Below are 111,772 nucleotides of genomic sequence, written 5' to 3'. Positions count from 1 at the left end.
CCGGGCGGATCCAGATGCGCTGGCCGATCGAGGCGGCCTGCTGCACGATCCGGTTGACGGAGGCGGCGTCCACGACGGTGCGGTCGACGGGCGTGCCGTCGATGTCGTCGAGTCGCAGGATTTCGAAGCGCATGGGCTTCTCCCTTCGTCTGGAGTTGATCCTCCTGATGGAGAACTGTTGTGCCTGTTACGTACTGCTCAACGAGATGCATCCTGCAAACATTCCCTACGCTAAGGAAATTTTTCGGATGGCTAACTACTAACGTGGGGGATGGTGGCGGGGGCCGCACGGCGGGCGGAGAATGAGGCCGGTATGAACGACGCCGAGACACCTCACACGCCGCCCCGCGACCCTCTTCGCGACCCGGTCCACGACCTGGGCGACCGCCTGGAGCGCACCAATGAGCTCCTGCGGCGGATGCTCGCCGAAGTGGCCAAGACCCCTTCGACCCATGCCATCTTCGTCGACGCGGGTTACGTCTATGCTGCGGCCGGGTTGCTGGTCGCGGGCACCGAGGACCGCCGCTCCTTCGACCTCGACGCCGAAGGGCTCATCGAGGCCTTCATCGACAAGGCCCGCACGATCTTCGCCGACAGCCGCCTGCTGCGCGTCTACTGGTACGACGGCGCCCGCCGCCGCATCCACACCCCCGAGCAGCAGTCCATCGCCGAACTCCCCGACGTCAAGGTCCGGCTCGGCAACCTCAACGCCAACAACCAGCAGAAGGGCGTCGACTCCCTCATCCGCTCCGACCTGGAGTCCCTCGCCCGCCACCGCGCCATCAGCGACGCCGCGCTCGTCGGCGGCGACGAGGACCTCGTCTCGGCCGTCGAGGCCGCGCAGGGCTACGGGGCCCGCGTCCACCTCTGGGGCATCGAGGCCGCCGACGGGCGCAACCAGGCCGAGCCGCTGCTCTGGGAGGTCGACAGCCGCCGCACCTTCGACCTCGACTTCTGGCGCCCCTACGTCACCCGACGGCCCGTCACGACGTACGAGAACGAGGGCGAGCCCCCGCCCTCACGCGAGGAGGTCCGCTTCGTCGGCGCCCAGATCGCCGCGATGTGGATCGCCGAACGCGGCAGCGACGCCATGGCCGAGCTGCTACCGGGACATCCGTACCTGCCGGGGCCGGTCGACCAGGACCTCCTGATCGAGGCCGAGAAGCTCCTCAGCCGGTCCCTGCGCGGCCACGCGGCGCTGCGCAGGGCGCTGCGCGACGGGTTCTGGCAGCACCTTCAGGCGAAGTTCTAGCCGCTACGCGTGGGCGTTCGGGCCGTCCCAGAACGCCACGAGCCGGGCCGCCAACTCCTCAGGGTGCGAGACGTTGGGGGAGTGGCCCGCGCCCGCGACCACCGTGTGGTGCGCGCCCGTGTGCGCCGCCGCCTCCGCCAGGCCGTGCACGGGCCAGACCATCTCCTCCGCGCCGTACGCGATGTGCACCGGCATCGGGAGCGCGGCAAGCCGTGCCGTACCGTCCGGATCGCGCAGCAACAGCCGCCCTGCGCCCGCCAGTTGGGAGATCCGGGTGCGCATCCAGCGGCGCCGAAGGAACCGTACGATCTCCGGCGGGTCGGCGGCCCCCGGCTCCTCGCCGCGACTGTCCAGCCAGCGCGTCGCCAGCCAGACCCGCTCCTTGGGCAGCAGCGCGAGCGCGCCGCGCAGCGCCAGGACCCTGACCCGCTGCGGGCGGGCGACCCGGCCCGGCCCCGAGGAGAGCAGGGTCAGCGAGCGGAACGCGCCGGGCGCGAGCTCGGCGGCCGCGCGGGCCACCAGACCGCCGAAGGAGTGGCCGAGCAGGTGCACCGGACCGTCGCCGAGGACCGCCGCCTGCGCCACCACGTCCAGGGCGAGCGCCCGGCGGCTGTAGGCGTGGCGCCCCCGCGGCCCCGGGGTCTCGTGCTGGCCGCGCCCGTCGACGGCCACGGCGCGGTAGCCGAGCTCACCGAGCGGACCGAGCAGGGCGAGGAAGTCCTCCTTGCTGCCGGTGTAGCCGGGCAGCAGCAGTACCGTTCCGCGCCTCTCGCCCTCGGGCGCGGCGTCCAGGACGGCGAAGTCGCCGCGTGTGGTGCTGAGCCGGTAGGCACGGGTGCGCGGTGGCAGCGCCAGGGACCGGGGCTTGCTCATACAGGGACTGTAACCGCTGTTCAGCGGCGGCCGGACGGCACGGTGGCCCGGCCCCTGGGAAGGGACCGGGCCACCGGGAAGGTGCGACGGCGCGTCAGTTCTCGGGCTGCGCGGCAGCGGCCTTCTTGGTCGTGCGACGGCGCGGAGCCTTGGGGGCCTCCTCGGCGACGGCGGCCTCCGCCGGAGCGGCGGCGGCCTTCTTCACCGTGCGGCGACGGGGCGCCGTCTTCGGCTCCGACGCGTCCGGCGCCTCGGCGGCGACGGGGGCGGCGGCGGCCTTCTTGGTCGTGCGGCGGCGGGGAGCCTTGGCGGCCTCCTCGACGACGGGCTCGACCGCGGTCTCGACGGCCGGAGCCTCGGTGGCCTCGGCCGCGACGGCCTTCTTGGTCGTACGGCGACGGGGAGCCTTCTTCGGCTCCTCGACGACCTCGGTCGCCACGGGGGCGGCCTCTACGGCCTCGACGGCCTCGGCCGCGACGGCCTTCTTCACCGTGCGGCGGCGGGGGGCCTTCTTGGGCTCCTCGACGACCGGCTCGGCGACGGGCGCGACGGCTGCGACGGACGCGACCGGCTCGGCGACCGGGGTGACCGGCGCCGCGGCCGCGAGTGCGGCGGCCGCGGTCTCGACGGTCTGGAAACCGACCGTCTCGACCTCGGGCCTCAGGACGCGCGGCCGGCGGCGGCGCGGAGCCTGCGGGGCCTCGGGGGCGACCTGCGGGGCCTTCGGGGCCCGCGGGGCCCGCTCCACCGGCTTGGCCTGCTTGACCACGGGGGCGGCGGCGACGGCGACCGGAGCGGCGGCGGGGGCCTCCGCGACCGGAGCGGCGACGGCCGTCTCGGCGATCGGGGCGACCGGCGCGTTCGACGCCCCGGTCGTGCGGGTACGGCGACGGCGACGCGGGGTGCGCGGCTCCGCCGGCGCGTCCTCCGTCACCGGAGCGGCGACCGCTGCCGGAGCGGCGGCCGTGGCCGTCTCCTCCGACGCGGAGCCACCGCGCGTACGGCGACGCTGGCGCGGGGTACGCGTGCGCTCCGGACGCTCCTCGGCCACCGGGGCGGCCTGCTTGCGGCCGCCACGGCCACCGCGGCCGCCGGGCTCGCCCAGGTCCTCGAGCTCCTCCGCGCCCAGACCCGCACGGGTCCGCTCGGCGCGCGGCAGGACACCCTTGGTGCCCGCCGGGATGTCCAGCTCCTCGTACAGGTGCGGGGAGCTGGAGTAGGTCTCGACCGGCTCGTGGAAGTCCAGGCCGAGGGCCTTGTTGATGAGCTGCCAGCGCGGGATGTCGTCCCAGTCGACCAGCGTCACCGCCGTGCCCTTGTTGCCCGCGCGGCCGGTGCGGCCCACGCGGTGGAGGAACGTCTTCTCGTCCTCGGGCGACTGGTAGTTGATGACGTGCGTGACGCCCTCGACGTCGATGCCGCGGGCGGCGACGTCGGTGCAGACGAGCACGTCGACCTTGCCGTTGCGGAACGCGCGCAGAGCCTGCTCGCGGGCGCCCTGGCCCAGGTCGCCGTGGACCGCGCCGGACGCGAAGCCGCGCCGCTGCAGCTGCTCGGCGATGTCGGCCGCCGTGCGCTTCGTACGGCAGAAGATCATCGCGAGCCCGCGGCCGTTGGCCTGCAGGATGCGGGAGACCATCTCCGGCTTGTCCATCGAGTGCGCGCGGAAGACGTGCTGCTTGATGTTGGCGACGGTCACGCCCTCGCCGTCGGGCGAGGTGGCGCGGATGTGCGTCGGCTGCGACATGTAGCGGCGGGCGAGACCGATGACCGCGCCCGGCATGGTGGCCGAGAACAGCATGGTCTGACGCTTCGCCGGAAGCATGTTCATGATCTTCTCGACGTCGGGCAGGAAGCCCAGGTCGAGCATCTCGTCGGCCTCGTCGAGGACGAGGGCCTTGACGTGGGAGAGGTCCAGCTTGCGCTGGCCGGCCAGGTCGAGCAGGCGGCCCGGGGTGCCGACGATGACGTCGACGCCCTTCTTGAGCGCCTCGACCTGGGGCTCGTACGCCCGGCCGCCGTAGATGGCGAGCACGCGGACGTTACGGACCTTGCCGGCGGTCAGCAGGTCGTTGGTGACCTGGGTGCACAGCTCGCGCGTGGGGACGACGACCAGGGCCTGCGGGGCGTCGGTCAGCTGCTCGGGCTTGGCCCGGCCGGCCTCGACGTCCGCGGGGACGGTGACGCGCTCCAGGAGCGGCAGACCGAAACCGAGGGTCTTGCCCGTGCCGGTCTTGGCCTGGCCGATGACGTCGGTGCCGGAGAGGGCGACCGGAAGGGTCATCTCCTGGATGGGAAAGGGGGAGACGATGCCGACGGCTTCGAGCGCCTCGGCGGTCTCGGGAAGGATTCCGAGCTCTCGGAAAGTCGTAGTCAGGGTGCTGCCTCTTCTGTGAGACGCGGCGTGAGGCGAACGCTGGGGGTCGTACCGTGCCGATTCGCTTCCGACCGGATCAAGGAAAGGATCACAGTCGGGTGGCGCGGGACCACTGCCGTCGCTCGAGCGTCGTGCCGCTTGAGGGACCCTCCTGCGGGTGCGCGGGGAGGGCTGTCGGGTCGGAGCCAGTCGGGCCACCGACCGGGCATCCTCATTCATGAGTCGGCCCACCGAGTACGTCCGAACGTGCGAAAACTTGTCCGCATACTCAGCAGGCGCTTTACCACTGTACCCCGGATTCGCGCATGTGTGTTGGGAGAATTCACGATGAGGGCGCGGTCACAGTGACTGACCAGGGCCTTGAGCGTGCCGGGGAGCGGGCTATTGTGCGCTTCATGGAGACGCCTGACAACGCCACGCCCGCCGAAGAGCCCGCCACCGGGATCGCCGCCCAGGACTGGGCCACCGCTTCCGCCGAGCCGCAGTACCGCGCCGCGGTCGTCGACCTGCTCGGCGCGCTGGCCTACGGCGAGCTCGCGGCCTTCGAGCGGCTCGCCGAGGACGCCAAGCTGGCGCCGACCCTCGCGGACAAGGCGGAGCTGGCGAAGATGGCCTCCGCCGAGTTCCACCACTTCGAGCAGTTGCGGGACCGGCTCGCCGCCGTGGAGGCCGAGCCGACGGCAGCGATGGAGCCCTTCGCCAAGGCGCTGGACGACTTCCACCGCCAGACCGCGCCGTCGGACTGGCTGGAGGGCCTGGTCAAGGCCTACGTCGGCGACTCGATCGCCAGCGACTTCTACCGGGAGGTCGCGGCCCGGCTCGACTCGGACACGCGCCGGCTCGTGCTTTCGGTCCTCGACGACACCGGCCACGGCAACTTCGCCGTCGAGAAGGTCCGCGCCGCGATCGAGGCCGACCCGCGCGTCGGCGGCCGGCTCGCGCTGTGGGCGCGTCGGCTGATGGGCGAGGCGCTCTCGCAGGCCCAGCGGGTCGTCGCCGAGCGCGACGCGCTCTCCACGATGCTCGTCGGCGGCGTCGCGGACGGCTTCGACCTGGCCGAGGTCGGCCGGATGTTCTCCCGGATCACCGAGGCCCACACCAAGCGCATGGCCGCGCTGGGCCTCGCCGCGTAACGACTCCAGCGCGGCTACCCGCGCTCCAAGGGCCCGGCCCGGCACACGCTCGCGTGGTCCGGCCGGGCCCTTCGCGTGGTCCGGGGGTTCGAAATACCGGTCGTCGTGGGGGAGGCGCTGCTCACGCCGCCGCTGATCGGCGCAGGCGTCGCGAGGCCGGGCGGATCAGCAGCGAGAGCAGGACCGCGGCGATCGCCACGGCCCCGACGAGCGTCGGCAGGGCGTTGCCAGGGCCGAGCGCGCCATGGGTCACCAGGGCGCCGAAGACGGCCCCGAGCGTGCCGGTCGTGAGGACGACCGCGCGTGCGGGGAGGCGGTCGGGCAGCCGGTGCACGGCGGCCCAGGCCAGGGCGAATCCGAGCAGTGCGGAGCCGAGAGCTTCCAGGAACACGGGATCACCTCGCGTGCGGTGCGGGGCGGGCATTGCGGTCGTAGCGGTCCTACCCGGGCCGACTCGCACGCAATCCTCCCCGCCCGCCCCACCTGCACCTTCACCCCGCCCTCACGCGCCGGGGCCGGTGCGCGGCCCACCCGGACGGACGAAAGGGCCCGGCGGACGGACGGACGAAACGGCCCGGCGGACGGACGGACGAAAGGGCCCGGCGGAACGAATCCGCCGGGCCCTTCCCACGTCACGCGACTCAGAGAGCGCCGAAGCCCACTCGGCGCACCGCCGGCTCGCCGATCTCCACGTACGCGATCTTCTCGGCCGGGATCAGGACCTTGCGGCCCTTCTCGTCCGTGAGGCTGAGCAGCTGCGCCTTGCCGGCCAGCGCGTCGGCCACGGCGCTCTCGACCTCCTCGGCGGACTGCCCGCTCTCCAGAACGATCTCCCGGGGTGCGTGCTGCACGCCGATCTTGACCTCCACGGCTATGTCCCTCCGAACGGTCAGCGTTGCGCGTCTCCCGCGCCGTACGCTGCACACATTAGCCCGGAGAGGGGACCCGCACGGCGTACCTGCGAAACGCCAGGAGCGAACAGCCGGGAGCGGTGCCCCAGGGCCTGTCCGGCCCTGGACACCTAGAGGCCGTCGGTGACCGGCTGGCCGTCCGTCGGGTGCAGCGGGAAGCCCGCGATGCCGCGCCACGCCAGCGACGTCAGCAGCGCCACGGCCTTGTCGCGGGGGATGGCGGACTCGCTGGAGAGCCAGTAGCGCGCCACGACCTGGGAGACACCGCCCAGGCCCACCGCGAGCAGCATGGACTCGTCCTTCGAGAGGCCGGTGTCCTCGGCGATGACGTCGGAGATCGCCTCGGCGCACTGCAGGCTCACCCGGTCCACCCGCTCGCGCACGGCCGGCTCGTTGGTGAGGTCGGACTCGAAGACGAGCCGGAACGCGCCGCCCTCGTCCTCCACGTACGCGAAGTACGCGTCCATCGTGGCCTCGACCCGGAGCTTGTTGTCGCTCGTCGACGCCAGGGCCGTGCGCACGGCCTGGAGCAGCGCCTCGCAGTGCTGGTCGAGCAGGGCCAGGTACAGCTCGAGCTTGCCCGGGAAGTGCTGGTAGAGGACCGGCTTGCTGACGCCCGCGCGTTCGGCGATGTCGTCCATCGCGGCGGAGTGGTACCCCTGCGCGACGAACACCTCCTGGGCCGCCCCGAGGAGCTGGTTCCGTCGGGCTCGGCGCGGCAGGCGCGTGCCCCGAGGGCGTGCTGCCTCTGTCTGCTCGATGGCTGTCACGCCGCCTCCCAAAAATCGATCCATGCGCGCTGTGGCGCCGCGCCCGCCATCGTACTTTTGGGTAACCCGGCTGTGCGCGGTGCGGACGCAGAATTTCACGGACCGGACGCCCAGGGCGATAGGCGATTCAACGTTAAACAGAACAAATCAGCGGTAGTCGTCTTCGTCGAGTGCGACCACGCGCGCCTGTTCGGAGGAGTCCGCCTCGTTCGCCGAGTCCCGTTCCACATGAGTGTGGGGCTCGTCCTCGCGCTGCTGCAGTTCGGCGCGCTGCTCGGCCGCGTCGGCCTCAGGGATTTCCTCGTCGAGCACGACGTCCTCTTCCTCGGCGAATGTGTCCGGCTCGGTCGGATCGACTGTCATGAGGTTCCTTCCGGCACGCGAGCGCTCTCCGATGGCCCTCACTACGAGCGTAGGAGCACACTCCGCGCGGCGCACCCGAGCCTGTGACGCCACACACACGCGCCGCCGCGTGATCGTCTCGTAATATTGCGGCCATGTCGTCGACCGAGCTTCCGGAGACCCGGACCGCCGCCGCCCCGATCACGCCGCGGATCCGCGCCGTACGGGTCGCCGACGGCGAGAAGCTGCGCTCCGTCACGCTGCCCGGGCTCACGCTCACCGTGCGCGCCAGGCCCGGCAACCGGCCGGGCCTCGCCCCCGCGCTGTACGTCCACGGCCTCGGCGGCTCCTCGCAGAACTGGTCGGCGCTCATGCCGCTGCTCGCGGACCTCGTCGACGGCGAGGCGGTCGACCTGCCGGGCTTCGGCGACTCCCCGCCGCCCGACGACAGCAACTACTCCGTCACCGGACACGCCCGGGCGGTCATCCGGTTCCTCGACGCACGGGGCCGCGGCCCGGTCCACCTGATCGGGAACTCGCTCGGCGGCGCCGTCTCCACCCGGGTCGCCGCCGTCCGCCCCGACCTGGTCCGCACGCTCACCCTCGTCTCCCCGGCCCTGCCCGAGCTGCGCGTCCAGCGCAGCGCCTGGCCGACCGCGCTGTTCGCCCTGCCGGGCATGGCGCCCCTGTTCGCGAGACTGAGCAAGGACTGGACCCCGGAACAGCGGGTCAGGGGCGTGCTCGCGCTCTGTTACGGAGACCCCGGCCGGGTCACCGACGAGGGGCTGCGACACGCCGTGGAGGAGATGGAGCGGCGCCTTGAGCTCCCGTACTTCTGGGACGCCATGGCCCGCTCCTCGCGCGGCATCGTCGATGCCTATACGCTCGGCGGCCAGCACGGCCTGTGGCGACAGGCGGAACGGGTGCTCGCGCCCACGCTGCTCGTCTACGGCGGGCTCGATCAGCTCGTCTCGTACCGGATGGCACGCAGGGCCGCGGCCGCGTTCCGCGGCTCGCGACTGCTGACCCTCCCGGACGCCGGGCACGTGGCCATGATGGAGTACCCCGAGACGGTCGCCCAGGCCGTCAGGGAACTGATCGAAGGCGCCGAGGCACCTGAACGAGCGCCAGAGCGAGCACCTGAACAGACGCACGAAGAACCACGTAAAGAAGTACGTGAAGAAGCGCGTAAAGACGACAGCGGCGGGAGCTGATCCGGGGCGTGGGACGACATAGTCGTAAGGGCCCCGCGCCCACACCCCCCGCCGAGGCGGCACAGGGGCGGGGACAGGCGCAGGGCCAGGGGCGGGACCAAGGGCCGGGAGCCGCCGGATCCGGAACCGCCGGATCGGGAACGGGTCGCCGCAGGCGCGCACCCGGCGCCGAGGAGACCTCATACCGGCAGGACCCGTACGCCCAGGCCGCCCCCCACGCCGGGGGCGACACGTACCCCCAGGGCGACACCTATGGCACGTACGTTCCCGGGGCGACCCAAGGGCGCCGGACCGGATACGCGCAGGGCACGGGCGCCGGCGTGTACGGGCAGGCGCCGAGCGGGTACGGACAGCAGCCCGCGCCCGGCGGTCGGCCCGTCTGGGACACGCCGATGCACGGCACCCCCGTCTACACCGCCCCCGCCGACACGGCCGTACGGGGCGGGCATCCCGAACACACCGAGACCCGGCCCGGGCCCGAGCGCTACGGCGACTGGCAGGGCCGCCGCCGGAACGCGCCGGCCGAGACCGCCGATGCGCCCCCGCCCCTCATCCCCGGCCAGCGCCGGGAGAGCGACCCGGACGACGAACCCGACGAGCAGCTCCCCGAGGAGGCCCCGGCCCGGACGGGCGGCAAGGGCCGTACGCTCACCGGCATCGCGGCCGCCGCCGTCACCACCGTCCTCGCCGTCGTCGTCGCCGGTCAGGTGGCCGACCGGGACTCCGGCGCGGCCGTCGCCCGGTCCGCCGAAGGGCCCACCGACCGGGCCGTCGACCAGGGCGGCACCTCCCGCTCCGACGACCGGCTGACGCCCTCCCACCCCGCGCCGCCCGCGGCCGCCGAACCCGCCGCGCCGCCCACGTACGAGCAGTTGATGGCCCGCCAGTACCCGATCGACCCGAAGCTCAAGGGCTCCGGCGAGTTCGAGGCCGTGGGCGGCTTCGACAAGGCGCCGGGCAAGGGGCGCAAGGTCCAGTACCGCGTCGACGTCGAGAAGGGGCTCGGCCTCGACCCGAAGCTCTTCGCCGACGCCGTGCAGAAGACCCTGAACGACGAGCGCAGCTGGGCCGGCAAGGGCGCCATGACCTTCGAGCGGATCTCCAGCGGGGACCCCGAGTTCGTGATCACGCTCGCCAGCCCCGGCACCACCGGCGTCTGGTGCGCCAAGTCCGACCTGGACACCACCGTCGACAACGTGTCCTGCGACTCCGCCTCCACCTCCCGCGTCATGATCAACGCCTTCCGCTGGGCGCAGGGTTCCGACACCTTCGGCGCGAAGGCGATGTTCGCCTACCGCCAGATGCTCATCAACCACGAGGTCGGCCACCGGCTCGGGCACAGCCACGTCACCTGCCGCACACCCGGCGCGCTCGCCCCCGTGATGCAGCAGCAGACCAAGTCGCTGGACATCGACGGCATCAAGTGCCGCCCCAACCCCTGGGTGCATCCCGGGAATTGACCCCGGCGGGGGAGTGCGCCGGGAATTCTTCCGGGGTCGTGGGCGTGGTCGTGGTCGTAGTTCTGGCCGTGTCGGCCGACGGGCGTTTTTCCTCGCGCGGTTCTTCATCGGATTCGGCATGGCCCACCGGTGTGGTCGTTCGGCTCTTTCCGCGTCCGGGTCATCGCCTCCCCCCGATTCCGCCCCTCAATCCGGCGGATTTCCTCGTGGCCGGAGCCTGACTCTGCGTACGCGAAACATCCCGTAGCGCGACGGAACGCGACCGGGGTGGGAAAGTTACGTGCATTCACCCCTTCCGGTGGCGCGACGGACAACCGTCCATCGCGCCACCGGTACATCCGCTTACGTTCATCCCGCTGCGAGTCGCCGGACCGAGGTGGCCGCGAGGCAAGCGAGATCGGGGGTGTACTCATGCGGATCGGACTGCTTACGGAGGGTGGCTACCCGTACGCCACGGGTGAGTCCAGGCTCTGGTGCGACCGGCTCGTGCGCGGGCTCGCGCCGCACGAGTTCGACGTGTACGCCCTCAGCCGCAACGCCCGCCAGGAAGAGGCTGGCTGGGTCGACCTGCCCCCGCAGGTCCGTTGCGTCCGCACGGCCCCGCTCTGGGCCCCCGAGGACGACGGCCACACCTACGGGCGGCGTGAACGGCGGCGCTTCGACGAGCACTTCGGCGCGCTGGTGACCGGGGTCTGCGCCGAGGACGACACGACCGGCGCCCCCTCCTTCGCCGAGGGGCTCTACGGCCTCGCCGACCTCGCCCGCGAGCACGGCGGCCTCTACGCCGCCCTGCGCTCCGAACGCGCCGTCCGCACCCTGGAGGCCGCCTGCCGCGCGCCCGGCGCGCGCCGGGGCGTGGCCGCCGCGACCGTCCCCGACTACCTCGACGTCGTCGACCAGCTGGAGCGCGCGCTGCGCCCGCTGTCGCTCGACTGGTACGGCGAGGACGGACTCGGCGCCGTCGACCTCTGCCACGCCGCCTCCGGCGGATCGGCGGCGCTGCCCGGCCTGTTGGCCAAACGCTTCTTCGGCACGCCCCTGCTGGTCACCGAGTACGGAGTCCAGCTGCGCGCGCACTACCTCGCCACCGGCGAAGCCCCCCGGTCCGCCCCCGTGCGCGCGCTGCTCGCCGCCTTCCAGGGACGGCTCGCGGGCGAGGTCTACCGCCAGGCCGCGCTCCTCACCCCCGGCAACACCCACGCCCGTCGCTGGCAGGAGAAGTGCGGCGCCGACCGCGCCAAGCTGCGCACGGTCTACCCCGGCATGGAGTCCGAGCGGTTCACCGAGGTCGGCGAGGACGAGGAGAGCGGTGACCCGGCGACGCTCGTCTGGGTCGGCCGGGTGGAGCCCGCCAAGGACCTCATCGCACTGCTCCACGCCTTCGCCGAGGTCCGCAGGGCGCAGCCCGACGTACGGCTCAGGATCATCGCCGCGCCGGTGCGCGAGCCGGGCGCGGACGCGTACGTCGCCCACTGCAGGGCGCTCGCGGCCCAGCTCTTCCCCGACGAGGCACCGGGGGCGCACGCCGTCGGCGAGAACCCGGTCTCCTTCGAGGAGATCGGCGGTCCGGAGGCGCCGACGCTCGCCGAGGCGTACGCGGCGGGCGCGGTGGTCGTCCTCTCCAGCGTCGTGGAGGGCTTCCCGATCAGCCTCGTCGAGGCGATGTTCTGCGCGCGGGCGACGGTCTCGACGGACGTCGGCGCGGTCGTGGAGGTCATCGGCGGCACCGGGCTCGTCGTGCCCCCGCGCAATCCGCGGGCGCTCGCCGACGCGTGCCTGGCGCTGTTGCGCGACCCCGAGCGCCGGTACCGCCTTGGCGCGGCGGCGCGGGCCCGCGCGCTCGAACTCTTCACCATCGAGCAGAACCTCGCGGCGTTCCGCGGGATCTACCTCGAACTTCTCTCCCACTCCCCGGTCCGCCGCCGCGCCGCGGAGGGCGTCCCCTTCGCCCACCCGGCGGAGGCGTACGTCCCCGGCATCTGGGCGGACAAGGCCGTGAGCGCCGCCACCGGAGCGGGAGACCCCGATGCCTGAAGGAGGCACCCCCATGCGCGGCCCCGCCGCCCCGACGAGCCCCGGCCCTTGGGACTCCCACTCGGAGACTCTCCTCGAGACGACGGCCCTGACGGTGGCCGTGACGGTCTCCGTGACGACGGACGGCCAGCCGACCGCGCCCGCGGTGTCCTCGCTGCCGTCCCCGTCGGTGCCGGTGGCGCCCGCGCCGGTGGCGCCCGTGCCTGCGCCGTCCGCGCCGGTGGCGCCCGCGGCGCCCGTGCCCGCCCAGTCCGCGCCGGTGGCGCCCGCGCCGGCCCCGCCGTCGGACCTCGATCTGCGGTCGCCCGTGGACGCCGTCGCCGACACCGTCCCGCTGCCCACGCCGACGCCCGCCCCGGCGGGCAAGGCCGCCCCGGCCCCCGCGCCCGCCCCCGACGCGGGACCCATAGTGGGCGGGGGGCGGCGGGGGCCCGCCGACCCCGTCAAGGCGCTCATGCACCGGCACCGGGAGCTGTGCGAACGGGCCGTCGATCCCCTGGAGATCGCGGCCGGGCTCGAAGCGCACGGGGTCACCGACCGGACCGCCGCGCGGTTCCGGCACCGGGACGTCTTCTCGCTCGCCGAAGAGCTCTACGCGCGCGTGCCGCGGGGAAACGGGGCGCCCGAGCGCCCCGCGCACGAGGCGGAGGCGAGCGCCGGGTGGGCCGGTTGGACCCTGGCCGCCCTGGCGCCCGGCGCCGTCGCCGCCCTCGCCCTCACCGGACTCGCCCTCACCCAAGGGCCCGTGCGCCTCGCCGTCGGCGTGGCCGGGGCCCTCGGTCTGGCCGCCGCGCTCGCCGTCGCCGTACGGCGCGGCCCCCTGCGCGCCGCCGGCCGCACCGTCCCCGCCGCCCGCGTCTGGACCCTCTGGCTCCTCGCGTACGCGCTCGGCGGGGACGGCCTCCTCCACGCCACGCTCACCGGAGGCCCCGACGGCACCTGGCCCGTCACCCCAGGACCGCTCCTCGGCCTCGCGCTCGCCGTCGCCCCCGCCGCCTGGTGCGCCCGGCTCTTCGCCGGCCGGGCCCGCCGCAGGCTCGCCACCAGCCGGGGCCTGGAGGACTTCGCGGTGGGCACCCGCCCCCTGCTCCTCGTCGCCGTCGCGCTCCATCTCGCCGCCCTCGCCGGCCTGCTGAGCCTGACCGGCTTCGCGTCCGGCGCCCTCGCCCTCGGCGCCCTGCTCCTGCTCGCCCGGCTCCTCACCGTCCACGGCTTCCCCGAGACCGCCGCCGGTGGCCTCGCCGCGGCCTGCGCCGGGGAGGCCCTCGCCCTCGCGAGCGTCCTCGCGGCCCGGGTCCCCGGCTGCGACGCCCTCGCCGCCCCCGTCCGCGCCCTGGTCGACACCTGGGGCCCCGGAGCCGTACCCACCCTCGTCTGCGGCGTCGCGGCGCTGGGCCTCCTCGCCCACGCCACCGCCAGCCTCTCGCGGGCCTCGGCCCACGCCCATCCCCGGGGCCGACGGCACACCGCCTCGCCGCGCACCCGTTGAACGCCCCCGAACACCCCATGAACCCCGGCGCACCCGCGGAGCCGACGCCGCGGGCGCACCCACCACGCAGGACCCATCCCAAGGAGACGAAAGAGACATGACCTCCCTACCCCCAGCACCGGCCGGTCGGCACGAAGGGGCCGCACGATGAGGGTGCTGCTGCTCGGAGCCAACGGGTTCCTCGGACGTTTCGTCGCCGACCGGCTGCTCGCCGACCCGGCGGTGCACCTCACCGCCCTCGGGCGCGGCGACGACGCCGACGTACGGTTCGACCTCGCCGGGGGCAGCCCCGGCGCGCTGACCCGCTTCCTGGACGCCGTCCACCCCGGAGTCGTCGTCAACTGCGCGGGTGCCACCCGCGGCGGGGCCCGCGAACTGACCCGGCACAACACCGTCGCCGTCGCCACCGTCTGCGAGGCTCTTCGCCGCAGCGGCTGCGGGGCCCGGCTCGTCCAGGTCGGCTGCGCCTCCGAGTACGGCCCCTCCCAGCCCGGCTCCTCCACCGCGGAGGACGCCGTGCCCCGCCCCGGCGGCCCGTACGGGGTCTCCAAGCTCGCCGCGACCGAACTCGTCCTCGGCTCCGGCCTCGACGCCGTCGTCCTGCGGGTCTTCTCACCCGTAGGCCCCGGCACACCCGCCGGCTCCCCGCTCGGCCGGCTCGCCGAGGCCATGCGCCGCGCGATGCAGGCGGGCGACGGCGAGCTCAAGCTCAGCGGCCTCGGCGTCCAGCGCGACTTCGTCGACGTAAGGGACGTCGCCCGCGCCGTCCACGCCGCCTCGCTCTCCGCCGCGCAGGGCGTCGTCAACATCGGCACCGGACGCGCCGTCAAGCTCCGTGACGCCGCCGCCGTCCTGGCCAGGGTCGCGGGCTACGCCGGGACCCTGCACGAGCTCGACGGCCCGCCCCAGCGGCCGATGATCGGCGCTCCGCGCACCGAGACCATCGCCGAACAGCTGGCCGCCGCGCCCTACCCGTACCCCGACGGCTGCGGCAGCTGGCAGCAGGCCGACGTGCGCACCGCCCGCGACCGGCTCGGCTGGCGGCCCCGGATCAACCTCGAGGAATCCCTCGCCGACATCTGGATGGAGGCGGCGTGCCGCATCTGACCACGCCCACGACGCTCACCGGGGCCGTCCAGGAGCGGGAGACGGGCTTCGGCGTCCCCGGCTACGCCCACCCGCTGCTCGCCCCCGTCGAATGGGCCGAACTGACCCGCCCAGGCACCCCCCTGCACTGGGCCGTGCTCAACGTCGCCGAGGGGCCGGGGGACCGGCCCGACCCGCACTGCCTGGAGGCGGCGGGCCGCCTCAAGAACGCGGGCGTGCGGGTGCTCGGGCACCTCGACCTCGCCCACGGTTCGCGCGACTTCGGCGAGATCGTCTCGGACGCCCATCGCTTCCTCGACTGGTACAAGGTCGGCGGCTTCTACCTGGACCGCTGTCCCACCGACCGGGCCGACCTGCCCGAGGTGCGGCGCGTCGCGGCCACCCTGGAGGCGGTGCTCGACGGCGAGGCCCACCTCGTCCTCGGCCACGGCACCCATCCGTACCCCGGCTACGCCGAGACGGCCGACCAGCTGGTCACGTTCCGCGGGCCGTGGACCGACTACCGCTGGTCGCAGGTGGCCGAGTGGACGGCGGAGTACCCGCCGGAGAAGTTCGTCCACCTCGTCCACGGGGTGCCGCGCAGCCACCTCGACGAGGCGATGCGGATCGCCCGCTGGCAGGGCGCGGGGACCATCTTCTTCACCGACCAGACCGGTCGAACGGACCACGACGGGCGAATCAGCGCATTCCAGACTCTGCCCGGCTACTGGGACGAAATCGTCTCGCGCCTTGGACCAGGTGTCTCGGAATGAGAAGGGCCGTGGCAGTGTTACGGGGAGAACAACCGTACTGACATACCGACCAACGGAGCCCCCGTGTCGCTGCCACCCCTGGTCGAGCCGGCTGCCGAGCTCACCGTAGACGAGGTCCGCAGGTACTCCCGCCACCTGATCATCCCTGATGTCGGGATGGACGGGCAGAAGCGGCTGAAGAACGCCAAGGTGCTCTGTGTGGGCGCCGGTGGCCTCGGTTCGCCGGCCCTGATGTACCTGGCCGCGGCCGGTGTGGGCACGCTCGGCATCGTGGAGTTCGACGAGGTCGACGAGTCGAACCTGCAGCGCCAGATCATCCACAGCCAGGCGGACATCGGCCGCTCCAAGGCGGAGTCCGCGAAGGACTCGGTCCTCGGCATCAACCCGTACGTGAACGTGATCCTCCACGAAGAGCGGCTCGAGGCCGAGAACGTGATGGAGATCTTCAGTCAGTACGACCTGATCGTCGACGGCACGGACAACTTCGCCACGCGCTACCTCGTCAACGACGCGTGCGTGCTCCTGAACAAGCCGTACGTCTGGGGCTCGATCTACCGCTTCGACGGCCAGGCCTCCGTCTTCTGGTCCGAGTACGGTCCCTGCTACCGCTGCCTCTACCCGGAGCCCCCGCCGCCGGGCATGGTCCCCTCCTGCGCCGAGGGCGGCGTCCTCGGCGTGCTCTGCGCGTCGATCGGCTCCATCCAGGTCACCGAGGCGATCAAGGTCCTCGCCGGTGTCGGCGACCCGCTGGTCGGCCGGCTGATGATCTACGACGCCCTGGAGATGCAGTACCGCCAGGTGAAGGTCCGCAAGGACCCGAACTGCGCGGTCTGCGGCGAGAACCCGACCGTCACCGAGCTCATCGACTACGAGGCCTTCTGCGGCGTCGTGTCCGAGGAGGCCCAGGAGGCGGCGGCCGGCTCGACGATCACTCCCAAGCAGCTCAAGGAGTGGATCGACGACGGCGAGAACATCGACATCATCGACGTTCGAGAGATCAACGAGTACGAGATCGTGTCGATCCCCGGCGCGCGACTGATCCCGAAGGGCGAGTTCCTGATGGGCACCGCCCTGCAGGACCTGCCGCAGGACAAGCGGATCGTCCTGCACTGCAAGACGGGTGTCCGCAGTGCGGAAGTCCTCGCCGTGCTCAAGTCCGCGGGCTTCGCGGACGCGGTGCACGTCGGCGGCGGCGTGATCGGCTGGGTCCACCAGATCGAGCCCGACAAGCCGGTCTACTAGGGTCTTTCGTTTGGGTCAGGCCGGATCAGGGAGCGGGGTCTGGTGCCGTGCATCGCAAGGCGGAGGAGGGCGTCATGGCGGAGCCATGGCAACCGACGACAACGCGGCGAGGCGCGGTGCCAGGGCCCGCGAGCCCGGCATGATCCAAACGAGAGGCCCTAGATCCGCGTACGGACGAGAGAAGGGCCCCGGACCTGGCGATCAGGTCCGGGGCCCTTCCCCATGTCTCCGGGGATGTCTCAGGACGTGGTCACGAGCAGCGCGTGCCGTACGCCGGGACCTTGCCGTCCAGGAGGTACGCGTCGATCGTCCGCGTCACGCACGCCGACGTGCCGTACGCGCCGTGGCCCTCGCCCTCGTTGCTGACCAGGACGCCCACGCCCGCGCCCAGCTCCTTCGCCATCCGCTCGGCCCCTTCGTACGGGGTCGCAGGGTCGCCGGTCGTCCCGACGACCAGGATCGGTCCCGCGCCGGGCGCGCTCGCCTCCGGGTCGGCCCGCTCGCCCTTCACCGGCCACTCGGCGCACCAACCGGCCGTGTCCCAGGCCAGGAACGGGCCGAAGACGGGCGACAGCTTCCGGAACTCCGGCAGCACGGCCTTCACCTGCGCGACCGTCGGACGCCCGCTGGAGTCGGCGCAGGAGATCGCCCGCTGGGAGTGGGACTGGGTGCCGTAGTGGCCCGTCTCGTCGCGGTCGTTGTAGGCGTCCGCGAGGCGCAACAGGCCGGAGCCGTCGCCGCTCTCGGCCTTCGTGAGGGCCGAGGTCAGCAGGGGCCAGCTGCTCTCGGAGTAGAGCGTGATCGCGATGCCGGTGAGCGCGAGGCCGTCGGTCAGCTTCCGGTCGCCGACGGTCAGCGGCTCCCGGTCCAGCTTCTCCAGGAGGCGGACGATCCGGGCGTTGCCCTGGGCGGCGGTCCCGCCCGTGCTCTTGAAGTAGTTGTCCAGGGCCCGCTGGAAGCCGATCGCCTGGTTGCGGGCGTGGCCCGTGGAGTCGGCCGCCGGGTCGACCACCGCGTCGAGGACGGTCCTGCCGACCCGGGACGGGAAGAGGTGGGCGTAGGCGGCGCCGAGCTCGGTCCCGTAGGAGATGCCGAAGTAGTTCAGCTTCTCGTCGCCGAGGACGTGCCGGATCAGGTCCAGGTCGCGTGCGGTGTTGGAGGTGGTGGTGTGCGGGATGAGCGTGCCGGAGCGGCGGGCGCACCCGTCGCCGAAGGCGGCGCCGTCGGCGACGTACGCGGCCTCCTCGGCCGCCGTGTCCGGCGTGACGTCCGTACCGGCCTCGGCGGCGGCCAGCTCCTTGTCGTCGCGGCAGACCACACCGGAGCTGCGGGCGACGCCGCGCGGGTCGAAGGAGACCAGGTCGTAGCGGCGGTTCAGGCCGGCGTAGTCCTGGGCCGCGCGGGGGAGGTAGTCGACGCCCGAGGCGCCCGGGCCGCCGAAGTTGAAGAGCAGGGAGCCGGTCCGCGCGTCCTTGTCGCGGGCCTCCTTGCGGATCAGCGCGATGGTGAGGGTCTCGCCGTCGGGCTTGGTGTGGTCGAGCGGGACGCGGACCCCGGCGCAGCGCCAGTCGGCGCCGGGCCGCTCGCCGCCCTCGGGGGCGGCGCAGCGCTTCCACTCGGGGCGCTGACCGGTGAGCGAGGCGGGGAGCGCGGGCGCGTTCGGCGCCTTGGGGTCCGTGGAGGGCGGGGACGTACGGCTGGTGGTGTCGGCGGGCGTCCGGGCGCTCGTACACCCGGCGACCAGCAGCCCGGTGACGGCCAGGGCCGCCACCCGTATCCATCTGGACAAAGCAACCCCCGTGATCCGGACCGGAAGCCGCCATCCTAGGGGCCCGGCCGGGTCACGGGTGGGGTGGCTCCTCCTCGCGGACCGTCACGTGCAGATCGTCACTCGCCCACTGTCACTTGCCGACCGTCACTCGCCGACTGTCACTCGCCGACCGTCTACTTGCAGACCGTGCCTGAGGCCGGCACCTTCCCGTCCAGGAAGTAGTTGTCGACGAGGGCCTGCACGCAGGCGTTGCCCGCGTTGTACGCGCCGTGGCCCTCGCCCTCGTACGTCAGCTCCACGCCGACGCCGTCGCCGAGCGCCTCCACCATCGCCCGCGTGCCCTCGTACGGTGTCGCCGGGTCGCCCGTCGTGCCGAGCACGAGGATGGGGGCGGAGCCGGGCGCGGAGACGTCGGGGTGCTCCCAGGTGCCGGGGACCGGCCACTGCGAGCAGCCCGAAAGCGCCCAGCCCATGTAGTTCCCGAAGACCGCCGAGGTCTTACGGAACTCCGGCAGCCGCTCCTTGGCCTGGCCGAGGGTGTACCGCTCCTTGAAGTCCACGCAGTTGATGGCCGCGTTGGCCGCCTGGATGTTGCTGTAACTGCCGTTCGGGTCACGGCCGTTCATGGAGTCCGAGAAGGTGAGGAGCAGCCCGCCCTCGCCGCCGTCGGCATCGTCGAGGCCCTGCTCCAGGTACTGCCAGAACTCCTTGGAGTACAGGGTCTGCGCGATGCCGTTGGTGGCCTGTGTCTCGGTGAGCTTCCGGTCGCCGATGCCGGCGATCGGCTTCTTGTCGAGCTCGGCGAGCAGGTCGACGATGAACCCCTCGATCTCGGCGACCGTCGAGCCGGGCAGCGTGCACTCGTCGCCGCGCGCCACGCAGTCCTTCGCGAAGTTGTCCAGGGCGAGCTGGAAGCCCTTGGCCTGGCCGAGGGCGCCCGCCTCGGTGCCCGCGTTCGGGTCGACGACCGCGTCGAAGAGGGCGCGGCCGACGTTCTTCGGAAACATGTGGGCGTACACGCCGCCGAGTTCCGTGCCGTACGAGATGCCGAAGTAGTGGAGCTTGTCGTCGCCGAGGACCTGGCGCATCAGGTCCATGTCGCGGGCGGCGTTCTCGGTGCCGACGCGCGGGAGCATGGCGCCGGACTCCTTCTCGCAGCCGGCGGCGTACCTCTTCTGCGCGTCGGAGAGGGTCCGTTCCTCTGCGGCGTCGTCGGGGGTGAAGTCCAGGGCGTAGTAGGCGTCCAGCTCCTCGTCGCTCAGACAGTTGACGTCCTCGCTGCGGCCGACGCCCCTGGGGTCGAAGGAGACCAGGTCGTAGCGGGTGCGGAGCTTCTCGTAGTCCGGGGCGAAGGACGGCAGCGCGGTGACGCCGGAGCCGCCGGGGCCGCCGAAGTTGTAGATCATGGAGCCGATGCGCTTGTCCTGGTCGCGGGCCCGGGCGCGGATCAGGGCCAGCTCGATGGTCTCGCCGTCGGGCTTGGCGTAGTCGAGCGGCGCGTCCATGAAGGAGCACTCCCACGGGGTGCCGCCGGGGAGCGGCGAGGGCGCCTGCCCGCCGCCCTCGGCCGGGGAGGGCGGCGGGCAGGGCGCCCACTCCAACTGCTGCGCCGCGAGTCCGGCGAGATCGGTGGGCCGGTCCGACGCCTCGTCGTTGTCTCCGCCGTCCGAACATCCGGCGACGAGCAGCACGGTGGTCGCGGTGAACAGGACGGCGCGCTGCGCGGCGGAGATCGGCATAGAGCCATGGTCCGCCGGACCCCGTTCCCCCGCGCGGGCGAGTGGGCCAGCCGGGGGAGGGGTCGCCGCTGGGGGCTGTCCGGCGGATCATGGCCGGACAGGCCCTATGCGGCGTGGACGAGCTGGATCAGGTTTCCGCAGGTGTCGTCGAAGACCGCCGTCGTGACGTTGCCCATGGCCAGCGGGTCCTGGGTGAACCGCACGCCGCGCGCGGTCAGCCGGTCGAACTCCGCCTGTACGTCGTCGACGGCGAAGGAGGCGAGCGGAATGCCGTCGTTGAACAGCGCCTCGCGGTACGGCTTCACGGCGGGGTGCCCCTGCGAGGGCTCCAGGAGCAGTTCGGTCCCGTCCGGGTGCTCGGGGGAGACCACGGTCAGCCACAGGGCCGGGCCCAGGGGGATCTCGTGCTTCAGCTGGAAGCCGAGGACGTCGGTGTAGAAGGCCTGCGCCTTCTTCTGGTCGTCGACGTAGATCGGGGTCAGATGGATCCTCATGGGGTGCTCTCCGGTGTGTCGGGGGGTGTGTCCGGCCTGAGCCACCGGGTCACGATGCGCTCGAGCGGTCCGGTCTGGAGGTCGTGGAACTTGTAGCGGCCTTCGCGCCGCGTCAGCAGCAGACCCGCCGATTCCAGTACGGCCAGGTGCTGGCTGATCGCCTGACGGGACAGCCCCACGCCGTGCTTGGTCACCAGTCGTGTGCATATCTCGAAAAGGGTCTGGCCGTCCCGGTCCACCAGCTCGTCGAGGATGAGCCGGCGGGTGGGGTCGGCCAGCGCCTTGAAGACATCATCAGCCATGCCCCCACGATAGGCAAGTGATGACTTGCCTATCAACTAGAGGCCCCGCCGGCCCTTGAGCTCCCGCCCTGCAACCCCTACAACCCCTACAACCCCTACAACCCCTACAGGGCTCCCCGCTTCGTCAGCCAGTTGAAGCAGATCCAGCCCGGCAGCACCGGCAGCCACAGCGTCAGGAGCCGGTACAGCAGCACCGCCGGGGTCGCGACCTCCAGCGGGAGGCCGACCGCCACCAGGCCGAAGGTCAGCGCGCCCTCGACCGCGCCCACACCGCCCGGGGTCGGGGCCGCGGAGCCGAGGGCGTTGCCCGCGAGGAAGACGACGGCCACGCTGGCGTAACTCAGCCCCTGGGCGTCGTGGCCGAACGCGCGGATCGACGCGTCCAGGCAGAGCACGAACACACCGGTCAGGAGCAGCATGCCGCCGATGCCCGTGAGCAGCTTCAGCGGCCGCTGGAGCACGTCCAGCATGCGCGGCACGACACCCGCGAAGAGCGAGCGCAGCCGCGTCGAGACGAACTTCCGCATGAACGGGATCGCCGTCACCACGAGGACGAGCACCGCCACCGTCAACAGACCGGCGATGACCGTCCGGGACGGGGTGAACGACTGCGACTTCTCCGTACCCGTCAGATAGCCGAAGGCGAGCAGGAGCAGGATGTGCGCGCCGAGCCCGAACAGCTGCGACGCGCCGACGCTCGCCACCGCGAGCCCCGGCCGCACCCCCGAGCGCTGGAGGAACCGGGTGTTCAGCGCGACACCGCCGACCGCCGCCGGGGCGACGATCTTCACGAACGACCCGGCCACCTGCGCGACCACCGTCCGCCAGAACCCGACCCGCTCCGGTACGAAGCCGAGCAGGCTCATCGCGGCGGCGACATAGCTCAGCGCCGAGAACAGCACGGCCGCCGCGACCCACCGCCAGTCCGCCGAGCTGATCGTCGACAGCGGCGTCCGGGCGATCTGCGAGAGCAGGAAGTACGCGGCGACGGCGCCGGCGATGAGGCTGATGAGCGTGCGCGGCTTGATCCGCTCCAGACGGACGGGTTCGACCGGCGCCTGCGGCCGGATCAGCAGCACCTGTTGGCGGATCTGCGCCAGCAGGTCCTCCTCGCGGGCGTCGTCGAGCGCCTCGTCGATGGCCCGCTTCTCGGCCTGCTTCTCCGCCTTCTCCAGCTTCCGGTCGGACTTGCGGTCGATCTTGGAGTCGACCGCGCCGGTCCCCGGTTCGGCCGCCGCGGCCTCCACCCGGGCCCGCTTCGCCGCCTGCGAGGCTTCGATGACGGCCTCGCGTTCGCGCTTCGACCGCTCGCGGGCCAGTTTCCTGAGCGTCGCGCGCGTGGAGCGGCTGAGCGCGATCGGCTGGAGGAGGGGGAGACAGTCGGCGATGGCGTCAGGGCCGAGCACGTCGACGGCCCCGGCCACGGCACGCTCGGCGCCGACGCGCAGGCCGAGGGTGGTGAGGAGCTGGGCGATGTCCATCCGCAGGACCAGGTCGCCCGCGGCGATCTCACCGCCCCGCAGGTCCGTCAGGATGACCTTGCCGGAACGATCCACCAGAATCGCGTCACCTGTGAGCCTCCGGTGCGCGATCCGGCGGGACTGCAGCGCCCGCACCTGACGCCAGGAGCTCTGCACCAGCTCGTCGGTGATCTCGGCGTCGTCCAGCGAGTCCAGGGTTCGGCCGCCCAGGTGCTCGTAGACGAGCATCACGGCGTCCGGTCCGAGCTCCGAGGTGGCGATCAGCTTGGGCGCGTTGGCCCCGGCGGCGATCGCCGCGTACGCGAGCAGCGCCTCCTGCTCCAGGGCCTGGCGCAGCGAGACGATCGAGCGGCGGGTGGTGATCGCCCGCAGGGTCAGTCGGCGCCACGCGCGGTAGAAGAAGCCGTGCGCCTGCTGCTCGCGGTCGACGACCGTGACGTCGAGCGGAGCGCCCTCCTCCAGCGTGACGATGTACCGGCGGCCCCGGTCCGCGCTGTCGGCGGAGTCCGGCACGCCCGCACCCTCGGCGCGCAGCGCCGTGACCGGCTTGAAGCCGACCCGCCGCAGACCGGCGAGGAGGGTCTGCCCGGTGGGGCGGACGTTGGGGGAGCCGACGGCGTACAGCGTTCCGTACGCGACGGTCCAGCCGATCAGCACCGTCAGGATGACCGAGAACGCGGTGGTGTACCCGGCGACCAGCATCGTGAACGCGTCGAGCAGCAGCACCGCCCACAGGCTCACGCGCCAGCGCGGCCGGCGGGCCATGCCGACGGCCGTCATGTACGCGATGACGGGCGCGAGGTAGTTGTGCACCGGGTCGGTGAGACCGCCCCCGGTCGCGGCCTGGGTCAGCGCGTCCTGGATGGTGGCGGGCGCGGCCTTGGCGACCCAGAGGTCGGTGGCGAGGGTGACCCCGTGGGCGAGGACGGCGGCGAGGACGCCGTCGGCGATCCGCAGTCCGTCGCGTTTGATCAGCCGCTCGATGGCGAAGGCGACGGGGACGAGCAGGACGGCGATGCTGGAGACGAGCCCGGCGATCTTGACGAAGACGTCGGGGGCACCGCCCGCGCCCTTGTTGATGTCCTCCTCCAGACCGGAGGTGGTGCCGTGGGCGAAGGCGGCGATGGCGATGACGACGGCGATGGCGAGGACGCCGATGAGCAGCCGCATCAGGTCGGAGGGCCGGTGCACACGGGCGGCGAGCAGCGGCTCGTCCTGCGACACGCGCTCGCTCGGCTCGCCCTCGGGGACGGAGTCCGGGACGAGCTCGGGGGAGGGGCCGTGACCGAGTCCGTGAGCCCGGGCGCCGTGGGGGGCGGACGGGCTGGGCGTGGCGGGCGCGGCGGGCGCGGGCGTTCCGGGGGCGGGCGTGCCGTGGGCGGGCGTGCCGGGGCGCGCCTCCTCCTCAGGAGGCTGAGCGTCGTGCCCCATCACCATGTCCGTCTCTGCCTGTGTCGTACGTACCGCGTGTTCCGAGTGTTCCGGGCGTTTGTCGCCTTGTTCGAATTGTTGTTCTTCTTGTTCGTCTTGTCGCTCTTGATCTCGTATCACCAGTCACCGCCCGGATGATGGTGGCATGAAGCGGGGCCCCACGGAGGCAACAGGGCGTTGTCGGTGGGGTGAGGCAGGATGGGGCGGATGAGCGTGGAGGAGCTTCCGGAGTACGCGGAACGGGTCCTGGAGGTCGCGGAGCTGATCCCGCCGGGCCGCGTGATGACGTACGGAGACGTGGCCGAGTGGCTCGGCGAGGGCGGCCCGCGTCAGGTCGGCCGTGTGATGGCCCTCTACGGCGGGGCGGTGCCGTGGTGGCGCGTGGTGCGCGCGGACGGCGCGCTCCTGCCGGGCCACGAGCTGCGGGCCCTCGGCCATTACCGCGACGAGGGCACCCCGCTGCGGGAGGCCGGCCGGTCCGCCGAGGGGCATGTGCCGAAGCTCGACATGCGACGGGCACGGTGGGACGGGCAGGACGGCGGGGCGGGCGGCGCCGGCGGTGTGGGCGGGGCCGAACGCGGCGGTGGCGGCGCGGACGGGGAGCTGCGTGCGGGAACTCACACGTGACAGCTTTGCCCATGGCCGGACGGGTCGGACGGGCCGATGACCGTACGGAGGCCCGTACGGAGTACGGCACGGGTGCCCTCCGTATCCCGTAACGTCGTCGTTCGCCCCGTACACCTCTCCACCTCTCCACCATGTCGCTCACTTCGCTCAGGACCGGTCGATCCACGTGAGTTCCTCCTCCACCACCCGGCGTACGCCGTACCAGGGGCGGACCACGGGCGCGTACCGACTGGTGCGTACCGTCCCGGAGCGGGTGGATCCCCCTGTCCTTGACGCAACGCAGCGCGAAGTGGTTGACCACGCCGGCGGACCGCTGCTCGTCCTCGCCGGACCGGGCACGGGAAAGACGACGACGCTGGTGGAGGCGGTCGCGGCCCGGATCGAGAAGGGCGCGGACCCGGAGCGGCTCCTCGTCCTCACCTTCAGCCGCAAGGCGGCGGTCGAACTGCGCGACCGGATGGCCGTGCGGCTCGGAGGGGTACGGCCGCCGCAGGCGACCACCTTCCACTCGTACTGCTACGCCCTGATCCGCGCGCACCAGGACGCGGAGCTGTTCGCGGAGCCGCTGCGGCTGCTGTCGGGACCGGAGCAGGACCTCGCCGTACGGGAGCTTCTCGCCGGCCAGATCGACCTGGCGAAGGCGGGGCTCGCGCGGGTGCGGTGGCCCGACGAACTGCGGGCCTGCCTGACGACCCGGGGCTTCGCCGACGAGGTACGGGCGGTCCTCGCGCGCTCCCGTGAGCTGGGGCTGGGGCCGCGGGCGCTCGCGGAGTTCGCCCAGCGCGTGGGGCGGCCCGACTGGAAGGCGGCGGCCGGCTTCCTTGCGGAGTACCTGGACGTCCTGGACCTCCAAGGGGTCCTCGACTACACGGAGCTGGTGCACCGGGCGGTGCTGCTCGCGGAGCGGGTGACGCTGCCGGACTACGACGCTGTCTTCGTCGACGAGTACCAGGACACGGACCCGGCGCAGGTGCGGCTGCTGCGGGCGCTGGCGGGGGGCGGGCGCACGGTGGTCGCCTTCGGCGACCCGGACCAGTCGATCTACGCCTTCCGGGGCGCGGACGTGAACGGCATCCTCGACTTCCCCGACACCTTCGCGGGCCCGGACGGGCGTCCGGCGGAGGTCCGGGTCCTGACGCGCTCCCGGCGCTCGGGCGCGGAGCTGCTCGCCGCGACCCGGGAGCTCACCCGGCGCATGCCGATGCCCCGGCTGCCCGCCGACAAGGTCCGCGCGCACCGCGACCTGGCGGCGGTGCGCGACGGCGGCCGGGTGGAGGTCTTCACGTACCCGACGGCCTCCACGGAGTCCGACAACATCGCCGACCTCCTGCGCCGCGCCCACCTGGAGGACGGCGTCCCCTGGCAGGACATGGCGGTCCTGGTCCGCGCGACCTCCACCGTCCCGGCCCTCCGCCGCGCCCTCACCTCCGCCGGCGTCCCCCTGGAAACGGACACCGCCGACACCCCCCTCCGCCACGAACCAGCGGTGGCCCCGCTCCTGCTGGCCTTGCGCGCGGCGGCGACGACCTCGACCACCGGTCGGGGTGACCAGGGCGTACGGTTCGACGCCGACGCCGACGCCGACGCCCACGCTGACGGCGATGCCGACGCGGCGACCGACGGCATGGTCGCTGGTGACGCTCTTGGCGGTGACGCGCCCACCAGCGAGGCGCCCACCGGCGACGCCCCCCACCCCGAGTCCCCCGTCTGGCTCGACACCGAGACCGCGCTCTCCCTCCTCGCCTCGCCGCTCGCCGGGATGGACCCCGCCGACCTGCGGCGGCTCGGGCGGGCGCTGCGGGACGAGGAGCGGGCCGGGGGGAACAAGGTGCCGCCGCCCTCCGACGTGCTGCTCGCCCGTGCGCTCGCCGAGCCCGAGCGGCTCGTCGCGCACGACCAGTCGTACGCCCGGGGCGCCAAGCGCCTCGGCGAGCTGCTCCAGCAGGCCCGTAACCGCCTCGCCGCAGGCGGCACCGCCGAAGAGGCCCTCTGGCTGCTCTGGAACGGCACGCCCTGGCCCGGTCGCCTGGAGCGCGCCGCGCTCCGGGGCGGCCCGGCCGGCCGCAACGCCGACCGTGACCTCGACGCCGTCTGCGCGCTCTTCGAGACCGCCGCCCGCGCCGAGGACCGCGTCGGCGGCCGCGGCGCCCTGAACTTCCTCGAAGAGCTCGACGCCCAGGACATCGCCGCCGACACCCTCTCCAAGCGCCAGACCCGCCCCGACGCCGTCCGCCTCATGACCGCCCACCGCGCCAAGGGCCTCGAATGGAGCCTCGTCGTCGTCGCCGGCGTCCAGGAGGGCCTCTGGCCCGACCTGCGCCGCCGCGGCTCCCTCCTGGAGGCCGACCGCATCGGCCGCGACGGCCTCGCCGAACCCCTCACCCCCGGCGCCCTCCTCGCCGAGGAACGCCGCCTCTTCTACGTCGCCGCCACCCGCGCCCGCGACCGGCTCGTCGTCACCGCCGTCAAGACCCCCGCCGACGACGGCGACCAGCCCTCCCGCTTCCTCACCGAACTCGGCCCCGAACCCAAGGACGTCACCGGCCGCCCCCGCCGCCCCCTCGCCGTCGCCGCGCTCGTCGCCGAGCTGCGCGCCACGACCGTCGACCCGGCCGCGTCCGACGCCCTCCGCGACGCCGCGGCGCAGCGCCTCGCCCAGCTCGCCGCGCTCACCGACGACGAGGGCCAGCCGCTCGTCCCGGCCGCCCACCCCGACCGCTGGTGGGGCCTCTTCGAGCCCACCCGCAGCCAGGTGCCGCTCCGTGACCGCGACCACCCCGTCGCCCTCTCCGGCTCGGCCCTCGACCAGCTCGCCAACACCTGCGCCCTGCAGTGGTTCCTCGGCCGCGAGGTCAAGGCCGCCGCCCCCGCCACCGCCGCCCAGGGCTTCGGCAACGTCGTCCACGTCCTCGCCGACGAGGTCGCCTCCGGCCGTACCCCCGCCGACCTCGACGTCCTCATGGCCCGCCTCGACTCGGTCTGGGACGCACTCGCCTTCGACGCCCCCTGGAAGTCCGACCAGGAGAAGCAGCACGCGCGCGTGGCGCTGGAACGCTTCCTGCGCTGGCACGTCATGGACCGCGGCGGCCGCGCCCCCGCCGCCACCGAGCACGACTTCGACGTGACCCTCGAAGCCGGCGCGTACGAGGTCCGCATCCGCGGCTCCATGGACCGCGTCGAGACCGACGAGCACGGCCGCGCGTACGTCGTCGACTTCAAGACCGGCAAGTCCGCGCCCACCAAGGACGAGGTCGCGCACCACCCCCAGCTCGCCGTCTACCAGCTCGCGGTACGCGAAGGAGCCCTGGACGAGGTCTTCGACGGCCGGCGCCCGGAGCCCGGCGGCGCCGAACTCGTCCAGCTGCGCCAGCCCGCCCCCAAGAAGGAGGGCGGGGAGTCCCTCCCGAAGGTCCAGGCACAGGAACCCCTCGCGGGGGAGTGGGTCGGCGACCTGCTGGCCACCGCCGCCGGCCGGGTCCTCGACGAGCGCTTCACCCCCAGCACCGGCCAGCACTGCACCCACTGCACCTTCCGCTCCGCGTGCAGCGCCCAGCCGGAGGGCCGCCACATCGTGGAGTGACGGTCCCGATACGGGCTCGCCCGAAGTCGCGGCCGCCCGCCGCCGGGGTCACCCTGGTGGGTGAACGGGGGAATCCGCGAGGAGGCTCGCCATGGCGCCGTCCACCCCCCACGGCAGGACCACCCCCCAACCCAGGACCACCAGCATCACCCCCCGCCACAGGGCCCGTACCGCGGCGGCGGCCGTCTGCGCGGCGGCGACGGTCGCGGCAGCCGGGCTCGTCGCCCCCGCCGCCTGGGCGCAGCCGGGACCGGCAGCGGCCACCGCGGCCACCGCCGCCCTCGCCCCCACGCCCGACCCCTTCGAGAACCTGACCGCCGACCAGATCGCCGACCGGGGCGTCGACGCCACCCAGTCCGCGACCTCCCTGCGGATGACCGGCCGGGTCGTGTCCGAGGACCAGCCCCTGGACATCGACATCGCGCTCGACGACAAGAACAACTGCACCGGGGCGATGAAGGTCGGCGGCGGCAAGGCCGAGCTGCGCCAGGCCGACCGGATCACGTACCTGAAGGGCGACGAGAAGTTCTGGCGCACCTCCATGACCTCCCAGGGCGTACCCCCGCCCCAGATCGACGCCACGATCGAACTCGTCAAGGGACGGTGGCTGAAGATCACGCCGGGGCAGGCGGGCAGCAGCGACCTGAGCGGGGTCTGTGACCTCGACGCGCTCCTCGCCGACCTCGGCGACGACAAGGGCGAACGCCAGGGCCTGACCAGGGGACCGGACGCCGAGGTCCGGGGGACGCCCGTCGCGACCGTCGTGAAGAAGAAGCCCGGTGGCGAGACGACCACGGTGTCCGTCGCGCAGGAGGGCAAGCCCTACATCCTCAAGATGGTCAAGACGGGCGGCGACGAACCGGGCTCCGTCGAGCTCTCCGACTACGACAAGCCGGTCAAGGTCGTCGTACCCCCGGCGGACGAGACGGTGGACCTGACGAAGTTGGACCCGGGCACGCCCGCGTGACCCCGTGCTTCAGCGCGCGGGTCGGCGCTGTCAGTGGTCCCGGTTAGCCTCTCTGAGGTGACCGCACGCATCACCGACCCCGAGCAGCTCAAGGAGCTCCTCGGCATCCCGTTCACCCCGGAGCAGACGGCCTGCATCATCGCGCCGCCCGCCCCGCAGGTCATCGTGGCCGGAGCCGGTTCCGGCAAGACGACGGTGATGGCCGCCCGGGTGGTCTGGCTGGTCGGCACGGGCCAGGTAGCGCCTGAACAGGTCCTCGGCCTGACCTTCACCAACAAGGCCGCAGGCGAGCTCGCCGAACGCGTCCGCACCGCCCTCGTCCGGGCCGGCGTGACCGACCCCGACGTCATCGACCCGGCCCACCCGTCACCCGACCACCACCCCTCAACGACGGCGGTTCCCGCCGACCCCTACTACATGCCGGGCGAGCCCCGCATCTCCACGTACCACGCCTTCGCCGGCCAGCTGCTGACCGACCACGGCCTGCGCATCGGCCTGGAGCCCACCTCCCGCCTCCTCGCCGACGCCACCCGCTACCAGCTCGCCGCGCGCGTGCTGCGCGAGGCGCCCGGACCGTACCCGGCGCTCACCAAGTCCTTCCCGACGCTCGTCAGCGACCTCCTCGCCCTCGACGCGGAGCTCGCCGAACACCTCGTACGGCCCGAGGAGCTGAGGGCGTACGACTCCGAGCTGCTCGACACGCTCTCCCGCGCCAAGCTCACCAACGCCGACCTGCGCAAGGTCCCCGAAGCGGCCGCGGCCCGCCGCGAACTGCTCGACCTCGTCGTCCGCTACCGCGCCGCCAAGCGCTCCCGTGATCTGCTCGACTTCGGCGACCAGATCGCCCTCTCCGCCGAGCTCGCCACCACGCGCGCGGAGGTCGGCGCGATCCTGCGCGACGAGTTCCGGGTGGTGCTCCTGGACGAGTACCAGGACACGTCCGTCGCCCAGCGACTGCTGCTCTCCGGCCTGTTCGGCGGCGGTACGGGACACGCCGTCACCGCGGTCGGCGACCCCTGCCAGGCGATCTACGGCTGGCGCGGCGCCTCCGTCGCCAACCTGGACGACTTCCCCGCCCACTTCCCGTACGAGGACGGCACCCCCGCCACCCGGTACGCCCTCTCCGAGAACCGGCGCAGTGGCGGCCGTCTCCTCGACCTCGCCAACGGGCTCGCCACGCCCCTGCGGGCCATGCACGCGGGCGTGGAGGCGCTGCGCCCGGCCCCGGGCGCGGAGGCCGACGGCTCGGTACGGATCGCCCTGCTCCCCACCCACGCCGAGGAGATCGACTGGCTCGCCGACTCCCTCGCCCACCTGGTCCGTACGGGCAAGGAGCCCGGCGAGATCGCGGTGCTGTGCCGGACCGCGACCGACTTCCCCGCCATCCAGGCCGCGCTGGTCGCCCGTGACGTGCCCGTCGAGGTCGTCGGCCTCTCCGGGCTGCTCCACCTCCCCGAGATCGCCGACCTGGTCGCCGTCTGCGAGGTCCTCCAGGACCCCGGCGCCAACGCCTCCCTGGTCCGCCTCCTGACCGGCCCCCGCTGGCGCATCGGCCCCCGCGACCTCGCGCTCCTGGGCCGCCGCGCCCGGCTGCTCGTCCACCGCGAGCGCGCCGGGGACGAGGAGGCCGACGCCGACGAGCGGCTCGCGGCGGCGGTCGAGGGCGTCGACCCGGCCGAGGTCGTCTCGCTCGCCGACGCGCTCGACACCTTCCTGGACTCCGGCGGGGAGGACGACGGCCTGCCGTTCTCGGCCGAGGCCCGGGTCCGCTTCGCCCGGCTCGCCGCCGAGCTGCGCTCCCTGCGCTCCTCGCTCGCCGACCCCCTGATGGACGTCCTGCACCGGGTCCTCGCCACCACGGGCCTGGAGGTCGAACTCTCCGCCTCCCCGCACGCGCTCGCCGCCCGCCGCCGCGAGACCCTCTCGAACTTCCTCGACATAGCGGCCGGTTTCGCCTCCCTGGACGGCGAGGCGACCCTCCTGGCCTTCCTCGGCTTCCTGCGCACGGCCGCGCAGTACGAGAAGGGCCTCGACAACGCCCTCCCGGGCGGCGAGAACACGGTCAAGGTCCTCACCGCGCACAAGTCCAAGGGCCTGGAGTGGGACGTCGTGGCGGTCCCCGGTCTGGTCACCTCCCAGTTCCCGAGCACCAGGTCCCGCGAGTCATGGACCTCCCAGCCACAGGTCCTCCCGCACGCCCTGCGCGGCGACGCGCCGACGCTGCCGGAGATCACCACCTGGGACGCGGCCTCCCTGAAGACCTTCAAGGAGGCGATGCGCGACCACCAGAACACCGAGGAACTCCGCCTCGGCTACGTGACCTTCACCCGCCCCCGCTCCTTCCTCCTCGCCTCGGCCCACTGGTGGGGCCCGTCCCAGAAGAAGCCCCGCGGCCCCTCGGCGTTCCTCCACACCCTGTACGACCACTGCGCGGCGGGCTTCGGCGAGATCGAGGCCTGGTCGGACGAACCGGAAAAGGACGCGGAGAACCCGACCCTCAAGGAACACACCCAGGACCAGGCCTGGCCGCTCCCGCTGGACGAGACGTCTCTCCACCGCCGAAGGAAGGCAGCGGAACACGTCCGTGCCGCGTTGTGGGCAATCGTTCCGCAGGCCGGAACCGGTGGGCACAACGCCACGGACGTGCTGCCCGCGCAAGGGCCCGCCCCCCAGGACCCCGAGGACCTCTGGCCCGACGAGGAGCCTCTCTGGGAGGACGAACCTCCCTGGGACGACGAGCCCCCGGCCGACGAGGTCCCGGCTGACGAGATCCCCGCCCCCCGAGCCCCCGAGCGGGTGCTCACCCTGGAGGACCAGAAAGCGATCGCCTCCTGGGACCGCGACCTCACCGCCCTCACCACAGAACTCCGGCGCACCCGCGCCACCACCCGCGACGTCCACCTCCCCGCCTACCTCTCCGCCTCCCAGGTCCTCCGGCTCGCCGCCGACCCCCACGGCTTCGCCCAGGATCTGGCCCGGCCCATGCCCCGGCCCCCGCAGCCCGCCGCCCGGCGCGGGACGCGGTTCCACGCGTGGGTGGAGTCGCGGTTCGAGGAGCTGCCGCTCCCCATGCTCGGCCCGGACGAGCTCCCCGGCGGCGAGGAGTTCGCCGGCGAACCGGAGATCGTGGACGAGCGGGACCTCGACGCCCTCAAGGACGCCTTCGCCCTCACCCCGTACGCCCACCGCACCCCGTACCGCGTCGAGGTCCCCGTGCACCTCACGCTCGCGGGCCGGGTCGTCCGGGGCAGGATCGACGCCGTCTACCGCGACCGGGACACCGGCGCGTACGAGATCGTCGACTGGAAGACCAGCCACCTCCGCACCGCCGACCCCCTCCAGCTGGCGATCTACCGCCTCGCCTGGGCCGAGCAGCACGGTCTCGATCCCGACGAGGTCGCCGCCGCCTTCGTGTACGTCCGCACGGGTGAGGTCGTACGCCCCAGGGCGCTCCCCGGCCGCCCCGAGCTGGAGGGGATCCTGCTGGGCCGGCGCACCTCTGGCGCCGGATAGGCTCAGGAGCATGAGCGAGACCCCGGACAGCGCCGTCCAGACCGTGCGTACCCATGCCGTGCGTACGTACATCGAGCAGCACCGTGCCGCCTTCCTCGACGACCTCGTCGACTGGCTGCGCATCCCCTCGGTGTCGGCGCAGCCCGCCCACGCCGAGGACGTACGGCGCAGTGCGCGGTGGCTCGCGGACAAGCTGTCCGCGACGGGGTTCACGACGGTCGAGATCTGGGAGACGGCCGGCGCGCCCGCCGTCTTCGCCGAGTGGCCCTCCGGCGACCCGGACGCCCCGACCGTCCTCGTCTACGGGCACCACGACGTCCAGCCCGCCGCCCGCGAGGACGGCTGGCACACCGACCCGTTCGAGCCGCACGTCACGGACGGCCGGATGTACGCGCGCGGTGCCGCCGACGACAAGGGTCAGGTCTTCTTCCACACCCTCGGCGTCCGCGCCCACCTCGCCGCGACCGGACGCACCGCGCCCGCCGTCAACCTCAAGCTGGTCGTCGAGGGTGAGGAGGAGTCCGGTTCGCCGCACTTCCGCGCCCTCGTCGAGGCCCACGCGGACCGGCTCGCCGCCGACGCGGTGATCGTCTCGGACACCGGCATGTGGTCCGAGGACACCCCGACGGTCTGCACGGGCATGCGCGGCGTCGCGGACTGCGAGATCGAGCTGTACGGCCCCGACCAGGACATCCACTCCGGTTCCTTCGGCGGCGCAGTGCCCAACCCGGCCACCGTCGCCGGTCGCCTGGTCGCCGCCCTGCACGACGAGGACGAGCGGGTCGCCATCCCCGGCTTCTACGAGGGCGTCACCGAGCTCTCCGACGCCGAGCGGGCCCTCGTCGCCGAGCTGCCCTTCGACGAGTCGGCCTGGCTGACCACCGCCAAGTCCCACGGCACCCTCGGCGAGGCCGGCTTCTCCACCCTGGAGCGCGTCTGGGCCCGCCCCACCGCCGAGGTCAACGGCATCGGCGGCGGCTACCAGGGCCCCGGCGGCAAGACGATCGTCCCGGCCTCCGCCCAGCTGAAGCTCTCCTTCCGGCTGGTCGCGGGACAGGACCCGGACAAGATCGAACTGGCCGTACGCGACTGGCTCGCCGCCCGCGTCCCCGCCGGCATCCGGTACGAGATCGTCTTCGGCGCCCCGACCCGGCCCTGCCTCACCCCGCTCGACCACCCGGCCCTCAAGGCGGTCGCGGGCGCGATGAGCCGCGCCTTCGACGGCGCCAAGGTCCGCTACACCCGCGAGGGCGGCTCGGGCCCCGCCGCCGACCTCCAGGACGTCCTGGGCGCCCCGGTGCTGTTCCTCGGCATCTCGGTGCCGTCCGACGGCTGGCACGCCCCCAACGAGAAGATCGAGCTCGATCTCCTCCTCAAGGGCGTCGAGACCGCCGCCCATCTGTGGGGCGACCTGCCCGCCGCCCTGCGAAGCTCAGCCGCGCGATGAACCCACACAACGATCCGGGGGAGTTGGAAGTACCTGTGTCCACCTTGAACAGCCAGTTCGCGGACCGGCCGATCTCGCTCACCGCCCCGAGCGGCATCGACCGCGCCGCCCACCACCGTCTCGACGAGGCCTGGCTCGCGGCGGCCTGGAGCCACCCCACGACCCGGGTCTTCGTCGTGTCCGGCGGCCAGGTGCTGATCGACGACACCCCCGAGGGGCGCACCGAACTCGTCATGACCCCGGCCTTCGAGGCCCCGGTCACCGAGACGCACCGCTACTTCCTGGGCACCGACGAAGACGGCGTCTCCTACTTCGCCCTCCAGAAGGACTCCCTGCCCGGCCGCATGGACCAGTCCGCCCGGCCTGCGGGGCTGCGCGAGGCGGGCCTGCTGCTGTCGCCGCGCGACGCGGGCCTCATGGTGCACGCCGTCGCCCTGGAGAACTGGCAGCGCCTGCACCGCTTCTGCTCCCGCTGCGGCGAGCGCACGGTCATCGCGGCCGCAGGGCACATCCGCCGCTGCCAGGCCTGTGGCGCCGAGCACTACCCGCGGACCGACCCGGCCGTGATCATGCTGGTCACGGACGACCAGGACCGCGCACTCCTCGGCCGCCAGGTGCACTGGCCGGAGGGACGCTTCTCGACTCTCGCGGGCTTCGTCGAGCCCGGCGAGTCGATCGAGCAGTCGGTGGTGCGCGAGGTCTTCGAGGAGGCCGGTGTCACCATCGGCGAGGTCGAGTACATCGCCAGCCAGCCCTGGCCGTTCCCGTCCAGCCTGATGCTGGGCTTCTTCGCGCACGCCACCTCCTCGGAGATAAACGTGGACGGCGAGGAGATCCACGAGGCCCGCTGGTTCTCCCGCGAGGAGCTGGCCGCCGGCTTCGAGTCGGGCGAGGTGCTGCCCCCGTACGGCATCTCGATCGCCTCCCGGCTGATCGAGCTCTGGTACGGCAAGCCGCTCCCGAAGCCGGGCGACGTGGTCTGAGAGAACGGAACAGCCCCCGCCGGCGGTGCCGGACGGGGGCTGTTTTCAGCCAGGAGGGCCAGGAGCCCAGGGGCTCGGGCGCTCAGACGCCGACCTTCTGCTTGACCTGCGCGAGCGACGGGTTCGTCAGCGTCGTGCCGTCGGCGAAGAGGACGGTCGGCACGGTCTGGTTGCCGCCGTTGGCCTTCTCCACGAACGCGGCCGACTCGGGGTCCTGCTCGATGTTGATCTCCGTGTACGCGATGCCCTCGCGGTCCATCTGGCTCTTCAGCCGACGGCAGTAGCCGCACCACGTGGTGCTGTACATCGTCACAGTGCCCTGCATGGCCTGGCGCTCCTCTGTTCGCGGGGTGGGTGCCGAGGAGAAGAACGTACGCGCTGCCGTCACCATTCCCGAATTCGTATGACCGGAGCGCCGGGCCTGTGGACAACGCGCCGCACCGACCCCCGCGGACCTGGCAGCATGGCGGAGTGACAGCAGCAACGCACTCCACTCTCTTCCCGCAGGTCCCCGAGTCGGCCGACGCGGTGCTCGACGGGCTCGACCCCGAGCAGCGCGAGGTCGCCCTCGCCCTGCACGGCCCGGTGTGCGTGCTGGCGGGAGCCGGCACGGGCAAGACGCGGGCGATCACGCACCGCATCGCCTACGGCGTGCGGGCGGGGATACTCCAGCCCGGCGGTGTGCTGGCCGTCACGTTCACCAACCGGGCCGCCGGAGAGATGCGCGGGCGGCTCCGGCAGCTCGGCGCGGGCGGCGTCCAGGCCCGCACCTTCCACTCCGCCGCCCTCCGCCAGCTCCAGTACTTCTGGCCGAAAGCAGTCGGTGGAGATCTTCCCCGGCTCCTGGAGCGCAAGGTCCAGCTCGTCGCCGAGGCCGCCGCGCGATGCCGCGTCCGGCTCGACCGGAACGAGCTGCGGGACGTCACCGGCGAGATCGAGTGGGCCAAGGTCACCCAGACCGTCCCCGCCGACTATCCGGCCGCCGTCGCCAAGTCCGTCCGCGAGGCGCCGCGCGATCCGGCCGAGATCGGCCAGATCTACGGGATGTACGAGCAGCTCAAGCGCGACCGCTCGGTGATCGACTTCGAGGACGTGCTGCTGCTCACGGTCGGCATCCTCCAGGACCGGCACGACATCGCCGACCAGATCCGCAGCCAGTACCACCACTTCGTGGTCGACGAGTACCAGGACGTCTCCCCGCTCCAGCAGCGCCTCCTCGACCTGTGGCTCGGCGACCGCGACAGCCTCTGCGTCGTCGGCGACGCCAGCCAGACGATCTACTCCTTCACCGGCGCCACCCCCGACCACCTGCTGAACTTCCGCACCCGGCACCCCGAGGCCACGGTGGTCAAGCTGGTCCGCGACTACCGCTCCACCCCCCAGGTGGTGCACCTCGCCAACGGACTCCTCAGCCAGGCCCGCGGCCGGGCCGCCGAGCACCGCCTCGAGCTGATCTCGCAGCGCGACCCGGGCCCCGAGCCCTCCTACACGGAGTACGGAGACGAGCCCGCCGAGGCCGAGGGCACCGCCCGCCGCATCCGCGACCTGATCGCCGCGGGCGTCCCGGCCGGCGAGATCGCCGTGCTCTACCGGATCAACGCCCAGTCCGAGGTCTACGAACAGGCCCTCGCCGACGCCGGCGTGCCCTACCAGCTGCGCGGCGCCGAGCGCTTCTTCGAGCGCCAGGAGGTACGGGAGGCCGGCATCGCCCTGCGCGGCGCCGCCCGCGCCGGGGGGAACGACTCCCTGCTCGACGACGTCGAGGACCTGCCCGCCCAGGTCCGCGCCGTGCTCTCCACCAAGGGGTGGACCAGCGAGCCGCCCGCCGGTTCCGGTGCCGTCCGCGACCGCTGGGAGTCGCTGGCCGCGCTGGTCCGGCTCGCCGAGGACTTCGCCCGCGCCAAGTCCGGCGCCACCCTCTCCGACCTGGTCGCCGAGCTCGACGAGCGGGCCGCCGCCCAGCACGCCCCGACGGTCCAGGGCGTCACCCTCGCCTCCCTGCACGCGGCGAAGGGCCTGGAGTGGGACGCCGTCTTCCTGGTCGGCCTCACCGAGGGCATGATGCCGATCACGTACGCCAAGACCGACGAGCAGGTCGAGGAGGAGCGCCGCCTGCTGTACGTCGGCGTCACCCGCGCCCGGCTCCACCTCTCGCTCTCCTGGGCGCTCTCCCGTTCCCCGGGCGGCCGTGCCTCCCGCCGCCCCTCCCACTTCCTCAAGGGGCTGCGCCCCGGCTCGGGCGGCCTCGGCGCGAGCGGCGGTGTCGTGGGCAGCGGCGGCGGCTCGGTCGAGCGCGGCGGGGGCGGCGGCCGGCGCAAGCACCGGGGGCCGGTGCGCTGCCGCGTCTGCGGTGCCTCGCTCACCGACGCCGGTGAGATGAAGCTGATGCGCTGCGAGGACTGCCCCTCCGACATGGACGAGGCGCTCTACGAGCGGCTCCGCGACTGGCGCGCCGAGCAGGCCAAGCAGCTCGGGCAGCCGGCGTACTGCGTGTTCACCGACAAGACGCTGATGGCGATCGCCGAGCGGGTGCCCACCACCGACGGCGAACTCGTCGGAATCTCCGGTGTCGGCGCGCGCAAGCTGGACCGGTTCGGCGCCGAGGTTCTCGCCCTCTGCGGGGGAGAAGTGCCAGGTGAGACGGGTGGAGGAGTCGACGAGGAGAGCTGAGGAAAACTCGTCGGAAAAATAGTTTGCGCCCGCCCCGCCAAGCCCCATAGGTTCTTAACCACGGAAACAGCGGCTTCTTCGAAGCCCTGTCTTCGTGCTGTACTTGTCCAAGTAAACATGAGGGTCCGGCTCACACCGAGCCCTCCGAGACGCCGAGAGGAGGCGATTCCAGTGATCAGCAACATCATCAGCACCACCGTCAGCTTCGTCAGCACCGACAAAATGACCGATCGCTCCGTCGTCTCCGCCTGCTCGCTCGGCTTCTCCAGCTCGGCGTTCCTTGGCAATGGTCTTCCTGGCACCGGTCTGTCCGGCGCCGGTCTGGCCGCCGCTTCCCTGCGGCCGGCCGCCGACCTGGCGGGTCTCCCCGTCATGGAGCGCGACGAGCGACCGACCAAGGCACTGGAAGCAGGAGTAGCAGCGGGCAAGGCCTCGGCCTATGTCTTCGCGGCGACCGGTGCCGGAACCCAGACGAAGCAGACGCAGCAGCACCACCACACGATGTGGGCCTTCCGTGGGCTCGAACCCTGGAGTGATCCAGCCTGATCTGATCAGGCCGGCGCCTTCAGGGCCGCGGAACCCCACCCGGGATCCGCGGCCCTTCTGTTTGCCCCGAACGGGGAGGACGGAGCGAAGGGGCCTCGGGACCAGCACCACCCGGTACCAGCCGAACCCCGGCCAACAGGCCGGAACGACCAGACGAGGAATTGACCACCGTGCAACTCGAAGCGCACGCCCCGTCCGTACCGCCTTCCGAAACGATCCCGCCGCCCGGCCTCACGGAGGACTCCACCTTGACCCCCCTCACCGCGCTCACCGCGCTCGACGACGCCATCGAGAACCTCGGCGTACCCGTCCCCTGCCGTTCGTTCGACCCGGAGGTCTTCTTCGCCGAGTCCCCGGCCGACGTCGAGTACGCCAAGTCCCTCTGCCGTACCTGTCCGCTGATGGAGGCCTGCCTCGCCGGTGCGCAGGAGCGGCGTGAGCCGTGGGGCGTCTGGGGCGGCGAGCTGTTCGTCCAGGGCGTGGTCGTCGCCCGCAAGCGGCCGCGTGGTCGCCCGCGCAAGAACCCGGTCGCGGCATGAACGTCAGCGGCACCATCGACCGACCCCTCACGCACGATCCCCAGAAGCTGGCCCCGATGACCTCTTCCACCAGCGAGCCCTCCGGCTCCGCGACCCCAGACGTCACCATCACCGGCGCGAACGCCTCGCGTCAGAACAGGACCCGAGAAATGCAACTCATTCCAGAAGCCCTGGCTCGTGCGCATATGCACGACCGCCGGCGGGAAGCCGAAGCGGAACGCCAGGCCCTGCGCCTGGTCGCCGCTCGGCGGATGCAGCGGCGCGCCGAGCGCGCGTCCCTGCGCGCCCGCCGCGCGCTGGCCATGGCCGTCATGCACTGACCTGACACAACACCGCGGGGGCCGGTCCGAACGGACCGGCCCCCGCGGTGCGTTGCGGCGCGACCAGCCCCTGGCCGGACTATCGTCGGAGTGTGAACGACGCCCGGCATCCCGAGGAGCCCATCGTCTGCGCCCGCTGCGGCACGACCGCGGAGACGCTTCCGGTGACCTGGACCTGCTCGGTGGAGAACGGCAGCCGCCAGTACATCTGTGACCGGTGCGCCCGCGAGAACATCCGCTCCATCGAGGGCCGGCTCGACTCCACCTGGTGGTGACGCCCGGCCGGCCCGCCCCTCACTCCGCTCCGAGCACCGCCTCGGGATCAGTCTCGGGCTCCGCTTCCGGCTCCGCTTCCGGCTCCGCTTCGAGCTCCGTCTCGACGAAGCCCGGCAGCCACTCCTCCAGTTCGTCGCGCAGCCGCACCGTCGCGTTCAGCTGACAGAGCACCCCGATCGTGCTCAGGGTCACGCGGTGTATCAGCAGATACGAAGGCGGTAGGTTCAGCTGCCTGCCCAGCTGGTGCGCGGGGGAGCGGGGGTCGGCGATCCGGGCCGCCTGGGTCCGCATCCAGCCCCGCGTGAAACCGAACGCCGCGACCTCGGCCGGCTCGATGATCGGCAGCAGATACTCCAGTACCGCGTCCGGGTCGAGGTCGATCGACTCCTTGACGAAGCCCTCCTCGCGCAGCAGCTCGTACACCGTCTCGGCGTCGCCCTCCAGGGTCAGCCGCAGACACGTGCCGATCGTCTCCGGCAATCCGCCCGGCAGTCGGTCCACCGTGCCGAAGTCCAGGACCCCGAGCCGCCAGCTCTCCGGACCGTCCTCCTCGTCGGCGCCGCCCGGCAGCAGCCGGAAGTTGCCCGGGTGCGGATCGGCGTGCAGCAGCCCGGTGCGGGCCGGGCCGGAGAAGAGGAAGCGGGCCAGGAGCTGACCGGCCCGGTCCCGCTGCTCCTCCGTCCCGTCCGCGATCACCTCCGACAGCGGGATCCCGTCGATCCACTCCGTCACGAGCACCTGCTCGCTCTGGTGCACCACGCGCGGCACCACGACATCGGGATCGCCCGCGAACACCTCCGCGTGCTCCTGCTGGGCGTGCGCCTCCAGGGCGTAGTCCAACTCCTCGGAGACCCGGTCACGCATCTCCGTGATCAGCGGCTTGATGTCCATGCCGGGGATCAGCGGGCCGAGCAGCCGGGCGAACCGGCTGAGCTGCGTCAGGTCCGAGAGGAGCGCCTCGCCCGCGCCCGGGTACTGGACCTTCACCGCGACCTCGCGGCCGTCGTGCCACACAGCCCGGTGCACCTGGCCGATGGAGGCGGCCGCCGCCGGCTTCTCCTCGAACTCCAGGAACAGCTCGCGCCACTCCTCGCCGAGCCGTTCCTCCAGGACGGCGTGGACCGTGCGGGTCGGCATCGGGGGAGCCGCGTCCTGAAGCTTGGTCAGCGCCGCCCGGTAGGGCCCGGCGACCTCCTCGGGGAGGGCCGACTCGAAGACGGACAGTGCCTGCCCGAACTTCATCGCCCCGCCCTTGAGCTCCCCGAGCACCTTGAACAGCTGGTCGGCCGTGCGCTGTTGCAGCTCTCGGGCGACCAGCTCGGCGGACTTGCCGCCGATCCGCTTGCCCAGGCCCCAGGTGGCGCGTCCGGCGAACCCGAGGGGCAACGCGGCCAACCGAGCGGTCCGGGTGACCGCCTTCCGGGGAAGATCAGACATACGCCCCTCCAAATCCCAGACTGCCGTGCCACACAGGACCGTTACCCCGCCATTGTGTCCTGCGGCGCTCCGAGCCCCGAGGCATGCTCCCCCTCTCCGCGGCGTCCCGCGCCGCACGGACACGCCGGGTGCGGTCTCATCCGCTCCACGCGCCACTCCAGCAGCGGTAGCGAAACCTCCCACCGGGCTCCCGTACTGGACGGCAGCTCGCCGTCCAGGAAGGCAAGCGCATGGGCCGCCGCAAGACCGGCGACCGTCGCCGCGAGACCCAGATCACACGCCGGCACCTCTGCGGGCGGGCCCGAGCGCCACTGCGCCAGCATGCGGGGCCACGCGGGCTCCCGGTCCGTCCGCTCCTCCTGCGCGCATCGCGCGCAGGCCGTACCGCCGGGCAGCACCAGCGGTCCGACCACACCGGTGGCCTCCAGCACGCCCGCGTACAGATGCGGAGTGCCCGTCGTGATCCAGCCCTCGGCGGGGATCGGGTCGGGGAGATAGGCGGCGAGGCCGTCCCGAGGAGTCACCACGACGAGTGAGAGCCCCGGCTCCCGACCGAGCTCACCCGTCACCCGCCGGGGTGTCCGAGGCGGGCGGCCGCCGGGCGCCGACCGCGCCACGAGCCGATGCGCCGCCGCGGCCCGGCGCTCACCCACCGCCTCGGCCGGCAGCCCGCCCGGCGCCACCTCCCAGGGCCGCACCGATCCGGAGTCAAGGACGTCCACCCGGCCCACGCCCGAGGCCGAGAGCAGCGCGGCGACCGTGGCACCGACCCGCCCCGCGCCCCGGACCTGGACCCGCGCCGCCCGCCGCGCGGCCACGCGCCGTAACGCCCCGTCCGGCTCGGGGTGGGCCACGGAGAGTGAGGCGAGGTCGGCGCGCAGCGGATCGAGCGCGTCGTCCGGGGGCGCCGCGGCAGCCGCCTTTCCCGGCCTGCCCGCCGAGGCGTCCGCGAGCAGCCCCGCCCCCGCGAGCCGGCCGAGCAGCTCCTCCAGGAGGCCGTCCCGCAGCCCGAGGGCTCCGGCCTCGGCCCGCAGCAGCTCGACGCCGCGGGTGCCGTCGAGCAGCCCGAGGAGACTGCCGGTGGTCGTGTCCAGCGGCCCCACCACGACCGCGTGCGCGGCCGTGGCCCCGAACTGCACGCTCCGCAGATCGCGCCAGGCCCTGCGCAGTGCGGGTTTCAGCATCGGATGCATTTCCGCCCCCGTGATCTTGATCGTCGTCCTGCTCGTCGTCTCATTCCCTCGATCGCAAGATTGCCCGGGAGTCGAAGGGGGCGCGGAAAGTTGTCCACAGGGGTGGGGTATTAATCATTCAAATGGTGCACGGTGTGACCGGATCCCCGCCGAACCGTCCCGGAGGCAGGACTTCCCCCGCTGACAGCGGGTAACGTCGGGGCCGTGCCCGCCGACCCACAGCGCAGCGTGACAAGCAACCCGCCCCGCGGTTCGGGGACGAGTGCGGTCGAGGTCCGCAGAAGCTCCCGGCGGAGCAGAACCGTCTCCGCCTACCGCGAGGGCGACCGGACCATCGTGCTCATCCCAGCCCGGATGTCCGAGGCCGAGGAGCAACGCTGGGTGACGGTCATGCTGGACAAGCTGGCCGCCCAGGAGAGCAAGCGGGTCCTCGGGGACAGCGAGCTCACCGAGCGCGCGGAACGGCTGTCGGACCAGTATTTCGGCGGCCGGGCACGGCCGACGTCCGTCCGCTGGGTGACCAACCAGAACACCCGCTGGGGTTCCTGTACCCCCTCCGAGGGAAGCATCCGCCTCTCCCACCGGCTCCAGGGGATGCCCGAGTACGTCGTCGACTACGTCCTCGTCCACGAGCTGGCCCACCTCCTGGTCCCCGGCCACGGCCCCCGGTTCTGGCGGCTCCTGGAGGCCTACCCGCGCACCGAGCGCGCCCGCGGCTATCTCGAAGGGGTCGTGGCCGCCGAGCGCCTGCCCCACCTCCCGGCCGCGCGCGGAGAGTAGCGACGTCCGCCCCGATCCTGTACCGAATTCGTACCGGCTTGGCTCAATGTCACCCACAGCCGTTAGCCTGACGCGACGGATTCACATTTCGGGATGGGGGACGGTCGTTACGCATGGCCAGGGAATTCCAACGCGGCCACAAGGCCAAGATCAGTGATCTGACACCGGGGACCGATCTGTACGTAGGTGTGCAGGTCAACGCGCCCGGATTGACCTTCGACATCAGCTGCTTCGGCCTCGACGCGAACGAGCAGCTCTCCGACGACCGGTACTTCATCTTCTTCAACCAGCCGAAGTCGCCGGAGGAGTCCATCCAGCTGCTCGGCGCCCAGTCGGGCGACACCGAGTCCTTCCGGGTCACGCTCGACCGCATCCCGGCGAACATCCACAAGCTGTCGTTCACCGCGACCATCGACGGCGCCGGCCAGATGTCGCAGATCGGCCCCGGTTACATCCGGATCGTGGCGGGCGGCGAAGAGGTCGTCCGCTACCCGTTCACGGGCGCGGAGTTCTCCACCGAGCGCGCCGTCATGCTCGGCGACTTCTACCTCAAGGACGTCTGGCGGTTCGCCGCCATCGGCCAGGGCTTCGACGGCGGCCTGGACGCGCTGCTGAAGAACTTCGGCGGCGAGGTCGCCGAGGAGCAGCCCGCCGCGCAGGCCCCGCAGGCCGCCCCCGGCTTCGCCCCGCCGCCGCAGGCCGCGGCGCCGCCCGGGTTCGGCGCGCCCGCCGCGCCCCAGGCGCCCCAGCCCGCGCCGCAGTTCGGCGCCCCGCCGGCCGCCCCCGCCCCGGCGCCCGCCCCGCAGGCCCCGGTCCAGCCGATGCACGCGGCGCCCACCATGGCCGCGCCGATGGCCCCGCCTGCCCCGGCACCGGCGCCCGCGCCGTACGGACAGCCGCCCCAGGCCCCGCAGTTCGGCCAGGTCCCGGGCCAGGCTCCCGGCCAGGCGCCGTACGGCCAGCCGCAGCAACCCCAGTTCGGGCAGGTCCCGGGCCAGCCCCCGGGCCAGTTCCCCGGCCAGATGGGCGGAGTCCCCCAGGGGATGCCCCAGGGAGTCCCCCAGGGCGTACCCGCCACCGGAGCCGGTCTGGCCGCCGCGCTCCAGCCGTACAAGGAGACCCCGACCGGCTCCCGTTGGACCCCGCAGAACCAGCAGCTCATGCGGGTCGACCTGCAGATGGGCGGCAACCCCGTCCTCGCCCGCCAGGGCAGCATGGTCATGTACCAGGGCAAGGTCGACTTCAGCCACAAGGGCGCCGGGTTCACCGGCCGGATCGTCGGCAACGCCACCGGCCAGGAGATGCAGCTGATGCGCTGCTCCGGCCGAGGCCAGGTCTTCCTCGCCGAGGAAGGCGCCCACCTGCACCCGATCGAGCTCCAGGGCGACGGCATCTGCGTCTCCGCGGAGAACGTGCTCGCCTTCGACGAGTCCCTCCAGTACGAAGTACGGAGGATCGAGGGCCACGGCATCCCCGGCGGCGCCCTGTTCACCATGCAGTTCCAGGGCACCGGCACCGTCGTCGTCAAGACGCACGGCGTCCCCGTCGTCCTGCCCGTCACGCCGACCACCTTCGCCGACTGCAACGCGGTCGTCGCCTGGTCGTCCGCGTCCCAGGTGATCCTCTCCAGCCAGGTCCGGCTGCGCCGCAACGCGTACCCGGGACACAGCGGAGAGACCGTCAACCTCCAGTTCCGGGGTGCCCCCGGCAACTTCATCGTCGTCCAGCCGTACGAGGTCTGAGGGAGCCCGAAGAATGAACCAGCAACTCGCGGGCTTCGCCCCGACCCCGATGGCGGCCCGGATGGAGAACCACGGCCGCGCGATGCTCAAGGTCGCCATGGCCTCCGGCCAGGACCTCTACGCACGCACCGGCTCGATGGTCTCCTATGAGGGCTTCATCACCTACGAGCCCAACCCGCCCGCCGCCCGCCAGGTCGCACAGCAGTGGGCCACCGGTGAGGGCGCGCCCATCATGAAGTGCTCAGGCGACGGACTGCTCTACCTCGCCGACTACGGCGCCGACGTCGTCGTGATCAACCTCCAGAACGACTCGCTCTCCGTCAACGGCACCAACCTCCTCGCCTTCGACGCCCACCTCCAGTGGGGCGTCGAGCGGGTCAAGGGCCTCGCCAAGTTCGCCGGACAGGGCCTGTTCAACGTGGAGATCGCCGGTACCGGCTGGGTCGCCCTGACCTCGCGCGGCACGCCGATCGTCGTCGACTGCGGCCGCGGCGAGGACGAGACGTACGTCGACCCCGACGCGCTCGTCGCCTGGTCGCCGGCGCTCAAGGTCAAGGGCAAGCGCAGCTTCAAGGCCTCCTCCCTGATCGGGCGGGGCAGCGGCGAGGCGTACCAGATGGCCTTCTCCGGCCAGGGCATCGTCGTCGTACAGCCGAGCGAGGACAGCACCGACCGCCTGCGGATCCGGGGCTGAGGGGGAGCGAGAACACACCATGCAGAGCCCGCTTTTCAACTACGCCGAGCAGCAGAGCCAGGATCGGTACGTCATCCAGAACCCGCAGCTGCTGCGGGTCTCCCTCACGGGGTCGGACGACGTCCTCGCCCGCAAGGGCGCCATGGTCGCGTACCAGGGACTCGTCGACTTCGACGGCGAGTACCGGACGCCCAACCAGCGCCGCGCACAGGCCCGCACCGGTGAGGGCCTCGACCTCATGCGCTGCTCCGGCCAGGGCACGGTCTACTTCGCCAACCTCGCCCAGTACATCCACGTCGTGGAGGTCGAGCAGGAGGGCATGACCGTCGACAGCGCCTACGTCCTGGCGCTCGACTCGACCCTGCACACCGAGGTCATCGCCGTGGACAGCCAGTACGGCGTCTCCGGCTCCGGCAAGTACCAGCTCAACATCTCCGGCCGCGGCAAGGTCGCCCTGATGACCTCCGGTCAGCCGCTGATGATGCACGTCACGCCGGACAAGTACGTCAATGTCGACGCGGACGCGATCGTCGCCTGGTCCACCGGGCTGCGGGTGCAGATGCAGGCGCAGACGACGAACTCCAGCGTCCGCCGCCGACGCGGCAACACGGGCGAGGGCTGGGAGCTCAGCTTCCTCGGGCAGGGCTTCGCCCTCGTCCAGCCCAGCGAGGTCATGCCGCCGCAGAACGCCGCCATCGGACAGGGCATCGCCGCCCAGTTCGGCGCCGGCCAGCACGGCTCGCACGCCCAGAACCAGAACAACGCCTGGAACTGAGCGGACGCCCAACGGCGTAGGTAAGGGGCGGTCGCCTGGGCGACCGCCCCTTACCTACGCCCACCTACAGCCGCGCGCGCGTGGCCTCCACCAGCCGCACCACGGACGCGTCGGCCACCGCCGCCACCTCGTCGTACGTGTACCAGCGCAGGTCCAGCGACTCGTCGCTGATCGCCTCCACCGCACCGGACGGTGCCAGCGCCGCGTACTGCACGTCCAGGTGCCAGTGGCACGGCGCCGGGATCGGATGCCGGTCGAGCCGCACCGGGCCGCCCGGGAGCAGCATCAGTCCGGGGATCCCGGACTCCTCCGTCGCCTCCCGCAGCGCCGCCCCGGCGACCGTCGTGTCACCCGGCTCGCAGTGCCCGCCCATCTGCAGCCACATGCCCAGCTTCTTGTGCAGCGTCAGGAGCACCCGCCCGCGCTCCGGGTCCACCACCAGCGCGCTGGCCGTCAGATGCCCGGCCCCGCACGCCTTCCACATCCCGTCCTCGTGCGCCGCGAGGTGGTCCAGATAGATCCCGCGCAGCTCGTCCTGGTCCTCGTACGTCTTCAGTACGAGGACCGCGTCTTCGTGCAGGCTCACTTCTCGCCGTCACCCTCGTCGTCGTCCCGCCGGGCCGCCTCGCCCAGCATCTTGTCGATCTCCGAGAAGTCCAGCTGCTCGCGGTGGACGAAGCCGTCCGGGTCGTCCAGGTCGGACGCCGTCGGCAGCATGTCCGGGTGCTCCCACAGGTGGTCGCGGCCGTCGACACCGCGCGCGTCCGTGAGCGAGGCCCACAGCCGCGAGGCGTCCCGCAGCCGGCGCGGACGCAGTTCGAGCCCGATCAGCGTGGCGAAGGTCTGCTCGGCGGGACCGCCGCTCGCCCGGCGCCGGCGCAGCGTCTCGCGCAGCGCGTCCGCCGAGGTCAGCCGGGACTTCGCGGCCTCGTGGACCACCGCGTCCACCCAGCCCTCGACCAGCGCGAGCGCCGTCTCCAGACGGGCGAGCGCGGCCTTCTGCTCCGGCGTGTCCTCGGGCTGGAACATGCCCTGCTGGAGCGCCTCCTGCAGCTGCTCCGGGTGCGTCGGGTCCAGCTGACCGACCGCCTCCTCCAGCTTCGAGGTGTCGACCTTGATCCCGCGCGCGTACCCCTCGACCGCGCCGAACAGATGCGAGCGCAGCCACGGCACATGGGCGAAGAGCCGCTGATGGGCGGCCTCGCGCAGGGCCAGGTAGAGCCGCACCTCGTCCTTGGGGACGCCGAGGTCCTTGCCGAAGGTCTCGATGTTCAGCGGCAGCAGCGCCGCCTTGCCGGCCGGGCCCAGCGGCAGACCGACGTCCGTCGACCCAACGACCTCACCCGCCAGCGCGCCGACGGCCTGACCGATCTGCTGGCCGAACATGGCGCCGCCCATCGACCGCATCATGCCGATCAGCGGGCCCGCCATGGCCTGCATCTCCTCGGGCAGCACATCGCCCATCGCCGTGCCGACCCGCTCGGCGACCGGGTCGACCAGCTGCTGCCAGGCCGGCAGCGTCGCCTCGACCCACTCCGCGCGGCTCCACGCCACGGCCGTGCTCGCGCCCGACGGCAGCGACGTCACGCCGTCCAGCCACAGGTCGGCCAGGCGCACGGCCTCCTCGACCGCGGCCTTCTCCGCGGGACCCACACTGGCGTCCTTGGTGCCGTCGGGCGTGCCCTGCGCGACCACCTGGCGGGCGATCTGCTTGGCCATGTCCCAGTTCACCGGACCGCCCTCGTACGAGAGCATCTGGCCGAGCTGCTGGAAGGCGGCGCCCAGGTCGTTGGGGTTCAGCGAGCCGAACATCGCGGCGAAGGGATTGTCCGCGCCACCGGGTCCGCCCATGCCCGGCAGACCGCCGAAGCCGAACGGATTGGCACCGAACGGGTTCCCGCCGCCCTCGCCACCGGACCCCTGGCCACCTCCGGCGGGGTCCTTCTTCTTGCCCTCGTCGCCGTTCTCCGGCTCCTCAGGCGGAAGGCCGAATCCGAATGGGGTGTCACTCACAGGTTTCCTCGGCTCGTAGGGCCGCCGGCTTCCTGCCGACGGCGGCTCTTTCCTGGCGCGGCTCGATGCCCGACTCCACACCACCAGCGTAGACATCCGGGCCGGATATGGGCTCGGTGCTCCGCCGGGCCGTGGCCTGCGGCAGGATGGACGCCACCTGGTCCGTACGCGTCATTCGGGTACGTACTGAAGACAACCGCTGGAGACGCCCGGTGAGTTCCCCAGATCCTCAGGTTCGCGCAGCGCGAAACACGTCAACCCGGTCCGCCGGGCGCGGCCCCGTGGTCGCGGTCACGGGCGCCGCCTCCGGGGTCGGCGACCTGCTGACCAGGCGCCTCGCCGCGTCCGAGGAGATCAAACAGGTCATCGCCATCGACGAGCGCCGGGGCGAGGTCTCCGAGGCGCAGTGGCACATCCTCGACGTCCGCGACCCGGCCATCGCCGAGAAGCTCCGCGGCGCCGACGTGGTCGTGCACCTCGCCGTCGATCTCGACCTGGAATCGGACGCCGCCGCCCGAACGGCCTACAACGTGCGCGGCGCGCAGACCGTCCTGACCGCCGCCGCGGCCGCGGGCGTGCACCGGGTGGTGCTCTGCACCTCCGCGATGGTCTACGGCGCGCTGCCCGACAACGACATCCCGCTCTCCGAGGACGCCGAGCTGCGGGCGACCGCCGAGGCCACCGGTGTCGGCGACATGCTGGAGATCGAGCGGCTCGGCCGCCGCGCGCCCCGCGCCCACCCCGGTCTGCACGTCACCGTCGTCCGCCCCGCGGTCCTGGTGGGCGGTACGGACACGGCCCTGACCCGGTACTTCGAGTCGCCCCGGCTGCTCGTCGTGGCCGGCTCCCGCCCCACCTGGCAGTTCTGCCACGTCGAGGACCTGGTCAGCGCGCTGGAGTACGCGGCCCTGGAGAAGGTCGAGGGGGAGTTCGCGGTCGGCTGCGACGGCTGGCTGGAGCAGGAGGAGGTCGAGGAGCTCTCCGGGATCCGCCGCATGGAGCTGCCCTCCGCCGTCGCCCTGGGCGCCGCGGCCCGGCTCCATCGGATCGGGCTCACGCCGTCCCCGGCCGGGGACCTCGCTTACACGATGCACCCCTGGGTGGTCAGCGTCGGACGGCTGCACGACGCGGGCTGGCGACCGAAGTGGACCAACGAGGAGGTGCTCGCCGCGCTCCTGGAGGAGGTCGAGGGCCGGCACACCGTCGCGGGCCGCAGGCTCGGCCGCAAGGACGCGACGGCGGCGGGAGCGGCCGGTGCGACGGTGGCACTGCTCGGCACGGCGGCCCTTGTCCGCCAGATGCGGAAGCGGCGCGGCATGTAGCGGCGTGAGCCGGCGTGAGCTGTAGGACCCTCCTACGGAGGGTCGGGTCCACCGGTCGAAAACGCTATTCCACGATGTCAGTCCCGTACGGCACCATGGGGCTCATGGCACGCACCCATGACCACCCCGGCGAGCAGACGGCGGCCGACCCGATCAAGCTGCTGGCGATCCGTGACACCCCGCTCTCGCTCGACGAGGTCTTCCAGGCCGTCGGCGACGACGCGGCAGGCGGCACGGCGCTCTTCGTGGGCACGGTGCGCAACCACGACGGTGGAGCGGACGTCGACGAGCTGGGGTACTCCTGCCACCCCTCGGCCCTGGACGAGCTGCGCAAGGTCGCCGAGAAGGTCGTCGCCGACCATCCCGTCCGCGCCCTGGCCGCCGTCCACCGCGTGGGCGACCTCCAGGTCGGCGACCTCGCGGTCGTCGTCGCGGTCTCCTGCCCCCACCGCGGCGAGGCCTTCGAGGCCTGCCGCAAGCTGATCGACGACCTCAAGCACGAGGTCCCGATCTGGAAGCACCAGAAGTTCTCCGACGGCACCGAGGAATGGGTCGGCGCCTGCTAGGGCCTGTCCGGCGGCGCTGTCCGGCGGCGCTGTCCGGCGGACCAGGCCCCAGCCGTCCCAGCCCCCCCGGGCTCCCCTAGGTGCCGAACAGGCACCTGGCAAGGCGCCGCGCCGACGTGTTGTAGTCGAACGCCCCGATTTGCGTAACCAGGACCCTGGCAGCAGCGTTGATGCTGCAGATCGTTAGTCTGCTGATCGGCCGGTTCCGGTCGGTTGCGGTCGCTCATTGGGGATGGGAGGTCGGGATGGCAGCGCTCGCGTGGTTGCTTATTCCGCTTTTCGCAGTCGTCGGCGCGGCGATATGGGGAAGCTGGGCCCAGAGGGACAAGACCACCGGAGACGTGGCCGAGCTCGCCGGCTACGCGCGGTTCAGGGACGCCATGGAGCGCTCCCACGCCGGCATCGACGGTGCCGTCCGCGAGATGACCCCGCAGATGACCCCTGAGCTCGCTCCGGCCGCACCCACGTCCGCCGTACGCAGTAGCCACGTCTCCGGCTGAGGTTCCCCCCGCCGGCCGCCTCGTACGGACCCGCCCCACGGGTGCACTCACAGACCGGTCCCGTACTGTCGTTCCATGCCACGCCGCACCGCGACGATGCTCGCCTCCACCCTGGTTCTGATCACCCTGCTCTGTGTGGGCGTTCTGGTCCCGGTCCCGTACGCGGAGATGAGCCCCGGTCCGACGGTCAACACCCTCGGGGAGGCGCGCGGTGAGCCCGTGCTCCAGATCTCCGGTCACAAGACGTACCCCACCGACGGGCACCTCAACATGACGACCGTCCGCGTCACCAGCGCGGACTACCGGATGAACGTGGTCGAGGCGGTCTACGGCTGGCTCGCCCACGACAACGTGGTGGTTCCCAAGGAGACCCTCTACCCGGACGGCAAGACGGAGGAGGAGTCGAGCCAGGAGAACGCCGAGGAGTTCAGCCAGTCCCAGGAGAGCGCCAAGGTCGCCGCCCTCGGTGAGCTGGGCATCCCGGTGACCACCCGGGTCGTCGTCGCCTCCGTCGTCAAGGACAGCCCCGCCCAGGGCGTGCTGCACGCCGGTGACGTGATCAAGGCCGTGGACGGCGTGCCGGTCAAGGAACCGGGCGACGTCGCCAAGCAGGTCACCACGCACAAGCCGGGTGAGAAGGTCGAGTTCACGATCGTCCCCACCAAGGAGGCGGCCGCGGCCGAGAAGGCCGGCAGGGAGCCCACCGCCACCCAGAAGGTCACCGTCACGACGGTGAAGTCCCCGGAGGGCGACCGGGCGATCGTCGGCATCCAGGCCGGCACCGACCACGTCTTCCCGTTCACGATCGACATCAAGCTCGCCGACGTCGGCGGCCCCAGCGCCGGGCTGATGTTCGCGCTCGGCATCGTCGACAAGCTGACCCCGGAGAGCCTCACCGACGGCAAGTTCATCGCCGGCACCGGCACCATCGACGAGAAGGGCAAGGTCGGCCCGATCGGCGGAATCGAGATGAAGCTCGTCGGTGCCCGCAACGCCGGCGCGCAGTACTTCCTCACCCCGGCCGACAACTGCGACACCGCCGCCTCCGACATCCCCGACGGCCTCACCCTCATCAAGGTGAACACCATCGACGACGCGACGAAGTCGCTGGAGAAGCTCCGCAAGGGCGACACGAAGAACCTGCCCAGCTGCTCGAAGAGCTAGGGCCTTTCGCCCGCGCTCGAACGCAAGGGGGCGCCCCGGTCACCGACCGGGGCGCCCCCTTCGTCGTGCGTACGAGAGCGTCCTCAGCTCTCGAAGGTCGCCGCCAGGGCGTCCGCGAGGCCCGGCACCAGGTCCGCCCCGGTGAGCACCTCGTTCGGCGAGTCCTTCTCGCGCAGCCGGATCGCCGCCTCCCGCGCGCCGTTACGGAGCACGGCGACGGTCATCCGGACCTCCTGGCGGTCGGGGTGCCGGGCCACCCACTTCGCCAGGGCGGCGTCGTTCAGGCCCTCGGGCACGGAGGCCTCGGCCGACGGCGGGAGCATCAGCCGCTCCACCGTCAGCGCGCAGCCAGCCACCGCGTCGGGCCAGGCGATGGTGCCGAGGAACTCGTCGAGGGGCTTCCCCTTCGGCAGTTCCTCCTGCTCGATGGGGGTGTAGGCGGCCGCCTCTTCGCCTTCGAGGCCGAGCTGGGAGGCGAGTCCCGGCTCCTGGGCACGCAGTCGGGCGGTGTCGACCAGGGCGAAGAACCGGGCCGGCCGGTCCCAGCCGAGACCGGAGGCGTACTCGTCGATCTCGAGCACCGCGCGGGTGAGGGGGCTCGCGGCCATGGGGGTGCCGGAGGGGGAAACGTTGGACATGGACAACATCCTGCCTCCTCCGGCCCCGAAGACGGGAACTAGGTAAAGCCTCAGTAAGTTGCATCAGTGGGCTCTACGATCGCGGGGCCTGCTTATCGACGCATCAACCTCGAGGGGCGCACGTTGGCTTTCCAGATGCCGGACCGCGGAGGCGGCGGAGGCCCGTCCGGGCCAAGGATCAGAGTCGGCCGGCCGTCCCGGCGGGCCCGCACGCTGCTCATGACCCTGGGCGTGCTGGCCGTCCTGGCCATGGCGTTCGTCATGTTCGCCGGGTTCTGGACCGACTGGCTCTGGTACCGCTCGGTCAAGTACTCGTCCGTGTTCACCACCACGCTCTGGACCAAGATCGGCCTCTTCGCCGTCTTCGGTCTGCTGATGGCGCTCGCCGTCGGGCTGAACATCTGGCTCGCGCACCGGCTGCGGCCGCCGCTGAGCGCGATGTCGCTCGAGCAGCAGAGCCTCGACCGGTACCGGATGGGCCTGGCGCCGTACAAGAAGTGGGTGCTCCTCGGGATCACCGCCCTGGTGGGCCTGATCGCGGGCGCCTCGGCCTCCGGGCAGTGGCGGACCTGGCTCATGTGGGTCAACGGCGTGTCGTTCGGCCAGAAGGACCCCCAGTTCCAGCTGGACGTGTCGTTCTACGCCTTCGACCTGCCCTGGTACCGCTTCCTGCTCGCCTTCGGCTTCGCCGCCACGGTCCTGTCCCTCGTGGCCGCCGCCCTGACGCACTACCTGTACGGCGGACTGCGCGTCACCAGCCCCGGTGCCCGCGCCACCGCCGCCGCGACCGGCCACCTCTCGGTGCTCCTCGGCGTCTTCGTCTCCCTGAAGGCCGTGGCGTACTGGCTCGACCGGTACGGCCTCGCCGTGAAGTCCAGCGACTTCAAGGCGGCCGGGAACTGGACGGGCCTGCGGTACGTCGACGCCAACGCCTATCTGCCGGCGAAGACGATCCTGTTCTGCATCGCCGCGATCTGCGCCGTGCTGTTCTTCGCGACGCTCTGGCGCCGCACCTGGCAGCTGCCGGTGATCGGCTTCGGCCTCATGGTCCTGTCGGCGATCCTGATCGGCGGCCTGTACCCGGCCATCGTGCAGAAGTTCCAGGTCCAGCCGAACGAGCAGGCCAAGGAAGCGCCGTACATCCAGAAGAACATCGACGCGACCCGCAAGGCGTACGCCATCGACTCGACCAAGCCGGAGAACTACTCCGGCAAGTCGACGACGAAGAACAAGGACACGCTGCGCACCGACTCGGACACGGCGGCCAGCTACCGCCTGCTCGACCCGAACATCGTGTCGCCGACGTTCCAGCAGCTGGAGCAGAAGCGGAAGTACTACCAGTTCCCGACGACCCTCGACGTCGACCGCTACAAGGGCCAGGACACCGTCGTCGGTCTGCGTGAGCTCAACATCAAGGGCATCCCGAAGCGGAACTGGATCAACGACCACTTCACGTACACCCACGGCTACGGCGCGATCATGGCCACGGGCACGCAGACGGACGCCAACGGTTCGCCGATCTTCACCGAGGCCGGCCTGCCGACCACGGGCCAGCTCGGCCCGTACCAGCAGCGGATCTACTACGGCGAGAAGACCGATCAGTACTCGATCGTCGGCGGGCCGCAGAAGGAACTGGACTACGAGGACAACGGCGAGAAGACCACCAGCTACGAGGGCAAGAGCGGGGTCAACCTCTCCAACACCTTCAACCGCGCCGCCTACGCGGTCGCGTTCAGCGAGCCGCAGATCCTCTACTCGGGGGCCATCGGCGAGGGCTCGCGGATCCTCTACAACCGCACGCCCAAGGAGCGCGTCGAGGCGGTCGCGCCCTGGCTGACCATCGACGGAGACGCCTACCCGGCGGTCGTCGACGGCCGGATCCAGTGGATCGTGGACGCGTACACGACCACCAACGGGTACCCGTACGCCTCGCGTACGACGCTGGGGGAGACCACGGCCGACGCGCTGACGGTCGGCAACCAGCAGCGCGCGGTGGTCGCCCAGCAGAACCAGGTCAACTACATCCGCAACTCGGTGAAGGCCACCGTCGACGCCTACGACGGCACGGTGAAGCTCTACCAGTGGGACACCAAGGACCCGGTCCTCAAGACCTGGATGAAGGCGTTCCCGGACACCGTGGAGCCGCGCGAGGCGATCAAGGACAGCCTCATGCAGCACCTGCGGTACCCGCAGGACATGTTCAAGGTCCAGCGTGAGCTGCTGACCCGGTACCACGTCACCAACCCGGCGCAGTTCTACAGCGGTTCGGACGCCTGGCAGGTGCCGGACGACCCGACCAACAAGGACGGCAACGCGGTTCCGCCGTACTACCTGAGCCTGAAGATGCCCGGGGACACGCAGCAGCGGTTCTCCCTGACGACGACGTTCACGCCGAACGGGCGGCCCAACCTGGGCGGCTTCATGGCGGTCGACGCCGACGCCAAGAGCAAGGACTACGGGCGGATAGAGCTGCTGCGCGTGACCTCCGACGTACCGGGTCCCGCGCAGGTGCAGAGCAAGCTCAACGGCCTCCCGGACGTGGCCCAGTTCGTCCGGGACATGAAGGGCGCGGACTCCGACATCCAGTACGGAAACCTGCTCACGGTCCCGCTCGACGGCGGATTCCTCTACGTCGAGCCGGTCTACGCCCAGGGTCGCAACGCGCTCTACCCGCTCCTGAAGAAGGTCGCCGTGTCCTATGTGGACGCGGACCAGCCGGAAGGTGACACGACCAAGGACACCACCGTGTTCAAGGACAACCTCACCGACGCGCTGAACGCCGTCTTCGGGGTGGAGGGCACCACGCCTCCGCAGCCGGAGCAGCCGGGCACCAAGCCGCCGACGACGCCGACGACGAACGACGCGGCGCTGAAGCAGGCCATCGCGGACGCGCAGAAGGCGTACGACGACGGTGAGGTGGCGCTGCAGAAGGGTGACTGGACCGCCTACGGCAAGGCCCAGGAAGCCCTGCAGGACGCCCTCCAGCGGGCGGCGGACGCGGGCGCGAAGCTGACGCCGCCGGCCGACCAGAAGCCGGGCGACGACACGGCGAAGCCGGGGGCGAAGCCTTCGACCTCGGCGACGCCACCCGCGACCGGGACACCGTCCACGAGCCCGCCGAGCGGCGGCTGACCGACCTGGTCGGGACCCACCCCGCGCCGTGATACCTTTACGGAACAACGACGCGGGGTGGAGCAGCTCGGTAGCTCGCTGGGCTCATAACCCAGAGGTCGCAGGTTCAAATCCTGTCCCCGCTACTGAAGAAAAGGGCCCGGATCCTTCAGGATCCGGGCCCTTTTCGTTGTGCCGCGAAGCCCGCGCGACGCCCCGAAGAGCGGTGGTGAGGGGGCGAGTTGGGGTGAGACGTGTTTGACTTATCTCTCTGTGGGCATGTCGACAAAACGCTGAAGTGACCTCACTGGCTGCGGTATACCAGGTGTACGCGCGTTGCGGGTGGTGCGACGATGGTTTTTATGGGGGACAGGGCAACTCTGTTGGAGACAGGGCGGTTTGTGCAGCGGCGCGCCCGACGCGCCGCGGACGACATCATCGAGGCCGCGGAGGTCGTCGATGCGGCCGTCGACACCACCACCGCCGAGAGCGAGACGGACACCGAGACCGAGGCACGCCACCGGCGCGCCGCCGAGAACGGGGACGCCGCGTCGATGAGCGTGCTCGGCGCGCTGCTGCTGCGCCGGGGCGACCTCGACGGCGCCGAGCCGTACCTGCGCGGCGCCACCGCGGAGGGCGACCGCGCCGCAGCCAACAACCTGGGCGTCCTGCTGCACCAGCGGGGGTACGCGGACGAGGCCGCCGGCTGGTGGCGGGTCGCCGCCGTCGCGGGCTCCGCGCCCGCCGCGCACGCGCTCGGCCGCCACCACCGCGAGCGCGGCGACGAGCCCGCCGCCGAGTACTGGCTGCGCCAGTCCGCCGAGCAGGGCCACGCCCTGGGCGCGTACGCCCTCGCCGACCTCCTGGAGCACCGCAGCGACGTCGGCGCGGAGCGCTGGCTCCGTGCCGCCGCCGAGCAGGGCCACCGTGAGGCCGCGTACCGCCTCGCCCTGGCCCTGGAGCGGCGCGCGACCGAGACGACCCGAGCCCCGGGCCGGGGTACGGAGCTTGCCGCCGAGGCCGCCCGTACGGCAGGCCCCGGCGCGGCCCGTGAAGGCGCCCTGGGCGCGAGCGCGGGTGCGGGGGCGGGGTCGTCCTCCGCGCCGCCCGACGGGGAGCTCGCAGAGGCCGAGCAGTGGTTCCGGCAGGCCGCCGCGCGCGGACACCGGCGGGCCGCGCTGCACCTCGGCGCGATCCTGGAGAAGCGCGGCGACCTCAAGGAGGCCGGCCGCTGGTACCTGAGCTCGGCCAAGGAGGGCGAGGCCAAGGCCGCCTGCGCGCTCGGCTTCCTGCTGCGCGACGCCGGGGACGAGGAGAGCGCCGCCGTGTGGTGGCTGCGCGCCGCCCAGGACGGCGACGGCAACGCCGCCAACGCGCTCGGTGCCCTGCACGCCGCCCGCGGCGAGCAGCAGACCGCCGAGCGCTGGTACCGCGCCGCCATGGACGCGGGCGACGTCAACGGCGCCTACAACCTCGGGCTGCTCTGCGCCGCCCAGGACCGCAACCAGCAGGCCGAGCAGTGGTACCGCCGCGCGGCCTACGCCGGGCACCGCGAGGCCGCCAACGCGCTCGCCGTCCTGCTCCTCCAGGCCGGCGACGCGAACGGCGCCGAGCCCTGGTTCTCCAAGGCCGCCGAGGCCGGCAGCGTCGACGCCGCCTTCAACCTCGGCATCCTCTACGCGGGTCGCGACGACGACCGCTCCGCGCTGACCTGGTACGAGCGCGCGGCGGCGGCCGGGCACACCGAGGCCGCCCTCCAGGTCGGCATCGCCGGCCTGCGGGACGGCGACGAGCAGAGCGCCGAGCGCCACCTGCGGTGCGCGGCCGGTGGCGGCAGCGCCGAGGCGGCGTTCCGGCTCGCGACCCTCCTCGACGCGCGTCGACCCGAGCCCGGTCCGCCGGCGCTCGGCGCCCCGCGCGAGGAGAAGAGCGAGTGCGAGGAGTGGTACGAGCGCGCCGCCCAGCAGGGGCACAGGCGCGCCCAGGTACGGGTGGGCATGCTGGCCGCCGCGCGCGGTGACGTGGCGGAGGCCGCCCACTGGTACCGGGAGGCCGCGGAGGCCGGCAGCCGTAACGGCGCGTTCAACCTCGGCCTGCTCCTGGCCCGTGAGGGCAGCGAGCGCGAGGCCGCCCTCTGGTGGACCCGCGCGGCCCGCGCCGGGCACGGCCGCGCCGCGCTGAGGCTCGCGCTGCTCGCGGCGCGGCGCGGCGAGCTGACCGAGGGGCGGCGCTGGTGCGCGCGGGCCGTGGAGCTCGGCCCGGCCGAGGTGGCCGAGCGGGCGGCGCGGCTCAGCGAGGCGCTGCACCAGGAGCTGACGGCGTAGCCCAGAGGGGCGGCGGGGAACGGATTTGCGCTGGTCGAGGGGGTCCCGTAAGGTTGGGTTCACCGACGCGGGGTGGAGCAGCTCGGTAGCTCGCTGGGCTCATAACCCAGAGGTCGCAGGTTCAAATCCTGTCCCCGCTACTCAGTAGCAACGAAGGCCCGGATCCAGTCACTGGATCCGGGCCTTCGTCGTAGGCGCGCGTGCCTCGGACGCGAAAAGCCCCCACCGAGGTGGGGGCTTTCGTTGTACGTCGTCGTAGGCCGTCGTCCGTCGGGTCAGGCAGTGGCCGCACAGTTCGGGCAGATGCCCCGGTACGTGACCTCGACGCCGGAGATCGTGAAGCCGAAGCGCTCCGAGTCCGGGAGGTCCGACAGCGGGTTTCCAGCCGGGTGGACGTCGCGGATCGCCCCGCAGCCGCCGCAGACCAGGTGCTGGTGCGGGCGGTGGGCGTTCGGGTCGTACCGCTTGGCGCGGCCGTCCGTCGCGACCTCCATCACCTCACCGAGCGTGACCATCTCGCCCAGCGTGTTGTACACCGTCGCCCGGGAGATCTCGGGCAGTCGCTCCACCGCGCGCGCGTGGACCTCGTCCGCGGTCAGGTGGACATGGTCTCCGTCGAGCACCTCGGCCACGACGCGCCGCTGCGCGGTCATTCGCCAGCCGCGGCCGCGCAGTCGTTCCAACAGGTCACTCATAAGGATCAGCCTAACAGCGAAGGGACCAAGGTCCCGAACGCGTGTGACTTTGGATAGGGCCTTGACTTAGACAATGTCTATTGTAGGGTCGAGAGTGCAGTACAGGCCATGGACAGGGCTTGTGGAAGAGCAGCACAGGAGGCGCACGTGACGACGCAGGGACCGCTCACCACGGAGGCCGGCGCGCCGGTCGCCGACAACCAGAACAGCGAGACGGCCGGAGTCGGCGGGCCGGTGCTCGTCCAGGACCAGCTGCTCCTGGAGAAGCTCGCCCACTTCAACCGCGAGCGCATCCCGGAGCGCGTGGTCCACGCGCGCGGTGCCGGTGCGTACGGCACCTTCACGGTGACTGCGGACGTCACGAGGTACACCCGCGCGAACTTCCTCTCCGAGGTCGGCAAGCAGACCGAGACGTTCCTGCGTTTCTCCACCGTCGCGGGCAATCTCGGTTCGGCCGACGCGGTGCGCGACCCGCGCGGCTGGGCGCTGAAGTTCTACACCGAGGAGGGCAACTACGACCTCGTCGGCAACAACACCCCGGTGTTCTTCATCAAGGACGCCATCAAGTTCCCCGACTTCATCCACACGCAGAAGCGCGACCCGTACACGGGCTCGCAGGAGGCGGACAACGTGTGGGACTTCTGGGGGCTCAGCCCCGAGTCGACCCACCAGGTGACCTGGCTCTTCGGCGACCGCGGCATCCCCGCCTCGTACCGCCACATGAACGGCTACGGCTCGCACACGTACCAGTGGAACAACGAGGCCGGCGAGGTCTTCTGGGTCAAGTACCACTTCAAGACCGACCAGGGGATCAAGAACCTCACCCAGGCCGAGGCCAACGAGCTCGCCGGCGAGGACCCCGACAGCCACCAGCGCGATCTGCGCGAGTCCATCGAGCGCGGCGACTTCCCGACGTGGACCGTGCAGGTCCAGATCATGCCGGCGGCCGACGCGGCGACCTACCGCTTCAACCCCTTCGACCTCACCAAGGTGTGGCCGCACGAGGACTACCCGCCGATCGAGATCGGCAAGCTGGAGCTCAACCGCAACCCGGAGAACGTCTTCGCCGAGGTCGAGCAGTCGATCTTCAGCCCGGCTCACTTCGTGCCCGGCATCGGCCCGTCCCCGGACAAGATGCTCCAGGGCCGCCTCTTCGCGTACGGCGACGCCCACCGCTACCGCGTCGGCATCAACGCCGACCACCTGCCGGTGAACCGCCCGCACGCCACCGAGGCGCGCACGAACTCCCGTGACGGCTCCCTCTACGACGGCCGGCACAAGGGCGCGAAGAACTACGAGCCGAACAGCTTCGGCGGCCCGTTCCAGACCGATCGCCCGCTGTGGCGGTCGAGCGCCGTCGCCGGCGGTACGGGCAACCACGCCGCCCCGGTGCACACCGAGGACAACGACTTCGTCCAGGCGGGCAACCTCTACCGACTGATGGCGGAGGACGAGAAGGGCCGTCTGGTCGAGAACCTGGCGGGCTTCATCGCCAAGGTCTCGCGCGACGACATCGCCGAGCGGGCGATCGACAACTTCCGCAAGGCGGACGGTGACTTCGGCAAGCGGCTCGATGCCGCGGTCCAGGCCCTGCGCGGCTGAGGGCGCTTGCCGTAGAGAAGGAGCGGGCCTGTCCTCCGTACATCCGTACGGAGGGCGGGCCCGCTCCGGTGTCAGCTCGCCATGGTCGTCGCGTGTCGGTGGGCCGGGGTCCAGCAGCGAATGATGTCCCGTACGGAGACGATGCCCACGGGCCCGTGCCCGTCGAGCACCACGAGATGGCGGAAGCCGCCGTGGGTCATGGCCGCGGCCGCCTCCTCCAGGGTCCAGGTGGGGGCGGCGAAGACGACGTCGGTCGTGGTGTGGGAGCTCGCGGTCTCGTGGTCGGGGTTCTGGTCGGCGCCGATCGAGTTGAGGATGTCGCGCTCGGTGAGGATTCCGAAGCCGCCGGCGTCGGTGTCGTGGACGACGGCCGCGCCGACGCGGCGCGCCGACATCAGCCGGGCGGCCTGGCGGAGGGTGTGGGCGGGACCGATGGTGAGGACCACGGTGCTCATGGCGTCACGGACGAGCATGAAAGGAGCCACCTCCTTCGTGAACCGTTCCCGCCTTCAACGAGAACGAATTCACAAGTTCACAAGTGGGGGGGCTCTCAGAGTGACATCGCGGGGTGGGGTCGACAAGGGGGCGCGCGAGGCGCCCCCGGGGGGCGGGGCTCAGCCCTCCTGGTTCAGGTAGCTCAGCAGTTCGCCGTGGAGCAGGCCGTTCGAGGCCGCCGCGTTGCCGCTGTGCGGGCCGTGCCGCCCGTCCAGGCCGGTGAACGTGCCGCCCGCCTCCTGGACCACGATCGCCGTCGCCGCCATGTCCCAGAGCGACAGCTCCGGCTCGGCGCAGAAGTCCACCGAACCCTCGGCGACCATCATGTACGGCCAGAAGTCGCCGTACGCCCGGGTCCGCCAGCACGCGCGCGTGAGGTCGAGGAAGCCGTCGAGGCGCCCCCGCTCCTCCCAGCCGCTCAGCGAGGAGTACGCGAACGAGGCGTCACCGAGCTCCGCGACCTTCGAGACCTGGATCCGGCCGGCCGAGCTGAGGCTGCGGCCCGTGTACGCGCCCGCGCCCTTCGCCGCCCACCAGCGGCGACCCAGCGCCGGCGCCGAGACCACGCCCACCACCGGCTGGAAACCGGTGTCGCCGGCCTCCATCAGCGCGATCAGGGTCGCCCAGACGGGCACCCCGCGCACATAGTTCTTCGTGCCGTCGATCGGGTCGATCACCCAGCGGCGGGGGCCCGTGCCCTCCACGCCGTACTCCTCGCCGAGGATCGCGTCGCGCGGCCGCGCCCGCTGGAGCTGAGTGCGGATCAGCTCCTCGGCGGCCTTGTCGGCCTCGCTCACGGGCGTCATGTCCGGCTTGGTCTCGACCTTCAGGTCGAGCGCCTTGAACCGGTCCATCGTGGCCGCGTCGGCGGCATCCGCGAGGACATGGGCGAGACGCAGATCATCGTGGTAATCGGCCATGGTCGAAACTCTATCCCTCGAAGGGACGTGGCCCCACGGGAGGCCTTGACAGTGCGTGGCGGCCCGTCAACTCTGAGCGCAGAACCGTTCTGGCCGGGAGGCGACGATGCCGACTGCCCGTGAGGCCCTGCTGGAGGCCGCCCTCGCGGCCCTCACGGGGCTGCCCTGGTCCGCCGTCCGGATGGTCGACGTCGCCTCCGCCGCGGGCGTCTCCCGGCAGACCCTCTACAACGAGTTCGGCAGCAAGGAGGGCCTGGCCCGGGCGCTCGTACGGCGCGAGGCCGACGCGTACCTCCAAGGGGTCGAGCGGGTCCTCGCCGCACCGGCCCCGCCCCGGCGGAACCTGGCCGCCGTCGCCGAGTGGACCGTCTCCGAGGCCTTCACGCGCCCGGTCCTGCGGGCCCTGCTCACCGGCTGCTGGGGAGAGCGGCTCCCCACGCCCCGCCCCGCGAGGGCCGGAGCCCGGGCCTCCGCCGTGCCCGCCCAGCGCCGCGCCGACGCGGGCGTGCCGTCACCCGCCGACCTGCTCGGGCTCGCCCGTGACCGCGCGGCGACGGTGCTCCACGGTGACGAGGGGGACGTACGGCGCTCCTGCGAGGTCGTCCTGCGGCTCGCGCTCTCCTACGTCGTCGCTCCGACGCCCGTCGTGGCCCTGCCCGGCAGCGTGGAAGGTCAGTGGGAGGATCCGGAGAGCTGGAGTCCGACGACCCCGACGATCACCAGCGTGATCGACACGATCTTCAGCGTCGATACGACGTCGCCGAGGAAGATCATTCCGTAGATCGCCGTCCCGGCCGCGCCGATGCCGGTCCACACCGCGTACGCGGGGCCCACGTCCAGCTTGCGCAGGGCGAGCGTCAGGAGCCCGAAGCTGCCGAGAGCGAAGCAGGCGAAGGCGATCGTGGGCCACAGGCGGGTGAATCCGTGCGAGAGCTTCAGGCAGACCGCGAACCCCGTCTCCAGGATTCCGGCGACCACCACCAGCAGCCACGCCATCGTCAGTGCCTCCCACGCCGTCGGTGACTGCTTCGTCGCACTTGGTGCGATTATGCACTTACCAACACGCGTGGACCGCAAACGTGCGCGACTCAGTCGCCTTCGCGTCGCTCCCGCGTGGCGAGCAGCCGCCGCAGCGAATACAGCCGCGCCGGATCGGCGTGGCCCTCGGCCACCCACGCGTCCAGCGCGCACTCCGGCTCGTCGTGGCTGCAGGCCCGCGGGCAGTTCTCCGTACCGGGGACGAGATCGGGGAAGGCCAGGATCACCCGGGACGGGTCGACATGGTGGAGACCGAAGGAACGCACGCCCGGGGTGTCGATCACCCAGCCGCCCTCCTTGTCGTTGAGCGGCAGGGCGAGCGCCGAGGTGGTGGTGTGCCGGCCGCGCCCGGTGACCGCGTTGACATGGCCCGTGCTCCGCCGCCTGTCCTCCGGGACCAGGGCGTTGACCAGGGTCGTCTTGCCGACGCCGGAGTGCCCGACGAACGCGGTCGTGCGCCCCTTGAGGTGCTCGTGGACCCGCTCGGCCGCGACGCCGTCCACGAACTCGTCGCGCGTCGTCACCACGTGCGGCACACCGAGCGCGCCGTACATCTCCAGGAGTTCGTCCGGCTTCGCCAGGTCCGACTTGGTCAGCACCAGTAGCGGGGTCAGGCCGCCGTCGTACGCGGCGACCAGACAGCGGTCGATCAGCCGGGGGCGGGGCTCGGGGTCGGCCAGCGCGGTGACGATCGCCAGCTGGTCCGCGTTGGCGACGACCACGCGCTCGAACGGGTCGTCGTCGTCGGCCGTGCGGCGCAGCACCGAGCTGCGTTCACCGATCCGTACGATCCGGGCCAGCGTGTCCTTCTCGCCGGACAGATCGCCCACGATCGAGACCCGGTCGCCGACGACCGCGGCCTTGCGGCCCAGCTCGCGCGCCTTCATCGCCAGGACGATCCGGTCGTCGACGAGGCAGGTGAGCCGGCCCCGGTCCACGGTGAGGACCATGCCCTCGACCGCGTCCTCGTGCTTGGGACGGATGTTGGTACGGGGACGGTTGCCCTTGCGGTTGGGCCGCTGGCGGATGTCGTCCTCGTCGGTGTGCTTCCCGTAGCGCCGCATGGATCAGACTCCGAGCATTTCGGTCCACATCCTGGGGAAGTCGGGCAAGGTCTTGGCCGTTGTCGCCACGTTCTCGATCTCCACTCCCTCGACCGCGAGGCCGATGATCGCGCCCGCCGTCGCCATCCGGTGGTCGTGGTACGTGTGGAAGACCCCGCCGTGCAGCGGGCGCGGGCGGATGTGCAGCCCGTCCTCGGTCTCCGTGACGTCGCCGCCGAGCTCGTTGATCTCCTTGGTGAGCGCGGCGAGCCGGTCCGTCTCGTGCAGCCGCAGATGGGCGACACCGCGCAGCGTGGACGGGGAGTCGGCGAGCGCCGCGACCGCCGCGATGCCGGGCGTCAGCTCGCCGACCTCGCTCAGGTCCACGTCGATGCCGTGGATCCGGCCGGTACCGGTGAAGGTGAGACCGGCCTCGGTCAGCTCGCAGGAGCCACCCATCACGGTGAAGATCTCCCGCAGCGCGTCACCGGGCTGGGTGGTTCGCTCCGGCCAGTCGGGGACGGTCACCCGGCCACCGGTGACCAGGGCCGCGGCCAGGAACGGCTGGGCGTTCGACAGGTCCGGCTCGACCGTCAGGTCCCGGCCGAGCAGCGCGGAGGGGGAGACGCGCCAGACGTTCGGCTCGCCGCCGGTCTCCGGCTCGTCGACCTGGGCGCCGACCCCGCGGAGCATGTCGACGGTCATCCGGATGTGCGGCAGGGAGGGGAGCTTCGCGCCCACATGACGTACCTCCACCCCCTGGTTGAAGCGGGGCGCGGAGAGCAGCAGGGCGCTGACGAACTGGGACGACGAGGAGGCGTCGATCTCCACCGGGCCGCCGTCGAGCGCCCCGGCGCCGTGCACGGTCATCGGCAGCGCGCCGCGCCCGTCGTCGTCGATCCGGGCACCGAGGACCCGCAGCGCGTCGATCACGCCGTGCAGTGGACGCTCGTGGGACCTGGCGTCGCCGTCGAAGCGCACCGGGCCGTCGGCGAGGGCCGCGACCGGCGGCAGGAAGCGCATGACTGTGCCGGCGTTGCCGACGTCCACGGTCGCGGGGCCGCGCAGCCCGGCCGGGATGATCCGCCACGCCTCGCCCGTACCGTCCGGGCCGACGCCCTCCTCGATCTTCACGCCCAGCGTGCGCAGGGCCTCGGCCATCAGGAGCGTGTCGCGGGAGCGCAGCGGGCGGCGCAGCCAGCCCGGCTCCGCGGCGAGCGCGGCGAGGACCAGGCCGCGGTTGGTGACCGACTTCGACCCGGGCACGGTGACGGTCGCGTCGACGGCACCGCTGGCATAGGGCGCGGGCCAGGGGTCGGTGTGCGGATCGGCGTGCGAGGAGGTTTCGGTCATGCCCTCACTTTAGTGGGGCACGCGGCGGCTACAGCCCGAGCAGCCAGCGGCCTCCGCCGATCAGGGAGCAGATCGACACCGCGTGGAAGAAGAAGAGCCAGAGCGCCGGGTGGACGTGGGTGAGCCGGGCGAGCTGGTCGGCATCCGAGTCAGGCGCCCCGCCGTGTCGCCGCTTGCTCTGGAGCTCGAAGACCGGGCGCACCCCGCCGACGAGCAGGAACCAGACGACGGCGTACGCGAACACCGCCTGCACCTCCGGGCCGGTGAGCCAGGAGATCAGCAGGAACACGGCGCCCGTGAGGAGGACGGCGAAGATCCCGTACGCGTTCCTGACCATCACCAGCATGGCGAGGAGCAGCGCGGTCGCGAGCCACAGCAGGAGCGTGATCCGGTGGTCGGCGAGCAGCCAGGCCCCGCCGAGGCCGAGCAGCGGGGCGGCGGTGTAGCCGGCGGCGGCGGTGAGGATCATGCCGATGCCGGTGGGGCGCCCGCGCGAGACGGTCAGCCCGCTGGTGTCCGAGTGGACCCGGATGGACTGCAGGCGGCGGCCGGTGACGAGGGCGATCAGGCCGTGGCCGCCTTCGTGGGCGATGGTGATGGCGTTGCGGGACAGCCGCCATATCGCGCGGGGGACGGTGACGAGGAGGGCGGCCAAGGCCGTCGCGATCACGAGCCACTCGTCGGGGCTTGGCTGCGTGCCGAGGACTTCGGTCATGTTGTGGACTGTCTCCTCGGGTCGGTCGTGGATCGTGGCAGTGTGGCACGTATGTGCGGACGGTTTGCAGCGAGTCGGCGGCCCGAGGACCTGGTGGGTGTCTTCGAGGTCGAGAAGTGGGAGCCCGAGGAGACCCTGGCTCCGGACTGGAACGTGGCCCCCACGAAGGAGGTCCACGTCGTTCTGGAGCGCCCTCTGAAAGACGCGGATTCGCGGCGGCCGGTTCGCCAGCTGAGGACGTTGAAGTGGGGACTGGTGCCGTCCTGGTCCAAGAACCCCGAGGGCGCGGCCCGGATGATCAACGCGCGGGCGGAGACGCTCGCCGAGAAGCCGTCCTTCAAGAAGGCCTTCGCCGCGCGGCGGTGCATCCTGCCGGCGGACGGCTACTACGAGTGGGTCACGGGGGAGGGAGAGCGGGAGCTCGAGGTCGAGGGGAAGAAGAAGCGGACGCGGAAGCAGCCGTACTTCGTGACCCCGGCGGACGGCTCGGTCTTCGCGATGGCGGGACTGTACGAGTTCTGGCGCGACCGGACCCTCCCGGACGACCACCCGTCGGCCTGGTGGGTGACGTGCTCGGTCATCACGACCGACGCGGAGAAGGGCCCGCTGGGCGTGGCCCCGGCGGAGGGCCCGGGCTCGCTCGCGGAGATCCACCCCCGGATGCCGCTGATGCTGACCCCGGACCGCTGGGACGCGTGGCTGGACCCGCGCCGCACGGACGTGGACGAGCTGGAGGGGTTGCTGGCGGCGCCGCCGAAAGGGTTGATGCGGGCGTATCCGGTGGCGACGGCGGTCAGCAATGTGCGCAACAACGGGCCGGAGCTGCTGACGGAGCTGGAGGGCCCGGAGATCGGAACGCTGTTCTGACGAGGCTCCGTCTCGGCCGGTGGGCAGCGATGCCGGGCCTCGGTTCGGAGCCGACCGCAGCAGCTGCGTGCCGCGGCTGCGCCCGGCGCGCGGCGGCTTCGGGACGGGAGGGGAGAGCGGCACCATGGGGCGCATGAGTCGTATCGAGAACGTGGCGACCGACGCCGGGACCGCCCGGATCAGCTGGTTTCCCGGAAAGAAGCCGTGGGCGGTTCTCGCCCTCTCCCACGGGGCCGGGGGTGGCATCGAGGCGCGGGACCTTCAGGCGCTCGCCGGGGCGCTGCCCGCGGAGGGGGTGACCGTCGCGCTCGTGGAGCAGCCGTGGCGGGTCGCCGGGAAGAAGGTCGCGCCCGCGCCGAAGACCCTGGACGTCGGCTGGCGCGGGATCTGGCCCGCCCTCGCCGAGCCCGGGCTTCCGGTGATCGCCGGGGGCCGCAGCGCCGGCGCCCGGGTCGCCTGCAGGACCGGCGAGGAGCTCGGCGCCGCCGCCGTCCTCGCGCTGAGCTTCCCGCTGCACCCGCCCGGCAAGCCGGAGAAGTCCCGGGCCGACGAGCTGCTCGGCACCGGCCTGCCCACCCTCGTCGTGCAGGGCGGCAACGACTCCTTCGGGAAGCCGGCGGAATTCCCCGAAGGGGCGTACGCGCTCGTCGAGGTGCCGTACGGCGACCACGGCTTCGCCGTCGCCAAGCGCGCCCCCGTGACCCCGGACGAGACCCTCGGTCTCATCGTCCGGGAGGTGTCCTCGTGGGTCGCGTCACTCCGTCCCTGAGGCCGGGAATGTTGAGCATGCGACCACGGTTGTGACCCATGTCGGTGTGAGAGCAAGGAAGAGGGAGTCCGTCGCATGGGTTCGACCATCTGCCCTGAGCGTGTGCAGGCCGCTGACCTCGACTGGACAGTGCTGCCCGCTCCCAAGAGCGCCCCTATTCGGGCGGCGGGCGGAGCGGTTCCTCGTCTATCCTCCGAAACGAGCGGGTCCGCCTTCGGATTCGCCGCAGCGTTGGAGGAGGTGGGTCCGGTCACTGGGACCGACACAGGGACCGACGACGGCCCCGAGGAGACGACCGCGGAGCGCAACGCGCGCTTCGAGCGGGACGCCCTCGGCTACCTCGACCAGATGTACTCCGCCGCGCTGCGCATGACGCGCAACCCCGCCGACGCCGAGGACCTGGTGCAGGAGACGTACGCGAAGGCGTACGGCTCGTTCCACCAGTTCCGCGAGGGTACGAATCTGAAGGCCTGGCTGTACCGCATCCTCACCAACACCTTCATCAACTCGTACCGCAAGAAGCAGCGCGAGCCCCAGCGCAGCGCCGCCGAGGAGATCGAGGACTGGCAGCTCGCCCGCGCCGAGTCGCACATGTCGACCGGTCTGCGGTCCGCCGAGTCGCAGGCCCTCGACCACCTGCCGGACTCGGACGTCAAGGAAGCGCTGCAGGCGATCCCCGAGGAATTCCGCATCGCCGTCTATCTCGCGGATGTAGAGGGCTTTGCGTACAAGGAGATCGCGGACATCATGGGGACACCCATCGGTACGGTGATGTCCCGACTGCACCGGGGCCGCCGCCAGTTGCGCGGCATGCTCGAGGACTACGCCCGCGATCGCGGGCTCGTGCCCGCGGGCGCCGGAGAGTCGTCGAACGATCTGAAAGGCTCGGGCTCATGAGCTGCGGAGAGCCGCACGAGACGGACTGCTCAGAGGTCCTGGATCATCTCTACGAGTTCCTCGACAGAGAGATGCCCGACAGTGACTGCACCAAGTTCGAGGTGCACTTCGAGGAGTGCTCCCCGTGCCTGGAGAAGTACGGCCTGGAGCAGGCGGTGAAGAAGCTCGTCAAGCGCTGCTGCGGCAGTGACGACGTCCCCACCGACCTGCGGGCCAAGGTGATGGGCCGCATCGACCTGATCCGTTCGGGCGAGCTGGTGCCCGAGCAGGACATCACGGCGACCGCCCCCGCCCAGGAGTAACCCCATCCGTCGATGAAGGGCCGCCGCGACGCGATCGCGGCGGCCCTCACGCATACATCAGCTTGTATCACCCGATGGTGCGAATCGGCCGAGGGCCGCCCGCGCACCGTGCCCAACTCGCTAGCGTGACAGCCGTGATGGGCGTGAAGGCGATTCCCCGAGCGGCACGTGTGTACATCGGCTGCGCCCTTCTCGTCGCCGCCGGGTGCGCGCTCCCGGCGCTGCGCCCCGGCGCGCAGACCGCCTGGGGCGCCGTCGCGCTCCTCGCCGTCCTGTACGCGCTGTGCGAGCTCCCCGCGCGCTGCCGGATCCTCGAACGGCTGCTCGGCGGCTCGGTGCCCATGGGCGCCGGTTCCTTCTTCCCCGTCCTGCTCGCCGCCGCCCTCCTCCTCCCGCCCTCCGCCGCCGCCCTCACCGCGCTGCCCGGGGCCCTGCTCGCCCGCGTGGAGCAGCGGCCTTCGGGGGTGCGCAGGGTCTGGCGGACCGCCCAGCTCCTGATCTCCGTCTCGGCCGCCGCGCTGGTCGCCGGGGCCCTGGGCAGCCGCGAGGCCCTCGGCAAGGGGCCGGACGCCCCCGACTTCCCGTACGCCCTGCTCCCGGCGGCCGCGTCCGCGCTCACCTTCTGTCTGGTCCTGACGGCCCTCGACGGCGGGGTACGGATCGCCGCCGAGCGGATCCCGCCGCGCACCGCCTGGCGCGGGCACCTCGGCCGGACGCTCGCCCCGCACGCCGTGCACGGCCTCGCCGGGCTGATGATGGCGGTGCTCTGGCGGAGCACGTACGGGCCCGTCGCCGCGCTCTTCGTCCTGCTGCCGATGTACATCTCCTGCTGGGTCTTCGCCCAGTACCACCGGGAACGCGCCGCGCACCAGGCGACCATCCGCGCGCTCGTGCAGGCCGTCGACATCAAGGACCGGTACACGCGCGGGCACAGCGAACGCGTCGGCCGGGCCTCGGTGCTGATCGCCCATGAGCTCGGCATGGCGGAGGAACGCCTGGAGATCCTCCGCTTCGCGGGGATCCTGCACGACGTGGGCAAGCTCGGCGTACCGACCCGGATCCTGCGGAAGGACGGACCGCTGACGCCCGAGGAGCGCCGGATCATCGAGCTGCACCCTGAGTACGGACACGAGATGGTCCGGGGCATCGGCTTCCTCGGGGAGGCGCGGGCGGCGATCCTGCACCACCACGAGAGGATGGACGGCAGCGGATACCCGTACGGGCTCAGCGGGGAGCAGATCCCCGAGTTCGCCCGGGTGGTGGCGGTCGCCGACGCCTTCGACGCGATGACCTCGACCCGCTCCTACAGCCGGGGCCGGCCCGTCGCGGTGGCGGTGGCGGAGCTGGAGCGGTGCGCGGGCACGCACTTCGACCCCCGGATGGTCTCGGCGCTCGTCCGGGCGCTCGACCGCCACGGCTGGCAGACGGCGGTGACGGCGGACGAGCCCTGCGCCCCGGGTACGCCGCCCGCAGCCCCAGCGCCCACGGCAGGTGCGCCCGCAGCGGGCGCTCCCACCTCCGACGCGCGGCCGGCCGGAACCGTCCCACCCGCGCGTGAGGCACCCCCGGCCACCCCCACCACCCCCGCCCCCGTCGGCCCGACCGGCCCCCGTAGGCGCCCATGAGGCCCGGGGCCCCGATCGTCGGGGTCGTCCACGGGGCCGCCCTCGCGCTGACCGTCGCCGGGTTCGGGGCCACGCTGTGGAACGGGGTCACCGAACCCGGGAACGCGCTCGCCTTCGGCGTGCTCATCGCGCTCGGCGAGCTCGCCCGCTGGGGCGCCCTGCCGGGGGACCGGGAGCCCGCGCCGCTCGCCGCCGCCGGGGCCCTCGCGTACGCCCTGCTCGGCGAGCAGGCGGGGAGCGCGACCACCCACGGCGTCCTGCAGATCGTCGCCGTCGTCGTCGCCGGCGGGCTCGCCGGGATCGTCCCGCACATCGCCCGCGGCGAGGGACCCCACCTCGACCACCAGGCCCGCCGCATCCTCACCGTCGGCTTCGCCGCCCTCTGTTTCCAGCCGCTCTACAACTCCGGCGAGATCGCCGAGCGCCTCGGCAAGGGCCCCGCGTACGCCTTCTTCCTCCTGCTCCTCCTGGTCCTCACCGCCCTCTGCGACGCCGTCCTCGCCGCCCTGATGCTCCGCGCCCGCACCGGCTACCCCTACGGCCCCCTCCTCCGCGAGGAGCTGCGGGCCCTGCTCGGCATCGGCTCCGCCGTCTGCGCCACCGGCACCGTCATGGCCCTCGGCGTGGCCGCGGCCGGGCTCTGGGCCCTGCCCGTCTTCTGCGTGCCGCTGCTCCTCACCCAGGTCTCCTTCCGGCGGTACGCGGCCGTGCGCACCACCAACCGGCAGACGATCGCCTCGCTCGCCCGCGCCACCGAGATCGCCGGCTGCACCCCACCGGGGCACGCCCGCCGCGTCGCCGCGCTCAGCGGCGCCGTCGGCCGTGAGCTCGGTCTCTCCGGGCCCGAGCTGACCGTCCTGGAGTACGCCGCCCTCATGCACGACATCGGGCAGCTCTCCCTCGTCGACCCCGTCCCCGAAGGCGCCACCGCCCTGCTCCCGGCCGAGGAACAGCGTCGGATCGCGCTCCTGGGCGGGGCCGTCGTCCGCCAGACCGGCGTCCCCGCCGCCGTGGCCGTCGTCGTGGAACGGCAGGCCGACCCGTACCGCGACCAACCGCTCCCCGCCCGGATCGTCCGTACCGTCAACGCCTACGACGACCTCGCCGGCGCCGGTGCCGGCGGGTCGCTGACCGCCCTCGAACGGCTCCGTCTCGCCACCGCCCGCGACCACCACCCGGAGGTGGTGGAATCCCTCGCCCGCGTCCTCGCGAGAGGCGGTGTGACCGGGGGCGTCACCCCTGCTCCTCCTGGGTAACCCATGGGTAATGAGCGCGCGTCCAACCGGGCATGGTTGGATGCGAACAAGAGGGTGAAGCGACCGGCAGGCGGGAATCGTGAGGATCTTCGGGAAGGTACGGCATCGGCCCTCCGCCTCGTGGCGGCAGGCCACCGACCGCGCGTTCACGCTGATCGGCGACGGCCGGTACGAGGACGCGGGCGCGCTGCTGACGCGCGCGGCGGACCTGGAGCCCTGGCTCTCGGAGTCCTGGTTCAACCTGGCGCTGCTGCACAAGTTCCGGCACGACTGGGAGCAGGCCAGGGCCGCCGGGCTGCGCGCCGTCGCGCTGCTCGACAAGGAGACCGGCGCTCCCGACTGGTGGAACGTCGGCATCGCCGCCACCGCGCTCCAGGACTGGCCACTGGCCCGCCGCGCCTGGCAGGCGTACGGGCTCAAGGTGCCCGGGGCCTCCGCCGGTACCGGTGAGCCCGCCGGGATGGAGCTCGGCAGCGCCGCCGTCCGGCTCTCGCCCGAGGGCGAGGCCGAGGTCGTGTGGGGCCGCAGGCTCGACCCCGCGCGGATCGAGGTGCTCTCCATCCCGCTGCCGTCCTCCGGCCGCCGCTGGGGCGAGGTCGTCCTGCACGACGGCGTGCCCAACGGCGAGCGCACGACCACGGCGGGCCCGTCCTACCCCGTCTTCGACGAGATCGAGCTGTGGGCCCCCTCGCCGGTCCCCACCTGGGTGGTCCTCCTGGAGGCCGCCACCGAGGCCGACCGCGACGCCCTGGAGCAGCTCGCCGCCGACGCCGGATTCGCCGCCGAGGACTGGTCCTCCTCGGTCCGGCTGCTCTGCCGCGCCTGCTCCGAGTCGACCATGCCCAGCGCCGAGGGCGAGGGCGAGCACCTCGACCCGCACGACCACAGCGAGCCGGGCCACCCCGGGCCGCTCGGCCACCGCTCGCCCGGCGAGCTCTGGGTCCCCGAACGGGAGTGCGGGATCGCCGCGCCCGTGGGCCTGGTCCGCGGGCTGCTCGACGGCTGGGTGGCGGACAGCCCGGACAGCCGGGAGTGGCGCGATCTCGAAGAGGTCTGCTGATCCTTCTGCTGATTCCGCCCAGATCCTGCCCTTAGGCTGTACGGGACCATCGACTGGGGTTCTGAGGAAGGCGTGCGGCGGAATGGCGCAGCAGGAGACTGACGGGCAGATCAACGACGGTTTCGTCGTGGACACGGAGGACTGCGAGGCGCGTGAGCTCGCGTACCGCGAGCGGGGTACGGCGCGCCCGATCACCGTCGTCGGCAATCCGGTGCTGCACCGGGAGTGCAAGGACGTCACCGAGTTCGACGACAAGCTCGCCGCGCTGATCGACGACATGTTCGCCAGCCAGAAGGCCGCCGAGGGCGTGGGCCTGGCCGCGAACCAGATCGGTGTCGACCTCAAGGTCTTCGTCTACGACTGCCCCGACGACGAGGGCGTCCGCCACACCGGCGTCGTCGTCAACCCGGTGCTCCAGGAGCTGCCGGCCGACCGGCGCGCCCTGGACGAGTCCAACGAGGGCTGCCTCTCGGTCCCCACCGCGTACGCCTCGCTGGCCCGCCCGGACTTCGCCGAGGTGCACGGCCAGGACGCCCAGGGCAACGCGATCAAGGTCCGGGGCACCGGCTACTTCGCGCGCTGCCTCCAGCACGAGACGGACCACCTGTACGGCTTCCTGTACATCGACAAGCTCTCCAAGCGGGACCGCAAGGACGCCCTGCGCCAGATGGAAGAGGGCACCCCGCGCTACGAGACCGTCCCGAACGACTGATCCCGTACCCGGCGACGTACGCGTCCCCGAGCATGACGAAGGGCCCCCTCCCCCGGAGCGGGGCCCTTCGCCCGTCTGTACCTGGAACGAGTGGACCTGGAAGACCCAGAAGTCCTGGAAGGCCTAGAAGTCCTCGTCCAGGTCGACCGAGCCCTCGACCGCCACCTGGTAGGCGGACGGACGGCGCTCGAAGAAGTTCGTCAGCTCCTGGACGCCCTGGAGCTCCATGAACCCGAACGGGTTCTCGGAGCCGTAGACCGGGGCGAAGCCGAGACGGACCAGACGCTGGTCGGCGACGCACTGGAGGTACTCGCGCATCGACTCGGTGTTCATGCCCGGCAGTCCGTCGCCGCACAGGTCACGGCCGAACTGCAGCTCGGCCTCCACGGCCTCCTTGAGCATGTCGACGACTTGCTCCTTGAGGGCGTCGTCGAAGAGCTCCGGCTCCTCCTTGCGGACGGTGTCCACGACCTCGAAGGCGAAGTTCATGTGCATCGTCTCGTCGCGGAACACCCAGTTGGTGCCGGTCGCGAGACCGTGCAGCAGACCGCGGGACCGGAACCAGTACACGTAGGCGAAGGCGCCGTAGAAGAACAGGCCCTCGATGCACGCGGCGAAGCAGATCAGGTTCAGCAGGAAGCGGCGGCGGTCGGCCTGGGTCTCCAGGCGGTCGATCTTCTCGACCGAGTCCATCCACTTGAAGCAGAACTGCGCCTTCTCGCGGATGGAGGGGATGTTCTCCACCGCGTCGAACGCGGCGGCGCGGTCCTCCGGGTCGGGCAGGTAGGTGTCGAGCAGCGTCAGATAGAACTGGACGTGCACGGCCTCCTCGAACAGCTGGCGCGAGAGGTACAGCCGCGCCTCGGGGGAGTTGATGTGCTTGTACAGCGTCAGCACGAGGTTGTTCGCCACGATCGAGTCGCCGGTCGCGAAGAACGCGACGAGGCGGCCGATCATGTGCTGCTCACCCGGCGTCAGCTTGGCGAGGTCGGCGACGTCCGAGTGGAGGTCGACCTCCTCGACCGTCCAGGTGTTCTTGATCGCGTCCCGGTAGCGCTCGTAGAAGTCCGGGTAGCGCATGGGGCGGAGAGTCAGCTCGAAGCCCGGGTCAAGCAGGTTCTTCTGATCGTTGGAGCTCATTACTGGCAGGCCTCGCAGGACTCGGGGTTCTCAAGGGAGCAGGCGACGGCGTCGGGGTCGGCGACCTGCTGGACGGGGATGGTGGCGGCGGTGGGCGCGGCGGCCTGGGCCGCGCGGGCGATCCGCGTCGCCGGGCGGGAGCGCAGGTAGTACGTCGTCTTCAGGCCCTGCTTCCAGGCGTACGCGTACATCGACGACAGCTTGCCGATGGTCGGCGTCTCCAGGAACAGGTTCAGCGACTGCGACTGGTCCAGGAACGGGGTGCGGGCGGCCGCCATGTCGATCAGACCGCGCTGCGGGATCTCCCACGCCGTGCGGTACAGCTCGCGCACCTCGGCCGGGACCCAGGTGAAGCCGGCCACCGAGCCGTTGGACTCGCGCAGCGCCTCACGGGTCTGCGCGTCCCACACGCCGAGCCGCTTGAGCTCCTGCACCAGGTACGAGTTGACCTGGAGGAACTCGCCCGACAGCGTCTCGCGCTTGAACAGGTTGGAGACCTGCGGCTCGATGCACTCGTACACGCCCGCGATCGAGGCGATCGTCGCCGTCGGCGCGATGGCGAGCAGCAGGCTGTTGCGCATGCCGACGGTCGCGATCCGCTCGCGCAGCGCGGCCCAGCGCTCGGGCCAGTTGAGCTCGACGTCGTAGTGGTCGGGGTGCAGGACACCGCGCGCGGCGCGGGTCTTGTCCCAGGCCGGCACCGGGCCGTTGCGCTCGGCGAGGTCGGCGGAGGCCTCGTACGCGGCGAGCATGATCCGCTCGGCGATACGGGTGGACAGCGCGCGCGCCTCGGCCGAGTCGAACGGCAGCTTCAGCTGGAAGAAGACGTCCTGGAGGCCCATCGCGCCCAGGCCCACCGGGCGCCAGCGGGCGTTGGAGCGGCCGGCCTGCTCGGTCGGGTAGAAGTTGATGTCCACGACCCGGTCGAGGAACGTGACGGCCGTACGGACGGTCGCGTCGAGCCGCTCCCAGTCGATGTCCGAACCGACGACGAACGCGCCGAGGTTGACCGAACCCAGGTTGCAGACCGCGGTCTCGCCGTCGTCCGTGACCTCCAGGATCTCCGTGCAGAGGTTGGAGGAGTGGACCGTGTGGCCCGGCTCGGCGGTCTGGTTGGCCGTACGGTTCGAGGCGTCCTTGAAGGTCATCCAGCCGTTGCCGGTCTGGGCCAGGGTCCGCATCATCCGGCCGTACAGGTCGCGGGCCGGCATGGTCTTGCGGGCCAGGCCCTTCGCCTCGGCGGCGCGGTACGCGGCGTCGAACTCCTCGCCCCACAGGTCGACGAGCTCGGGCACGTCCGCCGGGGAGAACAGCGACCACTCGGCGTCCGCGTTGACCCGGCGCATGAACTCGTCCGGGATCCAGTGCGCCAGGTTCAGGTTGTGCGTACGCCGGGCGTCCTCACCGGTGTTGTCGCGCAGCTCCAGGAACTCCTCGATGTCCGCGTGCCAGGTCTCCAGGTAGACCGCGGCCGCGCCCTTGCGCCGCCCGCCCTGGTTCACGGCCGCCACCGAGGCGTCCAGCGTCTTCAGGAACGGCACGATGCCGTTGGAGTGCCCGTTGGTGCCGCGGATCAGCGAACCGCGGGCGCGGATGCGGGAGTACGAGAGGCCGATGCCGCCCGCGTGCTTCGAGAGGCGCGCGACCTGGTGGTACCGGTCGTAGATGGAGTCCAGCTCGTCCTGCGGGGAGTCCAGGAGGTAGCAGGAGGACATCTGCGGGTGACGGGTGCCGGAGTTGAAGAGCGTGGGGGAGGAGGGCAGGTAGTCCAGCCGGCTCATCAGCCCGTACAGCGCGGCGACCTCGTCGAGGGCGCGGACGCTGTCGTCCTCGGCGAGACCCGCGGCGACGCGCAGCATGAAGTGCTGCGGGGTCTCGATCACCTTGCGGGTGATCGGGTGGCGCAGGAGGTAGCGCGAGTACAGGGTGCGCAGACCGAAGTAGCCGAAGCGGTCGTCCGCTTCGCCGTCGATGAGCGCGTCGAGACGCTCGGCGTGCAGCTTGACGAAGTCGGCGGTGCGGTCGGCGATCAGGCCCTCGTGGTGGCCCACGGCGACCGACGCGGAGAAGCAGACCGAGCCCTGCGAGGCCGCCTCGTCCGCGATCGTGATCGTGAGCAGCCGGGCCGCGAGCCGGGAGTAGGCCGGGTCCTCGGCGATCAGACCCGCGGCCGCCTCGGTGGCCAGCTCGCGCAGCTCCGCCTCGTCCGAACCGGCGTTGCGGCCGCGCAGCGCGGCGGCGGCGACCTTGCCGGGGTCGGTGTCGGTGAGGTCGGCGGTGAGGTCGGTCAGGGTCCGCAGAAGCACGGTCCCGGGTCCGTCGCTCTCGATCGCTGCGGCCGGATCGGCGGGCGCGATGGTCACGTGGGGCTCTCCCTCGCTCGGCTCGGGGCCGGCGCGGGGGAGGCGGGCGGCGGCTCCCCGAAGGCAGGGGGCAGCCGCGCCACGGCCCACTCCGCGAGGCCCGGACGTCTGTGGCACCCGGAACGGAAGAACCGGGCGCGCTGTCGGCAGGTCTTCGGACTGACCGGACGGACGAAGCCGTCAAAAGCACACCGTTGCGGGACAGTTCCGGATTCGCACCGGATTCCCCTGCGACGACAGCGAGGATGAGCATACATGTGGGGGGCGCCGCTCGTGGCACCCCCCACATGTTGTGTCGCGTCGCGTCATAGCTCCAGGGCGTAGGTGAGCAGCGGCTCTATGTCCGGTATCGGCGACCAGTCCCGTTCCGGGGTCCGTACGAATCCCATCCGCTCGTACACGCGGTGGGCGGCGGCCATCTGGGGGTCCGTCGACAGCACGATCCGGGCACAGCCGGGCAGCGCCCGGGCCCGCTCCACGCATGCCCGGACCAGTGCCTCGCCGATGCCCCGGCCGCGTGCGCCGGGAGCGACCACCAGCATCCGGAACTCGGCCTCGTCGGCCCGCGCCACGTCCGCCCAACGCGTGCCGCCCGGCACGAAGGTGATGCCGCCGACGATCCGGCCCGCGCCGTCGTCGGCGACGAGCACCTCGGCCTCCGCGGCCCGACCGGCGACGTCCGCGAGGACCGGCAGATAGGGGTCCTCCGCGCCGAAGAAGAGCAGGCCGTCGCCCAGGTAGGTCCCCGCCGTCAGTTCGCCGAGCGTCTCGTACTCCTCGGGCCGTACCGCCCTGATCGTGATGTCCATGGCCCGCAGTCTGCCCGAGGGGCACGGCGAAGGGCCCGGGGATTTCCGCTCGGAAACCCCGGGCCCTCGTGTGGTGCGGTGGTGCGCTACGGCGTCAGTGTGAGCTCGCGCCGAGCTTCGGCATCTCGGACTGGACGCCCGGGTCGCCCGCGTCCGCCGTGTAGTCCGACGGCGAGGTCTCGTCGACGCCCTCCGGCGCCTTGAGGGCCTTCAGGACGAAGGTCAGGACGACGGTGACGACGACGTTGATCACGAAGGCGGTGAGACCGATGTAGCCGATCTCGCCGATGCCCGGGATCTCGGCGGACGAGCCGCCGAAGTGCTTCTGGGTCGGGCTGGCCACGCCGTACGCCGCCGCCGTGCCGTAGACCATGCCGACGGCCCAGCCGGCGAGCAGCGCCCAGCGGTGGAACCAGCGGGTGAACAGACCGCCGACGAGCGCCGGGAGGGTCTGCAGGATCCAGATGCCGCCGAGCAGCTGGAAGTTGATCGCGACGGTCTTGTCCATGGTGAGGACGAAGGCCAGCGCGCCGACCTTGACCAGCAGCGACACCAGCTTGGACACCTTGGTCTCCTGCTCCGGCGTGGCGTCCGGCTTCAGGAAGTCCTTGTAGATGTTGCGGGTGAAGAGGTTGGCCGCGGCGATCGACATGATCGCGGCCGGTACGAGCGCGCCGATGCCGATGGCGGCAAAGGCCACGCCCGCGAACCAGTCCGGGAACATGTTCTCGAACAGCTGCGGGATCGCCAGCTGACCGTTGGAGACCTTGACCCCGGCGGCGATCGCCATGAAGCCGAGCAGCGCGAGCAGACCCAGCATCAGCGAGTACAGCGGCAGGATCGTGGTGTTGCGGCGGATCACGTCACGGCTGCGCGAGGAGAGCGTCGCCGTGATCGAGTGCGGGTACATGAAGAGCGCGAGCGCCGAGCCGAGCGCGAGCGTCGCGTAGCCCCACTGGCCCATCTCGCCCGGGACCAGCGCGCCGCGCGGCTTGTCGGTCGCCGGGTTGATCGTCGCGTACGCCTCGCCGGCCTTGGCGAAGATCTCGTCGAAGCCGCCCAGCTTGATCGGGATGTAGATGATCGCCACCGCGATGACGATGTAGATCAGGGTGTCCTTGACGAAGGCGATGAGCGCCGGGGCGCGCAGACCCGAGGAGTAGGTGTACGCGGCGAGGACACCGAAGGCGATGAGCAGCGGCAGGTCCTTGATGAACCAGTGCGTGTTCTCGCCGCCGCCGACGCCCATCACGTCCAGGACGGCCTGGATGCCGACCAACTGGAGCGCGATGTACGGCATGGTCGCGAGGATGCCGGTGACGGCGACCGCGAGCGACAGGCCCTTGGAGCCGAAGCGGCCGCGGACGAAGTCCGAGGTGGTGACGTACCCGTGCTTGTGCGACACCGACCAGAGGCGGGGCAGGAAGGTGAAGATCAGCGGGTAGACCAGGATCGTGTACGGCACGGCGAAGAAGCCGGCCGCGCCCGCCGCGTAGATCGCCGCCGGGACGGCGACGAAGGTGTACGCGGTGTAGAGGTCGCCGCCGAGCAGGAACCAGGTGACCCAGGTGCCGAACGAGCGGCCGCCGAGGCCCCACTCGTCGAGGCTGTTCTCGTTCTCGGCCCTGCGCCAGCGCGAGGCGAGGAAGCCCATGACCGTGACGGCCAGGAAGAAGAATATGAAGACGGCGAGTGCGACGCCGTTCACTCCGTCGTTCATCGCGACGCACCTGCCTTCCGGGCGCGCTGGTCACGCTGCCAGAGCTTGTACGCGACCATCGTCAGCGCGGTCGAGATGACGACCCACGCCATCTGGTACCAGTAGAAGAACGGGATGCCGATGAACGTCGGCTCGACCTTCGCGTACGAACTCACCCAGAGCATCGCCACGAACGGGGCGAACAGGCAGAGCGCCACGACGACCCGTAGGGGCGTGACGGTTGGTTGTTTCCCCTGTGTCTCTTCCGACATACGGCGGACCGTCCCCTCGCTGATCACCTGTTGTAATGCGCAGGAAATCTAGGGGACGGTTTCGCGGTATGGAACCCCTGTCCGGATAGCGGACGGTGGGTGTGAGGTCTTTTGTCAGCCGTTGGGGCGCTTGAGTCGTGCAACGAACTTGTATCGGTCGCCGCGGTACACCGAGCGCACCCACTCGACCGGCTCGCCCTGGGCGTCCAGCGAGTGGCGGGAGAGCATCAGCATCGGCAGGCCCACGTCCGTACCGAGCAGGCCCGCCTCGCGCGGCGTGGCGAGCGAGGTCTCGATGGTCTCCTCGGCCTCGGCGAGGTGCACGTCGTACACCTCGGCGAGGGCGGTGTAGAGCGAGGTGTACTTCACCAGCGAACGGCGCAGCGCGGGGAAGCGCTTGGCCGAGAGGTGCGTGGTCTCGATCGCCATCGGCTCGCCGCTCGCGAGCCGCAGCCGCTCGATGCGCAGCACGCGCCCGCCGGGGGAGATGTCGAGCAGCCCGGCGAGGGTGTCGTCGGCCGTCACGTACCCGATGTCGAGCAACTGCGAGGTGGGCTCCAGGCCCTGGGCGCGCATGTCCTCGGTGTACGAGGTGAGCTGCAGCGCCTGCGAGACCTTGGGCTTGGCGACGAACGTGCCCTTGCCCTGGATCCGCTCCAGCCGGCCCTCGACGACCAGCTCCTGGAGGGCCTGGCGCACGGTGGTGCGCGAGGTGTCGAACTCGGCGGCCAGGGTGCGCTCGGGCGGGACGGGGGTGCCGGGCGGCAGGGTCTCCGTCATGTCGAGCAAGTGCCGCTTCAGTCGGTAGTACTTCGGCACGCGCGCGGTGCGGGTGGCGACCCCGCCCTCTTTCTCCGTGCTGCCCGCGTCCGTGGCCATGGCCTGCCTTCCCGACTCCTGTGCTGCTGCCGTCACCGGCTCCTCCGTCTGTCGCGGCTCACATGGTGGCACGGACCGGTCACGGGTCGTCGCCCTCCCTCAGGTGTCGGTCCGATAACGGACGCGACTGCCCTTCTTATACACCCTTGACACCCCTAAAGGTCTAGGCCAAGCTCCGGGTACTGGTCTAAACCATTAAAGACCAGGTCCCAGCCCCACGAGCACTACTCGACGTATGTCTTCGCGCGGTGGGGGGGTTGCAGGCATCCCTGAGGAGGGTGGCGTGAAGCGCAAGCTCATCGCGGCGATCGGCGTCGCGGGCATCATGGTCGGCGTCGCGGCATGTGGCGGTACCGACAAGAGCGGGGACAACGCCGGCGGAGACGCCAAGGAGCTGACCGTCTGGCTGACGGTCGACGCCCAGAACAACTGGCCCGAGCTGGTCAAGGCCGCCGACGACGCGGTGACGAAGAAGCACCCCGGCATCAAGATCAACCACGAGTACTACGGCTGGCCGGACAAGAACACCAAGCTCGACGCGGTGCTCGCCACGGACAAGGCCCCGGACGTTGTCGAAATGGGCAACTCCGAGATGATCAGCTACATGGCCAAGGGTGCCTTCGCCGAGGTCGACGCCTCGAAGTTCGAGAACTCGGACAAGTGGCTCGACGCCCTCAAGGACTCGGTCACCTACAACGGCAAGACCTACGGCGTCCCCTACTACGCCGGTGGCCGCGTGGGCACCTGGCGCAAGGACATCGCCGCCGAGGCGGGCGTCAAGGCCGCCCCGAAGACCTGGGCCGAGCTGACCGCCGCTCTCGACGCCATCCAGAAGAAGAAGGGCGACAAGTTCAGCGCCTGGTACCAGCCGTCGCCCGACTGGTACGCCGCGATGTCCTTCGTCTTCGACGCCGGCGGCTCCATCGCCAAGCAGGAGGGCGAGACCTGGAAGGCGAGCCTCTCCTCGCCCGAGTCCCTCAAGGGCCTCAACGAGTACAAGAACATCGTCGACAAGTACATGCACGGCGACAAGACCAAGGACGAGTCCGACCGCCCGGTCGTCTTCGGCCAGGGCAACGCCGCCACGATGTTCGCCGCCGGCTGGGAGGGCGCCACCGCGGCCGACCCGAAGAGCGACAAGGTCGGCGGGCTGAAGGACAAGCTCGAGAACTTCGTCATGCCCGGCCCGTCCGGCAAGAACCTCCCCGTCTTCCTCGGCGGCTCGGACCTGGCCATCCCGGTCAAGTCCAAGGCGCAGGGCGTCGCGGCCGAGTGGATCGCCGCCTTCACCGGCGCCGAGGGCCAGAAGGGCCTCGTCGCCAAGGGCAACCTGCCCAACAACAAGGCGGACCTCGCCCCCCTGAAGGCCGACCCGGCCACCACCGTCGCGGCCACCGCCGCCGAGTCCAGCTGGTTCGTGCCGACCGCCCCGGGCTGGGGCCAGGTCGAGAAGGCCCAGATCCTCAAGACGATGCTCATCGAGATCGCCAACGGCAAGAAGTCGGTCGACGCCGCCGCGAAGGACGCGGACGCCGCGATCGACAAGGTCATCAACACCAAGTGACCTATGGGCAGGGCCCCGTCGCGACGACGGGGCCCTGCTTCCCGTACCACGAGAGGGATCGCTGAGGAGCACGGGATGAGTGCCGCAGACACAACCACCGCGAAGGTGCCGCCGGTGCGGCAATCGCCACCATCCGGCTCCGGAGCCGGTACCCCGAAGCCCGGGAAGAAGCCGACCGCGGGCGGGGGTGGGATCCCCTGGCTGCTGCTCGCGCCCTGCCTGCTCATCCTGCTCCTGGTGCTCGGCTATCCGCTCGTGCGCCTGGTCACCCTCTCCTTCCAGGTCTTCGGACAGCCCCAGCTCTGGGGCTTCCAGGAGGCGGAGTGGGCCGGCCTCGACAACTTCACCAAGATCCTCGGTGACGGCGAGTTCTGGGCCGTCGTCCTGCGCACCGTGATCTTCGCCGGCGGCGCCGTGGTCCTCACCATGGTCCTCGGCATGCTGATAGCCCTGCTGCTCCAGCGGGTCTCCGGCTGGGTCAAGATGCTCATCAACATCGCGCTCGTGGCGAGTTGGGGCATGCCCCTCATCGTCGCCACCGCCATCTTCAAGTGGCTCTTCGACGCCGACTACGGCGTCCTCAACTGGCTGCTCAGCAAGATCCCGGGCGTCGACATGATCGGCCACAACTGGTTCGCCAGCGGCCCGCAGGGCCTCGCCGTCATCATGCTGCTCGTCGTCTGGGGCGCCGTGCCCTTCGTCGTCATCACCCTGAGCGCCGGTCTGACCCAGGTGCCCAAGGAGCTGGAGGAGGCCGCCCGCCTCGACGGCGCCGGAGCCTGGGGCGTCTTCCGCTTCGTCACCCTGCCGATCCTGAAGCCGATCATCGTCATGCTGACGACCCTCTCGGTCATCTGGGACATGGGCGTCTTCCCGCAGGTCTACGTGATGCGCAACGGCCACCCCGAGGCGGAGTTCCAGCTGCTCACCACGTACTCGTTCGACAAGGCGTTCGTCGTCAACGACTACGGCACCGGCTCCGCGATCGCGCTCGTCACCGTCGTCCTGCTGCTCGGCGTGGTCGCCGTGTACATGCGGCAGATGCTCAAGATCGGAGAAGTGGAGTGACCACGGACACCGCTGCTCCCGCCGTCGCGAAGGCACCCGCCGCCCCGCGCCCCGTCACCCGCCGCCGCAAGACCAAGCTCGGCTGGAACCTGCTCGGGCTCCTCGTCTTCGTCACGATCGGCTTCCCGGTCTACTGGATGGTCAACACGGCCTTCAAGCCGGCCAAGGACGCCATCGACCCGAACCCGCACTTCTTCCCCTCGGTCTTCACGCTGGAGAACTTCAAGCGTGCCCTGGAGATCGCGGACTTCTGGGGACCGGTCACCCGAAGCCTCATCGTCTCGTCCGTGGTCGTCGTCATCGGCATCATCGTCGGCATGCTGGCGGCGCTCGCGATCTCGCGCTTCGCCTTCCGGGGCCGCAAGATCGTCATCGTCGGCATCCTCGCCGTCCAGATGGTCCCGCTCGTCGCGATGATCATCCCGGTCTTCCTGATGCTCAACGACCTGGGCCAGTACGACAAGATCAGCGGCCTGATCATCACCTACCTGACCTTCATCCTCCCCTTCACGGTGTGGACGCTGCGCGGATTCATCGTCAACATCCCGAAGGAGCTGGAGGAGGCCGCCCAGGTCGACGGCTGCACCCGCACGGGCGCGTTCATCCGGGTCGTCTTCCCGCTGCTCGCCCCCGGCATGGTCGCCACCTCCGTCTACGGCTTCATCCAGGCGTGGAACGAGTACCTGTACGCGCTGATGCTGATGAGCCAGCAGAACCAGACGGCCACCGTCTGGCTCGGCAACTTCATCACGAAGAACGGCACCGAGTACGCCCCGATGATGGCGGGCTCCACCATGATGGCCGTCCCCATCGTGATCCTCTTCCTCCTCGTCCAGCGCAAGATGGCCGCGGGCCTGACGGCCGGCGCGGTGAAGGGATAACGCCGCCTCATGACCACACTCGTAAGCGCATCGGACACCCTGACCCGTGACGCGCTCACGGTCCTGCAGCCCGGGTTCGTCGGCACCACCGCGCCCGACTGGCTGCTCCGCAGGATCGGTGAGGGCCTCTCCTCCGTCGGCCTCTTCGGCCGGAACATCGCCTCTCCCGGGCAGCTCGCCGCGCTCACCGCCCAGCTGCGGGCCGAGCGGGACGACGTCCTCGTCGCCATCGACGAGGAGGGCGGAGACGTCACCCGCCTGGAGGTCCGGAGCGGCTCCTCCTTCCCCGGCAACTACGCCCTCGGCGCGGTCGACGACGTCGACCTCACCCGGGCCGTCGCCGAGGAGCTCGGCCGTCGGCTCGCCGCCTGCGGGGTCGACCTCAACTGGGCGCCGTCCGCCGACGTGAACTCCAACGTCGACAACCCGGTCATCGGCGTCCGGTCCTTCGGCTCCGGCACCGACCTGGTCTCCCGGCACACCGTGGCGTACATCGAGGGCCTGCAGGCCGTCGGTGTCGCCGCCTGCACCAAGCACTTCCCCGGACACGGCGACACCAACGTGGACTCGCACCACGCGATGCCCCGCATCGATGTGGACCTCGCCACACTGCACGCCCGTGAGCTGGCACCTTTCCGCGCCGCGATCGCCGCGGGTACCAAAGCCGTCATGAGCGCGCATATCCTTCTCTCCGCGCTCGACCCCGAGCGCCCGGCGACCCTGAGCCCGCAGATCCTGACCGGTCTGCTCCGCCAGGAGCTGGGCTTCGAGGGGCTGATCGTCACCGATGGCATGGAGATGCAGGCCATCGCGTCGACGTACGGCATCGAGCGCGGATCCGTCCTCGCGATCGCCGCGGGCGCCGACGCCATCTGCGTCGGCGGCGGGCTGGCCGACGAGGACACCGTACTGCGGCTGCGCGACGCGCTGGTCGAAGCGGTACGGACCGGTGAACTGCCCGAGGAGCGGCTGGCCGACGCCGCGGCGCGTGTACGCGCCCTGGCGGCCTGGACCCAGGCGCACCGGGCCAGGGGGGCTGGATCGGGGCCGGGCGCGGCAGTGCAGGAGGGGACCGCGCCCGGCACCGAGATCGGACTCGTCGCCGCCCGCCGGGCCGTCGCCGTCACGCCGGGGGAGCTGCCGTACACGCCGCTGACCAGCGCCCCCTACGTCGCCGCCTTCACCCCGGTCGCCAACATCGCCGTGGGTGACGAGACGCCCTGGGGTGTCGCGGCCGAGCTGGAGCGGCTGCTGCCCGGCACCGAGACCGGCGCGTTCGACGATCCTTCGGTGGACGCCGTGCTCGCCGCCGCGAAGGAGCGGCGGATCGTCGCGGTCGTCAGGGACGCCCACCGGCACCCGTGGATGACCGAGGCTCTGGACGCCCTGCTCGCGGCCCGCCCGGACACCGTCGTGGTGGAGATGGGCCTGAACCAGGCCCCGCCCCGCGGCGCCCTGCACATCGCCACGCACGGCGCGGCCCGGGTCTGCGGCCGCGCGGCGGCGGAGACCATCGTCGGCATCTGAGGCGGGATCCGAGAGCGGTACGGGAAAGGGCCCGGCACCTGAACCAGGTGCCGGGCCCTCTTGCGTACCGACAGGTCCTAGATGCCCTGCCAGGCGGGCTTGTTGGCGAAGGTGTGGCGGAAGTAGTCCGCGAGCTTCAGCTTGGACGCGGCGGCCTCGTCCACGACGACCGTGGCGTGCGGGTGCAGCTGCAGCGCCGAGGCCGGCACGATCGCGGCGACCGGGCCCTCGACGGTCTGGGCCACGGCGTCGGCCTTGCCCTCGCCCGTCGCCAGGAGCACCAGGTGCCGGGCCTCCAGGATGGTGCCGATGCCCTGGGTGATGACGTGGTGCGGCACCTGCTCGATGTCGTTGTCGAAGAAGCGCGCGTTGTCGACGCGGGTCTGCTCGGTGAGCGTCTTGATCCGCGTCCGGGAGGCGAGCGAGGAGCACGGCTCGTTGAAGCCGATGTGCCCGTCGGTCCCGATGCCGAGGATCTGCAGGTCGACACCGCCGGCCTCGCGCAGGGCCAGGTCGTACGCCTCGCAGGCCGCCTGGACGTCCTCGGCCGAGCCGTCGGGGCCGAGGAACGCGTCCTGCGAGAGCCCGAGCGGCTCGACGACCTGACGCAGCACGGTGGAGCGGTAGGACTCCGGGTGCCCGGTGGGCAGCCCGACGTACTCGTCCAGCTGAGCGATCCGGGCGCGCGAGGCGTCCACGGAACCGGCCTTGACCTGGGCGATCAGGGCCTCGTAGATGGGCAGCGGAGTAGAGCCGGTGGCAACGCCGAGCAGCGCGTCGGGCTTGCGGCGCAGGAGGCCGGCGATGCCGTCCGCGATGAGCTCTCCGCCTGCCGTGGCGTCCGGGACGATGACAACTTCCACGCTGTGCCTGCCGATCTGGTGAGGGGCTGGTGAGGGGCCTGGTGGTATAGACCAATCAAAGTTCAATCTAGCAGAGCGGAGGCCGTCCGCTCAGGCCCTTCCGACCGGTGGACGGCGCCATCCCCATGGTCGAACGGGACCGCCCCCGCAGCCACCGGAGCCCCACCCCGGTCAGGCGATCGAACCCCCCGTCGCGTCGATCCACTGCCCCGTGATCCAGCGCGCGTCGTGCGAGGCCAGGAAGGCCACCACATCGGCTATGTCCTCGGGCCGGCCGACCCGACCCAGCGTCGAGAGCGCCGCCGCGCCCGCCCACGCCTCGTCGTCCCCGCGCAGCCAGGCCGCGTTGATGTCCGTGTCCACGATCCCGGGCGCCACCGCGTTGACCGTGATGCCCCGGCCGCCCAGCACCTTGGACAGATAGCGCGTGAACGTGTCGAGTGCGCTCTTGGACATCGCGTACGCGATCAGCTCGGGCATCATCGCGGCCTGGCTCAGACCGGTGGAGACGTTGATGATGTGGCCCCCGTCGCGCAGCCGCTCCGCGCCCCGCTGCGCGAGGAAGAACGGCGCCTTCGTGTTCACCGCGAAGACCCGGTCGTACTCCGCCTCGTCGATCGTCGCGAACGGCTGCGAGGCCGCGATCCCCGCGTTGTTGACGAGGATGTCGAGCCCGTCCGCGCCCGCCCGCTCGTCGAACCGCTCCCAGAGCGCCGCCGCGTCCCCCTCCGTCCCGAGCTCCTGGCCGATCGCGAACGCCTCGCCGCCCGCCGCCTCGATCGTCGCGACGGTCTCCTTCGCGGCCGCCTCATTGGTCCCGTAGTGCACCGCGACCCGCGCGCCGTCCCGGCCGAGCCGCTCGGCGATGCCCCGCCCGATGCCCCGGCTGCCGCCCGTGACCAGCGCCGTCTTCCCTGTGAGCGCACCCATGGGACGCCCCCCTCATTTCCGTAGTGGTCGTTACAGAAATGACCGTAGCACCACTTCCGTAGTGCTCGCTATAGAATTGGCGTCATGACGACAGGACAGCGCGGCCGCCCCCGCTCCTTCGACCGCCTCACGGCGCTGGAGCAGGCCACGATGGCGTTCTGGGAGAACGGGTACGAGACCACCTCCGTCTCCGACCTCACCCGCGCCATGGGCATCAGCGCGCCCAGCCTCTACGCGGCCTTCGGCGACAAGAAGGCCCTGTTCGAGGAGGTCGTGGAGGCCTACGCCGTCTCGTACGGCTCGTACGGCGGCCGGGCCTTCGAGCAGGAGCCGACGGCGCGCGGCGCGTTCGGCCGGATGCTCCGGGAGGCGGCGGACGTCTTCACCGACCCGTCCCACCCGCGCGGCTGCCTGATGATCTCCGCCGCGGCCAACTGCTCGAACCCCGAGGTCGAGCAGGTCCTGCGGGAGCGGCGCGCGCGCAACCTGCAGTCGTTCGAGGAGCGGATCCGCCGGGGCGTCGACGCGGGCGAGCTGCCCGCCGACGCGGACGCCGGCGCCCTGGCCAGGCTCTACGGCGCGGTCCTCCAGGGCATGTCCCAGCAGTCGCGCGACGGGGCGACGAGGGCGGAGCTCGAGGCGGTCGCGGAGGCGGCGATGCGCTTCTGGCCGCCACCGACCGCGCGCTGACGGCCGCCAGGGAGCACCCGCAGGCTCACGGCCCTCGGAGACCCCACGCGCCCCCGGAAACACCCGCGGGCTACGGCGCCCGACGGGACCCTCAACCCGTCCGGCACCGCAGCCCGGAGTTACCCGGCCGGGGATGTGCGGTCCCACGGCCGTATGTGGAGGTCTCGACGCAGTCAGGGCAGAGAGCGTCGATCACCTCGTCCGCCCTCCTGTGCGGGGAGGGCGGAGGTCTTTCACAGCAACGCTGCTCAGCCATTGTGGACTAGACCATTCTCGTCTGTCCATCCATCGGTCATCGCGCGTTCCTGGCCCATCCTCCAACACGAACGCCGTGAGATCCAGGTTCATCGCCCGCCGATTCCGCAGGTACGCTCGCCCCTGTGCCCTCCATGAACGACCTCGTACGCCAGCACACCGCTCTGAGTGAGACCGACCTCGAGTGGCTCCACCTGCTGGTCTCGGAGTGGCAGCTGCTCTCCGACCTGTCCTTCGCCGACCTCGTGCTCTGGGTCCCCACCCTGGACGGCACCCGCTACGTCTCCGTCGCCCAGATGCGCCCCAACACCGGCCCGACCTCCTACCAGGACGACATGGTCGGCCACCTGGTTCCGCGCGGCCGCCGCCCCCTGCTCGACGCCGCCCTCGACGAGGGCCGGATCGTGCGCGAGGGCGACCCGGAGTGGCGCGAGGAGGTTCCCGTACGGGTCGAGTCCATCCCCGTGCGCCGCGAGGGCCGCGTCCTCGGCGTCATCGCCCGCAACACCAACCTGCTCACTGTGCGGACCCCCTCCCGGCTGGAGCTCACCTACCTCCAGTCCGCCTCCGACCTCGCCCAGATGATCGCCGCCGGAACGTTCCCCTTCCCCGGGGAGGCCGTCGACATGGACGCCTCCCCGCGCGCCGGCGACGGACTCATCCGCCTCGACGCCGACGGCATCGTCCAGTACGCGTCGCCGAACGCCCTCTCCGCGTACCACCGGCTCGGCCTCGCCGCCGACCTCGTCGGCCAGCACCTCGGCCAGATCACCGCAGAACTCGCCCCCTCCCGCGGCCCGGTCGACGAGGCCCTGGTCAAGCTGGCCTCCGGCTACGCCCCGCGAGAGGCGGAGGTCGAGGGCAACGGCGGCGTGATCCAGCTCCGGGCGATCCCGCTCAAGCCCAAGGGCACCCGCATCGGTTCGCTGGTCCTGCTCCGCGACGTCACCGAACTGCGGCGCCGCGAGCGCGAGTTGATCACCAAGGACGCCACCATCCGGGAGATCCACCACCGGGTGAAGAACAACCTCCAGACCGTGGCCGCGCTGCTGCGCCTGCAGGCCCGCCGGATGGACTCCGATCAGGGTCGCGAAGCCCTCAACGAGGCCGTACGCAGGGTCGGTTCGATCGCCATCGTGCACGAGACGCTCTCCCAGAACCTGGACGAGCGGGTGGAGTTCGACGAGATCGCCGACCGCGTGATCGCGATGGTCGCCGAGATCTCCCCGGGCAAGGTGACCTGCCGGCGCAACGGCCGCTTCGGCATCCTCGACGCCGAGGTCGCCACCCCGCTCTCCATGGTCCTCACCGAGATCCTGCAGAACGCCCTGGAGCACGCCTTCGCCCAAGGGGAGCACGGCACGGTCGAGGTCACGGCCGTCCGCGGCGAACCCCGCGCCGACGCGCGGCTGCTGATCACGGTCAAGGACGACGGCCGCGGTCTGCCGGAGGGCTTCGACCCGCAGCGCGCGGGCAACCTGGGTCTGCAGATCGTACGGACGCTGGTGGAGGGGGAGTTGGGCGGAACCTTCGACATGCGGCCGGGCGCGGAGCGCGGCACCAGCGTCGTCCTCGACATCCCCGTACAGCCCCAGAAGTAGCCGCGCCGCGCCCGGCGGCGAGGCTTCGCCCCGTACACAGCAGCGAGCCCCGGACCGAAGAAGATCGGTCCGGGGCTCGAATGCTGTGGGTTACTACTGCGCGCTGCGGCTCGAGAGCGGTGATTGCGTACGCGATGTACGCGCCGCGTGCCTCAGGCTTGTCGCGGGGGCGTCAGGCGCTGGCGTTACGCGCCCGGTTGCGAGCGGCGCGGCGCTTCATCGCGCGGCGCTCGTCCTCGCTGAGGCCACCCCAGACGCCGGAGTCCTGGCCGGACTCGAGCGCCCACTGCAGGCACTGCTCCATGACGGGGCAGCGGCGGCAGACGGCCTTGGCTTCCTCGATCTGCAGCAGCGCAGGACCGGTGTTGCCGATGGGGAAGAACAGCTCGGGGTCTTCCTCACGACAAACGGCGTTGTGACGCCAGTCCATGGCTGCTACCTCTCTTGGTATTACGTGCGGGTTGCTTGTGAATGTGAACGCTTTCACGAATCCCCCCGCAAGGGAAGGGCCGACTGCCAGGTGAACTGGCGTGGTCCTTGGATTGAGGAGGGGTTCTGGCTCTCAGTGGAGGCCGGTCTTGCGGGCCGTCCCGATCGCCAAGAAGAGACTCCCAAACCCCAGCAGCGGATACAACCCCTTCCGGAAAGTTTTTTTTGATTCCTCGGTGTCGGCTAGGTCACAGCCGTACTTCTAAGGGGTGGATGGCAGCCTAAACGTTCGAGTGAAAGGACTTTCGGCCCTTCCACTCACACAATCACACGCAGTGCACGGCGTACGCCTGTGAACGTCACGCTCGTACGCAGTCCCAGGTGGTCTCCGTCCATCTGCAGCGGCAGCGGAACCTTCGAATGCAAGGTGAAGTCCGTCAGATCGTGCAGAGACAGTGCGTGCTTGCCGTGCGGGCCGCGATCGGGGCTCGAAGTGAGCAGCTGGGTGGCGTACCGGGCCACCGCCGGGGTCGAGAGACGGCTCAGTCCGAGGACGTCGAGCGCGGTCTCGAAGGAGGCCTCCGGGGACGCGTACACCGGACGATTGCCCAGGTAGGTCCAGGGGGAGGTGTTGCAGATTATGGAGAGGACAAGGTCCTCGACCGGGGCCTCGCCGGGGCGCTCCAGGGTGATCGTGCCGCGCCGGCGGTGCGGCTCCTCCAGGAACTGGCGGAACACCTGGCGGAGGTAGAGCGCGTGCGTGGATCTCTTGCCGCGCTCCCGCTGCTGTTCGACTCGCCCGATGACACCGGCATCGAAACCGAGCCCGGCGCAGAACGTGAACCAGCGGGACGGGACGCCCTCGTCCTCGGTCCCCGGCGTGCCGGACGCGAGCCCGAGGCTCACTGTGCGTGCACGGCGCTCACGGAGCGCGTCGAGCAGCGCGCCCGTCGCCTCGACCGCGTCGTTGGGCAGCCCGAGCGCGCGGGCGAAGACATTGGTGGAGCCGCCGGGCACGATCGCGAGACCCGGCAGCCGGTCCGGATCCGGACCGTCGTGCAGGAGTCCGTTGACGACCTCGTTCACCGTCCCGTCGCCACCGAGGGCGACGACCAGCTCGATGTCGTCCGAGTCGGCGGCCCGGCGACCGAGGTCGCGCGCGTGCCCCCGGTACTCGGTGGTGACGGCCTCCAGCTTCATCTCGCTCGCGAGGGCGTGGATGAGGACGTCACGGGTGCGGGCACTGGTGGTGGTGGCTGCCGGATTGACCACGAGAAGTGCGCGCATGGCCGCCAGGGTACCTACCCGGCGGTACTGATTCCCAGTCGTGGCCACCTGCCGGACGGCTCCGGAGGCCGTCCCGGCTACCCTGCCGGGTATGAGCAGTACGGAGCAGACTCCCCGCCCTGTCCGGTTGACCGCGGCGGCCGCGGTGGCCGGAATCGAAGCCCTCGCGCTGATGATCGGGGGCGCGTACGTGCTCGTGACCGCGCTCACCGGAGACCCCGACGGCCTGACGCAGGCGGTCATGGGCGGGGCGACCCTGATCGCGCTCGGCCTCATCCCGGGCGCCGCCGCGCGCGGCCTGCTGCTGCGCCGCGGCTGGAGCCGAGGGCCGGCGATCATCACGCAGATCCTGGCGCTGCCGGTCGCCTGGCAGCTCCTCCAGGCGAACAGTGCCATGATCCCCGCCGGGATCGCCCTCGCCGTCCTCGCCGTCACCGGCCTGGTGCTGCTCGTGAACCCCGCGACGACCGAGGCCCTGGGCATCGGCCGCCGCGGCGAGGCGTAACGGCCGCAGCCGCCCCCGCCGCGGCGAGGCGTGACGGCCGAAACCGTCCCGCCCGCGACTCCGCGCCGCTCCTGACTACTCCTCGACGAGGAGCTTCTCCCGCAGCTGGGCCAGCGTGCGCGCCAGCAGGCGGGAGACGTGCATCTGCGAGATGCCGACCTCCTGCGCGATCTGCGACTGGGTCATGTTGCCGAAGAAGCGAAGCAGCAGGATCCGCTTCTCCCGTGGTGGCAGGTCCTCCAGGAGCGGCTTGAGCGACTCCCGGTACTCGACCCCCTCCAGAGCCTCGTCCTCCGCGCCGAGCGTGTCCGCGACCGCCGGGGACTCGTCGTCCGTGTCGGGCACGTCCAGGGAGAGCGTCGAGTAGGCGTTCGCCGACTCCAGGCCCTCCAGGACCTCCTCCTCGGAGATCCCGAGCCGCTCCGCGAGCTCGTGCACCGTCGGGGAACGGCCGTGCAGCTGGGACAGCTCCGCCGTCGCCGTCGTCAGGGAGAGCCGCAGCTCCTGGAGCCGGCGCGGCACGCGCACCGCCCAGCCCTTGTCCCGGAAGTGCCGCTTGATCTCGCCGACGACCGTCGGCGTCGCGTACGTCGAGAACTCGACGCCGCGCTCCGGGTCGAAGCGGTCCACCGACTTGATCAGACCGATCGTCGCGACCTGCGTCAGGTCGTCCAGCGGCTCGCCGCGGTTCCGGAACCGCCGCGCCAGGTGCTCGACCAGCGGCAGGTGCATCCGTACCAGCTGGTTGCGCAGCTCCGCCTTCTCCGCCGAGCCCTCCGGGAGCTCCCGCAGCTCGATGAAGAGCGCGCGCGCCCCGCTCCGGTCGTGCGGATCCGGAGCCTCCTCCGGGACGTCCGGAACCTCGGGAACGTCCTCTGCCTTCTGCGGCTCGGCGTCCTTCGGGACCTCGTTGTGCTGCTCGTGCTCGCTCATGTGGACCGCCTGCTCCGTAGCGACCTCGACCTCGACCTCGACCTCCGGATGCGGCCGCGCCTGCTGCTCAGGGATGCCGGCCGTCGCGTCCCCGCTCCTCACGCCGGGCCTGGCCCCGCGCCGCGCTGTTTGTACAGGCTGATGGAGACCGTCTTGTCGTCCGCCACGGTCGACTCGACCTTCCCGGCCAGCGCGGAGAGCACCGTCCAGGCGAAGGTGTCCCGCTCAGGGGCCCGGCCGTCCGTGGTGGGGGCGGAGACCGTCACGTCGAGGGAGTCCCCGACCAGCCGGAAGACGCAGCTGAGGACGGAACCCGGTACGGCCTGCTGGAGCAGGATGGCGCACGCCTCGTCGACCGCGATCCGCAAGTCCTCGATCTCGTCGAGGGTGAAGTCCAAGCGCGCCGCGAGACCGGCCGTGGCCGTACGCAGCACGGACAGGTAGGCACCCGCAGCGGGCAGCCGGACTTCCACGAAGTCCTGGGACCCGGGCTCGCCTGCGATCTGGGACACCCTCACCTCCAAGGTGGCACAAGCTCATTCGGGGCCCGGGGGGAGAAAGCCCCCCGAACCGGGCGGTGCGCAGTCGGTTGCGCAATCCGCCGTGACGCTATCGCGATCCATGCTGCCGTGTCGCCGTGGGCCCCGGTCGGGACCTCCGCCCCGTCTGTCACTCATGGTAAGGCCATGAGTACGGACAGTGGCTAGAGGTGTGCGGGTCCCAATTGTGAGCGGCCGACAGCCGATTGCCGGGGTGTCGTACCCAGCCCTCAGACGATCGAACCGTCCACGAAACACCAGCGCCAGCGCTCGTTCGGCTCGAAGGTCCGCATCACCGGGTGACCGGTGGTCGAGAAGTGCCCGGTCGCGTGCCGCCCCGCCGAGGAGTCGCAGCAGCCCACGTGCCCACAGCTGAGGCAGAGCCGCAGCTGAACGGGGTGCGTCCCGTCGCTCAGACACTCGAGGCAGGTGTCGGTCAGCGGCGGGGGTTCGGGGCGCGGCATGTCGGCAACGTGCGGGCACTCGCTCATGATGGCCAGGTTACGTGCTGGAACGAGCCGGGGACGGGGCCGACGGATGGACGCACTGCAGTTGGTGGGGCTGGTCGCGGCGAGCGCCGCGGTGGCGGGTCTGGCCCGCAGGACACCCGTGCCGGCGCCGCTCCTCCTGGTGGCCGTCGGCCTCGCCGCCGCGTACGTGCCCGGCGTCCCCGACTACACCCTCGACCCGCACATCATCCTGCCGCTCATCCTGCCCCCGCTCCTCTACACGGCGGCCGTGGACTCCTCCTACCTCGACCTACGGGCCAACATCCGGCCCGTCGCCCTGCTCTCGGTCGGGTACGTCCTCTTCGCCACCGTCGCCGTCGGCTGGCTCGCGTACGTCCTCGTCCCGGACCTGCCGCTGACGGCGGCGCTCGTCCTCGGCGCGGTCGTCGCGCCGCCGGACGCGGTCGCGGCGACCGCGATCGCCCGCAAGCTCGGGCTGCCGAACCGGCTAACCACCATCCTCCAGGGCGAGTCCCTGGTGAACGACGCCACCGCCATCACCGCCTTCAAGGTCGCCCTCGCCGCCGCCGTCGGCGAGGGCGTCAGCTGGGCGGGCGGTCTCGGCGAGTTCGCGCTCGCGGCGGTCGGCGGGATCGGCGTCGGCCTCGTCCTGATGGTCCCCATCCACTGGCTCCGCTGCCATCTCGGCGAGGCCCTGCTGCAGAACACCATGTCGCTCCTGATCCCCTTCGTCGCCTACGCGGCGGCGGAACAGGTCGGCGCCTCCGGGGTCCTCGCCGTGGTCGTCGTCGGCCTCTTCCTCGGACACCGCAACTGGCAGGTGGACTTCGCGACCCGCCTCCAGGAGGAGGCCGTGTGGAAGATGGTCGCCTTCATCCTGGAGTCCGCCGTCTTCGCCCTCATCGGCCTCCAGCTGCCGTACGTCGTCGAGGGCCTCGGGCGGTACGGGATCGGCGAGGCGGTCCGGTACGCCGTGGGGGTCTTCGTGGCCGTCGTCGTCGTCCGCTTCGTCTGGGTCTACCCCGCGACCTTCCTGCCGCGACGGTTGTCGAAGCGGATCAGGGAACGGGAACCGGGGGTGAACTGGAGGACGCCGCTGATCGTCGGCTGGGCCGGCATGCGCGGCGTCGTCTCCCTCGCCATCGCCTTCTCCATCCCGGTGATGACGGACGGGGTGGAGTTCCCCGCCCGCAACCTGGTCCTCTTCCTCACCTTCACCACCGTCATCGGGACCCTGGTCGTGCAGGGCCTCACCCTGCCCCCGCTGATCCGGCTCCTGAAGCTCCCCGCCCGCGACACGTACCAGGAGACCCTGGCCGAGGCGCAGGCCCAGAGCGAGGCGTCCCGGGCGGCGGAGGAGCGCCTGGAGGCCCTGCTGGCCGACGATCGCAACGCCCTGCCCGAGCCCCTCTCCGACCGGCTCCGCACGGTCATGGAGCGGCGCCGCAACGCCGTCTGGGAGCGCCTCGGTTCGGTCAACGCGGTCACCGGCGAGACCGCCGACGACACCTACCGCAGGCTCGCGGGCGAGATGATCGACGCCGAGCGCGAGGTGTTCGTACGACTGAGGGACGAGCGCCGCATCGACGACGAGATGCTGCGCACGCTGCTGCGCAGGCTCGACCTGGAGGAGGCGGCGGCCTACCGCGAGGAGACCTGACGGCCGGTCGCGGGACCCGGGCGCCTCAGCGGGGGCCCGGGCGCGGGGCTCAGGACGGGGCGCCCGTCACCACCGCCGCGATCCTCGTTCCCGGGGCGAACGCGCCCTCCTCGGCGAGGGCGACGAGGCCGTAGAGCATTTTGGCGACATACAGTCGCTCGATGGCGAGTCCATGCCGCGCCCCGAACTCCTCGGCGAACGCGTCGAGCGCCGGGTTCGTACGGGCGTAACCGCCGCCGTGGAACCGCTCGTCGAGGCTCCAGTCGCCCCGGCGGCCGCCGAACGCGGCGCGCTGCAGGGCGCGTACCTCCTCGCCCAGGAAACCGCCCCTGAGGACCGGGACGCCGAGCGCCCTCTGTCCGGGGTCCAGACCGGCCGCCAGGCCCGCGAGCGTGCCACCGGTGCCGCAGGCGACGGCGACCACGTCCGCGACCCCGCGCAGCTCGCGGCCGAGCTCCACGCAGCCCTCGACGGCCAGCGCGTTGCTGCCGCCCTCAGGGACGACGTACGTCCCCGAAGGGGACCGGGCGAGCAGTCCGGCCAGCACCTCCGGATCCGACTTCGCCCGGTACGTGGCACGGTCCACGAACACCAGCCGCATCCCGTCCGCCGCGCACCGCGCCAGCGAGGGGTTCAGGGGCCGGTCGGCCAGCTCCTGGCCCCGTACGACGCCGATCGTGTCGAAGCCGAGCAGCCGGCCCGCAGCGGCCGTCGCGCGCAGGTGGTTGGAGTACGCGCCGCCGAACGTCAGCACCGGGCGGCCGTCCGCCGCGCGCAGGTTGAGCGCGAGCTTCCGCCACTTGTTGCCGGGCAGGTCCGGATGGATCAGGTCGTCGCGCTTGAGCAGCAGCCGCAGGCCGTGGCGGGTGAAGCGCTCGTCCTCGACCGGCTCCAGGGGGGACGGGAGCCGGGGCCGTAGGCGGGAGAGGTCGAACGCGTTCACCCGGCCATTGTCCGGCGCGCCGCACGCGCGCGTGGGTTCGGCTCCCCAGGGTTTCGGCTACCGCAGCCGCTCGGCGATCCGCTCGCGCATCGAGGCCATGGTGAAGCCGCGCGGGTCGACCTTCCCCGGCTGCCACTCCAGGTGGCCGATCACCGAGCGCTGGGTCCAGCCGTGCGCCCGGCAGAGCGCCGCCGCGGCCTTCTCGATGGCCTCCAGCTGGACCTTGGGCCAGGGGTCGACCCCGTCACCGAGGTTCTCGCACTCGAAGCCGTAGAAGTGCCGGTTGCCGTCCGTCGTGGCCTCGTTGTCCGGCGGGAGGCCCTGCTCGGCGATGACCGCCCGCAGGACGTCGCCGTCGCCCGCGCCCGCGTGGTTGGCCCGGCCGTAGCCGACCAGATGGACCGTGCCGTCCTTGGCGATCACGCCGTGGCAGAGCGGCCCGGGCAGGGCCTCGTAGCCGTCCCGGCAGAGCCGGACCGTGTTCGGGGTGCCGCGGGTGACCGTGTGATGGATCATCACGCCGTGGACCGGGCCCCAGGGGCCCTTGTGGTTGCGGTTGTGCGTACGCCAGTCGCCGACCTGGACGACCGAGAGGCCCTCGTCGCCCAGGGCGTCGAGGAACCTGCTCGCGGACAAGGGTGGGGCCATGACCGCCTCCTTCGGGATAGCGGGACAGCGGGACAACGGAGAAGCGGAACGGGCGGGGGCCGAGGCACCCGCGTACCGGAGTACCGGAGGGAGCCGCTCCGCGGCCATCCGTTCGGGCCCTGTGCGAGCCGATCCGGACACCGCGCCATGAGCCGGACGGGGCTGAGCTGTTCGAGTGGAAACCGAGTGACATGCCCAGTCGGGAGCCGATCACTCCCACTCATTTGTGTAATGGCGCCCGCACTCTCCGTGCTGAAAGGCTTCCTCTCGCAGTTCATTCACATCGAGAGGGAGTTCCATGTCCGTTGGTTCGGTTGGCGACGAGGTCCGCGCGGATCAGGCGACACCGCAGCAGAGTCTCGGTACCGCCGCCGCGCGGAACCTGGCGACCACCACCAAGTCGGCACCGCAGATGCAGGAGATCACCTCCCGGTGGCTCCTGCGCATGCTGCCGTGGGTGCAGGTCCAGGGCGGTACCTACCGGGTGAACCGGAGGCTCAGCTACTCCGTGGGAGACGGCCGCGTCACCTTCGTCCAGACCGGTGAGCGCGTCGCCGTCATCCCCGCGGAGCTCGGCGAACTCCCCGCGCTGCGCGGCTACGACGACGAGGAGGCCCTCAACGAACTCGCCTCGCGGTGCCGCCAGCGCGAGTACGCGCCGGGAGAGATCATCGCCACCGCCGGCGAGCCCACCGACCGCGTCCACCTCCTGGCGCACGGCAAGGTCGAGCAGATCGGCGAGGGGCCGTACGGCGACGAGGCGATCATCGGCGTCCTCGCCGACGGCGCGCACTTCGGCGACAGCGCGCTGACCCACCCGGACGCCACGTGGGAGTGGACCGCCCGCGCGGCCACCGCCTGCACCGTCCTCGAACTCACCCACGCCGACGTGCGCAACCTCGCCGAGCGGGCCACCTCGCTCGCCGAGCACCTCGCGAGCGTCGCCGCACTGCCCCACCAGCGCACCAACAAGTTCGGCGAGGCCGCGATCGACCTCTCCGCCGGCCACGTCGGCGAGGCCGTCGTCCCGCACACGTACGTGGACTACGACGCCTCGCCGCGCGAGTACGAACTGTCGGTCGCGCAGACGGTCCTGAAGGTCCACAGCCGCGTCGCCGACCTGTACAACCAGCCGATGAACCAGACCGAGCAGCAGTTGCGGCTCACGGTCGAGGCGCTGCGCGAGCGCCAGGAGCACGAGCTGATCAACAACCGCGAGTTCGGCCTGCTCTCCAACTGCGACTACGAACAGCGCCTCCAGCCGCACGACGGCGTGCCCAGCCCCGACGACATGGACGAGCTCCTCTCCCGGCGCCGGGGCTCGAAGATGTTCATCGCCCACCCGCGCGCCATCGCCGCCTTCGGTCGCGAGTGCAACCGACGGGGCCTCGTCCCCGAGTCCATCGAGATCAACGGCAATCGGATCCCGACCTGGCGCGGTGTCCCGATCTACCCGAGCAACAAGATCCCCGTCTCGGACGCCCGGACCACGTCCATCATCTGCATGCGTACGGGCGAGGACGAGCAGGGCGTGATCGGTCTGCACCAGACCGGCATCCCGGACGAGATCGAGCCCAGCCTCTCCGTGCGCTTCATGGGCATCGACGAGCAGGCGATCATCTCCTACCTGGTCACGGCGTACTACTCGGCCGCGATCCTCGTGCCCGACGCGCTCGGAGTCCTGGAGAACGTGGAGGTCAGCCGCTGGCGCTGACGCGCCGGCCCGGTGACCGTGGCGGGGGGCCGCGCCGACCGGCCCCCCCGCCCCGACCCCGCACGCCCAGCGATTCACGAAAGAGGGGGGAAGCGTGACCATGACCCGGGCGGATGCCGTGGGCGACACCCAGGGCGCCGTGGCGTTCCTCGACCAGACACGGAGCGTCGTCCATCCCCAACTGCGGTCGACCATCGAGTCGTTGCCCGGCTCCATACGCCGCGTCGCGATGTACCACTTCGGCTGGGAGCGGGCCGACGGCTCCCCGGACTCCGGGCAGACGGGCAAGGCGATCCGGCCCGCGCTCGTGCTCGCCGCCACCCGCGCGCTCGGCGGTGACCCGGCGCCCGCCGTGCGGGCCGCCGCAGCCGTGGAGCTCGCGCACAACTTCACGCTGCTCCACGACGACATCGTGGACGAGGACCCGACCCGCCGGCACCGGCCCACGGCCTGGACGGTGTTCGGCATCCCCGACGCGCTGATCGCGGGCGACGCCATGTTCGCGCTGGCCCTTCGACTGCTCGCCGAGGACGGCCACCCGGCCTCGGCCGCCGCCTCGGCCCGGCTCGCCGCCTGCGTCATCGAGCTCTGCGCCGGGCAGCAGGCGGACTGCGCCTTCGAGCACCGCGGCCCGCGCGAGGTGAGCCTGGACGAGTGTCTGGCGATGGCCACCGCCAAGACGGGCGCCCTGCTCGGCTGCGCGTGTGCCCTCGGCGCGCTGTACGCGGGCGCGGGGGAGGAGGAGGTCGCGGCGATGGACGCGTTCGGCCGGGAGGCCGGGCTCGCCTTCCAGCTCATCGACGACCTGATCGGCATCTGGGGCGACCCGGAGCGCACGGGCAAGCCGGCGGGCGCGGACCTCGTCGCGCACAAGAAGTCGTTGCCGGTGGTCGCGGCGCTCGCCTCGGGTACGCCGGCGGGGGAGGAGCTGGCCGAGCTGTACGCCCGTACGGAACTCGACGCCGCGGCCGTACGGGCGGCGGCGGACGCGGTCGAGCGGGCGGGCGGCCGGGACTGGGCGCAGACCCAGGCGGCCGACCGGATGGCCCGCGCCGTGCAGCAACTCTCCCGGGCGGTGCCGGACCTGGCGGCGGCCGGGGACCTGCTGTCCCTGGCGGAGTTCGTCACCCGCCGGACGCGGTGAGCGACCGGGGGCGGGCTGGGTGACCGGGGCGGGCGGGGTGACCGGCGCGCTGTGGCGAACGGTCAGGCCTCCGGGACGATCCGGCTGACCAGGGTCTCGATGAGGTCGTCCAGCTCGCGGTCGTCGTGGAGGCCGGGGACCGTGAAGTGGTCGAAGAGCAGCCCGGTGAGGGCGAAGTAGAGCAGCCGGACCGTGTCCGCGTCGCCCGGCATGCCGTTCTCGACGTGCGTGCGGATGTTGTATGCGAGATCGGTGCGCAGCACCTTCGTGAGCTGCGTGCGCAGCTCCGGGCGCCGCGTGGCCTCCAGCCGGAGTTCGAAGAGGCCCAGATAGCAGGTGCGCTCGGCGGCCATCCGCCGGGCGACCCAGCGCATCAGCTCGACGACGAGCTCCCGGCTGGGCTTCGGCTCCAAGGCCGCGACGAGCGAATCCGGCTCCGGGGTCATCCGGACGAAGATCCGGTCCGCGACCTGCGAGAGCAGCTGGTCCCGGTCGGTGAAGTAGTTGGACGAGGTGCCCGTGGGGACGCCCGCCCGGGCGTCGACGGCCCGGAAGGTGAGCCCGCGGGCCCCCTCGTCCCCGAGCACCTCGATCGCCGCGTCGAGCAGGGTCGTACGGCGTTCCTGGTTCCTGGCCACCGGGCCTCCTGATTCCGCTTCTTTTTGGATTTCTTCGGAAGATAGCTCTTGCGTAACCACTACAGGTGAAGCACTATAGCCGTCGTGGTTGCGACCGCAGCTCACACCTCGAAGAACGAAAAGGACTGGTTTGCGCAAGCTCACCTACTTCATCGCCTGCTCCATCGACGGCTTCATCGGTGACCCCGATGGTGACGCCGCGTCCATGTACCAGTTCGCGGACGCGCAGTTCCTGGAGTTCCTGACGGGCGAGTACCCCGAGACGATCTCCGCGCAGGGGCGCGAGGCCCTCGGGGTCGACTCCGAACACAAACGTTTCGACACCGTCATCCAGGGCCTGAAGTCCTACAAGGTCGCCCTGGACGTCGGCGTCACCAGCCCCTTCGCCCACCTGCGGGAGATCGTCGCGACCCGCTCCCTCACCGAGTCGCCCGACCCGAACGTCGAGCTGATCGCCGACGACCTGGTCGGCCGGGTGCGCGAGCTCAAGGCCGAGGACAGCCCGCTCGGCATCTGGGTCTGCGGCGGTTCGCAGATCGCCGGCGCGCTGGTCGACGAGATCGACGAGCTGATCATCAAGACGTACCCGCAGGTCTACGGCGCAGGCACGCCGATGTTCGGCGCCGACTTCGCGCCCCGCGACTTCGAGCTGGGCGAGGTGCGCGTCTTCGACAACGGCACGCTCGTCCGGACGTACACCAGGAAGCGGTGACCGGAGGCGCGCCCTACCCTGGGAGGTATGGGCAGCGAGACCCCGCGTACGGTACGGGACCCGCAGGCCACGCCCACGTGCGAGGCCTGCGGACACCCCGTCGGTATCCACGCGAAGCGGCACAAGGTCCTGGGGGCCTGGGTGCCGGAGTGGGAAGTGCAGCCGTGCCGGAATCCGCGGTGCGCGCGGTACGTCGGACCTGAGGGTGTCGACGGGGAGAGCGACGGCCCGCAGGGGACGTCGGCAGAGCCGGCAGGGCCTGGTGGAGGATCGGGAGCAGGGTCGGGAGAAGACCTCGCGGCAGGGTCCGCGGCGGGGGACCCGACAGGCGCCCCCGCGCCCGCTCCCGAAGGTGGCACGGAAGCCACCGGCACGCACGTGACCGGCAAGAACGGCGAGATCGGGAGAAGTCCGGCCACAGGGTGACCGGGTCGCGCGAAGGAACCGTTCCGGACGCTACAGTCCGCGCATGTCATCGGAGTCGACAGAAGTCTGGACCGGCTGGTACCGGGACCGCAGCGGCGCGGAAGCGATCGCGATCACGGTGGACGGACGGCACGTGTCCGCCAGCATCAGGGGAGTCGCGTACACGGGCGCGAGCTTCGCCGCGCTGAGCGCGGCGGAGAAGGGCGGCGAGGCCCTCACCGGGTGCGTCCTGGAATGGGACCTGCCGCTTCCTGTCGTCGTGGACGGCGCCACCCAGCAGGCCACCCTCGGCTGTCTGCTGACGCTCGGCGAGCGGGCGGACCTCAGCCTGACGCTGCACTACGGCGGGACGGCCTACGAATCGGGCATCGCCGGCGGCGACTTCGAGGAGGCGCTCGACCGGGTGAGGCGCCAGCTCCCGGCAGGCGCGACGTTCGGCCGCCGCCCGCTCCAGACGGCCTGACCTTCGGGGGCGCGGCACGCGCGCCCCGGTAGTCAGGGCTTCACCGGTGGTCAGGGCTTCACCGGTGGTCAGGCGAGGCCGTTCCAGCCCCAGCGCGGCGTGGGGCCGGGCTCACCGAGATCGGTGCCCGGGGCCGAGGCGGAGACGTCCTTGGCGATCCGCGTCCCCCAGTCGAAGTACTCCACCACCCGGCGGCGCAGCAGGGCGTCGTCCGGCAGCTCCTTCTCCACCGCCGCCGTCATCAACTCCATCCAGCGCAGCCGCTGCTCCTCGGTGATGGCGAGCCCGAGATGGGCGCGGAGCAGGGCCTGGTGCCCGCCCAGTTCCGCCGTGAACTCGGCGGGCCCCGAGAACACCTCGGCCAGCCAGACGGCCACGTGCTCGACGTGGGCCGGGGTGAAGCCGGCGAAGACGGGCGCGAGGAGGGGATCGGCGAGGACCGCCTCGTAGAAGGTGTCGGAGAGCCTGCGCAGCGCGTCGGCGCCGCCCACGGCCTCGTACAGGGTGTCGGTGTGCTCGGCGGTCACGGGACGCCTCCGGGATCCGGGATGTGTCCCCACAGCATTCACTCAACACCGCCTGAATCCAAGGATGTTCGCCCACGGCACGCGGGTCCGTGGGTGCGGCGGGCTCCCGTACGCGCGGAGGTCTCCGCCGCGCACGGGGGGCTGCGGCGGTTCCGGAACCCGCGGAGGGGCGGGCGGCCGCAGCCGTCCGCCCCTCCGGGGGTGGGGGGTCAGAAGGTCTTGGCCGCCGAGGCGAGGCCGTTTCGCCACAGCTGGTCGACGCGCGCCCGCTCCTGGGCGTTGGGCTGGGCGTTCTGACAGGAGGTGCCCGGGCCGCCGCCGGACATCAGCTCGCTGCACGGGCCCGAGTAGTGGTCGGGGAGGCCGAGGACGTGCCCGGTCTCGTGGGCGGTGACACGGGTGGAGTTGTACTGCTGGTTCTGCCGGTAGTCGAGGAAGATGTAGCCGTTGCCGTGCCCGTCGGTGCTGGCGTACGAGCCTCGCGAGTCGTTGCCCTCGTAGTAGGTGAAGTCGGCGTTGCTGCCCTCCACCAGCCGTACGTTGACGACCGAGCTGTTCCATATCTGGGTGGAACGGGAGATCTGGGTGCGGAAGCTCGGGGCGTTGGCGGCGTTGTAGACGACGGTGACGGCGGCCGCGCCGGGGTTCGCGGCCCGCTTCTTCGCCACGGACTTCATGACGGCCTCGTGGAACGCCTTGGTCGCCTTGGCGTCCTCGGCGGATCCGGCGTAGGCCGCGTACCCGGCGGTCGCCGAGGACGGGGCGGCGGGCGCCGCGGCCACGGCCACCGGGGCGGCGCCGAGCGCGGCGGCGAGTCCCAGGCCGAGGGTGGCGGCGAGGGAGGCGGTGAGGACCTTGGGGTGTCGCATGGGGGGCTCCTCCTGGGTCGGTTGGAGAGAGTGTCGGGGGAGCCGGGGCGCGTACGGATGATGGCAGCAGGCGATAGCACGAAGGCATCACCAGCGTCTCGTCCGCACCGTTCATTCTGTCTTAACTTCCTTGGAATCAAAGGGAATTGGTGCGACTTGGGTGTCTGGTGCGGCCCCCGGCGCCGTCCTACCCTCAGGGCATGGAGCTGGAGGTGAGGCATCTGCGCGCGCTCTGCGCCATCGCGGAGACGGGCAGTCTGCACAAGGCGGCGCGGCAACTGGGCATGAGCCAGCCCTCGTTGACGACACAGCTGCGCCGGATCGAGAACTCCCTGGGCGCGGAGCTGTTCTCGCGCGGCCGCACCGGCTGCCGGCCCACACCGCTCGGCCGCTCGGTGCTCAGCAGGGCCCGGCCGCTGGTCGACCAGATGGCGACGCTGATCACCGAGACCAGGGCCGAGGCGGCGCGCTGCGACGGGGCCCGGCTGCGGGTCGGGTCGACGGCGAGCAGGGCCCTGCCGGGCTGGCTGCGCCGACTGCGCCAGGGCCTCCCCGGCACGGACATCGCGCTCCACATGGACGTCTCCGCCAACGCCCTGGTGCGGTCGGTCGCCACGGGCCAGCTGGACGTGGCCTTCGTCCACGAGGTCGAGGGGTGCCCGCTGCGGGTGCCGGAGGGGCTCCAGGTGCGGGTCCTGGTCGAACGGGAGCCCCAGTTCGTCTCGTTGGCCCCGGACCACCCGGCGGCGCGGCACCCGGTCGTGGAGCTGACCGACCTCGCCGAGGACCGCTGGATGGTCGACCCGACGGTCGACGGCGAGTGGGACGGGCTGCGCCGCGTCCTGAGCCAGGCCGGCATCGACCCGCCGCTGCTCCACTGCGACTACCACACGGCGGCGTCCCTGATCGTCCTCGGCGAGGCCGTGGCACCGTGCCAGCCGACATCGTTGCCGCGCGAGGACCTGGCGATCCGTCCCTTACGGGACGACCCCCTGGCGGTACGCCTGCTGCTCTACGCGCGCGAGGGGGCCGCGCTCGACCCGCTGTACGACGACCTGGCGGAGGCCTACTGGGAGGCGGCGCTGCGGGCGGCGCCGTACCGGCAGTGGCTCCGCCGGAACGGGATGTCGGTGGGGGCGGGCATGATGACGGCATGACGGATCGTACGAAGCCGGAGAAGGCGCCAGTGGTGGGGCGGCCGGCCGCCCTCACGGAGGGAACCGAGGGGGACCTCCGATGACCGCCGCCGCCCGCATCCGGCACGCCCGCCCCGAGGACCTCGACCGGGTGGCCGAACTGGCCGCCGAGCACGCGGCGTACGAGAAGGCCGCACCCCCGGCCCCGGGCCTGGCGACCCGCCTGGCGGCCCTCCTCTTCGGGGAGCGCGCCCGCCTGCGCTGCCTGGTGGCGGAGCTCCCCGACGGCCGCCTGGTCGGCTACGCCACGTGCGCCCCGGAGCTCTCCACCTGGGACGGCGCCGAGTACCTCCACATGGACTGCCTCTACCTCTCGGCGACGGAACGCGGCCTGGGCCTCGGCCCCCTCTTCATGGCGGCCCTGCGCGAGGAGGCCAGGTCCCTCGGCCTGACGGAGATCCAGTGGCAGACGCCGACCTGGAACGAGGGCGCGATCCGCTTCTACGACCGCCTGGGCGCCACGTCGAAGCAGAAGCTCCGCTACTCGCTCGCGGTCGACCAGCCCGGCTGACGCGCGACAAGCGAGTGCGGCGCGCGGGCACGGCGCGACGTGTGGACGTGCCGATCACCCGGCCGGTGGCCAAGGCCCGTCGAGCAGCCGCGCGGCTTCCGCGACGATCGCGTCCTGCTGCTCGCGGGCGCCCCGGTGGACCGCGGCCCAATACGCGTCGACCTTGTCGACGAGCGGGCGGAGCGGCTCGGGTCGGGCGAGGGCGCCCCAGCCCTCGTACGTGATCACGTCACCGCCGGGCCCGGCGGCCAGGCTGCCGGTCACGACGAGCCGCAGCCACCACCGTACGAGCTCCCAGCGGGCCGACTCCCAGGGGACGTCGGTGTCATCGGCGGGGAGCTGTCGGGCGAGCCCCAGTTCGTCGACCACCCGCTCGAACAGGCCGTCGGCCTCCGCGTGCTCGGCACGCGTCAGACCGGCGAGCAGCGGGAGCGACTCGGCCTCGACGTCGAGCAGCAGCGCCGAGAGCCCGGCCTCGATCAGCTGCTCGGGGTGGTGCCGCCGCCCGATCAGGCGCTCCAGAGCCAGCATCCGGAGGTTCTCGACGGCCTCCCGCGCGTCGACGGCGTACGGGGCGTACGGCGTGGGCGCGGTGACGTCGGTGCCAGGACCGCCCTCGACGAAGTACGACCAGAAGTCCACGGTCGCCTGGGCGACGAGGCTGCTCGCCCCGCCGGTGAACTCGTGCCGGACGTAGTCGGCGAGGTCGGCCCCGTAGAAGATGATGTCGGTCTGGTGGACGGACAGCACGGGATGGCCCCACTCGCCCGCCGTACCGGGCAGATAGCGGTGGCCGTAGACGGGAACGAGCTGCGGCACGGAGGCCAGCTCGGCCTTGGCGACCAGCAGCGCCTCGGACATCTCCGGGGGCCGCGGACTCCAGTACGGGTACCAGAACCCGTTGTGCTCCACGTCGAAGAGCACCCCCTCGACCGGCCGCGCGAGCCGCTCGGCGAGATCCTCCGGGTCCCCGTTCCGCCAGTCGGGCCACAGCGGCGACCCGAGGGGAAGCCCGGCGGAGAGAAACACCCGATGATCCCCCGAGAACCGGAACCCGAACCGCCGCTCGACCGCATCCAGTTCCCGCTCACCGAGCCCGGGCCCGATCTCGGCCCGAAGCTGGGCCTGAAGCTTCCTGGCGTCTTCCAGGGTCAGGTGCGGCGACTGCTTGATCATTTGGCTCACCCTAGCGAGCCCGCCGATTCGCCCACCCCGGCGGGCCCTGCCCCGTGCGGTGCCGCCCTGCGGCGGCGGTGCGTCAGCTCTGTGCGGATTCGTCGCCCGCCTGCCCGGCGCCCTCGACCGAGCCCGTCTTCTCGCGCATCTTGCGCACCAGCTCCGCCTTCTTGTCCGCTGCGTTCTGGCGGTCGAGGTTGCGGTGCGGACCGTTGTTCTGCCGCTCGGCGCGGGACAGCTTCTTGCGCTGGCCGCCGCCCTGGCCCACGGGGTTGTTGATGTTCTTGCTGTCGGTCACGGGTTCTCCCGGAAATGATGTGAAGTGATCTACGGATTCATCGGTGGGGACGGGCGGCGACGTCGAAGAGCGTCAGCTGGGGCCCGTCACGCTCTCACTCGTGAATCGGCGTCTGGAAGAACATGACAAAGACGTTACCCGCTTCCGTCGGCCCCGCACGCCAGTCTTTCCGCCGCCCGCCGTAGCCGGGAGCCGCGAGCGCCGCAGTACGGTGGATCCGCGTAGGCGCTGCGCCTGCGCGAACGACTCCCGTACACGGCCGTCCGCGGGTCCCCGCCCGCCGCCCACCCTCCGGAGTTGCCGACGTGACCGATCTGTCCGCCGCCCACGACGCCGCCGTCACCGACCGGACCCGCCTGGCGGGCAGCGCCTACAACGGAGACCGGGACCTGGCCGCCCGGCAGTCGCTCTACCGGTGGCAGACGCCCCGGTACGACCTGCCCGGCCTCGTCGCCGAGCGGCTGGGCGACGTACGCGGGCGCGTCGTCGACATCGGCTGCGGCAACGGCACGTTCACCCGGCGGCTCCGCCAGGAACGCCCGGACCTGGCCGTGCTCGGTCTCGACATCGCGCCCGGCATCCTCGCCGGCGTTCCCGGCCCGGTCGCCGTGGCGGAGGCGACGAGGCTTCCGCTGGCGTCGGGGAGCGTCGACGGCGCTCTCGCGCTCTACATGCTCTACCACGTGCCCGACATCCCCCAGGCGGTCAAGGAGCTGGCCCGGGTCGTGACCCGCGACGGGCTCGTGATCGCCTCCACCAACAGCGAGCGCGACAAGGCCGAGCTCGATGAGCTGTGGCAGCGGGCCGCCGGTGACGTCCTCGGCATCGAGCGCGGTCCTGCCCGGATCTCGCTCAGCGCCCGATTCTCCCTGGAGAAGGCCCCGGCCCTCCTCGGCGAAGAGTTCAGCCGTGTGGAGGTCGTCGAACTACCGGGAACCATCACCGTCCACGACCCCGGGCCGGTCATCGCCCACATGGCCTCGTACCGCGCCTGGGCGGATCAGTACGACGTGCCCTTCGACGCGACGATCGAGCGGGCACGTGCCCTGCTCCGCGAGCGCATCGAGCGTCACGGCGCCTTCGAGGTCCGGTGCTCGGGCGGGATCCTCGTCTGTCGTCGGTGACCCTTCCGAGGTGCGTACGCCGAAGGGCCCGACCGGGGTTGCCGGGCGGGCCCTTCGGGTGGTGCGGGGTGGGAGGGGAGAAGGTCAGGCCTTCTTCGTCTCCCAGAAGATGCGGTCGACCTCGGCGATGAGCTCCAGCGCCTTCTCGCCCGTCTTCGGGTCCGTCGACGCCTTGGCGGCCGACAGGGCCTTCAGGGTGTCGTTGATGAGCGCGTGCAGCTCCGGGTACTTCTCGAAGTGCGGGGGCTTGAAGTAGTCGCTCCACAGCACCGAGATGTGGTGCTTCGCGAGCTCCGCGCGCTGTTCCTTGATGACCGTGGCACGCGCGCGGAAGTGCGCGTCCTCGTTGGCCTGGTACTTCTCCTGGACGGCCTTGACCGACTCGGCCTCGATGCGGGCCTGGGCCGGGTCGTAGACACCGCAGGGGAGGTCGCAGTGGGCGCTGACCTTCACCTTGGGGGCAAACAGGCGGGAGAGCATTCAGCTGTCCTTCCTCGTGATCGTCTTCTCAGGTGGGAGATTACTCCCCGAGAAGGCGGTTTTCGCGAGCGCCCCCAGGGGCTTAGGACAAAAGTCCAGGGTCACCATGGGACTCGCGTACGAGTGGACGAACGGATCAGGAGGTGCCGGATGGCGGACGCGAGGCCGGAGCCGGGGCGAGGGGCCGGGCCCCCGTTCGGGATCGCCGAGGTGACGGGGGTGTCCATGGTGCCCACGCTCCTTCACGGCGATCAGCTCCTCGTGCACTACGGTGCGAGGCTGCGGCCCGGGAACGTGGCCGTGCTGCGTCACCCGCTCCAGCAGGATCTCCTCATCGTCAAGCGTCTGATCGAGCGACAGGGGGGTGGGTGGTGGGTGCTTGGGGACAATCCCGATGCCGAAGGGGACAGTCGGGTGTTCGGTGTCGTGCCCGGCGAGCTGGTGCTCGGGCGCGTACGGGCGCGGTACCGGCCCGTCACGCCCGGGCGTCAGCGGTCGGCAGGTGTGGTGCTCTCCTGGTTGTTCTCCGCCGTCAGGCCCGTCTCGTCGGTCCGCTCCGCCTCCAGGCGCTTGCGCGCCCGGTAGGCGGCCACGTTCGCGCGCGTGGCGCAGCGGTCCGAGCAGTAGCGGCGCGAGCGGTTGGTCGAGGTGTCCAGGTAGGCGTTGCGGCACGGCGGTGCCTGGCAGAGGCCGAGCCGGTCGGCGCCGAACTCCGTGAGGTGGAAGGCGAGTCCCATCGCCGCGATCGCCGCGAAGCCCGCCGTCGCGTTCGAGGGGTGGTCGGCGAGGTGCATGTGCCAGCGCGGGTGCCCCTCGTCGTCCAGGAAGTCGTGGCCCGAGATCTGCGGGCTCACCGGGAACTCCAGGAGCAGTGAGTTCAGCAGGTCCACCGCCTGGGTGTGCTCGCCCTCGTCCGCCGCGGTGAAGACCGCCCGCAGCCGGGTGCGTACCGAACGGAAGCGCGTCACGTCGGAGTCCGTCGCCCGCCGGGCCATCTGGGAGGCCTCGCCGAAGAGCTCCCGGACCGCCTCGACCGACGTCAGGGAGTCCTTGTTGCGGGCCGGCTCCTCGGTGTTGACCAGACGTACGGCGTAATCCGAGTAATAGGCCAGTTCCACTTGTAGTCCTTACGGCGGAGGTCTAGGGTCGGGTGCGGAAGGGGTAATGGACGGTTCCCCTTCGAGGGTATTACGAAGAGGGTGGAGGGATGGTATGACGGACGCGGCCACGACCGGAACCGACTGGGCGGCCTGGCAGGAGAGCTGGGACCGCCAGCAGGAGTGGTACATGCCGGACCGCGAGGAGCGGTTCCGCGTGATGCTCGACATGGTCGAGGCCGTGGTGGGGCCGGAGCCCCGCGTCCTCGACCTGGCGTGCGGTACAGGGAGTATTACGGATCGGCTCCTCAAGCGGTTCCCGAAGGCGACCAGCGTCGGCGTCGACCTCGACCCCGCCCTGCTCGCCATCGCCCGGGGCTACTTCGCCGAAGACGAGCGCGTCTCCTTCGTGACCGCCGACCTCAAGGACCCGAGCTGGGTCGGCACGCTGCCGCACGGCCCCTTCGACGCCGTGCTCACCGCCACCGCGCTCCACTGGCTCCACACCGAGCCGCTCACCGCCCTCTACGGGCAGCTCGCCGGCCTCGTCAGGGACGGCGGCGTCTTCATGAACGCCGACCACATGATCGACGAGACCACCCCCCGGATCAACGCCGCCGAGCGCGCCCACCGGCACGCCGCCATGGACCGCGCCAAGTCCGCGGGCGCGCTCGACTGGGCCGCGTGGTGGGCCGTGGCCGCAGCGGACCCGGTCCTCGCCGAGCCGACCGCCCGCCGCTTCGAGATCTACGGCGAGCACGCCGACGGCGACATGCCCTCGGTCCGCCGCCACGCCGAGATCCTCCGCGCCGCGGGGTTCGACGAGGCCCGAGCCGTCTGGGCCTCGCCCTCGGACACGCTCCTCCTCGCGCTGAAGTAGGGCCGAGCAGGGCCGTACACCGTCTGCGTACGCGCGTACGCGCGTACGCCGAAGGGGCGGTACGGGTTCCGTCCCGTACCGCCCCTTCGGTGTAATTCCCGCTCCTACAGCACCTTGGAGAGGAAGGCCTTGGTGCGGTCGTGCTGGGGGTCGGTGAGGACGTCGCGGGGGTGGCCCGACTCGACGACGACGCCGCCGTCCATGAAGACGAGGTTGTCGCCGACCTCGCGGGCGAAGCCCATCTCGTGGGTGACGACGATCATCGTCATGCCGGACTCGGCGAGGTCGCGCATGACGTCGAGGACGTCACCGACGAGTTCCGGGTCGAGGGCGGAGGTCGGCTCGTCGAAGAGCATCAGCTTGGGTTCCATCGCCAGTGCGCGGGCGATGGCGACGCGCTGCTGCTGGCCGCCGGAGAGCTGGGAGGGGTAGTTCCCCGCCTTGTCCGCCAGACCGACCCGGTCGAGCAGCCGCTCGGCCCGTTCCCGGGCGACCGCACGCGACTCGCCCTTCACCTGGATCGGTGCCTCCATGACGTTGGCGAGGGCCGTCATGTGGGGGAAGAGGTTGAAGCGCTGGAAGACCATGCCGATGTCGCGGCGCTGGGCGGCGACCTCGCTGTCCTTCAGTTCGTAGAGCTTGTCGCCCTTCTGGCGGTAGCCCACCAGCTCGCCGTCGACGTAGAGGCGGCCGGCGTTGATCTTCTCGAGGTGGTTGATGCACCGCAGGAAGGTGGACTTGCCGGAGCCGGAGGGGCCGATGAGGCAGAAGACCTCGCCGTTGTTCACCTCGAGGTCGATGCCCTTGAGGATGTGTGCGGGGCCGTAGGACTTGTGGACGCCTTCGGCCTTGACCATGAGGGTCATCGGGTCACCGCCTCGCGGGTCGAGAATCGGGCGAGGTTCGCCTTGATCTTCTGCCACGGGGTGGGTGGCAGGGAGCGCAGCGAGCCCTTGGCGTAGTGGCGTTCGAGGTAGTACTGGCCGACGCTGAAGACGCTGGTGAGGATCAGGTACCAGATGGAGGCGACGAAGAACATTTCCATGACCGCGAAGGAGGTCGAGGCGATGTCCTGTGCGGCGCGCAGCAGGTCGGGGTACTGGACGGCGACGACCAGGGAGGAGGTCTTGAGCATGTTGATGAACTCGTTGCCGGTCGGCGGGATGATGACCCGCATCGACTGGGGCAGGACCACGCGGCGCATGGTCTTGGCCTGCGACATGCCGAGTGCGTGGGAGGCCTCGGTCTGTCCTTCGTCGACGGACTGGATGCCGGCTCGGACGATCTCGGCCATGTAGGCGCCTTCGTTGAG

Annotated in this window: 106 protein-coding genes, 2 tRNA genes and 1 riboswitch (1 of these 109 cut by a window edge); of the genes, 59 read left to right on the top strand and 49 right to left on the bottom strand. The window is 71.7% G+C overall.

The features are described from left to right. Window positions 1-133 carry the 5' portion of a hypothetical protein gene (locus ACGFYP_RS26135; RefSeq protein ID WP_315891306.1) on the bottom strand. Its footprint begins 20 nt before the window's first position, so only the first 133 of its 153 coding nucleotides appear in the window; the start codon lies at window positions 131-133; its stop codon lies beyond the left edge, outside the window. 180 nt (window positions 134-313) lie between these two features. Between ACGFYP_RS26135 and ACGFYP_RS26130 the strand changes: the two genes are divergently transcribed. Continuing rightward, on the top strand, window positions 314-1,252 hold the full coding sequence (locus ACGFYP_RS26130) for an NYN domain-containing protein (RefSeq protein ID WP_361964217.1): 939 nt from the start codon (window positions 314-316) through the stop codon (window positions 1,250-1,252). A gap of 3 nt (window positions 1,253-1,255) precedes the next feature. On the opposite strand, the gene ACGFYP_RS26125 is transcribed toward ACGFYP_RS26130, so the two are convergent. Then, complete coding sequence (locus ACGFYP_RS26125; RefSeq protein ID WP_361964215.1) at window positions 1,256-2,125, bottom strand: alpha/beta hydrolase; 870 nt, start codon at window positions 2,123-2,125, stop codon at window positions 1,256-1,258. Between the two features lie 94 nt (window positions 2,126-2,219). Further along, window positions 2,220-4,409, bottom strand: coding sequence for a DEAD/DEAH box helicase (locus ACGFYP_RS26120; RefSeq protein ID WP_393498145.1), 2,190 nt, complete (start codon window positions 4,407-4,409; stop codon window positions 2,220-2,222). A 488-nt stretch (window positions 4,410-4,897) separates the two neighbouring features. On the opposite strand from ACGFYP_RS26120, the gene ACGFYP_RS26115 reads away from it, so the two are divergent. After that, window positions 4,898-5,635: a ferritin-like fold-containing protein gene (locus ACGFYP_RS26115; RefSeq protein ID WP_361964211.1), complete on the top strand. Its 738-nt coding sequence runs from the start codon at window positions 4,898-4,900 to the stop codon at window positions 5,633-5,635. Between the two features lie 121 nt (window positions 5,636-5,756). Here the strand turns inward: ACGFYP_RS26115 and ACGFYP_RS26110 are convergent, their stop codons facing one another. From ACGFYP_RS26110 to ACGFYP_RS26095, 4 genes are all read right to left on the bottom strand, one after another. Continuing rightward, window positions 5,757-6,026 carry a hypothetical protein gene (locus tag ACGFYP_RS26110; protein WP_361964209.1) on the bottom strand — a complete coding sequence of 90 codons (270 nt, stop codon included), beginning with the start codon at window positions 6,024-6,026 and terminating at the stop codon, window positions 5,757-5,759. A 250-nt stretch (window positions 6,027-6,276) separates the two neighbouring features. Next, window positions 6,277-6,504: a DUF3107 domain-containing protein gene (locus ACGFYP_RS26105; protein WP_260229006.1), complete on the bottom strand. Its 228-nt coding sequence runs from the start codon at window positions 6,502-6,504 to the stop codon at window positions 6,277-6,279. Between the two features lie 152 nt (window positions 6,505-6,656). After that, window positions 6,657-7,316: a TetR/AcrR family transcriptional regulator gene (locus ACGFYP_RS26100; protein ID WP_361964207.1), complete on the bottom strand. Its 660-nt coding sequence runs from the start codon at window positions 7,314-7,316 to the stop codon at window positions 6,657-6,659. Window positions 7,317-7,463: 147 nt separating this feature from the next. After that, on the bottom strand, window positions 7,464-7,679 hold the full coding sequence (locus ACGFYP_RS26095; RefSeq protein WP_361964205.1) for a hypothetical protein: 216 nt from the start codon (window positions 7,677-7,679) through the stop codon (window positions 7,464-7,466). Window positions 7,680-7,813: 134 nt separating this feature from the next. Here ACGFYP_RS26095 and ACGFYP_RS26090 point away from each other — a divergent pair, with 134 nt between their 5' ends. The 7 genes from ACGFYP_RS26090 (at window position 7,814) to moeZ (ending at window position 16,956) form a co-directional block, all read left to right on the top strand. Further along, complete coding sequence (locus tag ACGFYP_RS26090) at window positions 7,814-8,872, top strand: alpha/beta fold hydrolase (protein WP_393498137.1); 1,059 nt, start codon at window positions 7,814-7,816, stop codon at window positions 8,870-8,872. A 392-nt stretch (window positions 8,873-9,264) separates the two neighbouring features. Then, on the top strand, window positions 9,265-10,332 hold the full coding sequence (locus ACGFYP_RS26085; RefSeq protein WP_393498134.1) for a DUF3152 domain-containing protein: 1,068 nt from the start codon (window positions 9,265-9,267) through the stop codon (window positions 10,330-10,332). A 411-nt stretch (window positions 10,333-10,743) separates the two neighbouring features. Then, on the top strand, window positions 10,744-12,366 hold the full coding sequence (locus ACGFYP_RS26080; protein ID WP_393498131.1) for a DUF3492 domain-containing protein: 1,623 nt from the start codon (window positions 10,744-10,746) through the stop codon (window positions 12,364-12,366). A gap of 13 nt (window positions 12,367-12,379) precedes the next feature. Next, the gene (locus tag ACGFYP_RS26075) at window positions 12,380-13,855 is read left to right on the top strand and encodes a hypothetical protein (protein WP_393498128.1); all 1,476 of its coding nucleotides are present in this window, start codon (window positions 12,380-12,382) and stop codon (window positions 13,853-13,855) included. Between the two features lie 147 nt (window positions 13,856-14,002). Beyond that, the gene (locus ACGFYP_RS26070; RefSeq protein WP_361964195.1) at window positions 14,003-14,962 is read left to right on the top strand and encodes an NAD-dependent epimerase/dehydratase family protein; all 960 of its coding nucleotides are present in this window, start codon (window positions 14,003-14,005) and stop codon (window positions 14,960-14,962) included. After that, on the top strand, window positions 14,950-15,714 hold the full coding sequence (locus tag ACGFYP_RS26065) for a spherulation-specific family 4 protein (protein ID WP_393498124.1): 765 nt from the start codon (window positions 14,950-14,952) through the stop codon (window positions 15,712-15,714). The genes ACGFYP_RS26070 and ACGFYP_RS26065 overlap by 13 nt, the downstream gene beginning before the upstream one ends. A 63-nt stretch (window positions 15,715-15,777) precedes the next feature. Continuing rightward, complete coding sequence (gene moeZ, locus ACGFYP_RS26060) at window positions 15,778-16,956, top strand: adenylyltransferase/sulfurtransferase MoeZ (RefSeq protein ID WP_361964193.1); 1,179 nt, start codon at window positions 15,778-15,780, stop codon at window positions 16,954-16,956. A gap of 250 nt (window positions 16,957-17,206) precedes the next feature. Here moeZ and ACGFYP_RS26055 read toward each other — a convergent pair whose 3' ends face one another. The 5 genes from ACGFYP_RS26055 to ACGFYP_RS26035 form a co-directional block, all read right to left on the bottom strand. Beyond that, window positions 17,207-18,745 carry an alpha/beta hydrolase gene (locus tag ACGFYP_RS26055; protein ID WP_393498119.1) on the bottom strand — a complete coding sequence of 513 codons (1,539 nt, stop codon included), beginning with the start codon at window positions 18,743-18,745 and terminating at the stop codon, window positions 17,207-17,209. 155 nt (window positions 18,746-18,900) lie between these two features. After that, window positions 18,901-20,466 (bottom strand): alpha/beta hydrolase, encoded by a 1,566-nt coding sequence (locus tag ACGFYP_RS26050; protein ID WP_393498116.1) that lies wholly within the window; start codon window positions 20,464-20,466, stop codon window positions 18,901-18,903. A gap of 104 nt (window positions 20,467-20,570) precedes the next feature. Continuing rightward, window positions 20,571-20,960: a VOC family protein gene (locus ACGFYP_RS26045; protein WP_393498113.1), complete on the bottom strand. Its 390-nt coding sequence runs from the start codon at window positions 20,958-20,960 to the stop codon at window positions 20,571-20,573. Beyond that, window positions 20,957-21,262, bottom strand: a complete 306-nt coding sequence (locus ACGFYP_RS26040) for a metalloregulator ArsR/SmtB family transcription factor (RefSeq protein WP_361964186.1) — start codon at window positions 21,260-21,262, stop codon at window positions 20,957-20,959. Before ACGFYP_RS26040 ends, ACGFYP_RS26045 begins: the two co-directional genes overlap by 4 nt. 104 nt (window positions 21,263-21,366) lie before the next feature. Continuing rightward, window positions 21,367-24,174 carry a YbhN family protein gene (locus ACGFYP_RS26035; RefSeq protein WP_393498109.1) on the bottom strand — a complete coding sequence of 936 codons (2,808 nt, stop codon included), beginning with the start codon at window positions 24,172-24,174 and terminating at the stop codon, window positions 21,367-21,369. Between the two features lie 198 nt (window positions 24,175-24,372). Between ACGFYP_RS26035 and ACGFYP_RS26030 the strand changes: the two genes are divergently transcribed. The 6 genes from ACGFYP_RS26030 (at window position 24,373) to nudC (ending at window position 35,291) form a co-directional block, all read left to right on the top strand. Beyond that, window positions 24,373-24,801, top strand: coding sequence for an MGMT family protein (locus tag ACGFYP_RS26030; RefSeq protein WP_393498104.1), 429 nt, complete (start codon window positions 24,373-24,375; stop codon window positions 24,799-24,801). 166 nt (window positions 24,802-24,967) lie between these two features. Beyond that, complete coding sequence (locus tag ACGFYP_RS26025) at window positions 24,968-28,381, top strand: ATP-dependent helicase (protein WP_393498101.1); 3,414 nt, start codon at window positions 24,968-24,970, stop codon at window positions 28,379-28,381. 91 nt (window positions 28,382-28,472) lie between these two features. Next, the gene (locus tag ACGFYP_RS26020; protein WP_393498098.1) at window positions 28,473-29,348 is read left to right on the top strand and encodes a hypothetical protein; all 876 of its coding nucleotides are present in this window, start codon (window positions 28,473-28,475) and stop codon (window positions 29,346-29,348) included. Window positions 29,349-29,405: 57 nt separating this feature from the next. After that, on the top strand, window positions 29,406-32,861 hold the full coding sequence (locus ACGFYP_RS26015) for a UvrD-helicase domain-containing protein (protein ID WP_393498095.1): 3,456 nt from the start codon (window positions 29,406-29,408) through the stop codon (window positions 32,859-32,861). Window positions 32,862-32,871: 10 nt separating this feature from the next. After that, window positions 32,872-34,308 carry a dipeptidase gene (locus ACGFYP_RS26010; protein WP_393498092.1) on the top strand — a complete coding sequence of 479 codons (1,437 nt, stop codon included), beginning with the start codon at window positions 32,872-32,874 and terminating at the stop codon, window positions 34,306-34,308. Between the two features lie 35 nt (window positions 34,309-34,343). Further along, the gene (gene nudC, locus ACGFYP_RS26005; protein WP_361964172.1) at window positions 34,344-35,291 is read left to right on the top strand and encodes an NAD(+) diphosphatase; all 948 of its coding nucleotides are present in this window, start codon (window positions 34,344-34,346) and stop codon (window positions 35,289-35,291) included. An 82-nt stretch (window positions 35,292-35,373) separates the two neighbouring features. Here the strand turns inward: nudC and ACGFYP_RS26000 are convergent, their stop codons facing one another. Beyond that, window positions 35,374-35,616 (bottom strand): mycoredoxin, encoded by a 243-nt coding sequence (locus tag ACGFYP_RS26000; protein ID WP_355108293.1) that lies wholly within the window; start codon window positions 35,614-35,616, stop codon window positions 35,374-35,376. A 146-nt stretch (window positions 35,617-35,762) separates the two neighbouring features. Here ACGFYP_RS26000 and ACGFYP_RS25995 point away from each other — a divergent pair, with 146 nt between their 5' ends. From ACGFYP_RS25995 to ACGFYP_RS25975, 5 genes are all read left to right on the top strand, one after another. Next, on the top strand, window positions 35,763-37,961 hold the full coding sequence (locus ACGFYP_RS25995) for an ATP-dependent DNA helicase UvrD2 (protein ID WP_393498087.1): 2,199 nt from the start codon (window positions 35,763-35,765) through the stop codon (window positions 37,959-37,961). Window positions 37,962-38,144: 183 nt separating this feature from the next. Next, window positions 38,145-38,507, top strand: a complete 363-nt coding sequence (locus ACGFYP_RS25990; RefSeq protein ID WP_393498408.1) for a hypothetical protein — start codon at window positions 38,145-38,147, stop codon at window positions 38,505-38,507. A gap of 170 nt (window positions 38,508-38,677) precedes the next feature. Beyond that, entirely contained in the window at window positions 38,678-39,046 is a 369-nt protein-coding gene (locus ACGFYP_RS25985) for a WhiB family transcriptional regulator (protein ID WP_383180917.1), read from the top strand. Next, window positions 39,043-39,366 carry a hypothetical protein gene (locus ACGFYP_RS25980; protein WP_361964166.1) on the top strand — a complete coding sequence of 108 codons (324 nt, stop codon included), beginning with the start codon at window positions 39,043-39,045 and terminating at the stop codon, window positions 39,364-39,366. Before ACGFYP_RS25985 ends, ACGFYP_RS25980 begins: the two co-directional genes overlap by 4 nt. Before the next feature lie 92 nt (window positions 39,367-39,458). Next, window positions 39,459-39,641 carry a hypothetical protein gene (locus ACGFYP_RS25975; protein ID WP_361964164.1) on the top strand — a complete coding sequence of 61 codons (183 nt, stop codon included), beginning with the start codon at window positions 39,459-39,461 and terminating at the stop codon, window positions 39,639-39,641. A gap of 19 nt (window positions 39,642-39,660) precedes the next feature. Here the strand turns inward: ACGFYP_RS25975 and ACGFYP_RS25970 are convergent, their stop codons facing one another. Together ACGFYP_RS25970 and ACGFYP_RS25965 are read right to left on the bottom strand one after the other, a co-directional pair. Next, on the bottom strand, window positions 39,661-41,079 hold the full coding sequence (locus ACGFYP_RS25970; protein WP_393498081.1) for an ABC1 kinase family protein: 1,419 nt from the start codon (window positions 41,077-41,079) through the stop codon (window positions 39,661-39,663). A gap of 41 nt (window positions 41,080-41,120) precedes the next feature. Then, entirely contained in the window at window positions 41,121-42,272 is a 1,152-nt protein-coding gene (locus ACGFYP_RS25965) for a TOMM precursor leader peptide-binding protein (protein WP_393498078.1), read from the bottom strand. A gap of 204 nt (window positions 42,273-42,476) precedes the next feature. Here ACGFYP_RS25965 and ACGFYP_RS25960 point away from each other — a divergent pair, with 204 nt between their 5' ends. The 4 genes from ACGFYP_RS25960 to ACGFYP_RS25945 all read left to right on the top strand — a co-directional run bounded on the left by ACGFYP_RS25960 (window position 42,477) and on the right by ACGFYP_RS25945 (window position 46,263). Further along, entirely contained in the window at window positions 42,477-43,052 is a 576-nt protein-coding gene (locus ACGFYP_RS25960) for a M48 family metallopeptidase (RefSeq protein ID WP_361964159.1), read from the top strand. A gap of 113 nt (window positions 43,053-43,165) precedes the next feature. Continuing rightward, the gene (locus ACGFYP_RS25955; RefSeq protein ID WP_393498073.1) at window positions 43,166-44,794 is read left to right on the top strand and encodes a TerD family protein; all 1,629 of its coding nucleotides are present in this window, start codon (window positions 43,166-43,168) and stop codon (window positions 44,792-44,794) included. Window positions 44,795-44,807: 13 nt separating this feature from the next. After that, window positions 44,808-45,488 carry an AIM24 family protein gene (locus ACGFYP_RS25950; protein WP_393498070.1) on the top strand — a complete coding sequence of 227 codons (681 nt, stop codon included), beginning with the start codon at window positions 44,808-44,810 and terminating at the stop codon, window positions 45,486-45,488. Between the two features lie 19 nt (window positions 45,489-45,507). Next, window positions 45,508-46,263: an AIM24 family protein gene (locus ACGFYP_RS25945; RefSeq protein ID WP_393498067.1), complete on the top strand. Its 756-nt coding sequence runs from the start codon at window positions 45,508-45,510 to the stop codon at window positions 46,261-46,263. Between the two features lie 64 nt (window positions 46,264-46,327). Here ACGFYP_RS25945 and ACGFYP_RS25940 read toward each other — a convergent pair whose 3' ends face one another. Together ACGFYP_RS25940 and ACGFYP_RS25935 are read right to left on the bottom strand one after the other, a co-directional pair. Continuing rightward, the gene (locus tag ACGFYP_RS25940; protein ID WP_393498064.1) at window positions 46,328-46,849 is read right to left on the bottom strand and encodes an NUDIX hydrolase; all 522 of its coding nucleotides are present in this window, start codon (window positions 46,847-46,849) and stop codon (window positions 46,328-46,330) included. Beyond that, window positions 46,846-48,276 (bottom strand): zinc-dependent metalloprotease, encoded by a 1,431-nt coding sequence (locus tag ACGFYP_RS25935; RefSeq protein WP_393498061.1) that lies wholly within the window; start codon window positions 48,274-48,276, stop codon window positions 46,846-46,848. The genes ACGFYP_RS25940 and ACGFYP_RS25935 overlap by 4 nt, the downstream gene beginning before the upstream one ends. Window positions 48,277-48,488: 212 nt before the next feature. On the opposite strand from ACGFYP_RS25935, the gene ACGFYP_RS25930 reads away from it, so the two are divergent. The 4 genes from ACGFYP_RS25930 to ACGFYP_RS25915 all read left to right on the top strand — a co-directional run bounded on the left by ACGFYP_RS25930 (window position 48,489) and on the right by ACGFYP_RS25915 (window position 51,828). Beyond that, window positions 48,489-49,598 (top strand): SDR family oxidoreductase, encoded by a 1,110-nt coding sequence (locus ACGFYP_RS25930; protein ID WP_361964148.1) that lies wholly within the window; start codon window positions 48,489-48,491, stop codon window positions 49,596-49,598. A gap of 104 nt (window positions 49,599-49,702) precedes the next feature. Then, a complete protein-coding gene (locus ACGFYP_RS25925; RefSeq protein WP_393498057.1) occupies window positions 49,703-50,164 on the top strand; it encodes a molybdenum cofactor biosynthesis protein MoaE in 462 nt (153 codons plus the stop codon). Between the two features lie 245 nt (window positions 50,165-50,409). Continuing rightward, window positions 50,410-50,664 (top strand): hypothetical protein, encoded by a 255-nt coding sequence (locus tag ACGFYP_RS25920; RefSeq protein WP_393498405.1) that lies wholly within the window; start codon window positions 50,410-50,412, stop codon window positions 50,662-50,664. Window positions 50,665-50,739: 75 nt separating this feature from the next. After that, window positions 50,740-51,828, top strand: coding sequence for a PDZ domain-containing protein (locus ACGFYP_RS25915; protein WP_393498054.1), 1,089 nt, complete (start codon window positions 50,740-50,742; stop codon window positions 51,826-51,828). 83 nt (window positions 51,829-51,911) lie between these two features. Here the strand turns inward: ACGFYP_RS25915 and ACGFYP_RS25910 are convergent, their stop codons facing one another. Then, window positions 51,912-52,466 carry a PPA1309 family protein gene (locus ACGFYP_RS25910; RefSeq protein WP_361964142.1) on the bottom strand — a complete coding sequence of 185 codons (555 nt, stop codon included), beginning with the start codon at window positions 52,464-52,466 and terminating at the stop codon, window positions 51,912-51,914. 135 nt (window positions 52,467-52,601) lie between these two features. On the opposite strand from ACGFYP_RS25910, the gene ACGFYP_RS25905 reads away from it, so the two are divergent. The 4 genes from ACGFYP_RS25905 to ACGFYP_RS25890 all read left to right on the top strand — a co-directional run bounded on the left by ACGFYP_RS25905 (window position 52,602) and on the right by ACGFYP_RS25890 (window position 58,041). Then, window positions 52,602-55,598 (top strand): UPF0182 family protein, encoded by a 2,997-nt coding sequence (locus ACGFYP_RS25905; RefSeq protein WP_393498049.1) that lies wholly within the window; start codon window positions 52,602-52,604, stop codon window positions 55,596-55,598. Between the two features lie 51 nt (window positions 55,599-55,649). Beyond that, window positions 55,650-55,723: transfer RNA gene (locus ACGFYP_RS25900), tRNA-Met, on the top strand. Window positions 55,724-55,930: 207 nt separating this feature from the next. After that, window positions 55,931-57,901: a tetratricopeptide repeat protein gene (locus tag ACGFYP_RS25895; protein ID WP_393498046.1), complete on the top strand. Its 1,971-nt coding sequence runs from the start codon at window positions 55,931-55,933 to the stop codon at window positions 57,899-57,901. A gap of 66 nt (window positions 57,902-57,967) precedes the next feature. Continuing rightward, window positions 57,968-58,041 (top strand) — tRNA-Met (locus ACGFYP_RS25890). Window positions 58,042-58,176: 135 nt separating this feature from the next. On the opposite strand, the gene ACGFYP_RS25885 is transcribed toward ACGFYP_RS25890, so the two are convergent. Then, window positions 58,177-58,596 carry a Fur family transcriptional regulator gene (locus ACGFYP_RS25885; protein WP_361964136.1) on the bottom strand — a complete coding sequence of 140 codons (420 nt, stop codon included), beginning with the start codon at window positions 58,594-58,596 and terminating at the stop codon, window positions 58,177-58,179. A 108-nt stretch (window positions 58,597-58,704) separates the two neighbouring features. Between ACGFYP_RS25885 and ACGFYP_RS25880 the strand changes: the two genes are divergently transcribed. Then, window positions 58,705-60,198, top strand: coding sequence for a catalase (locus ACGFYP_RS25880; RefSeq protein WP_393498041.1), 1,494 nt, complete (start codon window positions 58,705-58,707; stop codon window positions 60,196-60,198). Window positions 60,199-60,269: 71 nt separating this feature from the next. Here the strand turns inward: ACGFYP_RS25880 and ACGFYP_RS25875 are convergent, their stop codons facing one another. Both ACGFYP_RS25875 and hisN read right to left on the bottom strand, forming a co-directional pair. After that, window positions 60,270-60,671: a CBS domain-containing protein gene (locus ACGFYP_RS25875; protein ID WP_361964132.1), complete on the bottom strand. Its 402-nt coding sequence runs from the start codon at window positions 60,669-60,671 to the stop codon at window positions 60,270-60,272. 141 nt (window positions 60,672-60,812) lie between these two features. Continuing rightward, window positions 60,813-61,613, bottom strand: a complete 801-nt coding sequence (gene hisN, locus ACGFYP_RS25870; RefSeq protein WP_393498037.1) for a histidinol-phosphatase — start codon at window positions 61,611-61,613, stop codon at window positions 60,813-60,815. Window positions 61,614-61,719: 106 nt separating this feature from the next. On the opposite strand from hisN, the gene ACGFYP_RS25865 reads away from it, so the two are divergent. Further along, window positions 61,720-62,394, top strand: coding sequence for a TetR/AcrR family transcriptional regulator (locus ACGFYP_RS25865; protein ID WP_393498034.1), 675 nt, complete (start codon window positions 61,720-61,722; stop codon window positions 62,392-62,394). Here the strand turns inward: ACGFYP_RS25865 and ACGFYP_RS25860 are convergent. The 4 genes from ACGFYP_RS25860 to ACGFYP_RS25845 form a co-directional block, all read right to left on the bottom strand. Further along, window positions 62,286-62,609: a multidrug efflux SMR transporter gene (locus ACGFYP_RS25860; RefSeq protein ID WP_361964127.1), complete on the bottom strand. Its 324-nt coding sequence runs from the start codon at window positions 62,607-62,609 to the stop codon at window positions 62,286-62,288. The genes ACGFYP_RS25865 and ACGFYP_RS25860 overlap by 109 nt on opposite strands. Window positions 62,610-62,701: 92 nt before the next feature. Next, window positions 62,702-63,715: a ribosome small subunit-dependent GTPase A gene (rsgA, locus tag ACGFYP_RS25855; protein WP_393498029.1), complete on the bottom strand. Its 1,014-nt coding sequence runs from the start codon at window positions 63,713-63,715 to the stop codon at window positions 62,702-62,704. 3 nt (window positions 63,716-63,718) lie between these two features. Then, window positions 63,719-65,047 carry a 3-phosphoshikimate 1-carboxyvinyltransferase gene (gene aroA / locus ACGFYP_RS25850; RefSeq protein ID WP_393498026.1) on the bottom strand — a complete coding sequence of 443 codons (1,329 nt, stop codon included), beginning with the start codon at window positions 65,045-65,047 and terminating at the stop codon, window positions 63,719-63,721. A gap of 28 nt (window positions 65,048-65,075) precedes the next feature. Then, a complete protein-coding gene (locus ACGFYP_RS25845) occupies window positions 65,076-65,762 on the bottom strand; it encodes a M50 family metallopeptidase (RefSeq protein WP_393498023.1) in 687 nt (228 codons plus the stop codon). 51 nt (window positions 65,763-65,813) lie between these two features. Here ACGFYP_RS25845 and ACGFYP_RS25840 point away from each other — a divergent pair, with 51 nt between their 5' ends. From ACGFYP_RS25840 to def, 8 genes are all read left to right on the top strand, one after another. Then, a complete protein-coding gene (locus ACGFYP_RS25840; RefSeq protein ID WP_393498020.1) occupies window positions 65,814-66,629 on the top strand; it encodes an SOS response-associated peptidase in 816 nt (271 codons plus the stop codon). Between the two features lie 124 nt (window positions 66,630-66,753). Then, complete coding sequence (locus ACGFYP_RS25835; protein ID WP_393498017.1) at window positions 66,754-67,398, top strand: alpha/beta family hydrolase; 645 nt, start codon at window positions 66,754-66,756, stop codon at window positions 67,396-67,398. 240 nt (window positions 67,399-67,638) lie between these two features. Continuing rightward, window positions 67,639-68,295 (top strand): sigma-70 family RNA polymerase sigma factor, encoded by a 657-nt coding sequence (locus ACGFYP_RS25830; RefSeq protein WP_352186978.1) that lies wholly within the window; start codon window positions 67,639-67,641, stop codon window positions 68,293-68,295. Further along, a complete protein-coding gene (rsrA, locus tag ACGFYP_RS25825) occupies window positions 68,292-68,597 on the top strand; it encodes a mycothiol system anti-sigma-R factor (RefSeq protein WP_361964117.1) in 306 nt (101 codons plus the stop codon). The genes ACGFYP_RS25830 and rsrA overlap by 4 nt, the downstream gene beginning before the upstream one ends. Before the next feature lie 143 nt (window positions 68,598-68,740). After that, the gene (locus ACGFYP_RS25820) at window positions 68,741-70,222 is read left to right on the top strand and encodes an HD-GYP domain-containing protein (RefSeq protein WP_393498402.1); all 1,482 of its coding nucleotides are present in this window, start codon (window positions 68,741-68,743) and stop codon (window positions 70,220-70,222) included. Further along, window positions 70,219-71,478 (top strand): HD-GYP domain-containing protein, encoded by a 1,260-nt coding sequence (locus ACGFYP_RS25815; RefSeq protein ID WP_393498012.1) that lies wholly within the window; start codon window positions 70,219-70,221, stop codon window positions 71,476-71,478. The genes ACGFYP_RS25820 and ACGFYP_RS25815 overlap by 4 nt, the downstream gene beginning before the upstream one ends. A gap of 79 nt (window positions 71,479-71,557) precedes the next feature. Further along, complete coding sequence (locus ACGFYP_RS25810) at window positions 71,558-72,538, top strand: hypothetical protein (RefSeq protein WP_215065589.1); 981 nt, start codon at window positions 71,558-71,560, stop codon at window positions 72,536-72,538. 82 nt (window positions 72,539-72,620) lie between these two features. Further along, window positions 72,621-73,250, top strand: coding sequence for a peptide deformylase (def, locus tag ACGFYP_RS25805; RefSeq protein WP_361964113.1), 630 nt, complete (start codon window positions 72,621-72,623; stop codon window positions 73,248-73,250). Between the two features lie 123 nt (window positions 73,251-73,373). Here def and ACGFYP_RS25800 read toward each other — a convergent pair whose 3' ends face one another. The 6 genes from ACGFYP_RS25800 to ACGFYP_RS25775 form a co-directional block, all read right to left on the bottom strand. Then, window positions 73,374-74,390 carry a ribonucleotide-diphosphate reductase subunit beta gene (locus ACGFYP_RS25800; protein ID WP_393498006.1) on the bottom strand — a complete coding sequence of 339 codons (1,017 nt, stop codon included), beginning with the start codon at window positions 74,388-74,390 and terminating at the stop codon, window positions 73,374-73,376. Continuing rightward, window positions 74,390-76,753 (bottom strand): ribonucleoside-diphosphate reductase subunit alpha, encoded by a 2,364-nt coding sequence (locus ACGFYP_RS25795; protein ID WP_393498003.1) that lies wholly within the window; start codon window positions 76,751-76,753, stop codon window positions 74,390-74,392. The genes ACGFYP_RS25800 and ACGFYP_RS25795 overlap by 1 nt, the downstream gene beginning before the upstream one ends. Before the next feature lie 149 nt (window positions 76,754-76,902). After that, window positions 76,903-76,981: riboswitch (cobalamin riboswitch) on the bottom strand. 77 nt (window positions 76,982-77,058) lie between these two features. Next, window positions 77,059-77,562 carry a GNAT family N-acetyltransferase gene (locus tag ACGFYP_RS25790; RefSeq protein WP_393498000.1) on the bottom strand — a complete coding sequence of 168 codons (504 nt, stop codon included), beginning with the start codon at window positions 77,560-77,562 and terminating at the stop codon, window positions 77,059-77,061. Between the two features lie 94 nt (window positions 77,563-77,656). Then, window positions 77,657-79,282: a monocarboxylate uptake permease MctP gene (mctP, locus tag ACGFYP_RS25785; RefSeq protein WP_393497996.1), complete on the bottom strand. Its 1,626-nt coding sequence runs from the start codon at window positions 79,280-79,282 to the stop codon at window positions 77,657-77,659. Next, window positions 79,279-79,533 (bottom strand): DUF3311 domain-containing protein, encoded by a 255-nt coding sequence (locus ACGFYP_RS25780; RefSeq protein ID WP_393497993.1) that lies wholly within the window; start codon window positions 79,531-79,533, stop codon window positions 79,279-79,281. Before ACGFYP_RS25780 ends, mctP begins: the two co-directional genes overlap by 4 nt. A gap of 114 nt (window positions 79,534-79,647) precedes the next feature. Next, window positions 79,648-80,412, bottom strand: coding sequence for a GntR family transcriptional regulator (locus ACGFYP_RS25775; protein ID WP_361767517.1), 765 nt, complete (start codon window positions 80,410-80,412; stop codon window positions 79,648-79,650). 283 nt (window positions 80,413-80,695) lie between these two features. Here ACGFYP_RS25775 and ACGFYP_RS25770 point away from each other — a divergent pair, with 283 nt between their 5' ends. From ACGFYP_RS25770 to ACGFYP_RS25755, 4 genes are all read left to right on the top strand, one after another. Continuing rightward, window positions 80,696-81,976: an extracellular solute-binding protein gene (locus ACGFYP_RS25770; RefSeq protein WP_393497990.1), complete on the top strand. Its 1,281-nt coding sequence runs from the start codon at window positions 80,696-80,698 to the stop codon at window positions 81,974-81,976. Between the two features lie 75 nt (window positions 81,977-82,051). Continuing rightward, a complete protein-coding gene (locus ACGFYP_RS25765; RefSeq protein WP_361964099.1) occupies window positions 82,052-83,044 on the top strand; it encodes a sugar ABC transporter permease in 993 nt (330 codons plus the stop codon). Continuing rightward, window positions 83,041-83,925: a carbohydrate ABC transporter permease gene (locus ACGFYP_RS25760; RefSeq protein ID WP_393497985.1), complete on the top strand. Its 885-nt coding sequence runs from the start codon at window positions 83,041-83,043 to the stop codon at window positions 83,923-83,925. The genes ACGFYP_RS25765 and ACGFYP_RS25760 overlap by 4 nt, the downstream gene beginning before the upstream one ends. Window positions 83,926-83,934: 9 nt before the next feature. Further along, complete coding sequence (locus ACGFYP_RS25755; protein ID WP_393497982.1) at window positions 83,935-85,452, top strand: glycoside hydrolase family 3 protein; 1,518 nt, start codon at window positions 83,935-83,937, stop codon at window positions 85,450-85,452. 77 nt (window positions 85,453-85,529) lie between these two features. Here the strand turns inward: ACGFYP_RS25755 and nagB are convergent, their stop codons facing one another. Together nagB and ACGFYP_RS25745 are read right to left on the bottom strand one after the other, a co-directional pair. Then, a complete protein-coding gene (gene nagB / locus ACGFYP_RS25750; RefSeq protein WP_361964095.1) occupies window positions 85,530-86,315 on the bottom strand; it encodes a glucosamine-6-phosphate deaminase in 786 nt (261 codons plus the stop codon). Between the two features lie 171 nt (window positions 86,316-86,486). Further along, on the bottom strand, window positions 86,487-87,245 hold the full coding sequence (locus ACGFYP_RS25745) for an SDR family oxidoreductase (protein ID WP_393497978.1): 759 nt from the start codon (window positions 87,243-87,245) through the stop codon (window positions 86,487-86,489). An 84-nt stretch (window positions 87,246-87,329) separates the two neighbouring features. Here ACGFYP_RS25745 and ACGFYP_RS25740 point away from each other — a divergent pair, with 84 nt between their 5' ends. Together ACGFYP_RS25740 and ACGFYP_RS25735 are read left to right on the top strand one after the other, a co-directional pair. Then, the gene (locus tag ACGFYP_RS25740; protein WP_393497975.1) at window positions 87,330-87,935 is read left to right on the top strand and encodes a TetR/AcrR family transcriptional regulator; all 606 of its coding nucleotides are present in this window, start codon (window positions 87,330-87,332) and stop codon (window positions 87,933-87,935) included. 389 nt (window positions 87,936-88,324) lie between these two features. Next, on the top strand, window positions 88,325-89,791 hold the full coding sequence (locus ACGFYP_RS25735) for a sensor histidine kinase (RefSeq protein WP_393498397.1): 1,467 nt from the start codon (window positions 88,325-88,327) through the stop codon (window positions 89,789-89,791). Window positions 89,792-89,963: 172 nt separating this feature from the next. On the opposite strand, the gene ACGFYP_RS25730 is transcribed toward ACGFYP_RS25735, so the two are convergent. Together ACGFYP_RS25730 and ACGFYP_RS25725 are read right to left on the bottom strand one after the other, a co-directional pair. Beyond that, on the bottom strand, window positions 89,964-90,221 hold the full coding sequence (locus ACGFYP_RS25730) for a WhiB family transcriptional regulator (RefSeq protein ID WP_003953983.1): 258 nt from the start codon (window positions 90,219-90,221) through the stop codon (window positions 89,964-89,966). 317 nt (window positions 90,222-90,538) lie between these two features. Continuing rightward, window positions 90,539-91,507 carry a diacylglycerol/lipid kinase family protein gene (locus ACGFYP_RS25725; protein ID WP_393497970.1) on the bottom strand — a complete coding sequence of 323 codons (969 nt, stop codon included), beginning with the start codon at window positions 91,505-91,507 and terminating at the stop codon, window positions 90,539-90,541. Between the two features lie 91 nt (window positions 91,508-91,598). Here ACGFYP_RS25725 and ACGFYP_RS25720 point away from each other — a divergent pair, with 91 nt between their 5' ends. Then, a complete protein-coding gene (locus ACGFYP_RS25720; RefSeq protein WP_393497967.1) occupies window positions 91,599-92,012 on the top strand; it encodes a hypothetical protein in 414 nt (137 codons plus the stop codon). A 75-nt stretch (window positions 92,013-92,087) separates the two neighbouring features. Here the strand turns inward: ACGFYP_RS25720 and ACGFYP_RS25715 are convergent, their stop codons facing one another. The 3 genes from ACGFYP_RS25715 to ACGFYP_RS25705 form a co-directional block, all read right to left on the bottom strand. After that, window positions 92,088-93,047 (bottom strand): RNA polymerase sigma factor SigF, encoded by a 960-nt coding sequence (locus ACGFYP_RS25715; RefSeq protein ID WP_393497964.1) that lies wholly within the window; start codon window positions 93,045-93,047, stop codon window positions 92,088-92,090. Then, on the bottom strand, window positions 93,044-93,457 hold the full coding sequence (locus tag ACGFYP_RS25710) for an anti-sigma regulatory factor (protein WP_361964083.1): 414 nt from the start codon (window positions 93,455-93,457) through the stop codon (window positions 93,044-93,046). Before ACGFYP_RS25710 ends, ACGFYP_RS25715 begins: the two co-directional genes overlap by 4 nt. A gap of 257 nt (window positions 93,458-93,714) precedes the next feature. Beyond that, a complete protein-coding gene (locus ACGFYP_RS25705; RefSeq protein WP_393497960.1) occupies window positions 93,715-93,975 on the bottom strand; it encodes a UBP-type zinc finger domain-containing protein in 261 nt (86 codons plus the stop codon). A 46-nt stretch (window positions 93,976-94,021) separates the two neighbouring features. Between ACGFYP_RS25705 and ACGFYP_RS25700 the strand changes: the two genes are divergently transcribed. Then, window positions 94,022-95,614 carry a Na+/H+ antiporter gene (locus ACGFYP_RS25700; RefSeq protein WP_393497957.1) on the top strand — a complete coding sequence of 531 codons (1,593 nt, stop codon included), beginning with the start codon at window positions 94,022-94,024 and terminating at the stop codon, window positions 95,612-95,614. Window positions 95,615-95,663: 49 nt separating this feature from the next. Here ACGFYP_RS25700 and ACGFYP_RS25695 read toward each other — a convergent pair whose 3' ends face one another. Then, the gene (locus ACGFYP_RS25695; protein ID WP_393497954.1) at window positions 95,664-96,557 is read right to left on the bottom strand and encodes a 1-aminocyclopropane-1-carboxylate deaminase/D-cysteine desulfhydrase; all 894 of its coding nucleotides are present in this window, start codon (window positions 96,555-96,557) and stop codon (window positions 95,664-95,666) included. A 57-nt stretch (window positions 96,558-96,614) separates the two neighbouring features. Further along, window positions 96,615-97,205 (bottom strand): N-acetylmuramoyl-L-alanine amidase, encoded by a 591-nt coding sequence (locus tag ACGFYP_RS25690; protein ID WP_393497951.1) that lies wholly within the window; start codon window positions 97,203-97,205, stop codon window positions 96,615-96,617. Between the two features lie 298 nt (window positions 97,206-97,503). Here ACGFYP_RS25690 and ACGFYP_RS25685 point away from each other — a divergent pair, with 298 nt between their 5' ends. Both ACGFYP_RS25685 and ACGFYP_RS25680 read left to right on the top strand, forming a co-directional pair. Then, window positions 97,504-98,919 (top strand): family 2B encapsulin nanocompartment shell protein, encoded by a 1,416-nt coding sequence (locus ACGFYP_RS25685; protein ID WP_393497948.1) that lies wholly within the window; start codon window positions 97,504-97,506, stop codon window positions 98,917-98,919. Window positions 98,920-99,019: 100 nt separating this feature from the next. Then, window positions 99,020-100,063, top strand: a complete 1,044-nt coding sequence (locus tag ACGFYP_RS25680) for a family 2 encapsulin nanocompartment cargo protein polyprenyl transferase (RefSeq protein WP_393498394.1) — start codon at window positions 99,020-99,022, stop codon at window positions 100,061-100,063. Between the two features lie 62 nt (window positions 100,064-100,125). On the opposite strand, the gene ACGFYP_RS25675 is transcribed toward ACGFYP_RS25680, so the two are convergent. After that, window positions 100,126-100,701 carry a TetR/AcrR family transcriptional regulator gene (locus ACGFYP_RS25675; protein ID WP_393497945.1) on the bottom strand — a complete coding sequence of 192 codons (576 nt, stop codon included), beginning with the start codon at window positions 100,699-100,701 and terminating at the stop codon, window positions 100,126-100,128. 130 nt (window positions 100,702-100,831) lie between these two features. On the opposite strand from ACGFYP_RS25675, the gene ACGFYP_RS25670 reads away from it, so the two are divergent. Then, window positions 100,832-101,413, top strand: a complete 582-nt coding sequence (locus ACGFYP_RS25670) for a dihydrofolate reductase family protein (protein WP_393497942.1) — start codon at window positions 100,832-100,834, stop codon at window positions 101,411-101,413. A 469-nt stretch (window positions 101,414-101,882) separates the two neighbouring features. Then, window positions 101,883-102,302: a DUF6304 family protein gene (locus tag ACGFYP_RS25665; RefSeq protein WP_361964065.1), complete on the top strand. Its 420-nt coding sequence runs from the start codon at window positions 101,883-101,885 to the stop codon at window positions 102,300-102,302. Window positions 102,303-102,370: 68 nt separating this feature from the next. Here ACGFYP_RS25665 and ACGFYP_RS25660 read toward each other — a convergent pair whose 3' ends face one another. Both ACGFYP_RS25660 and snpA read right to left on the bottom strand, forming a co-directional pair. Further along, window positions 102,371-102,829 carry a group II truncated hemoglobin gene (locus ACGFYP_RS25660; protein WP_393497938.1) on the bottom strand — a complete coding sequence of 153 codons (459 nt, stop codon included), beginning with the start codon at window positions 102,827-102,829 and terminating at the stop codon, window positions 102,371-102,373. Between the two features lie 209 nt (window positions 102,830-103,038). After that, complete coding sequence (gene snpA, locus ACGFYP_RS25655) at window positions 103,039-103,698, bottom strand: snapalysin (RefSeq protein ID WP_393497935.1); 660 nt, start codon at window positions 103,696-103,698, stop codon at window positions 103,039-103,041. A 200-nt stretch (window positions 103,699-103,898) separates the two neighbouring features. Here snpA and ACGFYP_RS25650 point away from each other — a divergent pair, with 200 nt between their 5' ends. Then, a complete protein-coding gene (locus ACGFYP_RS25650) occupies window positions 103,899-104,855 on the top strand; it encodes a LysR family transcriptional regulator (RefSeq protein ID WP_393497932.1) in 957 nt (318 codons plus the stop codon). Between the two features lie 79 nt (window positions 104,856-104,934). Further along, window positions 104,935-105,405: a GNAT family N-acetyltransferase gene (locus tag ACGFYP_RS25645; RefSeq protein ID WP_361964057.1), complete on the top strand. Its 471-nt coding sequence runs from the start codon at window positions 104,935-104,937 to the stop codon at window positions 105,403-105,405. Window positions 105,406-105,459: 54 nt separating this feature from the next. Here ACGFYP_RS25645 and ACGFYP_RS25640 read toward each other — a convergent pair whose 3' ends face one another. Then, window positions 105,460-106,581 carry a hypothetical protein gene (locus ACGFYP_RS25640; protein WP_393497928.1) on the bottom strand — a complete coding sequence of 374 codons (1,122 nt, stop codon included), beginning with the start codon at window positions 106,579-106,581 and terminating at the stop codon, window positions 105,460-105,462. Between the two features lie 82 nt (window positions 106,582-106,663). After that, window positions 106,664-106,879 carry a DUF6243 family protein gene (locus ACGFYP_RS25635; RefSeq protein WP_361964053.1) on the bottom strand — a complete coding sequence of 72 codons (216 nt, stop codon included), beginning with the start codon at window positions 106,877-106,879 and terminating at the stop codon, window positions 106,664-106,666. Window positions 106,880-107,184: 305 nt separating this feature from the next. Here ACGFYP_RS25635 and ACGFYP_RS25630 point away from each other — a divergent pair, with 305 nt between their 5' ends. After that, a complete protein-coding gene (locus tag ACGFYP_RS25630; protein WP_393497924.1) occupies window positions 107,185-108,003 on the top strand; it encodes a class I SAM-dependent methyltransferase in 819 nt (272 codons plus the stop codon). Between the two features lie 84 nt (window positions 108,004-108,087). Here the strand turns inward: ACGFYP_RS25630 and sodN are convergent, their stop codons facing one another. After that, a complete protein-coding gene (sodN, locus tag ACGFYP_RS25625) occupies window positions 108,088-108,483 on the bottom strand; it encodes a superoxide dismutase, Ni (protein ID WP_315891151.1) in 396 nt (131 codons plus the stop codon). Between the two features lie 150 nt (window positions 108,484-108,633). Between sodN and sodX the strand changes: the two genes are divergently transcribed. Next, entirely contained in the window at window positions 108,634-109,068 is a 435-nt protein-coding gene (sodX, locus tag ACGFYP_RS25620) for a nickel-type superoxide dismutase maturation protease (RefSeq protein ID WP_393497920.1), read from the top strand. Here the strand turns inward: sodX and ACGFYP_RS25615 are convergent. Beyond that, window positions 108,972-109,601 (bottom strand): CGNR zinc finger domain-containing protein, encoded by a 630-nt coding sequence (locus ACGFYP_RS25615; RefSeq protein ID WP_393497917.1) that lies wholly within the window; start codon window positions 109,599-109,601, stop codon window positions 108,972-108,974. The genes sodX and ACGFYP_RS25615 overlap by 97 nt on opposite strands. A gap of 94 nt (window positions 109,602-109,695) precedes the next feature. Between ACGFYP_RS25615 and ACGFYP_RS25610 the strand changes: the two genes are divergently transcribed. After that, window positions 109,696-110,460 (top strand): class I SAM-dependent methyltransferase, encoded by a 765-nt coding sequence (locus ACGFYP_RS25610; RefSeq protein WP_393497914.1) that lies wholly within the window; start codon window positions 109,696-109,698, stop codon window positions 110,458-110,460. A 104-nt stretch (window positions 110,461-110,564) separates the two neighbouring features. Here ACGFYP_RS25610 and ACGFYP_RS25605 read toward each other — a convergent pair whose 3' ends face one another. Next, on the bottom strand, window positions 110,565-111,326 hold the full coding sequence (locus ACGFYP_RS25605; protein WP_393497911.1) for an amino acid ABC transporter ATP-binding protein: 762 nt from the start codon (window positions 111,324-111,326) through the stop codon (window positions 110,565-110,567). Next, a partial coding sequence (locus ACGFYP_RS25600) for an amino acid ABC transporter permease (RefSeq protein ID WP_393497908.1) occupies window positions 111,323-111,772 on the bottom strand: 450 nt, incomplete at its 5' end. The genes ACGFYP_RS25600 and ACGFYP_RS25605, both read right to left, overlap by 4 nt.

The organism is Streptomyces sp. NPDC048370 (assembly GCF_043200825.1).
GTDB lineage: Bacteria > Actinomycetota > Actinomycetes > Streptomycetales > Streptomycetaceae > Streptomyces.
The sequence above is the reverse complement of the archived record's forward strand: the minus strand, read 5'-3'. Positions and strand labels throughout refer to the sequence as shown.

What these genes read in the sequence shown, in the direction of transcription:
- ACGFYP_RS26010 (WP_393498092.1), top strand. Translation starts at nt 32,872, where the DNA reads ATGAGCGAGACCCCGGACAGCGCCGTCCAGACCGTGCGTACCCATGCC.
- ACGFYP_RS25885 (WP_361964136.1), bottom strand. Translation starts at nt 58,596, where the DNA reads ATGAGTGACCTGTTGGAACGACTGCGCGGCCGCGGCTGGCGAATGACC.
- aroA (WP_393498026.1), bottom strand. Translation starts at nt 65,047, where the DNA reads ATGACCGAAACCTCCTCGCACGCCGATCCGCACACCGACCCCTGGCCC.
- ACGFYP_RS25815 (WP_393498012.1), top strand. Translation starts at nt 70,219, where the DNA reads ATGAGGCCCGGGGCCCCGATCGTCGGGGTCGTCCACGGGGCCGCCCTC.
- ACGFYP_RS25970 (WP_393498081.1), bottom strand. Translation starts at nt 41,079, where the DNA reads ATGTCTGATCTTCCCCGGAAGGCGGTCACCCGGACCGCTCGGTTGGCC.
- ACGFYP_RS25925 (WP_393498057.1), top strand. Translation starts at nt 49,703, where the DNA reads ATGGCACGCACCCATGACCACCCCGGCGAGCAGACGGCGGCCGACCCG.
- ACGFYP_RS25860 (WP_361964127.1), bottom strand. Translation starts at nt 62,609, where the DNA reads ATGGCGTGGCTGCTGGTGGTGGTCGCCGGAATCCTGGAGACGGGGTTC.
- ACGFYP_RS25700 (WP_393497957.1), top strand. Translation starts at nt 94,022, where the DNA reads ATGGACGCACTGCAGTTGGTGGGGCTGGTCGCGGCGAGCGCCGCGGTG.
- ACGFYP_RS26020 (WP_393498098.1), top strand. Translation starts at nt 28,473, where the DNA reads ATGGCGCCGTCCACCCCCCACGGCAGGACCACCCCCCAACCCAGGACC.
- ACGFYP_RS25775 (WP_361767517.1), bottom strand. Translation starts at nt 80,412, where the DNA reads ATGGCCACGGACGCGGGCAGCACGGAGAAAGAGGGCGGGGTCGCCACC.
- ACGFYP_RS26095 (WP_361964205.1), bottom strand. Translation starts at nt 7,679, where the DNA reads ATGACAGTCGATCCGACCGAGCCGGACACATTCGCCGAGGAAGAGGAC.
- ACGFYP_RS25735 (WP_393498397.1), top strand. Translation starts at nt 88,325, where the DNA reads ATGAACGACCTCGTACGCCAGCACACCGCTCTGAGTGAGACCGACCTC.
- ACGFYP_RS25705 (WP_393497960.1), bottom strand. Translation starts at nt 93,975, where the DNA reads ATGAGCGAGTGCCCGCACGTTGCCGACATGCCGCGCCCCGAACCCCCG.
- ACGFYP_RS26000 (WP_355108293.1), bottom strand. Translation starts at nt 35,616, where the DNA reads ATGCAGGGCACTGTGACGATGTACAGCACCACGTGGTGCGGCTACTGC.
- ACGFYP_RS25605 (WP_393497911.1), bottom strand. Translation starts at nt 111,326, where the DNA reads ATGACCCTCATGGTCAAGGCCGAAGGCGTCCACAAGTCCTACGGCCCC.
- ACGFYP_RS25765 (WP_361964099.1), top strand. Translation starts at nt 82,052, where the DNA reads ATGAGTGCCGCAGACACAACCACCGCGAAGGTGCCGCCGGTGCGGCAA.
- def (WP_361964113.1), top strand. Translation starts at nt 72,621, where the DNA reads ATGGCGCAGCAGGAGACTGACGGGCAGATCAACGACGGTTTCGTCGTG.
- ACGFYP_RS25920 (WP_393498405.1), top strand. Translation starts at nt 50,410, where the DNA reads ATGGCAGCGCTCGCGTGGTTGCTTATTCCGCTTTTCGCAGTCGTCGGC.
- ACGFYP_RS25690 (WP_393497951.1), bottom strand. Translation starts at nt 97,205, where the DNA reads ATGGCCCCACCCTTGTCCGCGAGCAGGTTCCTCGACGCCCTGGGCGAC.
- ACGFYP_RS25680 (WP_393498394.1), top strand. Translation starts at nt 99,020, where the DNA reads ATGACCCGGGCGGATGCCGTGGGCGACACCCAGGGCGCCGTGGCGTTC.
- ACGFYP_RS25865 (WP_393498034.1), top strand. Translation starts at nt 61,720, where the DNA reads ATGCCGACTGCCCGTGAGGCCCTGCTGGAGGCCGCCCTCGCGGCCCTC.
- ACGFYP_RS26040 (WP_361964186.1), bottom strand. Translation starts at nt 21,262, where the DNA reads ATGGCTGATGATGTCTTCAAGGCGCTGGCCGACCCCACCCGCCGGCTC.
- ACGFYP_RS26080 (WP_393498131.1), top strand. Translation starts at nt 10,744, where the DNA reads ATGCGGATCGGACTGCTTACGGAGGGTGGCTACCCGTACGCCACGGGT.
- ACGFYP_RS25910 (WP_361964142.1), bottom strand. Translation starts at nt 52,466, where the DNA reads ATGTCCAACGTTTCCCCCTCCGGCACCCCCATGGCCGCGAGCCCCCTC.
- ACGFYP_RS26070 (WP_361964195.1), top strand. Translation starts at nt 14,003, where the DNA reads ATGAGGGTGCTGCTGCTCGGAGCCAACGGGTTCCTCGGACGTTTCGTC.
- ACGFYP_RS26030 (WP_393498104.1), top strand. Translation starts at nt 24,373, where the DNA reads ATGGGGCGGATGAGCGTGGAGGAGCTTCCGGAGTACGCGGAACGGGTC.
- ACGFYP_RS25905 (WP_393498049.1), top strand. Translation starts at nt 52,602, where the DNA reads ATGCCGGACCGCGGAGGCGGCGGAGGCCCGTCCGGGCCAAGGATCAGA.
- ACGFYP_RS25845 (WP_393498023.1), bottom strand. Translation starts at nt 65,762, where the DNA reads ATGACCGAAGTCCTCGGCACGCAGCCAAGCCCCGACGAGTGGCTCGTG.
- ACGFYP_RS25835 (WP_393498017.1), top strand. Translation starts at nt 66,754, where the DNA reads ATGGGGCGCATGAGTCGTATCGAGAACGTGGCGACCGACGCCGGGACC.
- ACGFYP_RS26085 (WP_393498134.1), top strand. Translation starts at nt 9,265, where the DNA reads ATGCACGGCACCCCCGTCTACACCGCCCCCGCCGACACGGCCGTACGG.
- ACGFYP_RS25745 (WP_393497978.1), bottom strand. Translation starts at nt 87,245, where the DNA reads ATGGGTGCGCTCACAGGGAAGACGGCGCTGGTCACGGGCGGCAGCCGG.
- ACGFYP_RS26130 (WP_361964217.1), top strand. Translation starts at nt 314, where the DNA reads ATGAACGACGCCGAGACACCTCACACGCCGCCCCGCGACCCTCTTCGC.
- ACGFYP_RS26120 (WP_393498145.1), bottom strand. Translation starts at nt 4,409, where the DNA reads ATGACCCTTCCGGTCGCCCTCTCCGGCACCGACGTCATCGGCCAGGCC.
- ACGFYP_RS25650 (WP_393497932.1), top strand. Translation starts at nt 103,899, where the DNA reads ATGGAGCTGGAGGTGAGGCATCTGCGCGCGCTCTGCGCCATCGCGGAG.
- ACGFYP_RS25980 (WP_361964166.1), top strand. Translation starts at nt 39,043, where the DNA reads ATGAACGTCAGCGGCACCATCGACCGACCCCTCACGCACGATCCCCAG.
- ACGFYP_RS25610 (WP_393497914.1), top strand. Translation starts at nt 109,696, where the DNA reads ATGACGGACGCGGCCACGACCGGAACCGACTGGGCGGCCTGGCAGGAG.
- sodN (WP_315891151.1), bottom strand. Translation starts at nt 108,483, where the DNA reads ATGCTCTCCCGCCTGTTTGCCCCCAAGGTGAAGGTCAGCGCCCACTGC.
- ACGFYP_RS25880 (WP_393498041.1), top strand. Translation starts at nt 58,705, where the DNA reads ATGGACAGGGCTTGTGGAAGAGCAGCACAGGAGGCGCACGTGACGACG.
- ACGFYP_RS25665 (WP_361964065.1), top strand. Translation starts at nt 101,883, where the DNA reads ATGTCATCGGAGTCGACAGAAGTCTGGACCGGCTGGTACCGGGACCGC.
- ACGFYP_RS25790 (WP_393498000.1), bottom strand. Translation starts at nt 77,562, where the DNA reads ATGGACATCACGATCAGGGCGGTACGGCCCGAGGAGTACGAGACGCTC.
- ACGFYP_RS25965 (WP_393498078.1), bottom strand. Translation starts at nt 42,272, where the DNA reads ATGCATCCGATGCTGAAACCCGCACTGCGCAGGGCCTGGCGCGATCTG.
- ACGFYP_RS25730 (WP_003953983.1), bottom strand. Translation starts at nt 90,221, where the DNA reads ATGGACTGGCGTCACAACGCCGTTTGTCGTGAGGAAGACCCCGAGCTG.
- ACGFYP_RS25720 (WP_393497967.1), top strand. Translation starts at nt 91,599, where the DNA reads ATGAGCAGTACGGAGCAGACTCCCCGCCCTGTCCGGTTGACCGCGGCG.
- ACGFYP_RS26125 (WP_361964215.1), bottom strand. Translation starts at nt 2,125, where the DNA reads ATGAGCAAGCCCCGGTCCCTGGCGCTGCCACCGCGCACCCGTGCCTAC.
- ACGFYP_RS25875 (WP_361964132.1), bottom strand. Translation starts at nt 60,671, where the DNA reads ATGCTCGTCCGTGACGCCATGAGCACCGTGGTCCTCACCATCGGTCCC.
- ACGFYP_RS26090 (WP_393498137.1), top strand. Translation starts at nt 7,814, where the DNA reads ATGTCGTCGACCGAGCTTCCGGAGACCCGGACCGCCGCCGCCCCGATC.
- ACGFYP_RS25800 (WP_393498006.1), bottom strand. Translation starts at nt 74,390, where the DNA reads ATGAGCTCCAACGATCAGAAGAACCTGCTTGACCCGGGCTTCGAGCTG.
- ACGFYP_RS26115 (WP_361964211.1), top strand. Translation starts at nt 4,898, where the DNA reads ATGGAGACGCCTGACAACGCCACGCCCGCCGAAGAGCCCGCCACCGGG.
- mctP (WP_393497996.1), bottom strand. Translation starts at nt 79,282, where the DNA reads ATGAACGACGGAGTGAACGGCGTCGCACTCGCCGTCTTCATATTCTTC.
- ACGFYP_RS25895 (WP_393498046.1), top strand. Translation starts at nt 55,931, where the DNA reads ATGGTTTTTATGGGGGACAGGGCAACTCTGTTGGAGACAGGGCGGTTT.
- ACGFYP_RS26045 (WP_393498113.1), bottom strand. Translation starts at nt 20,960, where the DNA reads ATGAGGATCCATCTGACCCCGATCTACGTCGACGACCAGAAGAAGGCG.
- ACGFYP_RS25645 (WP_361964057.1), top strand. Translation starts at nt 104,935, where the DNA reads ATGACCGCCGCCGCCCGCATCCGGCACGCCCGCCCCGAGGACCTCGAC.
- ACGFYP_RS25955 (WP_393498073.1), top strand. Translation starts at nt 43,166, where the DNA reads ATGGCCAGGGAATTCCAACGCGGCCACAAGGCCAAGATCAGTGATCTG.
- ACGFYP_RS25755 (WP_393497982.1), top strand. Translation starts at nt 83,935, where the DNA reads ATGACCACACTCGTAAGCGCATCGGACACCCTGACCCGTGACGCGCTC.
- ACGFYP_RS25740 (WP_393497975.1), top strand. Translation starts at nt 87,330, where the DNA reads ATGACGACAGGACAGCGCGGCCGCCCCCGCTCCTTCGACCGCCTCACG.
- ACGFYP_RS25725 (WP_393497970.1), bottom strand. Translation starts at nt 91,507, where the DNA reads ATGCGCGCACTTCTCGTGGTCAATCCGGCAGCCACCACCACCAGTGCC.
- ACGFYP_RS25640 (WP_393497928.1), bottom strand. Translation starts at nt 106,581, where the DNA reads ATGATCAAGCAGTCGCCGCACCTGACCCTGGAAGACGCCAGGAAGCTT.
- ACGFYP_RS25915 (WP_393498054.1), top strand. Translation starts at nt 50,740, where the DNA reads ATGCCACGCCGCACCGCGACGATGCTCGCCTCCACCCTGGTTCTGATC.
- hisN (WP_393498037.1), bottom strand. Translation starts at nt 61,613, where the DNA reads ATGGCCGATTACCACGATGATCTGCGTCTCGCCCATGTCCTCGCGGAT.
- ACGFYP_RS25950 (WP_393498070.1), top strand. Translation starts at nt 44,808, where the DNA reads ATGAACCAGCAACTCGCGGGCTTCGCCCCGACCCCGATGGCGGCCCGG.
- snpA (WP_393497935.1), bottom strand. Translation starts at nt 103,698, where the DNA reads ATGCGACACCCCAAGGTCCTCACCGCCTCCCTCGCCGCCACCCTCGGC.
- rsgA (WP_393498029.1), bottom strand. Translation starts at nt 63,715, where the DNA reads ATGCGGCGCTACGGGAAGCACACCGACGAGGACGACATCCGCCAGCGG.
- rsrA (WP_361964117.1), top strand. Translation starts at nt 68,292, where the DNA reads ATGAGCTGCGGAGAGCCGCACGAGACGGACTGCTCAGAGGTCCTGGAT.
- ACGFYP_RS26035 (WP_393498109.1), bottom strand. Translation starts at nt 24,174, where the DNA reads ATGGGGCACGACGCTCAGCCTCCTGAGGAGGAGGCGCGCCCCGGCACG.
- ACGFYP_RS25685 (WP_393497948.1), top strand. Translation starts at nt 97,504, where the DNA reads ATGTCCGTTGGTTCGGTTGGCGACGAGGTCCGCGCGGATCAGGCGACA.
- ACGFYP_RS26050 (WP_393498116.1), bottom strand. Translation starts at nt 20,466, where the DNA reads ATGCCGATCTCCGCCGCGCAGCGCGCCGTCCTGTTCACCGCGACCACC.
- sodX (WP_393497920.1), top strand. Translation starts at nt 108,634, where the DNA reads ATGGCGGACGCGAGGCCGGAGCCGGGGCGAGGGGCCGGGCCCCCGTTC.
- ACGFYP_RS25840 (WP_393498020.1), top strand. Translation starts at nt 65,814, where the DNA reads ATGTGCGGACGGTTTGCAGCGAGTCGGCGGCCCGAGGACCTGGTGGGT.
- ACGFYP_RS26075 (WP_393498128.1), top strand. Translation starts at nt 12,380, where the DNA reads ATGCGCGGCCCCGCCGCCCCGACGAGCCCCGGCCCTTGGGACTCCCAC.
- ACGFYP_RS25945 (WP_393498067.1), top strand. Translation starts at nt 45,508, where the DNA reads ATGCAGAGCCCGCTTTTCAACTACGCCGAGCAGCAGAGCCAGGATCGG.
- ACGFYP_RS25780 (WP_393497993.1), bottom strand. Translation starts at nt 79,533, where the DNA reads ATGTCGGAAGAGACACAGGGGAAACAACCAACCGTCACGCCCCTACGG.